At 61.7% G+C, this 112,306-nt stretch carries 112 protein-coding genes, 3 tRNA genes and 2 pseudogenes (1 of these 117 running past the window's edge); 43 read left to right on the plus strand and 74 right to left on the minus strand.

The genetic code is table 11. The features are described from left to right. Both radA and serB read right to left on the minus strand, forming a co-directional pair. Positions 1–299, minus strand: the start of a protein-coding gene (radA, locus tag ACJ8MK_RS12355; protein WP_025159617.1) for a DNA repair protein RadA. The gene continues 1,087 nt to the left of window position 1, outside the view; only the first 299 of its 1,386 coding nucleotides appear in the window; the start codon lies at positions 297–299; its stop codon lies off the left edge, out of view. 19 nt (positions 300–318) lie between these two features. Next, positions 319–1,296, minus strand: a complete 978-nt coding sequence (gene serB, locus ACJ8MK_RS12360; protein ID WP_016929162.1) for a phosphoserine phosphatase — start codon at positions 1,294–1,296, stop codon at positions 319–321. A gap of 110 nt (positions 1,297–1,406) precedes the next feature. Here serB and ACJ8MK_RS12365 point away from each other — a divergent pair, with 110 nt between their 5' ends. After that, positions 1,407–2,090, plus strand: coding sequence for a YtjB family periplasmic protein (locus ACJ8MK_RS12365; protein WP_060422530.1), 684 nt, complete (start codon positions 1,407–1,409; stop codon positions 2,088–2,090). A 168-nt stretch (positions 2,091–2,258) separates the two neighbouring features. Here ACJ8MK_RS12365 and deoD read toward each other — a convergent pair whose 3' ends face one another. From deoD to ACJ8MK_RS12440, 15 genes are all read right to left on the minus strand, one after another. Then, a complete protein-coding gene (gene deoD / locus ACJ8MK_RS12370; protein WP_033652875.1) occupies positions 2,259–2,990 on the minus strand; it encodes a purine-nucleoside phosphorylase in 732 nt (243 codons plus the stop codon). Between the two features lie 166 nt (positions 2,991–3,156). Next, positions 3,157–4,380, minus strand: a complete 1,224-nt coding sequence (gene deoB, locus ACJ8MK_RS12375) for a phosphopentomutase (protein WP_033637026.1) — start codon at positions 4,378–4,380, stop codon at positions 3,157–3,159. A 70-nt stretch (positions 4,381–4,450) separates the two neighbouring features. Further along, on the minus strand, positions 4,451–5,773 hold the full coding sequence (deoA, locus tag ACJ8MK_RS12380; RefSeq protein ID WP_033649123.1) for a thymidine phosphorylase: 1,323 nt from the start codon (positions 5,771–5,773) through the stop codon (positions 4,451–4,453). Positions 5,774–5,839: 66 nt separating this feature from the next. After that, a complete protein-coding gene (gene deoC, locus ACJ8MK_RS12385) occupies positions 5,840–6,619 on the minus strand; it encodes a deoxyribose-phosphate aldolase (protein WP_033641793.1) in 780 nt (259 codons plus the stop codon). 370 nt (positions 6,620–6,989) lie between these two features. Further along, the gene (locus tag ACJ8MK_RS12390) at positions 6,990–8,267 is read right to left on the minus strand and encodes a NupC/NupG family nucleoside CNT transporter (protein WP_033637021.1); all 1,278 of its coding nucleotides are present in this window, start codon (positions 8,265–8,267) and stop codon (positions 6,990–6,992) included. 183 nt (positions 8,268–8,450) lie between these two features. Then, the gene (locus ACJ8MK_RS12395) at positions 8,451–9,233 is read right to left on the minus strand and encodes a TatD family hydrolase (RefSeq protein ID WP_033649122.1); all 783 of its coding nucleotides are present in this window, start codon (positions 9,231–9,233) and stop codon (positions 8,451–8,453) included. Next, positions 9,230–10,348, minus strand: coding sequence for a patatin-like phospholipase family protein (locus ACJ8MK_RS12400; protein WP_033652870.1), 1,119 nt, complete (start codon positions 10,346–10,348; stop codon positions 9,230–9,232). Before ACJ8MK_RS12400 ends, ACJ8MK_RS12395 begins: the two co-directional genes overlap by 4 nt. A gap of 10 nt (positions 10,349–10,358) precedes the next feature. Continuing rightward, a complete protein-coding gene (locus tag ACJ8MK_RS12405) occupies positions 10,359–10,544 on the minus strand; it encodes a CsbD family protein (RefSeq protein ID WP_033649120.1) in 186 nt (61 codons plus the stop codon). A gap of 68 nt (positions 10,545–10,612) precedes the next feature. Next, positions 10,613–10,774, minus strand: a complete 162-nt coding sequence (locus ACJ8MK_RS12410; protein WP_004857650.1) for a DUF1328 domain-containing protein — start codon at positions 10,772–10,774, stop codon at positions 10,613–10,615. Between the two features lie 161 nt (positions 10,775–10,935). Then, on the minus strand, positions 10,936–11,550 hold the full coding sequence (gene osmY, locus ACJ8MK_RS12415; protein WP_033637016.1) for a molecular chaperone OsmY: 615 nt from the start codon (positions 11,548–11,550) through the stop codon (positions 10,936–10,938). A gap of 516 nt (positions 11,551–12,066) precedes the next feature. After that, positions 12,067–13,656: a peptide chain release factor 3 gene (prfC, locus tag ACJ8MK_RS12420; RefSeq protein ID WP_442517770.1), complete on the minus strand. Its 1,590-nt coding sequence runs from the start codon at positions 13,654–13,656 to the stop codon at positions 12,067–12,069. 146 nt (positions 13,657–13,802) lie between these two features. Continuing rightward, on the minus strand, positions 13,803–15,068 hold the full coding sequence (locus tag ACJ8MK_RS12425; RefSeq protein ID WP_103772809.1) for a type II toxin-antitoxin system HipA family toxin: 1,266 nt from the start codon (positions 15,066–15,068) through the stop codon (positions 13,803–13,805). Between the two features lie 3 nt (positions 15,069–15,071). Next, complete coding sequence (locus ACJ8MK_RS12430; RefSeq protein WP_103772810.1) at positions 15,072–15,377, minus strand: helix-turn-helix domain-containing protein; 306 nt, start codon at positions 15,375–15,377, stop codon at positions 15,072–15,074. Positions 15,378–15,532: 155 nt separating this feature from the next. After that, the gene (gene rimI, locus ACJ8MK_RS12435; RefSeq protein WP_033649119.1) at positions 15,533–15,976 is read right to left on the minus strand and encodes a ribosomal protein S18-alanine N-acetyltransferase; all 444 of its coding nucleotides are present in this window, start codon (positions 15,974–15,976) and stop codon (positions 15,533–15,535) included. Then, positions 15,921–16,358 (minus strand): DNA polymerase III subunit psi, encoded by a 438-nt coding sequence (locus ACJ8MK_RS12440; protein ID WP_033637012.1) that lies wholly within the window; start codon positions 16,356–16,358, stop codon positions 15,921–15,923. The genes rimI and ACJ8MK_RS12440 overlap by 56 nt, the downstream gene beginning before the upstream one ends. 146 nt (positions 16,359–16,504) lie before the next feature. Here ACJ8MK_RS12440 and rsmC point away from each other — a divergent pair, with 146 nt between their 5' ends. Continuing rightward, entirely contained in the window at positions 16,505–17,545 is a 1,041-nt protein-coding gene (gene rsmC, locus ACJ8MK_RS12445) for a 16S rRNA (guanine(1207)-N(2))-methyltransferase RsmC (RefSeq protein WP_041037823.1), read from the plus strand. A gap of 50 nt (positions 17,546–17,595) precedes the next feature. Here rsmC and ACJ8MK_RS12450 read toward each other — a convergent pair whose 3' ends face one another. After that, entirely contained in the window at positions 17,596–18,588 is a 993-nt protein-coding gene (locus ACJ8MK_RS12450; protein WP_049213062.1) for an aldo/keto reductase, read from the minus strand. A 118-nt stretch (positions 18,589–18,706) separates the two neighbouring features. On the opposite strand from ACJ8MK_RS12450, the gene ACJ8MK_RS12455 reads away from it, so the two are divergent. The 4 genes from ACJ8MK_RS12455 (at position 18,707) to ACJ8MK_RS12470 (ending at position 20,062) form a co-directional block, all read left to right on the plus strand. Next, positions 18,707–19,651, plus strand: a complete 945-nt coding sequence (locus ACJ8MK_RS12455; RefSeq protein WP_442517771.1) for a LysR substrate-binding domain-containing protein — start codon at positions 18,707–18,709, stop codon at positions 19,649–19,651. Between the two features lie 72 nt (positions 19,652–19,723). Further along, a tRNA-Leu gene (locus ACJ8MK_RS12460) sits at positions 19,724–19,810 on the plus strand. Positions 19,811–19,846: 36 nt separating this feature from the next. Then, positions 19,847–19,933, plus strand: a tRNA-Leu gene (locus tag ACJ8MK_RS12465). A 42-nt stretch (positions 19,934–19,975) separates the two neighbouring features. Then, positions 19,976–20,062 (plus strand) — tRNA-Leu (locus ACJ8MK_RS12470). An 89-nt stretch (positions 20,063–20,151) separates the two neighbouring features. Here ACJ8MK_RS12470 and ACJ8MK_RS12475 read toward each other — a convergent pair. Then, the gene (locus ACJ8MK_RS12475) at positions 20,152–20,436 is read right to left on the minus strand and encodes a DUF1435 domain-containing protein (protein ID WP_033637006.1); all 285 of its coding nucleotides are present in this window, start codon (positions 20,434–20,436) and stop codon (positions 20,152–20,154) included. A gap of 442 nt (positions 20,437–20,878) precedes the next feature. Between ACJ8MK_RS12475 and ACJ8MK_RS12480 the strand changes: the two genes are divergently transcribed. Then, on the plus strand, positions 20,879–21,781 hold the full coding sequence (locus ACJ8MK_RS12480; protein WP_370739131.1) for a GGDEF domain-containing protein: 903 nt from the start codon (positions 20,879–20,881) through the stop codon (positions 21,779–21,781). Positions 21,782–21,794: 13 nt separating this feature from the next. Here ACJ8MK_RS12480 and ACJ8MK_RS12485 read toward each other — a convergent pair whose 3' ends face one another. Next, positions 21,795–22,391 carry a TetR/AcrR family transcriptional regulator gene (locus ACJ8MK_RS12485; protein ID WP_041037817.1) on the minus strand — a complete coding sequence of 199 codons (597 nt, stop codon included), beginning with the start codon at positions 22,389–22,391 and terminating at the stop codon, positions 21,795–21,797. Positions 22,392–22,528: 137 nt separating this feature from the next. On the opposite strand from ACJ8MK_RS12485, the gene ACJ8MK_RS12490 reads away from it, so the two are divergent. Continuing rightward, positions 22,529–23,725 (plus strand): MFS transporter, encoded by a 1,197-nt coding sequence (locus ACJ8MK_RS12490; protein WP_442517772.1) that lies wholly within the window; start codon positions 22,529–22,531, stop codon positions 23,723–23,725. 10 nt (positions 23,726–23,735) lie between these two features. On the opposite strand, the gene ACJ8MK_RS12495 is transcribed toward ACJ8MK_RS12490, so the two are convergent. After that, positions 23,736–24,647, minus strand: coding sequence for a LysR family transcriptional regulator (locus tag ACJ8MK_RS12495; RefSeq protein ID WP_033637002.1), 912 nt, complete (start codon positions 24,645–24,647; stop codon positions 23,736–23,738). Between the two features lie 108 nt (positions 24,648–24,755). Between ACJ8MK_RS12495 and ACJ8MK_RS12500 the strand changes: the two genes are divergently transcribed. Next, positions 24,756–25,958: an MFS transporter gene (locus ACJ8MK_RS12500; protein ID WP_442517773.1), complete on the plus strand. Its 1,203-nt coding sequence runs from the start codon at positions 24,756–24,758 to the stop codon at positions 25,956–25,958. Between the two features lies 1 nt (position 25,959). On the opposite strand, the gene fucP is transcribed toward ACJ8MK_RS12500, so the two are convergent. From fucP to ACJ8MK_RS12535, 7 genes are read right to left on the minus strand one after another with little or no spacing between them, the layout of a single operon-like run. Further along, positions 25,960–27,189 carry an L-fucose:H+ symporter permease gene (gene fucP, locus ACJ8MK_RS12505; RefSeq protein ID WP_047569422.1) on the minus strand — a complete coding sequence of 410 codons (1,230 nt, stop codon included), beginning with the start codon at positions 27,187–27,189 and terminating at the stop codon, positions 25,960–25,962. Between the two features lie 40 nt (positions 27,190–27,229). Then, positions 27,230–27,589: an L-rhamnose mutarotase gene (locus ACJ8MK_RS12510; protein ID WP_060426860.1), complete on the minus strand. Its 360-nt coding sequence runs from the start codon at positions 27,587–27,589 to the stop codon at positions 27,230–27,232. Continuing rightward, a complete protein-coding gene (locus ACJ8MK_RS12515; protein ID WP_033636997.1) occupies positions 27,586–28,362 on the minus strand; it encodes an SDR family oxidoreductase in 777 nt (258 codons plus the stop codon). Before ACJ8MK_RS12515 ends, ACJ8MK_RS12510 begins: the two co-directional genes overlap by 4 nt. Continuing rightward, positions 28,340–29,203: an amidohydrolase family protein gene (locus ACJ8MK_RS12520; RefSeq protein WP_197828198.1), complete on the minus strand. Its 864-nt coding sequence runs from the start codon at positions 29,201–29,203 to the stop codon at positions 28,340–28,342. The genes ACJ8MK_RS12515 and ACJ8MK_RS12520 overlap by 23 nt, the downstream gene beginning before the upstream one ends. Before the next feature lie 14 nt (positions 29,204–29,217). Beyond that, positions 29,218–30,495 (minus strand): L-fuconate dehydratase, encoded by a 1,278-nt coding sequence (locus ACJ8MK_RS12525; RefSeq protein WP_442517774.1) that lies wholly within the window; start codon positions 30,493–30,495, stop codon positions 29,218–29,220. Between the two features lie 14 nt (positions 30,496–30,509). Next, positions 30,510–31,355, minus strand: coding sequence for a fumarylacetoacetate hydrolase family protein (locus ACJ8MK_RS12530; protein WP_193168912.1), 846 nt, complete (start codon positions 31,353–31,355; stop codon positions 30,510–30,512). A gap of 25 nt (positions 31,356–31,380) precedes the next feature. Beyond that, entirely contained in the window at positions 31,381–32,121 is a 741-nt protein-coding gene (locus ACJ8MK_RS12535; RefSeq protein ID WP_016929185.1) for an SDR family oxidoreductase, read from the minus strand. A gap of 235 nt (positions 32,122–32,356) precedes the next feature. Here ACJ8MK_RS12535 and ACJ8MK_RS12540 point away from each other — a divergent pair, with 235 nt between their 5' ends. Both ACJ8MK_RS12540 and ampH read left to right on the plus strand, forming a co-directional pair. Then, positions 32,357–33,115: a FadR/GntR family transcriptional regulator gene (locus ACJ8MK_RS12540; RefSeq protein WP_033636991.1), complete on the plus strand. Its 759-nt coding sequence runs from the start codon at positions 32,357–32,359 to the stop codon at positions 33,113–33,115. 125 nt (positions 33,116–33,240) lie between these two features. Then, on the plus strand, positions 33,241–34,383 hold the full coding sequence (gene ampH, locus ACJ8MK_RS12545; RefSeq protein ID WP_047569437.1) for a D-alanyl-D-alanine-carboxypeptidase/endopeptidase AmpH: 1,143 nt from the start codon (positions 33,241–33,243) through the stop codon (positions 34,381–34,383). A 33-nt stretch (positions 34,384–34,416) separates the two neighbouring features. Here ampH and hpaC read toward each other — a convergent pair whose 3' ends face one another. The 11 genes from hpaC to ACJ8MK_RS12600 form a co-directional block, all read right to left on the minus strand. Next, complete coding sequence (hpaC, locus tag ACJ8MK_RS12550) at positions 34,417–34,932, minus strand: 4-hydroxyphenylacetate 3-monooxygenase, reductase component (RefSeq protein WP_033636989.1); 516 nt, start codon at positions 34,930–34,932, stop codon at positions 34,417–34,419. A gap of 16 nt (positions 34,933–34,948) precedes the next feature. Further along, on the minus strand, positions 34,949–36,511 hold the full coding sequence (hpaB, locus tag ACJ8MK_RS12555) for a 4-hydroxyphenylacetate 3-monooxygenase, oxygenase component (RefSeq protein ID WP_047569441.1): 1,563 nt from the start codon (positions 36,509–36,511) through the stop codon (positions 34,949–34,951). A 178-nt stretch (positions 36,512–36,689) separates the two neighbouring features. Beyond that, positions 36,690–37,586 carry a 4-hydroxyphenylacetate catabolism regulatory protein HpaA gene (gene hpaA, locus ACJ8MK_RS12560; RefSeq protein ID WP_033636987.1) on the minus strand — a complete coding sequence of 299 codons (897 nt, stop codon included), beginning with the start codon at positions 37,584–37,586 and terminating at the stop codon, positions 36,690–36,692. Between the two features lie 34 nt (positions 37,587–37,620). After that, complete coding sequence (hpaX, locus tag ACJ8MK_RS12565; RefSeq protein ID WP_033652854.1) at positions 37,621–38,991, minus strand: 4-hydroxyphenylacetate permease; 1,371 nt, start codon at positions 38,989–38,991, stop codon at positions 37,621–37,623. Between the two features lie 3 nt (positions 38,992–38,994). Beyond that, positions 38,995–39,789: a 4-hydroxy-2-oxoheptanedioate aldolase gene (hpaI, locus tag ACJ8MK_RS12570; protein WP_033636985.1), complete on the minus strand. Its 795-nt coding sequence runs from the start codon at positions 39,787–39,789 to the stop codon at positions 38,995–38,997. 78 nt (positions 39,790–39,867) lie between these two features. After that, entirely contained in the window at positions 39,868–40,671 is an 804-nt protein-coding gene (gene hpaH / locus ACJ8MK_RS12575; protein ID WP_039567496.1) for a 2-oxo-hept-4-ene-1,7-dioate hydratase, read from the minus strand. Positions 40,672–40,685: 14 nt separating this feature from the next. Continuing rightward, entirely contained in the window at positions 40,686–41,072 is a 387-nt protein-coding gene (locus ACJ8MK_RS12580) for a 5-carboxymethyl-2-hydroxymuconate Delta-isomerase (RefSeq protein WP_004933172.1), read from the minus strand. A 50-nt stretch (positions 41,073–41,122) separates the two neighbouring features. Then, complete coding sequence (gene hpaD / locus ACJ8MK_RS12585) at positions 41,123–42,196, minus strand: 3,4-dihydroxyphenylacetate 2,3-dioxygenase (RefSeq protein ID WP_004933173.1); 1,074 nt, start codon at positions 42,194–42,196, stop codon at positions 41,123–41,125. Positions 42,197–42,233: 37 nt separating this feature from the next. Then, positions 42,234–43,688, minus strand: a complete 1,455-nt coding sequence (hpaE, locus tag ACJ8MK_RS12590; protein WP_041037801.1) for a 5-carboxymethyl-2-hydroxymuconate semialdehyde dehydrogenase — start codon at positions 43,686–43,688, stop codon at positions 42,234–42,236. After that, the gene (locus ACJ8MK_RS12595; protein ID WP_033648528.1) at positions 43,685–44,449 is read right to left on the minus strand and encodes a fumarylacetoacetate hydrolase family protein; all 765 of its coding nucleotides are present in this window, start codon (positions 44,447–44,449) and stop codon (positions 43,685–43,687) included. The genes hpaE and ACJ8MK_RS12595 overlap by 4 nt, the downstream gene beginning before the upstream one ends. Next, the gene (locus ACJ8MK_RS12600) at positions 44,446–45,078 is read right to left on the minus strand and encodes a fumarylacetoacetate hydrolase family protein (RefSeq protein ID WP_033636979.1); all 633 of its coding nucleotides are present in this window, start codon (positions 45,076–45,078) and stop codon (positions 44,446–44,448) included. Before ACJ8MK_RS12600 ends, ACJ8MK_RS12595 begins: the two co-directional genes overlap by 4 nt. A gap of 327 nt (positions 45,079–45,405) precedes the next feature. Between ACJ8MK_RS12600 and hpaR the strand changes: the two genes are divergently transcribed. Then, complete coding sequence (gene hpaR / locus ACJ8MK_RS12605) at positions 45,406–45,858, plus strand: homoprotocatechuate degradation operon regulator HpaR (protein WP_033648530.1); 453 nt, start codon at positions 45,406–45,408, stop codon at positions 45,856–45,858. A 56-nt stretch (positions 45,859–45,914) separates the two neighbouring features. Here hpaR and ACJ8MK_RS12610 read toward each other — a convergent pair whose 3' ends face one another. The 7 genes from ACJ8MK_RS12610 to ACJ8MK_RS12640 form a co-directional block, all read right to left on the minus strand. Next, positions 45,915–46,706 (minus strand): SDR family oxidoreductase, encoded by a 792-nt coding sequence (locus ACJ8MK_RS12610; RefSeq protein WP_060439115.1) that lies wholly within the window; start codon positions 46,704–46,706, stop codon positions 45,915–45,917. 4 nt (positions 46,707–46,710) lie between these two features. Continuing rightward, positions 46,711–47,508 (minus strand): molybdenum cofactor biosynthesis F family protein, encoded by a 798-nt coding sequence (locus tag ACJ8MK_RS12615; RefSeq protein ID WP_060439116.1) that lies wholly within the window; start codon positions 47,506–47,508, stop codon positions 46,711–46,713. Between the two features lie 11 nt (positions 47,509–47,519). After that, positions 47,520–48,302 (minus strand): SDR family NAD(P)-dependent oxidoreductase, encoded by a 783-nt coding sequence (locus ACJ8MK_RS12620; protein WP_033648535.1) that lies wholly within the window; start codon positions 48,300–48,302, stop codon positions 47,520–47,522. Continuing rightward, on the minus strand, positions 48,295–48,885 hold the full coding sequence (locus ACJ8MK_RS12625; protein WP_049194551.1) for a DUF3156 family protein: 591 nt from the start codon (positions 48,883–48,885) through the stop codon (positions 48,295–48,297). Before ACJ8MK_RS12625 ends, ACJ8MK_RS12620 begins: the two co-directional genes overlap by 8 nt. Further along, on the minus strand, positions 48,860–50,353 hold the full coding sequence (locus ACJ8MK_RS12630; RefSeq protein WP_049194549.1) for an APC family permease: 1,494 nt from the start codon (positions 50,351–50,353) through the stop codon (positions 48,860–48,862). Before ACJ8MK_RS12630 ends, ACJ8MK_RS12625 begins: the two co-directional genes overlap by 26 nt. Before the next feature lie 129 nt (positions 50,354–50,482). Then, positions 50,483–51,667, minus strand: a complete 1,185-nt coding sequence (locus ACJ8MK_RS12635; RefSeq protein ID WP_442517775.1) for an anaerobic sulfatase maturase — start codon at positions 51,665–51,667, stop codon at positions 50,483–50,485. Continuing rightward, a complete protein-coding gene (locus tag ACJ8MK_RS12640; RefSeq protein ID WP_442517776.1) occupies positions 51,664–53,376 on the minus strand; it encodes an arylsulfatase in 1,713 nt (570 codons plus the stop codon). The genes ACJ8MK_RS12635 and ACJ8MK_RS12640 overlap by 4 nt, the downstream gene beginning before the upstream one ends. Before the next feature lie 482 nt (positions 53,377–53,858). On the opposite strand from ACJ8MK_RS12640, the gene ACJ8MK_RS12645 reads away from it, so the two are divergent. From ACJ8MK_RS12645 to ACJ8MK_RS12660, 4 genes are all read left to right on the plus strand, one after another. Continuing rightward, a complete protein-coding gene (locus tag ACJ8MK_RS12645) occupies positions 53,859–54,506 on the plus strand; it encodes a helix-turn-helix transcriptional regulator (protein WP_442517777.1) in 648 nt (215 codons plus the stop codon). A 140-nt stretch (positions 54,507–54,646) separates the two neighbouring features. Further along, positions 54,647–55,834 (plus strand): MFS transporter, encoded by a 1,188-nt coding sequence (locus tag ACJ8MK_RS12650; RefSeq protein ID WP_060422573.1) that lies wholly within the window; start codon positions 54,647–54,649, stop codon positions 55,832–55,834. After that, complete coding sequence (locus tag ACJ8MK_RS12655; RefSeq protein ID WP_033648541.1) at positions 55,831–56,943, plus strand: class II histone deacetylase; 1,113 nt, start codon at positions 55,831–55,833, stop codon at positions 56,941–56,943. The genes ACJ8MK_RS12650 and ACJ8MK_RS12655 overlap by 4 nt, the downstream gene beginning before the upstream one ends. 94 nt (positions 56,944–57,037) lie before the next feature. After that, positions 57,038–57,844 carry an alpha/beta hydrolase gene (locus tag ACJ8MK_RS12660; RefSeq protein WP_060426845.1) on the plus strand — a complete coding sequence of 269 codons (807 nt, stop codon included), beginning with the start codon at positions 57,038–57,040 and terminating at the stop codon, positions 57,842–57,844. 38 nt (positions 57,845–57,882) lie between these two features. Here the strand turns inward: ACJ8MK_RS12660 and ACJ8MK_RS12665 are convergent, their stop codons facing one another. The 3 genes from ACJ8MK_RS12665 to ACJ8MK_RS12675 all read right to left on the minus strand — a co-directional run bounded on the left by ACJ8MK_RS12665 (position 57,883) and on the right by ACJ8MK_RS12675 (position 60,547). Then, a complete protein-coding gene (locus ACJ8MK_RS12665) occupies positions 57,883–58,248 on the minus strand; it encodes a cupin domain-containing protein (RefSeq protein ID WP_015376517.1) in 366 nt (121 codons plus the stop codon). A gap of 18 nt (positions 58,249–58,266) precedes the next feature. Next, the gene (locus ACJ8MK_RS12670; RefSeq protein WP_039567525.1) at positions 58,267–59,568 is read right to left on the minus strand and encodes an NAD(P)/FAD-dependent oxidoreductase; all 1,302 of its coding nucleotides are present in this window, start codon (positions 59,566–59,568) and stop codon (positions 58,267–58,269) included. A 220-nt stretch (positions 59,569–59,788) separates the two neighbouring features. Further along, positions 59,789–60,547, minus strand: a complete 759-nt coding sequence (locus ACJ8MK_RS12675; RefSeq protein ID WP_039567527.1) for a helix-turn-helix transcriptional regulator — start codon at positions 60,545–60,547, stop codon at positions 59,789–59,791. A gap of 229 nt (positions 60,548–60,776) precedes the next feature. Between ACJ8MK_RS12675 and ACJ8MK_RS12680 the strand changes: the two genes are divergently transcribed. After that, positions 60,777–61,904, plus strand: coding sequence for an iron-containing alcohol dehydrogenase (locus ACJ8MK_RS12680; RefSeq protein WP_442517778.1), 1,128 nt, complete (start codon positions 60,777–60,779; stop codon positions 61,902–61,904). A gap of 257 nt (positions 61,905–62,161) precedes the next feature. On the opposite strand, the gene ACJ8MK_RS12685 is transcribed toward ACJ8MK_RS12680, so the two are convergent. Next, positions 62,162–63,091 (minus strand): LysR family transcriptional regulator, encoded by a 930-nt coding sequence (locus tag ACJ8MK_RS12685; RefSeq protein WP_442517779.1) that lies wholly within the window; start codon positions 63,089–63,091, stop codon positions 62,162–62,164. A 135-nt stretch (positions 63,092–63,226) separates the two neighbouring features. Between ACJ8MK_RS12685 and ACJ8MK_RS12690 the strand changes: the two genes are divergently transcribed. The 4 genes from ACJ8MK_RS12690 (at position 63,227) to ACJ8MK_RS12705 (ending at position 68,792) form a co-directional block, all read left to right on the plus strand. Beyond that, entirely contained in the window at positions 63,227–64,567 is a 1,341-nt protein-coding gene (locus ACJ8MK_RS12690) for an aminotransferase class III-fold pyridoxal phosphate-dependent enzyme (protein ID WP_197807778.1), read from the plus strand. 10 nt (positions 64,568–64,577) lie between these two features. Continuing rightward, the gene (locus ACJ8MK_RS12695; RefSeq protein WP_197807779.1) at positions 64,578–66,080 is read left to right on the plus strand and encodes a CoA-acylating methylmalonate-semialdehyde dehydrogenase; all 1,503 of its coding nucleotides are present in this window, start codon (positions 64,578–64,580) and stop codon (positions 66,078–66,080) included. Positions 66,081–66,303: 223 nt separating this feature from the next. Beyond that, positions 66,304–67,680 carry an APC family permease gene (locus ACJ8MK_RS12700; protein WP_060422582.1) on the plus strand — a complete coding sequence of 459 codons (1,377 nt, stop codon included), beginning with the start codon at positions 66,304–66,306 and terminating at the stop codon, positions 67,678–67,680. A 2-nt stretch (positions 67,681–67,682) separates the two neighbouring features. Then, positions 67,683–68,792: a DmpA family aminopeptidase gene (locus ACJ8MK_RS12705; RefSeq protein ID WP_060422584.1), complete on the plus strand. Its 1,110-nt coding sequence runs from the start codon at positions 67,683–67,685 to the stop codon at positions 68,790–68,792. Positions 68,793–68,829: 37 nt separating this feature from the next. Here the strand turns inward: ACJ8MK_RS12705 and ACJ8MK_RS12710 are convergent, their stop codons facing one another. From ACJ8MK_RS12710 to ACJ8MK_RS12755, 10 genes and pseudogenes are all read right to left on the minus strand, one after another. Then, positions 68,830–70,080 carry a phospholipase D-like domain-containing protein gene (locus tag ACJ8MK_RS12710; protein ID WP_039567548.1) on the minus strand — a complete coding sequence of 417 codons (1,251 nt, stop codon included), beginning with the start codon at positions 70,078–70,080 and terminating at the stop codon, positions 68,830–68,832. Beyond that, entirely contained in the window at positions 70,073–70,723 is a 651-nt protein-coding gene (locus tag ACJ8MK_RS12715) for a MotA/TolQ/ExbB proton channel family protein (protein ID WP_197767058.1), read from the minus strand. The genes ACJ8MK_RS12710 and ACJ8MK_RS12715 overlap by 8 nt, the downstream gene beginning before the upstream one ends. A 46-nt stretch (positions 70,724–70,769) precedes the next feature. After that, positions 70,770–73,013, minus strand: a complete 2,244-nt coding sequence (locus tag ACJ8MK_RS12720) for a TonB-dependent receptor family protein (protein ID WP_033636947.1) — start codon at positions 73,011–73,013, stop codon at positions 70,770–70,772. 39 nt (positions 73,014–73,052) lie between these two features. Then, positions 73,053–73,799: an energy transducer TonB family protein gene (locus ACJ8MK_RS12725; protein WP_049194524.1), complete on the minus strand. Its 747-nt coding sequence runs from the start codon at positions 73,797–73,799 to the stop codon at positions 73,053–73,055. Between the two features lies 1 nt (position 73,800). Continuing rightward, positions 73,801–74,208, minus strand: a complete 408-nt coding sequence (locus tag ACJ8MK_RS12730; RefSeq protein WP_004933244.1) for an ExbD/TolR family protein — start codon at positions 74,206–74,208, stop codon at positions 73,801–73,803. A gap of 244 nt (positions 74,209–74,452) precedes the next feature. After that, positions 74,453–74,776: a helix-turn-helix domain-containing protein gene (locus ACJ8MK_RS12735; protein WP_041037764.1), complete on the minus strand. Its 324-nt coding sequence runs from the start codon at positions 74,774–74,776 to the stop codon at positions 74,453–74,455. Then, positions 74,739–75,119 (minus strand): type II toxin-antitoxin system RelE/ParE family toxin, encoded by a 381-nt coding sequence (locus ACJ8MK_RS12740; RefSeq protein WP_080335466.1) that lies wholly within the window; start codon positions 75,117–75,119, stop codon positions 74,739–74,741. The genes ACJ8MK_RS12735 and ACJ8MK_RS12740 overlap by 38 nt, the downstream gene beginning before the upstream one ends. A 258-nt stretch (positions 75,120–75,377) precedes the next feature. After that, positions 75,378–76,295 (minus strand): annotated as a pseudogene (locus tag ACJ8MK_RS12745) (L,D-transpeptidase family protein); the annotation flags it as partial. A 231-nt stretch (positions 76,296–76,526) separates the two neighbouring features. Beyond that, complete coding sequence (locus tag ACJ8MK_RS12750) at positions 76,527–77,402, minus strand: helix-turn-helix domain-containing protein (protein ID WP_041037762.1); 876 nt, start codon at positions 77,400–77,402, stop codon at positions 76,527–76,529. Positions 77,403–77,412: 10 nt separating this feature from the next. Beyond that, positions 77,413–77,790: a hypothetical protein gene (locus ACJ8MK_RS12755; protein ID WP_033636939.1), complete on the minus strand. Its 378-nt coding sequence runs from the start codon at positions 77,788–77,790 to the stop codon at positions 77,413–77,415. 120 nt (positions 77,791–77,910) lie between these two features. On the opposite strand from ACJ8MK_RS12755, the gene ACJ8MK_RS12760 reads away from it, so the two are divergent. Further along, complete coding sequence (locus ACJ8MK_RS12760; RefSeq protein WP_033652829.1) at positions 77,911–78,732, plus strand: AraC family transcriptional regulator; 822 nt, start codon at positions 77,911–77,913, stop codon at positions 78,730–78,732. A 38-nt stretch (positions 78,733–78,770) separates the two neighbouring features. Here ACJ8MK_RS12760 and ACJ8MK_RS12765 read toward each other — a convergent pair. The 7 genes and pseudogenes from ACJ8MK_RS12765 to ACJ8MK_RS12795 form a co-directional block, all read right to left on the minus strand. Next, a pseudogene (locus ACJ8MK_RS12765) lies at positions 78,771–79,906 on the minus strand (porin). 371 nt (positions 79,907–80,277) lie between these two features. Beyond that, positions 80,278–81,048, minus strand: a complete 771-nt coding sequence (locus ACJ8MK_RS12770) for a 3-hydroxybutyrate dehydrogenase (protein ID WP_103829892.1) — start codon at positions 81,046–81,048, stop codon at positions 80,278–80,280. Positions 81,049–81,060: 12 nt separating this feature from the next. Beyond that, entirely contained in the window at positions 81,061–82,452 is a 1,392-nt protein-coding gene (locus ACJ8MK_RS12775; protein WP_041037758.1) for a GntP family permease, read from the minus strand. A gap of 168 nt (positions 82,453–82,620) precedes the next feature. After that, positions 82,621–83,544: a 3-hydroxyacyl-CoA dehydrogenase family protein gene (locus ACJ8MK_RS12780; protein WP_442517780.1), complete on the minus strand. Its 924-nt coding sequence runs from the start codon at positions 83,542–83,544 to the stop codon at positions 82,621–82,623. An 18-nt stretch (positions 83,545–83,562) separates the two neighbouring features. Then, complete coding sequence (locus ACJ8MK_RS12785) at positions 83,563–84,747, minus strand: acetyl-CoA C-acetyltransferase (protein WP_049212493.1); 1,185 nt, start codon at positions 84,745–84,747, stop codon at positions 83,563–83,565. A gap of 13 nt (positions 84,748–84,760) precedes the next feature. Next, entirely contained in the window at positions 84,761–85,414 is a 654-nt protein-coding gene (locus tag ACJ8MK_RS12790) for a CoA transferase subunit B (RefSeq protein ID WP_060706976.1), read from the minus strand. An 11-nt stretch (positions 85,415–85,425) separates the two neighbouring features. Next, positions 85,426–86,124 carry a CoA transferase subunit A gene (locus ACJ8MK_RS12795; RefSeq protein WP_033648567.1) on the minus strand — a complete coding sequence of 233 codons (699 nt, stop codon included), beginning with the start codon at positions 86,122–86,124 and terminating at the stop codon, positions 85,426–85,428. 168 nt (positions 86,125–86,292) lie between these two features. On the opposite strand from ACJ8MK_RS12795, the gene ACJ8MK_RS12800 reads away from it, so the two are divergent. Further along, the gene (locus ACJ8MK_RS12800; protein WP_033648568.1) at positions 86,293–87,210 is read left to right on the plus strand and encodes a LysR family transcriptional regulator; all 918 of its coding nucleotides are present in this window, start codon (positions 86,293–86,295) and stop codon (positions 87,208–87,210) included. On the opposite strand, the gene ACJ8MK_RS12805 is transcribed toward ACJ8MK_RS12800, so the two are convergent. Both ACJ8MK_RS12805 and ACJ8MK_RS12810 read right to left on the minus strand, forming a co-directional pair. Further along, entirely contained in the window at positions 87,200–87,499 is a 300-nt protein-coding gene (locus tag ACJ8MK_RS12805) for a helix-turn-helix domain-containing protein (protein ID WP_019453270.1), read from the minus strand. The two genes, ACJ8MK_RS12800 and ACJ8MK_RS12805, sit on opposite strands and share 11 nt — an antisense overlap. A gap of 3 nt (positions 87,500–87,502) precedes the next feature. After that, complete coding sequence (locus tag ACJ8MK_RS12810) at positions 87,503–87,853, minus strand: type II toxin-antitoxin system RelE/ParE family toxin (RefSeq protein ID WP_033645671.1); 351 nt, start codon at positions 87,851–87,853, stop codon at positions 87,503–87,505. A gap of 406 nt (positions 87,854–88,259) precedes the next feature. Between ACJ8MK_RS12810 and ACJ8MK_RS12815 the strand changes: the two genes are divergently transcribed. Further along, the gene (locus tag ACJ8MK_RS12815) at positions 88,260–88,703 is read left to right on the plus strand and encodes a putative T6SS immunity periplasmic lipoprotein (RefSeq protein WP_308332931.1); all 444 of its coding nucleotides are present in this window, start codon (positions 88,260–88,262) and stop codon (positions 88,701–88,703) included. A 15-nt stretch (positions 88,704–88,718) separates the two neighbouring features. On the opposite strand, the gene ACJ8MK_RS12820 is transcribed toward ACJ8MK_RS12815, so the two are convergent. Beyond that, positions 88,719–89,018, minus strand: coding sequence for a hypothetical protein (locus ACJ8MK_RS12820; protein WP_060440840.1), 300 nt, complete (start codon positions 89,016–89,018; stop codon positions 88,719–88,721). 245 nt (positions 89,019–89,263) lie between these two features. Between ACJ8MK_RS12820 and ACJ8MK_RS12825 the strand changes: the two genes are divergently transcribed. The 13 genes from ACJ8MK_RS12825 (at position 89,264) to ACJ8MK_RS12885 (ending at position 103,311) form a co-directional block, all read left to right on the plus strand. Then, on the plus strand, positions 89,264–90,634 hold the full coding sequence (locus tag ACJ8MK_RS12825; RefSeq protein WP_442517781.1) for a glutamine synthetase family protein: 1,371 nt from the start codon (positions 89,264–89,266) through the stop codon (positions 90,632–90,634). 28 nt (positions 90,635–90,662) lie between these two features. Then, on the plus strand, positions 90,663–91,073 hold the full coding sequence (locus ACJ8MK_RS12830) for a GNAT family N-acetyltransferase (RefSeq protein ID WP_033636925.1): 411 nt from the start codon (positions 90,663–90,665) through the stop codon (positions 91,071–91,073). Positions 91,074–91,085: 12 nt separating this feature from the next. Beyond that, positions 91,086–91,775, plus strand: a complete 690-nt coding sequence (locus tag ACJ8MK_RS12835) for a trehalose-6-phosphate synthase (RefSeq protein ID WP_033652815.1) — start codon at positions 91,086–91,088, stop codon at positions 91,773–91,775. A gap of 678 nt (positions 91,776–92,453) precedes the next feature. Further along, positions 92,454–93,980, plus strand: coding sequence for an ABC transporter permease subunit (locus tag ACJ8MK_RS12840; protein ID WP_308319145.1), 1,527 nt, complete (start codon positions 92,454–92,456; stop codon positions 93,978–93,980). Between the two features lie 16 nt (positions 93,981–93,996). Further along, the gene (locus tag ACJ8MK_RS12845; protein WP_442517782.1) at positions 93,997–94,788 is read left to right on the plus strand and encodes an ABC transporter ATP-binding protein; all 792 of its coding nucleotides are present in this window, start codon (positions 93,997–93,999) and stop codon (positions 94,786–94,788) included. A 31-nt stretch (positions 94,789–94,819) separates the two neighbouring features. After that, positions 94,820–95,902 carry a porin gene (locus ACJ8MK_RS12850; protein WP_442517783.1) on the plus strand — a complete coding sequence of 361 codons (1,083 nt, stop codon included), beginning with the start codon at positions 94,820–94,822 and terminating at the stop codon, positions 95,900–95,902. A 585-nt stretch (positions 95,903–96,487) separates the two neighbouring features. Beyond that, on the plus strand, positions 96,488–97,267 hold the full coding sequence (locus ACJ8MK_RS12855) for an ABC transporter ATP-binding protein (RefSeq protein ID WP_041037732.1): 780 nt from the start codon (positions 96,488–96,490) through the stop codon (positions 97,265–97,267). Positions 97,268–97,379: 112 nt separating this feature from the next. Continuing rightward, positions 97,380–98,072 carry an MgtC/SapB family protein gene (locus ACJ8MK_RS12860; RefSeq protein ID WP_019453282.1) on the plus strand — a complete coding sequence of 231 codons (693 nt, stop codon included), beginning with the start codon at positions 97,380–97,382 and terminating at the stop codon, positions 98,070–98,072. 27 nt (positions 98,073–98,099) lie between these two features. Continuing rightward, on the plus strand, positions 98,100–98,984 hold the full coding sequence (locus tag ACJ8MK_RS12865) for a LysR family transcriptional regulator (protein ID WP_442517784.1): 885 nt from the start codon (positions 98,100–98,102) through the stop codon (positions 98,982–98,984). A gap of 261 nt (positions 98,985–99,245) precedes the next feature. After that, the gene (locus ACJ8MK_RS12870) at positions 99,246–101,426 is read left to right on the plus strand and encodes a carbon starvation CstA family protein (protein WP_060426423.1); all 2,181 of its coding nucleotides are present in this window, start codon (positions 99,246–99,248) and stop codon (positions 101,424–101,426) included. A 218-nt stretch (positions 101,427–101,644) separates the two neighbouring features. Beyond that, positions 101,645–101,848, plus strand: coding sequence for a YbdD/YjiX family protein (locus ACJ8MK_RS12875; protein WP_004953088.1), 204 nt, complete (start codon positions 101,645–101,647; stop codon positions 101,846–101,848). 21 nt (positions 101,849–101,869) lie between these two features. Further along, complete coding sequence (gene yjiA / locus ACJ8MK_RS12880) at positions 101,870–102,832, plus strand: GTPase (protein ID WP_442517785.1); 963 nt, start codon at positions 101,870–101,872, stop codon at positions 102,830–102,832. A gap of 56 nt (positions 102,833–102,888) precedes the next feature. Beyond that, the gene (locus ACJ8MK_RS12885) at positions 102,889–103,311 is read left to right on the plus strand and encodes a hypothetical protein (RefSeq protein WP_442517786.1); all 423 of its coding nucleotides are present in this window, start codon (positions 102,889–102,891) and stop codon (positions 103,309–103,311) included. 24 nt (positions 103,312–103,335) lie between these two features. Here the strand turns inward: ACJ8MK_RS12885 and ACJ8MK_RS12890 are convergent, their stop codons facing one another. Beyond that, positions 103,336–104,358 carry a LacI family DNA-binding transcriptional regulator gene (locus ACJ8MK_RS12890; protein ID WP_442517787.1) on the minus strand — a complete coding sequence of 341 codons (1,023 nt, stop codon included), beginning with the start codon at positions 104,356–104,358 and terminating at the stop codon, positions 103,336–103,338. A 284-nt stretch (positions 104,359–104,642) separates the two neighbouring features. Here ACJ8MK_RS12890 and ascF point away from each other — a divergent pair, with 284 nt between their 5' ends. Next, the gene (gene ascF, locus ACJ8MK_RS12895; protein ID WP_193168892.1) at positions 104,643–106,085 is read left to right on the plus strand and encodes a PTS cellobiose/arbutin/salicin transporter subunit IIBC; all 1,443 of its coding nucleotides are present in this window, start codon (positions 104,643–104,645) and stop codon (positions 106,083–106,085) included. Positions 106,086–106,101: 16 nt separating this feature from the next. Continuing rightward, a complete protein-coding gene (locus ACJ8MK_RS12900) occupies positions 106,102–107,532 on the plus strand; it encodes a 6-phospho-beta-glucosidase (protein WP_442517788.1) in 1,431 nt (476 codons plus the stop codon). 25 nt (positions 107,533–107,557) lie between these two features. Here the strand turns inward: ACJ8MK_RS12900 and ACJ8MK_RS12905 are convergent, their stop codons facing one another. From ACJ8MK_RS12905 to ACJ8MK_RS12915, 3 genes are read right to left on the minus strand one after another with little or no spacing between them, the layout of a single operon-like run. Continuing rightward, on the minus strand, positions 107,558–107,890 hold the full coding sequence (locus ACJ8MK_RS12905; RefSeq protein WP_197772125.1) for a contact-dependent growth inhibition system immunity protein: 333 nt from the start codon (positions 107,888–107,890) through the stop codon (positions 107,558–107,560). Further along, the gene (locus ACJ8MK_RS12910) at positions 107,887–108,174 is read right to left on the minus strand and encodes a contact-dependent growth inhibition system immunity protein (RefSeq protein WP_197772124.1); all 288 of its coding nucleotides are present in this window, start codon (positions 108,172–108,174) and stop codon (positions 107,887–107,889) included. Before ACJ8MK_RS12910 ends, ACJ8MK_RS12905 begins: the two co-directional genes overlap by 4 nt. A gap of 4 nt (positions 108,175–108,178) precedes the next feature. After that, positions 108,179–109,006 carry an RNase A-like domain-containing protein gene (locus ACJ8MK_RS12915; protein ID WP_442517789.1) on the minus strand — a complete coding sequence of 276 codons (828 nt, stop codon included), beginning with the start codon at positions 109,004–109,006 and terminating at the stop codon, positions 108,179–108,181. A gap of 514 nt (positions 109,007–109,520) precedes the next feature. Here ACJ8MK_RS12915 and ACJ8MK_RS12920 point away from each other — a divergent pair. The 4 genes from ACJ8MK_RS12920 to ACJ8MK_RS12935 form a co-directional block, all read left to right on the plus strand. Next, a complete protein-coding gene (locus ACJ8MK_RS12920) occupies positions 109,521–109,832 on the plus strand; it encodes a hypothetical protein (protein ID WP_442517790.1) in 312 nt (103 codons plus the stop codon). 164 nt (positions 109,833–109,996) lie between these two features. After that, on the plus strand, positions 109,997–111,427 hold the full coding sequence (locus ACJ8MK_RS12925; protein ID WP_103829873.1) for a DNA cytosine methyltransferase: 1,431 nt from the start codon (positions 109,997–109,999) through the stop codon (positions 111,425–111,427). 8 nt (positions 111,428–111,435) lie between these two features. Next, positions 111,436–111,903: a very short patch repair endonuclease gene (locus tag ACJ8MK_RS12930; protein ID WP_442517791.1), complete on the plus strand. Its 468-nt coding sequence runs from the start codon at positions 111,436–111,438 to the stop codon at positions 111,901–111,903. 111 nt (positions 111,904–112,014) lie between these two features. Further along, positions 112,015–112,306, plus strand: a 292-nt coding sequence (locus tag ACJ8MK_RS12935) for a hypothetical protein (RefSeq protein WP_442517792.1), incomplete at its 3' end; no start/stop codon positions are given.

The following is a 112,306-nucleotide window of genomic DNA, read 5'->3' on the forward strand; positions in this document are numbered from 1 at the left end:
ATCAGAATGGCGCTGCCGGGCACCACGCCGCCGCCCAGCACGCGATCGAACTCGAGAAAGCCGGTGGTGAAGCGCGGCAGCGCCTCAAGGCTGATTTCCGACAGCTTCTGCACCTTGCTGACGCCGGCGTCGCCGGCATAGCCGCTGAGGCGATCGTTGCGCGCCGCTGCGGGCGACGCGGCCAAACGCACTTCCGTGATGGTGTTCCAGGCATGGCAGGCGCTGCACTGCCCCTGCCAACGCGGATAGTCCGCCCCGCACTCATTGCACACAAATGCCCGTTTTGCCGCTTTTGCCACGTCTTACCTCAATCTTTCGTTATCGCACTTCGTGTTTCAGGCTGCCGGTGAGAATGCACAGCACGCCCATCAGATCCGCATGCCGGATCGCCACCTGCGCTTTTTCATACACTTTCGGCTTGGCGTGGTAGGCGATGCCCAACCCCGCAGCCTGCATCATTTTCAAATCGTTGGCGCCGTCGCCGATGGCCACGGTCTGCGCCAGCGGGATCTCCAGCTTCTCCGCCAGCCGCAGCAGCGTATCGGCTTTGAACTGCGCGTCCACCACCGGCCCCAGCACTTCGCCGGTCAGCTTGCCGTCGCGGATCTCCAGCTCATTGGCCGCCGCCGCCACCAGCCGCAGCCGGTTGCGCAGGTATTCGGCGTAGTAGGTGAAGCCGCCGGAGGCGATCGCCACATGCCAGCCCATCGCCTGCAGCTTGCCCACCAGGCTGGTCAGCCCCGGCATCAGCGGCAGCTCGTCGCGCACCTGCTTGAGGATGTTGGCGTCGGCTCCTTTCAGCGTGCCGACGCGCTGGCGCAGGCTGGCGGTAAAGTCCAGCTCGCCGCGCATCGCGCGTTCGGTGACTTCCGCCACCTGCTCACCGACGCCCGCCAGCTTGGCGATCTCGTCGATGCACTCGATCTCGATCGCCGTCGAATCCATGTCCATCACCAGCAGCCCCGGCGTGCGCAGGTGCGGGATCTTGCCGAGCGGCGCCACGTCCAGCCCGCTCTCCGCCGCCAGCAGCTTGGCGCGCGGCGTCAAGGTGCCCGCCAGGCGCACCACCTGATAGTCGTCCACGCCCCAGGCGGTGACGATCACCATCGCCGCGCCCAGCTTGCGTTGGAATTGTGTAATGCGCGCCTTGTCCAGCTTTCTGCCGTATAACAGCCACCCGGTATTGCCCGCCCGGTAGTCCAGCGGCATCACTTCGTCGCCGCTGAGCGAAAGGGGAAGACCCGGCCATTGAGAGATCTCCGCCGGAAGATCGCAATAGGTCAGACTGTTTGACATCATTGACTCCTGAATGGACAAAAACGCTGCATGATAAAACGACGCATCAAGCTATCCTATCGCCAGCGGTTCTGGCAACATAAAGTGTCCCCGATGCCCAAGGAACCTGCATGGCTCGCGCTAAACTGAAATTTCGCCTGCACCGTACCGCTATTATCCTGATTTGCCTGGCTTTGCTGGTGCTGCTGATGCAGGGTGCCTCTTATTTTAGCCTGAGTCACCAAATGGCGCGATCCGAACAGGTCGAAGAGCTGGCGCAGACGCTGACCAAACAGGTCGCCTACAGCCTGGCGCCGCTGCTGGACGACGACGGCAACAACCCGCGCATCGACGCCATCCTCAAGCAGCTCACCGATCACAGCCGCATTCTCGACGTCAGCGTGTATCAGCTGGACGGCACGCTGGTCTCCCACGCCGGGGAGCAGATAAGTATACGCGATCGGCTGTCGCTCGACGGCAAGCGCGCCGGCAGCTACTTCAACCACCAGTTGGTCGAATCCATTCGGGGCAAAGACGGCCCAATCGGCTTTATCCGCATCACCCTCGACACCCACGTGCTGGCGACCGAGTCCAAGCAGGTGGACAACACCACCAACCTGCTGCGCCTGATGATCCTGCTGGCGCTGGCGATCGGCATCATTCTGGCGCGCACCCTGCTGCAACACCGCCGCAGCCGCTGGCAGCAGTCGCCGTACCTGTTGACCGCCAACACGCCGTTGGCAGAAGGCAATACGGTGGAAGACGACGAAGAGGATGCGCCTGAGGCAAAACAGGAAGCGCCGAAGAAGGGGTAACTCAGGCCAGGCGCTGAATGTGATCGTGCCGTTTATTGTCCTTTCGGTGAATAGATTGCCCGTAACGGCTTCATCAATAACCAGTTGAAAGGTAAAGCGTTAGCCAAAACTGGCCAAGCGGAATGAATAGATTGACGGGCGGGCGCCAGGATGACGCCCGCCGGGGTATTACGCTTTGTCGCCCAGCAGCACGGATTCCAGCGCGATAACGATCATGTCGTTAAAGGTGGTCTGGCGTTCCGCCGCCGTGGTCGCTTCGTGACGCAGGATGTGGTCGGACACGGTGCAGATGGTCAGCGCCTTGCAGCCGAACTCTTCGTACAGCTCTGCCGCCACGCCGTAGATGCCGGCCGCTTCCATTTCCACGCCCAGGATGCCGTACTTCTTCATCACCTGGAACATGTCCGGATCCGGGGTGTAGAACAGATCGGCGGAGAAGATGTTGCCCACGCGCGCCGGGATGCCCTGCGCCGCCGCCGCGTCGACCGCGTTGCGCACCATGTCGAAGTCGGCGATCGCCGCGTAGTCGTTGTCCTTGAAGCGCAGACGGTTCACCTTGGAGTCGGTGCACGCGCCCATGCCGATCACCACGTCACGCAGTTTGATATCGTCACGCACCGCGCCGCAGGAGCCCACGCGAATGATCTTCTTCACGCCGAATTCTGCGATCAGCTCGCGCGCATAGATGGAGCAGGACGGGATGCCCATGCCGTGGCCCATTACGGAGATGCGGCGGCCTTTGTAGGTGCCGGTGAAGCCCAACATGCCGCGCACGTTGTTCACTTCCACCGCGCCTTCCAGGAAGGTTTCGGCGATGTATTTTGCACGCAGCGGATCGCCCGGCATCAGTACTACGTCAGCGAAATCACCCATCTCAGCATTAATGTGCGGCGTAGCCATAATTTTCTTCCTTTAGAAATCTTATTTAATAAAAACGTCAAACATCTAAGCCTTGAATTTCGAGTTGCAGCTAGGCAGCTAGCGGGTGAATCCCCAGGAGCTTACTTGAGTAAGTGACTGGGGTTCACGCGTGAAGCTAACAACGCTGCGGCTTGAAAGACAGGGCTTAGAACAGGGTCTTACCGTAATCCATCGGCGACAGGCCAAAGTAATTGGCGACGGTCTGGCCGATGTCGGCGAAGGTCTCGCGGTGGCCCAGCGAGCCCGGTTTCACTTTCGGGCCGTAAACCAGCACCGGGATGTGCTCGCGGGTGTGGTCGGTGCCCGGCCAGGTCGGGTCGCAGCCGTGGTCGGCGGTGAAGATGATGATGTCTTCGTCTTTCACCAGCTTCAGCAGCTCCGGCAGGCGGCGATCGAACAGCTCCAGCGCGGCGGCGTAGCCCGCCACGTCGCGGCGGTGGCCGTAAGAGGAATCGAAGTCCACGAAGTTGGTGAACACGATGGTGTTGTCGCCGGCCTTTTCCATTTCGATCAGGGTCGCGTCGAACAGCGCGTCGATGCCGGTCGCCTTCACCTTCTTGGTGATGCCGACGTTGGCGTAGATGTCGGCGATTTTACCGATCGACACCACTTCGCCGCCCTTCTCGTCCACCAGCTTTTTCAGCACGGTCGGCGCCGGCGGCTCTACCGCCAGATCGTGACGGTTGCCGGTGCGCTGGAAGTTGCCCGGCTTGTCGCCGACGAACGGACGCGCGATCACGCGGCCGATGTTATACCCGCCTTCGGTCAGCTCTTCACGCGCGATTTCGCACAGCTCGTACAGGCGATCCAGGCCGAAGGTTTCTTCATGGCAGGCGATCTGGAATACCGAGTCGGCGGAGGTGTAGAAAATCGGCTTGCCGGTTTTCATGTGCTCTTCACCCAGCTGATCGAGGATCACGGTGCCGGATGAGTGGCAGTTGCCCAGGTAGCCCGGCAGCTTGGCGCGTTCGACCAGTTTGTCCAGCAGTGCCTGCGGGAAGCTGTTGTGCTCGTCCTTAAAATAGCCCCAGTCGAACAGCACCGGCACGCCGGCGATTTCCCAGTGGCCCGACGGCGTGTCTTTACCGGAAGAGAGTTCGCTAGCGTAAGCGTAAGCGCCGATGATGTCGGCGTTGCGATCCAGCCCCTGCGGGAAGTTGCCGGTGGACTCTTCCGCCGCTTTGCCGAGACCCAGACGGCTCAGGTTAGGCAGCGTCAGCGGGCCCTGGCGGCCCACGTTGGCCTCACCGCGCGCGCAAACCTCGGCGATGTGGCCCAGGGTGTCGGAACCCTGATCGCCAAAACGTTCGGCGTCTTCGCTGGCGCCGATGCCGAAGGAATCCAATACCATAATAAATGTGCGTTTCATCTGTGCTCTCCTGCGTGTTCTCACGCTTTGGACGGCCGCGAAAAAGCCGCGGCCGTTCCTGATTCTTGGGTTATTCCGTGATGCGCTTATACACCACCGGCGTCGCTTCCGGCGCCTTGTCGCTCAGCGTCATCGCGCTGCGCACCGCATCGGCCGCCTGCTGCCAGCTCTCTTCATCGTTGGCGTGGATCATCGCCAGCGGCTGCTGGGCACCCACTTTCTCGCCCAGGCGCGCCACCTCGGTCAGGCCAACGCTGTAATCGATGGCGTCGCTCGCCCGGCGACGGCCGCCGCCCAGCGCAACCACCGCCATGCCCAGCGCGCGGGTATCCATGGCGCTGACGATGCCCGGCTTTTCAGCATACACCGGCTTGCTCAACGTTGCCGCCGGCAGATAGCTATCGTAGCGTTCGACGAAGTCTATCGGCCCCTGCTGCGCCGCCACCATGCGGCCAAACACCTCCGCCGCCTTGCCGTTGTCCAGCACCGCCTGCAGTTTGGCGCGCGCGTCGGCCTCGTCTTGCGCCAGGCCGCCGGAAAGCAGCATTTCCACGCACAGCGCCAGCGTCACTTCCAGCAGGCGCGGGTTGCGGTATTCGCCGGTCAGGAAGCGCACCGCTTCACGCACTTCCACCGCGTTGCCGGCGCTGGAGGCCAACACCTGGTTCATGTCGGTCAGCAGCGCGGTGGTCTTGCAACCCGCGCCGTTGGCCACGCCGACGATCGCCTGCGCCAAATCTTGCGACAGCGCATAGGTCGGCATAAAGGCGCCGGAGCCGACCTTCACGTCCATCACCAGCGCATCCAGCCCTTCCGCCAGCTTCTTGGCCAGAATGGAGGCGGTGATCAGCGGGATCGAATCCACGGTGGCGGTGATGTCGCGGGTGGCGTAAAAACGTTTGTCCGCCGGCGCCAGCGAGCTGGTCTGGCCGATGATCGCCACGCCGACGTCCTGAATGATTTTGCGGAAGGCGTTATCGTCCGGGAAAATATTGAAGCCCGGAATGGCTTCCAGCTTGTCCAGCGTGCCGCCGGTATGCCCCAGGCCGCGGCCGGAGATCATCGGCACATAGCCGCCGCAGGCTGCCACCATCGGGCCAAGCATCAGCGAGGTCACGTCGCCCACGCCGCCGGTCGAATGCTTGTCGACGATCGGGCCGTTCAGCGCCAGGCTTTTCCAGTCCAGCACGGTGCCGGAATCGCGCATCGCCATGGTGAGCGCCACGCGCTCCGGCATGCTCATGTCATGGAAATAAATGGTCATCGCCAGCGCGGCGATCTGCCCTTCCGACACCACGTTGTCGCGAATGCCGTTGATGAAAAAGCGGATTTCCGCTTCGCTTAACGGCTGGCCGTCGCGTTTCTTACGAATAATTTCTTGAGCCAGGAACAAGGCATCCCCCTGTGTCGCCGAGAGTCGGTGCAGACGGGCGCGCCTGGCGCCCGCCAACGAAATCGATCAGTAGCCGCCGCCGGCGGTCTGGGTCTGGTGGCCCAGCGCGGCCAGCAAGCTGGCCAGCAGGCTGGAAGCGCCAAAGCGGAAATGCCGCGCATCGGCCCAGCCTTCGCCCAGAATACGATCGGCAAGCTGCAGATAATGCAGCGCATCCTCTGCGGTGCGCACGCCGCCGGCCGGCTTGAAGCCCACCGTCTTCGCCACGCCCATATCGCGGATCACCGACATCATCAGCTCGGCGCTTTCCAGCGTGGCGTTGACCGGCACCTTGCCGGTGGAGGTCTTGATAAAGTCCGCCCCGGCCTTGATGGCGATCTCGGACGCCTTGCGGATCAGATCGGCCTGCTTCAGCTCACCGGTTTCGATGATCACTTTCAGCAGCACGTTGGCCGCCTGGCAAGCCTGCTTACACTGTTTCACCAGCTCGAAGCCGACCTGTTCGTTGCCGGCGATCAGCGCACGGTAAGGGAACACCACGTCCACTTCATCCGCGCCATAGGCGATGGCCGCGCGGGTTTCCGCCAGCGCGATGTCGATATCGTCGTTGCCATGCGGGAAGTTGGTCACGGTGGCGATGCGGATATCCGGCGTGCCTTGCTCGCGCAGCGCCTTACGCGCCACCGGGATAAAACGCGGGTAGATGCAGATGGCCGCCGTGTGGCCGGCCGGGCTGTTGGCCTGACGACAGAGCGCGATCACTTTCTCGTCGGTGTCATCATCATTCAGCGTGGTTAAATCCATCAAATTCAGCGCACGTTGCGCTGCTGCGGTTAATTCGGTCATAAAACTCTCCAACTGAGTACCTGGGTGTTGGCGAGCGGACTTGGTTCCATGAAGATAGCGCTGGGGAACGGCGTTCCCACGGCGGCAACTGAGATCCTTCTCACCGCACATGGCCACCCGCCTTGCGGCCGGCCAGTAATAGCTATTTGAACACGAATGCCGGAGGCGATTCGCGTTCATCGTCACACTATATGAAATAGCACTGTAACAGACCGGAATTATATGTGAAGAACATCACAAAATAACGCGATATCGTTCACAAATTCGCTAAAGAAGCGGCTGAAGATCGCGGGTGCGGCACGCACCCGCGTTGCTTAGAGTATAGGCGGAGTCCCGCGATCGGTCGCGCCGTCGCGGGCCTCGGGATGGCTTACAGCGCCAGGAAGAAGCCGGCGATGGTGGCACTCATCAGGTTGGACAGCGTGCCCGCCGCCACGGCCTTCAGACCGAAGCGCGCGATGTCGTGGCGACGATTGGGCGCCATGCTGCCCAGACCGCCCAGCAGGATCGCCACCGAGGAAAGGTTGGCGAAGCCGCACAGCGCGAAGGAGATGATCGCCTTGGTATGGGCCGACAGCACCTGCAGGCCTTCCGCCGCCACTACGTCGTCCGGACGCAGATAGGCGCCGAAGTTCATGTAGGCGACGAACTCGTTGACGATGATCTTCTGGCCGATGAACGAACCGGCGGTCATCGCCTCGCTCCACGGTACACCGATCAGGAAGGCGATCGGCGAGAACACCCAGCCGAGGATCAGTTCAAGCGACAGCTGCGGATAATCGAACCAGCCGCCGATGCCGCCGAGAATGCCGTTAAGCAAGGCGATCAACGCGATAAACGCCAGCAGCATCGCACCGACGTTCAGCGCCAGCTGCATGCCTGAGGCCGCGCCGGAAGCCGCCGCGTCGATCACGTTGGCCGGACGATCCTCTTCGGCGATCAGCTTCATCGCATCGTCTTTATCGTGGGTCTGCTCGGTTTCCGGCACCATCAGCTTGGCGAACAGCAGCCCGCCCGGCGCGGCCATGAAGGACGCGGCGATCAGGTATTCCAGCGGCACGCCCATCTGCGCGTACCCTGCCAGCACCGAACCGGCCACCGAGGCCAGGCCGCCGCACATCACCGCGAACAGTTCTGATTGGCTCATGGTGGCGATATACGGACGCACCACCAGCGGCGCTTCGGTCTGACCAACGAAAATGTTGGCGGTCGCCGACAGCGATTCGGTGCGCGAGGTGCCCAACAGCTTTTGCAGCCCGCCGCCCAGCACGCGGATCACCAACTGCATGATGCCGAGGTAATACAGCACCGCAATCAGCGAGGAGAAGAACACGATCACCGGCAGGACGCGCAGCGCGAACACGAAGCCGCCGCCGCCGAACACCTCGAACATCTTGTCGGACACCAGCCCGCCGAAAATGAACGAAATGCCCTGATTGCCGTAGGCGATAACGTTTGCCACGCCGTTCGACATACTGCCGAGGATGCTGCGGCCCAGCGGCACATACAGCACCAGCGCGCCGATGCCGACCTGAATGATGAACGCCCACGCGACGGTGCGCAGTTTGATGGCCCGGCGGTTGCTGGAGAGCAGCACCGCAATGGCGATCAGCACCGCCATGCCGACTAGGCTCATGATGAGTTGCATGCAAAGTTTCCCTGTTGCAAAAAATAAAATACATCCCTGCTCATAAAGAGAGGTCTGCTATTGGAGAGTTTCGGGGGGATTATACTGAGCGAGGTCACTCTCGCACCGATTTATGTCACAAATGCATACAACGAGACGCAAATGAAAATCTTATAACGTGACACAGGTCACGTTATCACCTCATCAATCCGGCATGGCAAACAGCGCCTGAGCATTGCGCTGCAGATGGGCGGCGATCTCGTCGGCCGGTTCCGGCCGCAGCTCGCACAGCGTTTGAAACACCTCGGCGGCGCGTTCGGGGCGATTCGGCTGCCCCTGATAGCCCGCCAGCGGCATGTCCGGCGCATCGGTCTCCAGCAACAGCGCCTCGAGCGGCAGCTGCGCCATCACGCCGCGCGTTTTCTGCGCCCGCTCATAGGTGATGGTGCCGCCCACGCCGATGTAATAGCCGAGGCGGATAAACGCCTGCGCCTGCGACAGGCTGCCGGCGAAGCCATGCACCACGCCGCGACGAGGCAGCTGCACGCGCCGCAGGGCCGCAGCCAGCTGATCGTGGGTGCGGCGCGAATGGAGGATCACCGGCAGGTCATGCTGTTTCGCCAGCCGCAGCTGGGCCAGCAGCACGCTTTGCTGGCGCTCGAACTGCGGGTTGTCCATATACAGATCGAGCCCGACCTCCCCCACCGCCACCAGCTTGCGCGGCCGTTCGGCCAGCAGCGCCGCCAGTTGCTCCAACTGCGGCTCATGATGCTGCGCGATATACAGCGGATGCAGCCCCAGCGCGGCGAACAGCGGCGCGTGATCCTGCGCCAGCCGCAGCACCCGCGCGAAGCGATCGGCGGTGACCGTCGGGACGATGATGCGCGTGACGCCGGCGCTTGCCGCCCGCACCAGGCTCTCGCCCTCATGCCCGGTAAAGGGCGGGAAATCGAAATGGCAGTGGGTGTCGGTAAAGGCATAGCTCACAGCGCGCCCCCTTCACCCGGCGGCAGATCGCCCGGCAGAATGATCTTCGGCGCCACCACCGCGGCCTCCGGCTGCGCGCCAAGATCGGACGGCATGACGATGTCGGTCACGATCGGCGAAGGCATTCTGACGTTCTCCGGCTGGATCAGGCGGCGCGACAGCGCTTTTTTCACCCTCATGCCGTCCGGCTCCGGCTGCGCCATCCACTGGCCGACGGTGGCCAGGAAATAGCGGCCGCAGCGGCGCCCCAGGTGATAATCCTGATTGAGCGACCCCAGTCGGCTGCCCAGTGCATTGCTGGCCAGCGGCTTCGGCGGGAAGATCTCGAAGATGCGCAGCTTGCCCGGCGGCTTCTCGATAAAGCGCTGGATGCGGTGATAGCTTTGCTCGTGATGCTGCAGGATGCGCACCATCTGCTGCAGGCTGCTGTCGCTCAGCCAGTGCTCCATGCGCTTCATCCACTGCGGGGTGTAGTACATCTGCGAAGGCACGGTGCGGATCACCACGATGGTGTCGGCGCCGCGGCGATAGGCCTCTTCCACCGGGATCGCATCGCTGATGCCGCCGTCCTGATAGCTGATGCCGTCCAGCTCCACGCCCTGGCGATAGAAGCCGGGAATGGCGCTGGACGCCTTGATGGCCGGCAGCCAGCGCTCGCGCTGCGCCGGCAGATAGGTCGGTTCGAAATCGTCGCTGCGGCAGGCGCACAGCAGAAACTCGCGCCCGTCGGTAAAGTGCCGTTCCGCTACGTCCATCGCCAGCGGCATCTGCGCCGCTGCCGTATCAACCAGCCAATCGAGATCGATCAGATGCCCGCCGCGCACGAAGCGCAGCGGATTGAAGAATTGAGCCGAGGTGGTGTAACGGGTGATCACCCGGCGCGCGTAGCCCACCTGTCCGCAAATGTAGGCAGACAGATTCTGGGCGCCGGCCGACGTGCCGATCAGCAGATCGAATGGGTTAAAGCCCGCGCGCTGAAACTCGTCCAGCACGCCGGCGGTGAAAATGCCGCGCTGGCCGCCGCCTTCGCAGACCAGCGCCATCTTGCCTGGCCGAAAGGGCTTAGACGCCAGCGGTTCTATATTGCCGAGCGTGATGGGTATTCTGTATCCCAACTTGGCATCCTCAGTGAGATGTTTTCTCCGAGGATACCGCGTCTCGCTCTCTTCCGTAATCCTCTTGCAGCACGCCGGCGAGGAAATCATTGCTGCCGGCCAGCCAGACGCAATCGCTGCCGGACCATTCGGCCAATGCCTGCCATACCTGGCCTTTCAGCTGTTTCCAGCGCCCGACGATGATGTCGCTGTTCATGGCCGGCCCTCCCCGACGTGAGAAAAGGAATTAAGCTTTGTTACAGTTTGCAGGAAAATACCGGCCGGCTAAGGGCGCCGGCGGCCGGTGAACAGGCTGACCAGGAACAGGATAATGCCGACGACAAACACGATTTTAGCCGCCCAGGCGGCGGTGCCCGCCAGCGAACCGAACCCCAGTGCCGCAGCGATAAGCGCGATGACTAAAAAGATAATGCCCCAACGAAACATAAGCTTCTCCTTACCATTGTGAAAAAATTCGCTGCTGTCTACCGCCCCGACAACGGGGCGTCGACGGCAAATCAGTTTCTTTTTTTGGTGGTACATGTCGGGCCGCCTTCACGGCCCGACCGATGCGGCTTGTTGTTACTTGTTACGGGCGCCTGGCGGGATTACGGCTTGACCACCAGGTCGTTTTTCACGCTTTTCACGCCGTCGATGGCCTTGGCGATGCTTTCCGCACGCTCAGACTGCGCCTGCGTTTTCACCTCACCGGAAAGCTGCACCACGCCATCGGTGGTTTCCACTTTCACATTGCGCGACGGCACGATGTCATCGGCCAGCAGCTTGGCTTTCAGCTCGCTGGTGGTGGCGGTGTCGCCGGCATACGATTTGATCGACTGGTTGGCTTCATCTTTCACGTGCAGCTTGTCGCTGACGGTCTTGACGCCTTCCACCTTGCCGGCGACAGCGACCGCATGCTCCGCCTGCGCCTGGCTGCCGACGAACCCGCTCAGGGTCACGGCGCCTTTTTCGGTTTTCACCGAAATGTCGGAACTTTTGATGGTTTTATCTTCCACCAACGCACTTTTAACTTTAGCCGTTATCGCGCTGTCATCCATGTAACCGTCAACTTTTTTCATGGAGCTATCGATTTTGGCACCGGCACTGTCCGCGGCGTTAGACGCCTTGTTGAGCAGACTCTCTTCGGCCAGCGCACTGCCGCTGACCAACACAGAACCCAATACAACAGCCATCAACGAGTGTGCAAATTTGGTCTTTTTCATCGATCTCTTCCTTTTGTTGGGGGCTCACAACGCCAGAGCGCCGGAACCCTGCGGCCACCTTCACGCGGCCTTCTCGGTAAATACTTCATCATCGCTATACGATTAAGCGTTCACGACAGGAATATTGCAACGGCCGTGCCAACTCAAAAAAAACCTTAAAAATCAAAGAAAAAAAATCAGACGTTGGATTTTTAGCCAAAAAACTGTCGCCTATTGACGACAGGCTAAGTCACACAAAACTGAAATATAGTTATCTCATTGATATTTAAAGATACTGACTGTCTCCTATCGGCAACACATCAGAATAACTCACCAAACAAACAACATATTACAGTGATTTACTCTCAAGCAATGTGCGGACATCCCGTTAAAGATAGACCATTAGACAGAAAATGCAGGCCGAACGAACATCGCCTGGTGTCCTAGGTTCGCAAGAAAAATATGAGGGAGGTTTATTAATTAGCGCAGTGGGAATAGGAGAGGCGTGCAGGGCGCACTGGGCGCCCTGCCGATTGATCAGTGTTCGCGCGTCTTGCGGAAGGTCACGTCAGGATAACGTTCCTGCGTCAGGTTGAGGTTCACCATGGTCGGCGCGATATAGGACAGGTTGTCCCCGCCGTCCAGCGCCAGGTTGATCTCGTTCTTGCGCTTGAACTCTTCGAACTTCTTCACGTCGTCGCACTCGACCCAGCGCGCGGTCGACACGTTGACCGACTCGTACAGCGCTTCCACGTTGTACTCGCTCTTCAAGCGCGCTACCACCACGTCGAACTGCAGCACACCGACCGCACCGACGATCAGATCGTTGTTGGCGATCGGACGGAACACCTGCACCGCCCCCTCTTCGGACAGCTGCACCAGCCCCTTCAGCAGCTGTTTCTGCTTCAGCGGATCGCGCAGGCGAATGCGGCGGAACAGTTCCGGCGCGAAGTTCGGGATGCCGGTGAACTTCATGTCTTCACCCTGGGTGAAGGTATCGCCGATCTGAATGGTGCCGTGGTTGTGCAGGCCGATGATGTCGCCCGGATAGGCTTCTTCCACGTGCGAACGGTCGCCGGCCATAAAGGTCAGCGCGTCGGAGATCACCACGTCTTTGCCGGTGCGCACCTGGCGCAGCTTCATGCCCTTCTCGTAGCGGCCGGAAACCACGCGCATAAAGGCCACGCGGTCGCGGTGTTTCGGATCCATATTGGCCTGGATCTTGAACACGAAGCCGGTGAATTTCTCTTCCGCCGCCGTCACTTCGCGGGTGTCGGTTTTGCGCGGCATCGGCGCCGGCGCCCAGGCCACCAGGCCGTCCAGCATGTGATCCACGCCGAAGTTGCCCAATGCGGTACCGAAGAACACCGGGGTCAGCTCGCCGCTCAGGAAAGCCTCCTGATCGAACTCGTGGGAAGCGCCCTGCACCAGCTCCAGCTCATCGCGCAGCTGCGCCGCCAGATCTTCACCCACCGCCGCATCCAGCTCCGGGTTGTTCAGACCCTTGACGATGCGCACTTCCTGAATGGTGTGGCCTTTACCGGTCTGGTACAGGTAGGTTTCATCCTTGTGCAGGTGGTAAACGCCCTTGAACAGCTTGCCGCAGCCGATCGGCCAAGTGATGGGCGAGCAGGCGATCTTCAGTTCGCGCTCGACTTCATCCATCACTTCCATCGGATCGCGGATATCGCGGTCCAGTTTGTTCATGAAGGTCAGGATCGGCGTGTCGCGCAGACGGGTAACCTCCATCAGCTTGCGGGTGCGATCCTCAACGCCCTTGGCGGCGTCGATCACCATCAGGCAGCAGTCGACGGCGGTCAGAGTACGGTAAGTATCTTCGGAGAAGTCTTCGTGCCCCGGGGTATCCAGCAGGTTGACCAGGCTGTCGCGGTACGGGAACTGCATCACCGAGGTGGTGATCGAGATCCCACGCTGCTTTTCCATTTCCATCCAGTCGGATTTGGCGTGCTGGCTGGAGCCGCGGCCTTTTACCGTACCGGCGGTCTGGATCGCCTGTCCGAACAGCAGCACTTTTTCGGTAATGGTGGTTTTACCGGCATCGGGGTGCGAGATGATGGCGAAAGTTCTTCTTTTGGAGACTTCGCGGGCAAATTCACTAGGAGACATGGTTTTCAGGTTCTACGGTTAGTCCGCCCTGCGACATCATCAGAACGCGCCGATCGCGGCGCCGGGCAAAGCGGTGAATAAAAGATAACAGCCGGGCATTTTCGCCGATTTGCCAACCGGTGACAATCAATGGATCCGATTTCCCGCTAACGCAGGCGGAAATCGGGGGACAAAGCGGCCCAATGCCGACGCAATACCGATTTGTGATCGTCCGCCATCGGCAGGTTTTCCAATAATTCCGGCCACAAATTTCGCGCCTTGTCGATGGCATCCACAAGGTGCACACGAATCGCAGGCCAGGGAATATCGACCCGCTCAGCCCAGCGTTCGAAGGTTTGCATTGAGATCCTATCCCAGCGTTTTTCCTTCGCCATATTGAGCGCGGCCTCAGATTCACCAGGAATATAGGCCAACGTAGTGACGATGTCATAAGCGGGAGAAAGCCGAACATCGGTCTGGTTTGGATAGATCATGGACCAATTCTTTACGTGAGCATCGCCATTGGCGAGCAAAATATTCGCCAACAGACGGCGTGCCATTTGCTGCGCATCCGCTAAAGGTTCACTGCCATACTCATAGAGATAAGCCGCTATCTGATCGTAATTTTTACCGCGGTATTTATCGTGCGCGTAAATCTCGAATATCTGAGCAAAATCTTCTGCATGTACTCGCCCGTTTTCGCTGCGGTCAAAACGACGGATGGCATAAGCATAAGGTTCATCCGCCAAGCGAATATCAGGCAAGTGCTCAAGTCGTGTCAGCTCAACCAACTCAATATCAGGAATATCCACGCCGATGGCTTGCGCCAAGCGCATTGCCGTATATTCATTTTCAGGGAGATGACGATGGACCGTTGAAGGCGTTTTAATGATCCAGCTATCGGCGCCGACCTGAGAAGAAATGTTGAAACGGCCCTCTTTGCGCACAGAGGAAAACTTCATTTGTACCCCTGCCAAAGAAAACTTTTGCGCCTCCACGCCAACATTAATTTGCACGGCTTCCAGCTCGCCGCGCGACGTTAACGCCCAGGTGGGTATGTCACTGGCAGCCAGCGGCCGGGCTTCAAGCGCTCCCGGCAGGTTTCCCCCGGCCCAGGCAATTAAGGGAAACTCCTCGTTCACATGGGCTTTCAACGACTGGGCCACCCAACCGCGCAGTGCGCCTTCGGGTAACAAATTGGATAAGACGGGCGGCAGGCGCTGCGATGACTGTAAAACTTGCTCAAGATACCCCGGGTGCGCCCTCTGCCTTAGCGTAAACAAGGGACGAGCATGCTCCGGCAAAGCGAGGTAGTGCGGATCAAAGGTCAGGATGTTTCTGCCGCCGCTGTAATGCGCCAGCACGCCAACACGCACGCCATGCAAGATCAAGGCTAATGCCTGCACCGATTCAACCTGTCGCGGCCCTTTCATCAGCTAGTCCTCGAGATCTTTCAGTTTTTTTTCAAAATTATGCGGCTTACCGGCTTCCGGCGCGCGACTCACTTCCTGTTGCAGCAAGCACTCCACATCACGGGCAGACTTTTTCGGCACGATGACATATTCCAAATCCATCGCCGCCAATATCCGTAGCAGCGTGCTTACCCGCATATCGCTACCCGTTTCAATACGCTGATATTGCTGTTGGGTCATGCCAATCTTCATTAAAAAGTCTTTTTGGCTCCAGCCCAACTCAATGCGTTTTTCTTTCAGCAACGCTGATATTTCTGATAATTTTCTCATCCGCACCTCCCAACTACGCATTGATTGTCTCACCAACAATAAACAACAAATTAGTTGTCGCCATGGCAAAAAACAACTTATTCGATGTAAATTAATCAGAAAACAACTTTTTAGTTGTAAAAGGAAAGGAAAACAATAAACAGGATGTGTTTAGATTACGCCAGCGGCAGCGCCATCACGATCGCGTCTTCGCGGCCGTGGGCGCTCGGGTAATAATTGCGGCGCACGGTAACTTCGTTGAAACCGAGATCTTCATACAGCGCGATCGCCGCCTGGTTGGAGGCGCGCACTTCCAGCCACAGCGTGACCACGCCGCGGCTCTCCAGCCGTTCAATCAACGCGTTGAGCAGCAGGCGGCCAAAGCCACGGCGCTGGTACTGCGGATGAATGGCGATGTTGAACAGCGTGGCTTCGTCCAGCACGATCTGCGTGATGGCGAACCCCGCCATCTCCCCGTCGGCGCTCAGCTTCAGGTTAAGGTAGCGATCGCCCTGATTGCTGGCGAAGGTGGTTTCCGTCCAGGGAAAAGCGTGGCTGGCTTGCTCAATGGTGAAGGCCGTGGCCAGGTCGGCCGCCGTCAGGGTAGAAATCGTGTTCATGATGACAAATCTGCTGCCAGAGGGCGCGTTTGGCCCCCGCGTCTTGGGAAAGCTCGGCCAGCGCCGGGCTGTGTAGCTGCGCGCCGGCGACCGCAAGCGGTTCCGCCACGCCCAGCCGCCAACTGTTGCATGCGGTCTCTTCAGGCAGCATCGCCGCCTGTTCCGGCGTCAGGCTGTAAGTTTGCGCCGGCGTCAGCCCCAGGCTGCGCAGCACGTCGCAAAACAGCGGATCGTCCGGTGCGGGCAGCGTCTGCGCCACCACCAGCAGGCGCGCCTCGGGCGGCAGACTGACCGCCACTTCGCCCTGCAACACGCCCGGGCGGCGCAATGTCCACTGCGTAATACCCAGTTGTTGTAACAGCCAGTCGCGTTTTGATGCCATGCCGATTCCTACCCGTTGTGGTGCGCCATGCCTGCCATGCGCCGCGCTATGCTAACAAACCCGCGCAGCCCGCGCCAACAAACCCGTCGAACATATCGCCACAAAGCTCTATAATCCCCGGTCTCATTTCCAGGAGCCAATATCTGATGTCTGCATTAACCCCCGCCAGTGAAGTCATGCTGCGCCACAGTGATGAATTTATCGAACGCCGCGTGCTGTTTGCCGGCGACCTGCAGGACAGCCTGCCGGCCCAATTCGAGGCCGCGGACGTGCGCGTCCACACTCAGCAATACCATCACTGGCAGTTACTGAACCGGACGATGGGCGATAACGTGCAGTTCGGTTTGACCGTCGATCCCGCTTTCGTCGCCGACTGCGACACGCTGGTTTACTACTGGCCGAAGAGCAAGCAGGAAGCGCAATTCCAGCTGTGCAACATCCTGGCGCTGCTGCCGGTGGGCGTAGACGTGTTCGTGGTCGGTGAAAACCGCAGCGGCGTGCGCAGCGCCGAGCCAACGCTGGAAGGCCACGTTGCGCTGGTGAAAATCGACAGCGCGCGCCGCTGCGGCCTGTATCACGGCCGCCTGGACGCACAGACCGAGTTCAGCCTGGACGACTGGTGGGACAGCTATCAGCTGCACGATCTGGAAGTGAAAACGCTGCCGGGCGTGTTCAGCCGCGACGGCCTGGACGTCGGCAGCTCGCTGCTGCTGTCGACGCTGGAAAAACACATGAAAGGCAAGGTGCTGGACATCGGCTGCGGCGCCGGCGTGATGGCCTCGGTGATGGCCAAGCTGTCGCCGAAGGTGAAACTGACCCTCAGCGACGTCAACGCCGCCGCGGTGGAGTCCAGCCGCGCGACGCTGGCCGCCAACGGCATCGAAGGCGAAGTGATCGTCAGCAACGTTTACTCCGACATCACCGGCCGTTTCGACATGATCATCTCCAACCCGCCGTTCCACGACGGGCTGCAGACCAGCCTGACCGCCGCCGAAACCCTGATCCGCGGCGCGGTGAAACACCTGCCGATCGGCGGCCGGCTGCGCATCGTCGCCAACGCCTTCCTGCCGTACCCGGACATTCTGGACGCCACCTTCGGCAGCCACGAAGTGCTGGCGCAGAACGGCCGCTTCAAGGTGTATCAGGCCACCGTCGGCCGCCCGCCGCGCGCGCCGAAGAAGAAATAATTCGCCGTTGGCGGAAAACGACAGAGCGCGGCCTGAGGCCGCGCTTTTTTTTAGCCGTTGATATAGGCCATCGACTCAGCGCCGTAGCGATCACCGGCCGCCGCACTCAGCGGAAACACCGCGTCTATCACCGCCAGCTCGGCCGCGCTCAGCGTTATCTCCGCCGCCGCGACGTTCTCTTCGAGGTAGCGACGGCGTTTGGTGCCGGGGATCGGCACGATGTGCTCGCCCTGCGCCAACACCCAGGCCAGCGCCAGCTGTGAAGGCTTGACGCCCTTCTGTGCCGCCAGCTCCCCCACCTTCTCCACCAGCGCCAGGTTGCGGGCGAAGTTTTCCCCCTGGAAGCGCGGGTTGCCGCGGCGGAAATCGTCCTCGGCCAGATCCTCCGGCCGCCGGATAGCGCCGGTGAGGAAACCGCGCCCTAACGGGCTGTAAGGCACAAAGCCGATGCCGAGGCGCTCACAGGCCGCCAGCACGCCCTGTTCGGCATCGCGCGTCCACAGCGAATACTCGGTCTGCAGCGCGGTGATCGGATGCACCTTGTGCGCCCGCTCCAGCGTGGCGACCGACGCCTCGCTCAGGCCGATATGGCGGATCTTGCCTTCGCGGATCAGATCCGCCATCGTGCCCACGACGTCTTCGATCGGCACCTGCGGATCGACCCGATGCTGATAATAAAGATCGATCTCCTCCACGCCCAAGCGCCGCAGGCTGCCTTCCACCGAGCGCCGGATATACTCGGGCCGGCTGCTGACGCCGCGCGCCGAAGGATCCGCCGGATCGCGCAGGATGCCGAACTTGGTGGCCAGGAACACCTGTTGCCGTTTGCCCTTGATCGCTTCCCCCACCAACTCCTCGTTGGTGTGCGGACCATACATGTCGGCGGTGTCGAGCAGCGTGACGCCCAGCTCCAGCGCCCGGTGCAGCGTGGCGATGGCTTCCTGCCGATCGGCGCCGGTGGAGTAGAAGTCGCTCATGCCCATGCATCCCAACCCCAGGGCGGAGACGAGGGGGCCGTGAGAACCCAGTTTACGTTGTTGCATTGTGCTGCCCTCATGCGATGAACGGATAACGCAGCAAAGTCTGGTTGTTTACGCTACAAAGATAAATAATGCAGATTGCACATCACTGTTCAAAAATCACCAACAATCCGGAGTGGACATGGATCAGGTTCAAGCCATGCGCATTTTTACCCGCATCGTCGAACTGGGCAGCTTCAGCCGGACGGCCGAGCGCCTGCAGCTGCCGCGCGCCACGGTCAGCAACGCGTTGAAACGGCTGGAGCAGCGGCTGGGCGTGCGCCTGCTGATCCGCACCACCCGCCAGGTGCAGGTGACCAGCGAAGGCAGCCTCTACTATCAACGCTGCGTACAGTTGCTGGGTGCGCTTGAGGAGGCGGACACGCTGTTCAGCCACCATAAGCTGCAGCCGTCCGGCAAGGTGCGCATCGATATGCCCCATTCGCTGGCGCGCCAGATTGTCATTCCGGCGCTGGACGACTTTTACCGCCGCTATCCCGACATCACGCTGGCGCTGGGCGCCAACGACACCCACGTCGATCTGTTGCGCGAAGGCGTGGACTGCGTGCTGCGCGCCTGGGAAACCGAAGACGACAGCCTGGTGGCACGGCGCATCGCCCAGCTGCCGCAGATCACCTGCGCTTCCCCCGCTTACCTGCAGGCCTGCGGCACGCCGCTCGACATCGATAGCCTGGAGCCGCACCGCGCGGTGGGGTACTTTTCCCTGGCCAGCAACCGCGATTACCCGCTGGAATTCTGCCGCGGCGGCAAAGTGGAACTGCGCGAACTCCCCGCCCGGCTGAGCGTCAGCGGCGCCGACGCCTACATCGCCGGCGCGCGGGCCGGCATGGGGTTGATTCAGGCGGCGCGCTATTCGCTTGCCCCCTGGCTGGAACGGGGCGAACTGGTGGAAGTGCTGGCGGACACGCCGCCGCCGCCGATGCCGATTTACATCATGTATCCGCCCGGCCGTTTCCTGGCGCCACGGGTCAGGGTGTTGATTGATTGGCTGATTTGGCTGTTTGACCAGCGGAAAAGCGGCGATATGGCTGTTTTTCCAGCAAACGCCCGCAATGCGGGGAAATAACTGTTGACGTGCCCGCCAAAATCTCTAGAATTCGCCTCCGTGGTAACGTTACTCCGGTAATGTTTCTGGTACGCGAAGGTGGCGGAATTGGTAGACGCGCTAGCTTCAGGTGTTAGTGTCCTTACGGACGTGAGGGTTCAAGTCCCTCTCTTCGCACCAAATAACCACATGATTTATATTGCACTCAGCATCGATGCGAAGGTGGCGGAATTGGTAGACGCGCTAGCTTCAGGTGTTAGTGTTCTTACGGACGTGAGGGTTCAAGTCCCTCTCTTCGCACCACGCTGGCGACGTAATATAAATCAAAGCAACAACATCGACTGTGCGAAGGTGGCGGAATTGGTAGACGCGCTAGCTTCAGGTGTTAGTGTCCTTACGGACGTGAGGGTTCAAGTCCCTCTCTTCGCACCAATTGATGATCTCTCCGGTAGTCTCCTCGAAAAAATCCCAACGCATTGATGAACAACACGCCTAAGCGTGGTTTTGCCGTTTCCGGCGTTTTACCCGAAGCTGAAGTTGAGGCTGACCGCCGCCAGGCCGCCCGCCAGCGCCATGCAGGAAGGCAGCAGCAGATAATGACGCAGCCGGCTGTTGAACAGCATCACCAGCGTCGCCAACATCGCTATCACGATCAGGCTGCGCAGCTGCATCATATCGAGATCGATCAAGGCCAACAGCGGCATCAGCGCGCACGGCAGCAAAACGCCCCAGGCGCTGGCCAGGCGATCGCCGAGGCACCAGCTGACGCCCCACAGCCCGCATGCGGCAATCATGGCAGTGAGCATGACAACCCCCTCAAGTGATAATGATAACCAATATCATATAACATTTTTTTGGCCGCCGCATCATTTTCGCTGCGATGACCAAACCCAGATGACACCAGCAGGAAAAAATGATAATTTGACATAAGAAAATTCCTAGTCCTGTTTGCATGATAATAATCACAACGGTCAACCATGCAATTCAAGTGGATATTTCGCGCCAAGGGAATGCTTCTCAACCTTAATTATTCGACAGTACGACTTTGCAAAGAGTGACCTCCGTATGAACGCCCGTTCTTATCAGGAATTACTGAACAGCAAGCAGCGCCTGGCATTATTTCTTTTTCTAATGATGAATGCCGCCTCTTCCATATTTACGTTATTGTTCCCTTTTAGGGATGTCCCTTCTTTTACTCTGCCTTTATTATGCATCCCGTTATTTTGTCTGGCGGCGGCGCTATTTTCTCTGCATACGCCGCGGCAATACCTGTACAAACTCAACCTGTTCGCCAGCGTGCTCGGCCTGCTGTGGGCTGCACATATCTACGTTAAAAGTCAATATTGCCTGCCGAATAACCAAGATTTTTTATTAATTAGTTTGTTCAGCATCTTTTTTATCAGCGCTATTTCTCTTACGGATAACTTTACCGCCTTTTGTTTACATGCCGTGCCTTCCGCAATGATGATCCTGGCTTTAGACGGTATGCATAATACCCTGCGGATATTATTCACCACGCTATTGCCTATTATCGCTTTCTCCATTCATCACCTGATGTTGAAACGCAGTGAAATCTTTACCCACGCGCTGGTGGCCAACCTGTATAACGAGCGGGACAAATTCAATAATTTGAGCATGCTCGATCCCCTGACCGGCCTTTATAACCGTCGCGGGCTGGAGAATAAGATCAACATGCTGCTGGAACCGCAAACCGGCCGCCACTACGTGCTGCTGCTGGATATCGACCACTTCAAGGTCTACAACGACAGCTACGGCCACGCCATGGGCGACCGGGCGCTGGTGCAGGTGGCGATCGCCATCCGCGATGCGGTGCGTTCGCGCGACATCGTGGTGCGCTACGGCGGGGAAGAGTTTTTGGTGCTGCTGACCAACGTGCACGAAGGCTATGCGGCGCAGCTGGCCGAACGGGTGCGCCAACGGGTGGCGGAACTGAATATCCCGCACGGCGCCAGCTCGCAGCACAGCGGTACGCTGACGCTCAGCGCCGGCATCTCGGCATTGGAAAAACTGGACGTCGAATCGGCGATCGGCGCGGCCGACGCCGCGCTCTATCTGGCGAAGCACAGCGGCCGCAACAATATTCAGCTGGCGCAAAACGTCCAGCCCGCCCTGCTGCTGCCGCAGGAGTAAATACCCTGCCCGGTTAAGCGGCCGTTGGCCGCAAGCCGTTCAGCAATAGCGACAAACCGGCCAACGCCTGCTCCAAAGCGGTTTTCTCATCCGGCTGGTGCGCGATCCAAAGCGCGGCATCCATCAGGCCGCCGTTGATCAAATGCGCCAGCGATTCCGGCTCGGCGACGGCGATGCGCCCCTGCGCCATCAACGCCTGCAATGCGCCCGTCATCCAGACAATGCATTGCAGCTTACTGGCCTGCAAATATTCAGCCCCCAGCACCGAAGGTGAATCGCGCAACAAAATGCGTTGCGCTTGCGGCTCCGTCATCATGATCAAATAACCGCGACAACGCGCCGCAAACGCCTCCCAGCCATCCGCCAAACTCGCGGTAATGTCGGCCAAGCGCGCATCTATCTCGGCGTCGATTTCTTGCACGACGGCCAAAAACAAACCTTTCTTGTCCCCAAAGTGGTGGTAGAGCGCACCGCGCGTCATGCCGGCTTGCGCGGTGAGTTCATCCATTACCGTCTCGGCATACCCCACGCTGCCGAACTGCTGACGGGCGGCCGCCACCAGTTTTTGTCGGGTTTCTTCAATCATTTCTGCGCGCGCTTTACGTGCCATGGGTCCACTCCCGCCTCGTTATTGATGAACGTTATAATTGACATACGCCATGTATGTCAATTAACGTAACATACGTGGCGTATGTCAATGATGGCCATTGAGCGAATACTGAGCCGCCAACTTCTGGAGCCCTTTCCATGGCAAATCCTTATTTCAACCTGTTCAACGCCCCGGGCAGCAAGGCGTTTTCCTCTGCCGGGCTGATCGCGCGCCTGCCGGTCTCGATGACCGGTATCGGCATCATCACTATGCTCTCACAGGTACGCGGCTCTTATTGGTTGGCGGGCGCGGTAGCGGCGACGTTCGCCTTTTCCATGGCGCTGCTTGCGCCGCAAATCGCGCGCGCGGCGGATCGTCACGGCCAAAGCCGCGTGTTGCCCTACGCCACCGGGGTCAGCACGCTAGCCCTGCTACTGCTGTTGCTCTGCACCCACTATCGGGCGCCGGACTGGACGCTGTTCGTCTTCGCCGCGCTCGCGGGCGGCATGCCCAGCATCTCCGCGATGGTCAGAGCCCGCTGGAGCGAAATTTATCGCGGCACGCCACAGCTGCACACGGCATTTTCATTCGAGTCCGTGTTAGATGAAGTGGCCTTTATCGTCGGCCCACCGATCGCCGTGGGGCTTAGCGTTTCACTCTTCCCAGAAGCCGGCCCTCTGGTGGCCGCGCTGCTTCTGGTGGCGGGCGTTGCGGCATTCGCCTCGCAAAAAAGCACTCAGCCCCCGGTCTACACCCGCAATAACCAGCGGCAGCGCGCCATCCTGGCCATGCCGTCAATGCAGATCCTGCTGCTGGCGCTGATCGCCCTGGGCACCATCGTCGGCACCGTGGACGTCATCAGCGTGGCCTTCGCCGAGCAGCAAGGACAGCCGGCCGCCGCCAGCATCGTGCTGTCGGTTTATGCGTTCGGCTCCTGCCTGGCCGGGCTGATTTTCGGCGCAATGAAGATCTCCGTCCCCTTGCCTCGCCTGTTCTTATACGCGGCGTTCGCCACCGCCTTCACCACCCTGCCGCTGCTGTGGGTGCACAATGTCTTGACGCTGGCGGCGGCGATGTTTGTTGCCGGATTGTTTTTTGCGCCGACCATGATCATTGCCATGGGGCTGGTTGAAAACATCGTGCCGCCCTCCCGGCTGACGGAGGGATTGACCTGGATGGTCACCGGCCTGGGGATAGGCGTGGCGCTCGGCGCCGCATTGGCGGGCCTGGCGATCGATGCCGCCGGGATAGCGGCCGGCTTCGGCGTCACGCTCACCGCCGGGCTGATCGTGCTGCTGGTGGCGGCCGGCGGCTACCGCTTAATGCGGCGAACGCTGGCCTTGAAAGCGGCGTGAATCGCTCGCGCTAAGCGGTTTCCCAAATAGCCTTGCCCTGCCAGCGCCGTTCGATCGCCGCCAGGAACAGTTTCACCTTGGGGGAGAGATGGCGCCGGCTGGGATAGACGGCGCAGATCGGCGGCCCCGGGCGGCAATAGCGCTCCAGCACCGGCACCAGCGTGCCGGCCGCAATCTGCTCGCCGACCAGAAACGCCCCCACCTGGCACAGGCCGGCTCCGGCGACGGCCGCATCCCTCAAGGCCTCGACGTTGTTGAAACGCATCCGGCCGCGCACCGGCTGTTCGTGCAGTTGGCCGTTGACCAAATAGCGCCAGGGCGCCGGCAGCCCCTGATGGCTGAAGACCAGCGTCTCGTGATCGCCCAACGCCTCCGGTTTTGCAGGCGTGCCGTGCCGCGCCAGATAATCCGGCGCCGCGCAGGTGATCAGGCGATGTGGCGCGAGCACCCGCCGCACCAGCCGGCTGTCGTCGTTGCCGCCGACGCGGACAGCCACGTCGATGCCGTCGCGCACCAGATCGCTGTAATCGTCGGAGAAGCTGACGTCGGCGTCCACCTCCGGCCACTGCGCCAAAAACTCCCGCAGAATCGGCAGGATATGCAACCGCCCCAACGAGACCGGTAGATCCAGCCGCAGCCGCCCGCGTGGGGTTTGCCGCCGCGTATTGAGCGCCGTTTCCGCCTCTTCGGCCTGCGACAGGATGCGCTGCGCATACTCGTAAAACACCGCGCCGTCTTCGGTCAGGCTGACGCTGCGCGTGGTGCGCTGCAGCAACCGGGTGGCCAATCGCTCCTCCAATCGGATCACGCATTTGCCCGCCGCCGAGCGGGAGATGCCCAGCCTCTCGGCCGCCAGCGTGAAGCTGCAGGCGTCGGCGACGCGAATGAACACCAGCAGGTCGGTCAGGTTATCCAACGGCATAGACGGTAAATTAGCCACGATTTGTCCCCAATGTTGCGCATTCAGGCCAGTTTATCAGTCATTTTGGCGCGGATACACTGAGGCTCTTCATCTGTTGGGAGAGTCATTATGAGTGCCTTACACGCCGGCGGCGGCGCAAAACCCTGGCTGGCAACCTTCGCCATCGGCCTATCCACCTTTACCGTCGTCACGGCAGAAATGCTGCCCGTCGGGCTGCTGACCCCGATAGTCAGCACCTTGAGCGCATCGATAGGCCGCGCCGGGCTGCTGATTTCCCTGCCTGCCCTGTTCGCCGCGCTGTTCGCCCCGCTGGTGGTGCTGGGCGCCCGGCGCACAGATCGCCGCAGCCTGCTGATCGTCTTTCTGCTGCTGCTGATCGCCGCCAACCTGCTGGCCGCCGCCGCTACCTCCATGGCGCTGCTGTTCGCTGCGCGCATCCTGCTGGGCTTTTGCATCGGCGGTATCTGGGCCATCGCCGGCGGATTGGCGGAACGTCTGGTGCCGCCGGCCTCCGTCGGATTGGCGCTGTCCGTCATCTTCGGCGGCGTAGCGGCGGCCTCGGTGCTCGGCGTGCCGCTCGGGGTGTTCCTCGGCGAAGCGCTGGGCTGGCGCATGGCGTTTCTGGCCGTCGCCGTCCTGGCGGCGCTGACCCTGCTCCTGCTGCTGTGCGTGCTGCCGCCGCTGCCGGTCACGCAGGCGGTGAGCTGGCGGTCGTTCACCGCGCAGCGCGCGAATCGCCGGTTGCTCCTCGGGCTGCTGCTGACGTTTCTGCTGGTTGCCGGCCACTTTATGGCCTACACCTTTGTCCGCCCGCTGCTGCAGACGGTCGCCGGCATCGAGAGCCGCTGGGTGGGGCCGCTGCTGTTCGCCTACGGCGTCGCCGGTATCGTCGGGAATTTCATCGCCGGCCAGGCCGCCGCCAAACGGCTGCGCCGCACCCTGGCGCTGATCGCCTTCGGGCTGGCGCTCGCCGTCCTGCTGCTGCCGCTGCTGGGCCGCGCGCCGCTGAGCGGCGGTGCCTTCCTCCTGCTGTGGGGCATCGCCTACGGCGGCGTTTCCGTGTCGCTGATGGCGTGGATGCTCAAGGCGGCGCCCAATGCGGTCGAGGTCGCCTCTTCGCTGTATATCGCGCTGTTTAATCTGGCGATTTCCTGCGGCTCGTTGGCGGGTGGGCTGGTGGTGGACGCCGGAGGCTTGACGATAAACGGCGTGCTGTCCGGCATCGTGCTGCTGCTGGCGCTGGCGATCCTGATGCGAACGTGCCCACAGGCGCTGACAACGGCGGCGAAGGCCGATTCGCCGCCGGGGTGAATCAGGCGCGGCGCTGCCGCAGGCCGTAAACCAGCACCACCGCGAAGCACAGCAGCGGCAACAGATAAGAGAGCGCGGTGCTGTAACGGTCGGCCAGCGCCCCCATAAAGTACGGCATGATGGCGCCGCCGACGATCGCCATGATCATAAAGGAGCTGGCGCGCTTGGTGTGTTTACCCAGGTTTTTCACCCCCAGGGCGAAAATGGTCGGGAACATGATCGACATAAAGAAGAACACCGCGATCAGCGCCACCACCGACACCCCGTCGACGCTCAGCATCACCACGCCGCACAGCGCGATGTTGATCAGCGCATAGGCCGCCAGCAGCGTCGCCGGTTTGACTCGCCCCATCAGCCAGGTGCTGAAGAAGCGCCCGACCATAAAGCAGATCATGGCGATCGACAGCAGGTAAGAGGCGCTTTGGTTAGACACATCGCGCCAGTGTTCGGTGGCGTAGTTGATGAAGAACGCCCCCACGCCCACCTGCGCCGCCACGTAGAAGAACTGCGTGATCACCCCGCCGACGAAATGCGGATGCTGCCATAATCCCTGCGCTATCACGCCGTGCACCGGTTTTTCCTCTTCTCGGATCGCCGGCAGCCGGGTGCGGCTGAACAACAGCGCGATCAGCAGCACCAGCACGGCGATCGCCACATAGGTCATCTTCACCGCGCTCTGATCGCCGCCGCCGGCGGACTGGCTGGCGGAGAAGAACAGCGTGCCGCCGATCAGCGGGCCGATAAACTGCCCGAGGCCGTTGAACGACTGGGCCAGGTTGAGCCGCCGTTCGGCGCCCTGCGCGTCGCCCAGCACCGTGGCGTACGGGTTGGCGGCCGTTTCCAGGCAGCCCAAACCGCTGGCGATAACGAACAGCGCGAACAGGAACACGCCGAAGCTGTTGGCCGACGCCGCCGGCACGAACAGCAGCGCTCCCAGCGCATACAGGCACAGCCCGACCAGAATGCCCGCCTTATAGCCCTTGCGGTCCATAAAGTACCCGGCGGGCAGCGCCACCAGGAAATAGGCGCCGAAATAGGCCGCCTGCAGCAGCCCTGATTGCGCCTTGGTGACGTGCAACGTCTCCTGAAAATGTTTGTTTAATACGTCCAGCAGGCCATAGGACAGCCCCCACATGAAGAACAGGCTGGTGACCAGGATAAAGGCCCAGCGCAGATTGGCGGTCACGGCGACGCCCGGCTGCGCGGAGGCCGCACTTTTTTCAGCAAGCATGGTGATACCCTCGTATCGTCTGGCGATGATGATGTTGGCGTTATTGCTGTTGCAGAGAAAATATCCGCGCCATTTCCACCCATTTTTCGCCCTGCGGCGTCCAGGGGGTGGCGGCCTGGTAGTGCCACATCAGCGCTTCCCATCGCTGTACTTCGGGGTTGTTCAGGCTGGCGGCGTCAAAGCGCGCAGCGTCGAAATCGGCGCTGACCTCCACGATCATGAACAGCCGGGTGCCCAACCGGTAAATCTCCATGTCCAGAATGCCGTGCTCGCGCAAATGCGCGGCGATGCCCGGCCAGATGCGCTGATGATGCTGCAGGTACTCCGCAATCAGCGCCGGTGAGTCAATCAGATCGAGCGCCTGGCAGAAACGGCGCCGCCCTGCCGTCGCGCCGCTCACGTCAGCGCCCGATCGAGATGCAGGTAGCCACCGTCCACCGACAGCCACTGCCCGGTGGTATGCGATGACCGCGACGACAGCAGAAACGCCACGGTATCGGCGATCTCCTGCGGCGTGGTCATGCGCTGCCCGAGCGGAATGCGCGCGGTGATTTTCGCCATCTGCCGCTGCGGCTCGGCGAAGGTGTTGAGCCAGCGCTGGTACTGCGGGGTGATCACCTCCGCCGGCACCACCGCGTTCACCCGCACGCCGTCATGGCGCAGCGACACCGCCCATTCACGCGTCAGCGCCAGCACCGCGCCCTTGGCGGCGGTGTAACCGCTGGTGCCGCCCTGGCCGCTGAGCGCGGTCTTGGAGGCGATGTTGACGATAGCGCCCCGGCTCTCCTGCAGCGCCGCCTGGCACAGGTGCGCCATCAGGTAGTAGTGCACCAGGTTCTTTTCCAGCGAGCCGACGAAGGCTTCGCGCCCCGCCTCCAGCCCGACGCCGTCGTTGACCCCGGCGTTATTCACCAGCCCGTCGATGCGGCCGAAGGCCGCCAGCGTCTGGCTGACCGCGCGGCGGCAGGCCGCCTCGTCGCACAGTTCGGTGAGGATCACCTCGGTACGCGGCTGCAGCCGCTGCAAATCGGCCAGCAGCGCCGCCTCCGGCGCGGCGTTGGTGACCAACACCGGGATCGCCCCTTCTTCGGCCAGCACATGTGCAATCGCCGCGCCGATGCCGGCACCGCCGCCGGTGACCAGCACCACCTTATCTTGCAGATACAGATCCATAACCAGACTCCGTTAAACCGTAAATTCTCCAGGCGGTGTCGCCCCAAATCGCCGCCTGCTCGGCGGCGCCCAGCGTCGACAGCGCCCGTTCGCACAGTTGCACCACCTGGCGGTAGTCGCCGGCCAGCAGGCACACCGGCCAGTCGGAGCCGAACATCAGCCGCTGCGGGCCGAACGCCTCCAGCGCGGCGTCGAAGAACGGCAGCAGTTCTTCCGCCCGCCACCGGCCACCCGGCGCCTCGGTGATCAGCCCCGACAGCTTGCAGGCCACGTGCGGCAGCGCCGCCAGCGGCCGAATTTGCTGCGCCCAGTGCCGCGCGCCGCGCGCGATGTCCGGCTTGCCGAGATGGTCCAGCACCAACCAGTGCTCATCGTGGCGGGCGGCGAACGCCGCCGCGGCCGCCAGATGCCGGTGCGTCACCAGGATCTCGTACACATACCCGGCGCGCTGCAGCGTTTGCATGCCGCGTTCCACCTCCGGCCGCGCCAGCCAGGCCGCCGGATCCGCTTCGTCCTGCACCTGATGGCGCACCCCGCGCAGCGCGCTATAAGGCCACAAGGCCTCCAGACGCTGCGCCAGCTGTGGCGAAGCGATATCCAGCCAGCCCACTACGCCGCATACGCCCTCGCTCTGCTCAGCCAGCGCCAGCAGGGCCAGCGTCTCGTCCTCGCTGGGGCGCGCCTGCACCGCCAGCGCGCCGTCGAACCCCTGTTCCTGCAGCAGCGGCTGCAGCCGGGGCGGATCGAAATCCTGCCGCAGCACGCGCATCCGCTCGTCGATCCACGGGTAGTGCCGTGGCTGATAGCGCCAGAAATGCTGATGAGCGTCGATGCGCGGCATGCGATCCTCCCGCCTCACCCGCGGAACCGATACTGCTCGATCGACGACGGATGCATCTCGATCGAATAGCCGGGGCGGCTCGGCGGCATGTAGGCCGCGCCGTTGATCACGCAGGGATCGACAAAGTGTTCATGCAAATGATCGACATACTCGATCACCCGGCCTTCGTGGCTGCCGGCAATGCACAGGTAGTCGATCATCGACAGGTGCTGCACGTACTCGCACAGCCCGACGCCGCCGGCGTGCGGGCAGACCGGCAGCTGGTATTTGGCCGCCATCAGCATCACCGCCAGCACTTCGTTGACGCCGCCGAGGCGGCAGGCGTCGATCTGCACCACGTCTACCGCGCCGCGCATGATGAACTGCTTGAACATGATGCGGTTCTGACACATCTCACCGGTGGCCACCTTGACCGGCGCCACCCCTTCGCGGATGCGGCGGTGCCCTTCCACGTCGTCCGGGCTGGTCGGCTCTTCGATAAACCAGGGCTTGGCGAACGCCAGATGCTTCACCCACGGAATGGCTTCGTCCACCTCCCACACCTGGTTGGCGTCGATCATCAGCTGGCGATCCGGGCCGATCACCTCGCGGGCGATGCGCACCCGGCGGATGTCATCTTCCAGATCGCGCCCGACCTTCAGCTTCAGGTAGGAGAAACCGGCGTCGACCGCTTCCTGGCACAGGCGACGCAGCTTGTCGTCCGGATAACCCAGCCAGCCGGCGGAGGTGGTGTAGCAGGGATACCCCTCCTGCAGCAGCCGCGCCAGGCGCTCTTCTTTGCCCTCGGCACGCTGTTTCAGCAGCGCCAGCGCTTCCTGCGGCGTGATGCAGTCGGTGATGTAACGGAAGTCGATGCAGCGCACCAGCTCCTCCGGCGTCATCTCCGCCACCAGCCGCCACACCGGCTTGCCGACCGATTTGGCCCACAGATCCCACACCGCGTTGACCACCGCACCGGTCGCCAGGTGAATGGCGCCCTTGTCCGGCCCGATCCAGCGCAGCTGGCTGTCGCTGGTGAAGCGCCGCCAGAAGGCGCCCATGTCGGCGGCGATATCTTCCAGCCGCTCGCCGACGATCTGATGCTCCAGCGCGCGGATCGCCGCGCAGCAGATCTCGTTGCCGCGGCCGATGGTGAACGTCAGCCCGTGGCCGCTGAGATCCGCGCGATCGGTCTCCAGGATCACGTAGGCGGCGGAATAGTCGGGATCCGGATTCATGGCGTCGGATCCGTCCAGCCCCAGCGACGTGGGGAAACGAATGTCTTCAACCCGCAGTGCGGTAATGGTGGTCATGGCGGCGCTCCCGGTTAGGCCTGTACGGTTTGCTGGCGCTGTTCGCCCAGCCCTTCGATGCCCAGACGCATCGTCTGGCCCGCCCGCAGATAGATGGGCTGCGGTTTCTGCCCCATGCCGACGCCCGGCGGCGTGCCGGTGGAGATCACGTCGCCCGGCTGCAGGCTCATAAAGCGGCTGAGGTAGCTGACGATCTGCGGAATGCGGAAGATCATGGTGCTGGTGTTGCCGTCCTGATAGCGCTTGCCGTCCACCTCCAGCCACAGGTTCAGGCTGTGCGGATCGGCGATCTCATCGGCGGTGACCAGCCAGGGGCCGATCGGCCCGAAGGTGTCGCAGCCTTTGCCCTTGTCCCAGGTGCCGCCGCGTTCAATTTGATATTCGCGTTCTGAAACGTCGTTGATCACGCAGTAGCCGGCGACGTGGCGCATGGCGTCCGCTTCGCTGATGTAGCGCCCGCCCTGGCCGATCACCACGCCCAGCTCCACTTCCCAGTCGGTTTTCTGCGAGCCGCGCGGGATCTCCACCTGGTCATAGGGGCCGACCACCGCGCTGGTCCATTTGTTGAACACCACCGGTTCTTCAGGAATGGCCGCGCCGGTTTCCGCCGCGTGATCGGCGTAGTTCAGGCCGATGCAGATAAACTTGCCGATGCCGCCGACGCAGGCGCCGAGGCGCGGCTGCCCTTCGACCAGCGGCAGCGCGGCGCTGTCCAGAGCGCGCAGTTTGGCGAGCGACGCCGGCAATAACGCGGCGCCCCCCACGTCGGTGATATGCTGCGACAGATCGCGCAGGCGGCCCTGCGTATCCAACATGCCGGGGCGCTCTTGCCCGGGTTGCCCGTAACGTAAAAGTTTCATGCGTTCCTCTCTCAAAAATGGCGGCTCAGTTGCTCCAGCCGCCGTCGATGATCTGCACCGTGCCGGTGGTGTACGAACTGGCGTCGGAGGCCAGATACAGCGCCAGTTGGGCGATTTCCTCGGTGGTGCCGATGCGCCCGATCGGCTGACGGGCGACGAACGCCTGATACACCTCTTGCTCGCTGCGCCCCTGCTCGCGCGCCTGCTCGGCAATGCGCTGGCGCAGCGACGGCGACTCCACCGTGCCGGGGCAGATGGCGTTGCAGCGGATGCCCTGCGTGACGTAGTCCGCCGCCACCGAGCGCGTCAGGCCGATCACCGCCGCCTTGCTGGCGCTGTAAGCGAAGCGGTTCGGCACCCCTTTCACGCTCGAGGCCACCGAGGACATGTTGATGATCGAGCCTTTGCCGCGCGCCAACATGCCCGGCAGGAAGGCGCGGATCATGCGGAACATCGCGGTAACGTTGAGATCGAGCGCGAACGCCCACTGATCTTCGCTGCAATCGAGGATCGATCCGCTGTGCACCACGCCGGCGCAGTTGAATAGCACATCGATCGGGCCGATCGCTTCCGCCGCCGCCGCGATGGCGGCCGGATCGGTGACGTTCAGCGTCAGCGCGCGGATCCCGGCGCAGCCCTGCAGGCGCTCGAGGTTGATGTCGCTGGCGATCACCTCGGCACCGGCGGCGGCGAACAGCCTGGCGGTGGTAAAACCGATCCCTTGCCCGGCGGCGGTGATCAGTACGCGTTTCCCGGTTAAATCCATCTTGACTCCTCGGCCTAAAGGTCTAATGGTCAGGCCACTAAAGGCGGTTAAAGGTCAGGCCTCTAACATGACAAAAGACGCTTTACGCGTTATCGTTGGGGGAAGAAGTTAATAAAACAGCCTTGAAACCGCATTTCAATTAACCATTTTTTTACACTTGAATAACGATTACTCAAGCGCCTTGTCGCATAATTGTGCGCCAAATCACTGAACGCCGAATCGTCAAAGGTCAAAAATGCCGATTACCCGACTGGAAAACCCAAGAATTTACAGACAGATAGCAGACCAGCTCAAACGTCTGATCGAAAATAACGAATTTCCGCCGGGCAGCCGCCTGCCCTCGGAGCGCGATCTCGCCCAGCAGTTGCAGGTCAGCCGCGCGTCGGTGCGCGAAGCGCTGATCGCGCTGGAAGTGATCGGCCTGGTGGACGTCAAGGTCGGCAACGGGGTGATCGTGCGCTCGCAAACGCCGCTGGCGCCGTCGCAGGAGCCGGTGATGGCGCAGGCCGGCCGCAACCAGTGGGCGGAGATCGACGACGAACTGAATATCGAACTGGATTTCAACGCCGAGCTGCCGCCGTTTTCACTGCTGCAAACCCGCCTGTTGATCGAACCGGAGACCGCCGCGCTGGCCGCGCGCCACGCCACCGACGAAGAGCTGGCGGGCATCCGCGCCGCCTACGAGCAGAACTGCCGCGATAACCGCGCCGGCTCCGCCACTCACCCCGGCGATCGGCTGTTCCACATCCGCATCGCCCAGGCCAGCGGCAACCCGGCCTATGCGTTCATTATCGGCCACCTGCTCGGCCACCGTTACGGCAGCATGTTTCGCGTGCTGCAGCGCCACTATACGCCGGACGACATGCCGCACCGTTCCGAGCTGGAACACCGGGCGATCCTGGCGGCGATCGAAGCGCGCGACGTGCGCGGCGCCCGCAAGGCGATGAAGGCGCACCTCGATGAAGTGATCGCCATTTTCGCCCGCGCGCAGTAGGCCGCCGGCGGTTAAAAAATTTATCGTCACCGCTCTTTTTTCTACATGCAGCCGGGGCCTGAGCGCATTACACTGGGCGACGAATAACGCCCTTTCCCGCTGCATTGTTAAATGGATAACGACCGTTGAAGAACTCTGTCTCCGCTTTATTGCTGGCGCTGGGCCTGTGCGCCGCGCCGCTGGCCGCGCTGGCCGCCCCCCCGCAGCTGGCTTCGCAAATCGTCGACCAGTATGCCGAACATATTTTCTACAACAGCGGCGCCACCGGCATGGCGCTGGTGGTGATCGACGGCAATCAGGTGGTTAACCGCAGCTTTGGCGATACCAAACCCGGCAACAACCTGCGCCCGCGCCCGGATTCGCTGATCCGCATCGCCTCGATCACCAAGCTGATGACCAGCGAAGTGATGGTGAAAATGGCGGCGGCAGGCCAGGTCAAACTGACCGACCCGCTGCGCAAGTACGCCCCCAAAGGCGCCTATGTGCCGGCTTACAACGCCGGGCAGCCGATCACCCTGCTGAACCTGGCGACCCACACCAGCGCGCTGCCGCGCGAGCAGCCGGGCAAAAAGCCGCCGAAAACGCCGGTGTTCACCTGGCCGACCAAGGCCCAGCGCTGGCAGTGGCTGGCGCATGCCAACGTCACGGTGCCGCCGGGCGTACGCGCCGCCTACTCCAACCTGGCGTATGACCTGCTGGCCGACGCGCTGTCGCGCGCCGCAGGCAAGCCTTACAACGCGCTGCTGAAAGAGAAAATCACCGCGCCGCTCGGCATGGTCGACACCACGCTGACGCCGAGCCCCGAACAGTGCTCGCGCCTGATGGTGGCGGCGGCCGGCCCGAGCGCCTGCCGCGACACCACCGCCGCGGCCGGCAGCGGCGGCGTCTACTCCACCCCGCGCGACATGCAGCGCTGGATGCAACAATTCCTCTCCTCCAGCGCCAGCGGCCCGCGCAAAGCCACCGCCGCCAGCGAGCAAACCATGTACTTCCAGCGCCACGATCTGGTGTCGCTGAAGGGCATGGACGTGCCGGGGCAAGCGGATGCGCTGGGGTTGGGCTGGGTGTATATGGCGCCGAAGGACGGGCTGCCGGGCATCATTCAGAAGACCGGCGGCGGCGGCGGGTTCATTACCTACATGGCGATGATCCCGGCGAAAAACGTCGGGGTGTTCGTGGTGGTGACCCGCTCGGAGCTGAGCAAATTCACCAACATGAGCGATCCGGTCAACCGCCTGGTGAGCGATCTGGCGGCCAACAAGAGTTGATATGCGGGGCGCAGCGGGCTGCGCCCCAACGCCTCAGGCCGGCACCGCCATCGGGTGGATCACCGAATGGAAATTGCGCTTGAAGTAGATCAGCCCGTTGCCGGCTTCGCTCAGCGCGATCTGCTTGATCTGCACCAAGTACATCTGGTGGGTGCCGATGCTCTGGATCTGCTCGATCTCCCCTTCCAGGCTGGCCAGGGTATTGCGCAGCACCGGCTGCCCCAGCGCGCCGAGCTGCCACTCTTCCAGCCGGAAACGATCTTCCATGCTGACGCCGGTCATGCCGGCGAAGTGGCGCGCCATCAGCTCCTGTTCGTGGTTGAGCACGTTGACGCACAGCCTGCGGTTTTCCTGAAACACCGGGTTCATCGCGCTGTTGCGGTTGATGCACACCAGCAGCGTCGGCGGCGTATCGGTTACCGAGCACACCGCCGTGGCGGTGATGCCGCAGCGCCCCGCCGGGCCGTCGGTGGTGACGATATTCACCGCCGCCGACAGGCTGGCCATGGCGTCGCGAAAGCGCAGGCGCTGTTCATTTTCCTGAGACATACAACCTCCTCCTGAATTACTTCAGCAGATTATCCAACTGATTAATATCGTCATTGTTCCGCAGGTGCGGCACCTTCCAGCCGTGCTGATCGTAATCGGCCAGGCACTTGTCGACCATCTGCATCATGCGATCCATGTTGCCGGATCCCTGCGCGTGGCGCAGGCACTGCAGGCGGATCTCATCCTGGCTGCCGGCGTAGTTGATCTCATACAGCTCGTGACGGCCGCCGAATTCGCTGCCGATCGCATCCCACATCAGCTTGAGGATCTTGATGCGTTCGACGTGATCCATACCGTCCGATCCGCGCACGTAGCGCGCCAGGTACTTGTCGATCTCCGGGTTGTTCATGTCGCGCACGCTGGACGGCAGGTAGATCAGGCCGCTGGTGACGTTCTTCTCGATGATGTGTTTCACCTTGGTGTAGGCCATCGGCGCCATCACGCGGTAGGTTTGCAGCGCGGCGGAATCCGGCAGGTAGGCGCCGTTTTCCCATTTTGTGGCTTCGGCGCACATCGCGTCGCTCAGCGACCAGAACAGGTTGCGCCAGGCCACCACTTCGCCCAGATCGGCCTGCACGCCGCGGAACTCCAGCACGCCGGTGCACGAGAGGCTCTTTTGCAGCAGCGCGGTGATGAAGTCCATCTTCACCGCCAGACGCACGCAGGCCTGCAGCGGGAACAGCCGGGCGAAACCGCCCTGGGTGCTCCAGCGGCGGCAGCGGTCGAAATCGCGGTAGATCAGCACGTTTTCCCACGGGATCAGCACATGATCCATAATCAGGATCGCGTCGTTCTCGTCGAAGCGGCTGGTGAGCGGGTAGTCGAACGGCGATCCGGTGGCGCCGGCCACCAGCTCGTAGGAGGCGCGCGAAATCAGCTTCACCCCTTCGGCGTCCATCGGCGCCACGAACATCAGCGCGAAGTCCGGGTTATCGCCCATCACCTGCGCCGAACCGAAGCCGATGAAGTTGTAGTGGGTCAACGCCGAGTTGGTGGCCACCACTTTGGCGCCGCTGACCACGATGCCGGCGTCGGTCTCTTTCTCCACCTGAATGTAAACGTCCTTCACCTCGTTGACCGGCTTGTGGCGGTCGATCGGCGGGTTGACGATGGCGTGGTTGAAATAGAGCCCGGTTTCCTGAATGCGTTTGTACCAGTGGCGCGCGTTGTCGGCGAACTGGCCGTAGAACTCCGGATAAGCGCCCAGCGCGCAGCCGAAGGCCGCCTTGTAGTCCGGCGTGCGTCCCATCCAGCCGTAGCTTTGGCGCGACCAGTCGGCGATGGCGTCGCGCTGCTGGCGCATCTCTTCCGGGCTGCGGGCATAGCGGAAGAATTTATGGGTATAGCCGCCGTTGCCGGTGTCGGTATTCCAGCACAGGCGATCCTGGCTGGCCGGATCGTGCAGCGCGTCATACAGCTGGCCGACAGACGCCGCCGCGTTGCGGAACGCCGGGTGGGTGGTGACGTCTTTCACACGCTCGCCGTAAATGTAGATTTCGCGGCTGTCCTGCAAACTTTTCAGGTATTCGGCGCCGGTAAACGGGCGTTTGCTGTCGGCACGAAAGTCTTCTGGTTTCATCGGGTCTTCCTCGTCATCGGCATTTTTCAGGCCGTGGATCCGGCCATTTGTTAAAATAATGTTTTCTTTTGGTTGCTTAATTGAAGCTGCCAAAGCCGGTTTCGAGAAGAGACTTTTGCGGCAATCGCCGGTACTTTTCAGGTCAGTTTGCCGCTTTCGCGGCAAACTGTGATCGCGGTTACGAAAGGGCGTGTTGCGCCGCGCGGTAGGTCGAGGGGGAACAGCCTTCCAGCCGATTGAAAAAACGGGCGAAATAGGCCGGATCCTTGAAGCCGAGGCTGTAGGCGGTTTCATGCACCGTGCAGGCGCTGAACAGCAGCATGCGTTTGGCCTCGCGCAGCAGCCGATCGAAGATCAGCCGCTTGGGCGGCCGGTTGGCGAAGCGCCGGCACAGGTCGTTGAGCCGCGATTCGGTCACTCCCAGCGCCTGCGCATACTCCGGCACCGGCAGGTGCTCGCGAAAACGCTCGTCCACCATCTTGTTGAACCGCTGAAACAGCTGCAGTTCGCCGCGCACGCCGCTGTTGGCGTTGTCTTCCAGCGCGGTGTTGCGCAGCAGCAGCGTGAACACCGCCTGCGCCAGCAGCGCCAGCGTCTGTTCGCGCCCGGCCAGGTTCTGGCCGAACTCGCGGCGGATCAGCGCCCAGTAGTGGCTGAGCGCCGTCAGCTCCTGCGGCGCGTCGGCCAGCGACAGGCAGATGCCCGGCATGTCCAGCGCCAGGTTGCTGCCGGGATACAGGCGCTCCAGCAGCGGCCAAATCAGCTCCTGGCGCACCGTCAGCACGTGGCCGTCGCTGTCCGGTTCGGTGAAGAACGCATGCGGCACCGACGGCGGCGTAAGGATGAACAGCGGCGCCTGCACCGAATAGTGCTGATCGTCGAGCTGCAGCTCTATCTTGCCGGTTTCCAGGAAATGCACCTGAAAGAAGCAGTCGTGCCAGTGCACCTGCATGTCGCGGCCGAAGAATGCCGCCAGCCCGGCGAAGGTTTCGTAGTGCACCTCGTCGGCGGCGTAACGCGCGTCATACTCTTTGCAAATATCGATGTTGGCGATAAAGCCGGTACTTTTCCGCACCTCATGACCTCCTGCAATCATGCCCACTTGCGCATCAAGGCGTCGCCCTCGGGCGCGAATCCTTCATCGGGATGCGCCACACCAGCACGGCGCCGACGATCAGCAGCGCCGAGACGAAATACAGCCCGGAGTTGAAGCTGCCGGTCAGATCCTTGAACCAGCCGATCAACAGCGGGCTGAGCGCCGATCCGATATTGCCGGTGGCGTTGATCACCGCGATCCCCACCGCGCGCGCTTCCAGGCTGATCGACTGATCCGGCGTGGTCCAGAAGATCGCCATGGCGGTAAAGGAGCCGACCGAGGCCATCACGATCCCCAGCAGCTGGATCAGGCTGTGATCGGTGGCGGACGCCAGCAGCCAGCCGGCGGCAGCGAACAGATACGGCAGCGCGGTGTGATGCTTGCGCTCCTGCAGCCTGTCGGATCGTTTGCTCCACCACACCATGCCGGCGATGGTGCAGATCTGCGGGATCGCCGCCAGAATGCCGATCGTCACGTTGCTGCTGCCCTGGTTGAAGCTTTGCAGGATCTGCGGCGTCCAGATGTTGATCGCGCTCAGGGTGTTGGTCAGGCAGAAATAGGCCAGCGTGTACATCAGCACGATCGGCGTGAAAATCTCGCGCCACAGGCTGCGCTGTTGCAGCGCGCGGTGGCTGCTCGGCCCGTTGGGCTGCACCAACTGAAGCTTGTCGGCCTCCATCATCGCCTGCAGGCTGGCTTTCTCCTCGTCGGTCAGCCACTTGGCCTTGGCCGGCGTATCGTCGAGGTAGAACCACACCACCACGCCCAGCAGCACCGACGGAATGCCTTCCAGCAGAAACAGCCACTGCCAGCCCTTCAGGTTCATCACCCCGTCCAGCGCCAGGATATAGCCGGAGACCAGCGAACCTATCGCCATGGTCACCGGCATGGCGATCATGAACAAGGCGTTGGCGCGGGCGCGGTAGAACGCCGGGAACCAGTAGGTGAGGTACACCAGAATGCCCGGCAGGAAACCGGCCTCGGTGATGCCGACGATCATGCGCAGCACGTACAGGCTGGTCGGCCCGGTGGCGAACATGGTGCAGGTGGAGGCGATGCCCCACAGCACCATGATGGTGGCGATCCAGCGCCGCGCGCCGACCCGGCTCAGCATCATGTTGCTCGGAATGCCGAAGATCACGTAGGTGACATAGAACAACGTCGCCGCCAGCCCGAACATGGTCGAGCTGAGGCCGAGATCTTTGCCCATCGTCAGCCCGGCGAAGCCGATGTTGATACGGTCGAGGAAAGAGAAAACAAACAACACGAACAGGAAAATGATCAGGCGCCGAAACAACTTTTTAATCACCGATTGCTCGGCGGCGGTTAACGCTTTATGTTGCTGCGCCGGGTTGGCCGGCGGCAGCGAATCGACGTGGTTCATGGTTCAGTAAACTCCCGATGAAGGCGCTTGCACCCCGCCCTGTTTGAACTCGTCAGCCAGGGCTTCCGCCGCCCGCGCCAGCAGGGTGGTGTCCACCCCCACCGCGACGAACAGCGCGCCGGCTTCCAGATAGCGCTGCGCCAGTGCCTTGTTGGCCATCAAAATGCCGGGCGCCTTGCCGGCGGCGCGGATGCGCGCAATCGCGTCGTCGATGGTGCGCTGCACCTCCGGGTGCTGCGGATTGCCGGCGAAGCCCATATCAGCGCTGAGATCCGCCGGGCCGATAAACACGCCGTCCACCCCTTCCACCTGCAAAATGGCGTCGAGGTTTTTCACCGCTTCGCGGGTTTCAATCTGCACCAGCACGCACATCTGCTCATCGGCCTGCTGCAGGTAATCGGGCACCCGGTTCCAGCGCGAAGCGCGCGCCAGGGCGCTGCCGACGCCGCGTACGCCGTGCGGCGGATAGCGCGTGGCGCGCACCGCATCGCGCGCCTGTTCGGCGTTTTGGATCATCGGGATAAGCAAGGTTTGCGCGCCGACGTCCAGCAGTTGCTTGATGATCACCGCGTCGTTCCACGGCGGCCGCACCACCGGCCGGCTCGGGTAAGGCGCGACCGCCTGCAGCTGCCCCAGCACCGTTTGCACGTTGTTGGGCGCATGTTCGCCGTCGATCAGCAGCCAGTCGAAACCGGCGCCGGCCAGCAGCTCGGCGCTGTAGCTGCTGCACAGCCCGAGCCACAGCCCGATCTGCGGGCGTTTTTCCTGCAGCGCACGCTTGAAGTGGTTGGTTAACATCGCATTCTCCCTGACAAGCGGGCGTAGCGCATGGCCCCCCGCCCGGTTTATTGCGGCCCGGTTCGCCGAGCCTGCTTATTAGACGAAGCGGCAGCTGATGCAGCCCATCGGGCCGTAGTCGACGTGGAAGGTGTCGCCGCGCCGCGCCGGCACCGGCCGGGTGAAGGAGCCGCCGAGGATCACCTGCCCCGCTTCCAGCTCCACCTCATACGGCGCCAGCTTGTTGGCCAGCCAGGCCACGCCGTTGGCCGGGTGGTTGAGCACCGCCGCCGCCACGCCGGACTCTTCAATCACGCCGTTGCGGTACAGCAGCGCGGCGATCCAGCGCAGATCCAGCGCATCCGGCTTGATCGGCCGCCCGCCCATTACCACCCCGGCGTTGGCGGCGTTGTCGGAGATGGTGTCGAACACCTTGCGCGGCCGCTGCGTCTCGGGATCGACGTTGTGGCTGCGCGCGTCGATGATCTCCAGCGCCGGAATGACGTAGTCGGTGGCGTTGTAGACGTCGAACAGCGTGCAGTTCGGCCCGCGCAGCGGCTTGGCCAGCACGAACGCCAGCTCCACCTCCACCCGCGGCACGATAAAGCGATCGATCGGAATGTCGCTGCCGTCATTGAAGAACATGTCGTCCAGCAGCGCGCCGTAGTCCGGCTCGGTGATCTGCGAGCTCACCTGCATGGCGCGCGAGGTCAGGCCGATCTTGTGGCCCTTGAGCTTGCGCCCCTCGGCGATCTTCAGCTCCACCCACTGCCGCTGAATGGCGTAGGCGTCCTCGATGGTGATCTCGGGATGATCGAGCGACAGCGCGCGGATCTGTTCACGACTCTTTTCCGCCTGATGCAGGCGCTGTACGGCGCGGTTAACCTGCTCTTTATCCAGCATTTACGACCCCTTATTCACGCCTTGTTGAACAGCGCGTGGACATTGTTCTGTTTGTAATTCAGCACCGGATCCAGCTCTTCCATAGTGAAAGAGAGCGCCAGGTAACGCTGCGCCATCAGCGCGGCGAAGTGTTCCTTGATCAGCGCAAACAGCATCTCGCCCACCTGCTGCCGGCTTTCCAGGCTGCGGCCGTGGCCGATCTTCAGCGTCATGTGCACGAAGGCGTAGTCCTGCTTGCCGTCGGCCATCTGCCAGGTGTCGAGCCAGATGGCGCGGCTGCGTACGCCGGCCAGCGGAAAGATGCCGGTCGCCGCCAGCGCCTCGTTGACCTTGGCGAACAGGGTGGGCAAATCCGCCTCGCGGCGGATGTTGTCGGTACATTCAGCGTAGAAATGGGGCATAGCGTTCTCCAGACGGCGCATAGGCGCGGGCGCGGCCCGCGCAGCGGCATTTACAGCGTATTGCCAAGTTTGAAACCTTTTTCCGTATCGCCCTCACGGGTGTAGGAAAAACCGTCTGCGCCGATGGTGACGGCCATTTCGCTGGGCGCGCTGCGTTCGATGACCGGCTGCGGCTGCCCATCGAGATCCAGCACCAGCGATCCTTCGGTATACCAGCTCGGCACCACCGGATTGCCCCACCAGTCGCGGCGCTGGTTGTCATGCACGTCCCAGGTCACGGTCGGGTTGTCCGGATCGCCGGTGTAGTAATCCTGCGTGTAGATCTCCACGCGGTGGCCATCGGGATCGCGCAGGTAGAGGTAGAACGCGTTGGAGACACCGTGACGGCCGGGGCCGCGTTCGATCAAATCGGATTTGCGCAGCGCGCCGAGCTTGTCGCAGATGGCCAAAATATTGTGCTTTTCATGGGTGGCGAAGGCGATGTGATGCATGCGCGGCCCGGCGCCGCCGGTCATCGCGGTATCGTGCACCGTCGCCTTGCGGCGCATCCAGGCTGCATAAACCACGCCGTCTTCATCGCGGATGTCTTCCGTTACGCGGAAGCCCAGCCCCTGGATGTATTCCACGGCGCGCGGCACGTCAGGGGTGATTTGGTTAAAGTGATCGAGGCGCACCAGCGCGCCCGGCGTATACAGATCGTAGCGCCAGGCCAGACGCTCGACGTGCTGCACGTCGTAGAAAAACTCATACGGGAAGCCGAGCGGATCCTCGACCCGCACCGCATCGCCGATGCCTTTGGCGAACCCGTTCACCCGCCGCTCGGTGCGGCAGCCAAGCGCCTTGAAATACGCTTCGGCGCGATCGACGTCTTCCGGCGTGCGCACGCGGAAAGCAAACGCCGCAACGGCGGCGACCGGGCCTTCGCGCAGCACCAGGTTATGGTGAATGAACTCCTCCATCGAACGCAGGTAGAGGGTTTTGTCATCCTCGGCGGTCACGACCAGGCCGAGGATATCGACGTAAAATTCGCGTGCGGCTTTAAGGTTCGTGACCTGAATTTCCATGTAGGCACAGCGCACGACGTCGGGAGCAGGGACAGCATTAGTGGTAAGTTTTGTCGTCATTGTTCTCATCTCTTTCGTTATTATTGTGGCCCGAGGCTTAGACGCCCCATTTCGGGATCGGGTGGTCGCCCATGGAAATGCACACGTTCTTCATTTCGGCGAACACTTCGAAGCTGTATTCGCCGCCTTCGCGGCCGGTGCCGGAGGCTTTCACACCGCCGAACGGTTGGCGCAGATCGCGTACGTTTTGGGTGTTGACGAAAACCATGCCCGCTTCGATGCCGCGGGCCAGGCGCAGAACCTTGCTCACATCCTGCGTCCAGATGTACGACGCCAGGCCGTATTCCACGTCGTTGGCCATGCGCAGGCCGTCTTCTTCCGACTTGAACGGCAGCAGGCAGGCCACCGGCCCGAAGATCTCTTCCTGCGCCACGCGCATCCGGTTGTCGACATCCGCCAACACCGTCGGGCGCAGGAAGTTGCCGTGGTTCAAACCGGCCGGTTTGTCCGGGCCGCCGGCCAACAGGGTCGCCCCTTCTTCCACCCCGAGGCGGATATAGCCGGAGACTTTTTCCCAGTGCTGCGGGCTGATCAGCGCCCCCACCTGGGTGTTGGGATCTTGCGGATCGCCCACGCGCAGACGGTTGGCGCGCTCGGCGAAGCGTTTGACGAATTCCGGGTAGATGCTCTCCTGAATGAAGATGCGCGAACCAGCGGTGCAGCGCTCGCCGTTGATCGAGAAGATGGTGAACAGCGCGGCGTCGAGCGCCCGCTCGATGTCGGCGTCTTCAAAGATCAGCACCGGCGACTTGCCGCCCAGTTCCATGGAGAATTTCTTCAGCCCGGCGCTTTCGATGATGCGGCGGCCGGTGGCGGTGCCGCCGGTGAAGGAGACCGCGCGCACGTCTTTATGGCGCACCAATGCGTCGCCGGCGGTGGCGCCGTAGCCCTGCACCACGTTCAGCACCCCGGCCGGAATGCCGGCCTCCAGCGCCAGCTCGCCCAGGCGATCGGCGGTCAGCGGCGACAGTTCGGACATCTTCAGCACCGCGGTGTTGCCCAGCGCCAGGCAAGGCGCGGTTTTCCAGGTGGCGGTCATGAACGGCACGTTCCACGGCGACACCAGCGCGCATACCCCCACCGGCTGCACCAGCGTGTAGTTGAGCATCTTGTCGTCCACCGGGTAGGTCTTGCCGTTCATCTGCTGGCACACCTCGGCGAAGAACTCGAAGTTGTGCGAAGCGCGCGGGATCAGCACGTTTTTGGTCTGGTGGATCGGCAGGCCGGTGTCGGCGGTTTCCAGTTCGGCGATCTGCGGCACGTTCTGGTCGATCAGCTCGCCCAGGCGGCGCATCAGGCGCGCGCGCTCTTTCATCGGCGTATTCGCCCACTTGGGGAACGCCTCTTTCGCCGCCGCCACCGCCTGGTCTATCTCCAGCTGGCCGCCGGAGGCCACTTCCGCCAGCACCTCGCCGTTCGCCGGGTTGGTGGTGGTGAAATACTCTTTGCTGGCGACGTTCTTGCCGTTGATCCAATGGTTGATGGTTTTCATCGCAGGCTCTCCTCGTAATCTTTTTCACTGATAATGTGGTTAACCAGACGGCCGATGCCCTCGATCTCCACCACCACTTCGTCGCCCGGCTGCACGTCGGCCAGCCCTTTCGGCGTGCCGGTGGCGATCATGTCGCCCGGCTGCAGCGTCATGAATTCACTCAGGTAGGCGACCAGGAACGGAATGTCGAAAATCATGTCGGCGGTGCTGCCGCGCTGGCGCAGCTCGCCGTTGACGTAAGTGCTGAGTGCCAGCCGGTGCGGATCGGCGACGTCGTCGCGATCGACGATGTACGGCCCGATCGGCGTCAGGGTGTCGCGGCTCTTCACCCGCAGATTCGGCCGGTAGTAGTTTTCCAGGTAATCGCGGATGGCGTAGTCATTGCACAGGGTGTAACCCGCCACGTACTCCATGGCGTGCTCGCGGCTGACGTTGCGCGCGGTCTTGCCGATCACCGCCACCAGCTCGGCTTCGTAATGCATGTACTCCACGCCGGCCGGGCGCACCGACACCTGGCGGTGCCCGGTCAGGGTGTTCGGCGCCTTGAGGAACACCAGCGGTTCCTCCGGCGCCTTGAATTCCAGCTCGCTGGCATGGTCGGCATAGTTCAGCCCGAGGGCGAACACCGTGCCCTGCGCCGGCGGCAGCCATTCCACTTCGCGCTCCTGCAGCACCTCGCCGTTCGGCAGCGTGACGCGCAGCTGGTCGTCCACCTGGACGTTGACGGCCTGGCCATGATGGCGAATACGGGCATGTTTCATGATGCGGCTCCTGCTTGGGTGACGCGGTTGGTCAGCGTGGGCAGGCCGGCGGCGCGCACCGTCACCTCATCCCCCGGTTTGATCTCCACCCGCTGGTGCGGGGTGCCGATCAGCACCGCATCGCCCGGCTGCAGGGTGATGAAATCGCTGATGGCGGCGATCAGCTCCGGCACCGAGCGCACCAGATCGGCGGTGGACCAGCGATCCTGCTCCACGCCGTTGATCTCGGTGACGATCTCCAGCCGATCGGCAGCCTCCAGCTGGCCGATCTCCCCCAGCGGGCAGAACCCGTCGCGGCATTTGGCCTTGATTGCCGGGCGATAGAAGCTGCTTTCCGGCAGGCTGACGTCGTTGGCCAACGCGTAGCCGGCCAGATAACGGCTCACCTGCTCAACCGGCACCTTGCGCGCGGTATCGCCGATGATCACCGCCAGCGTGCCGCCGCTCTGCACGGTTTCACCGGCCGGAAACGGGATCGCCCCGCCGTTGGCGAGGTGGGTGTTGCGCGGTTTGATAAACCACACCGGGGTTTTGGGCGGGGTCTGATACGGTGGCTGGTGAAACGCCTGATCCCAGGCGTCCAGTTGGCTGCGGTGGTTCAGCGCAACGGAAAATACGGTGCCTTTCATGCGAACTCCTCCAATGGCAAAACATGACAACCGGCATTCATTAATATATTAATGATTACTTTTATACGCTGTGCAGCTTTTACGCAATGCGCTTGGAGTGATTTGTGATCGTGATAACAAAATATTCACAAATAACGAACATTAGCGTGATTATTCAATGTATTAATCATTTTTCTCGCCATTTTTCGCTGCGCCTCGCATTTTTGCTTTATCCCTACGGGTAACTTTGGCTACTATTAAGTTATTAACAAAACCGGGCTTTGCGGGGCAGGCGCCCCCATAACGAGCGCCGTAACAACGAACACCTTGATAGCTAAGGCCAAACTTATGCATGAATCGTTAACCATCGCCCTGCTGCAGGCGCGTGAAACCGCCATGGGGTTCTTCCGCCCGATCCTGAAAAGCCACAATTTGACCGAACAGCAGTGGCGCATCATCCGCGTGCTGGCCAACAGCCGCTCGATCGAATTCCACGAGCTGGCGGCGGAAACCTGCATCCTGCGCCCCAGCCTGACCGGCATTCTCTCGCGCATGGAGCGTGACAAGCTGATCTTCCGCCTCAAGCCGGTCAATGATCAGCGCAAGCTGTACGTGTCGCTGACCCAGCAGGGCCAGGATCTGTATGAAGTGGCGCGCCACCAGGTGGAACAGGGCTACGCCGAGATTGAAGCCGCCTTTTCGCGGCAGAAAATGGACCAGCTGATGACGCTGCTGGACGAGCTGATCACCCTGGGCGACAGCCTGCCCGCCAACGTCACCGCGCATCCCACTAAGAAGTGATTTAACCAACCGGAATTCTCAAATTAATTGGCGTTGCAGCAAACAACGCTGCAGCGTCAGGTAAGCAGAGAATTCGTTTCCGGCAACAGCGCGCCGCCGTCCACCACCAGCGTCTGGCCGGTGATGTAGGCCGCCGCCGGCGAGGCGAGAAACACCATCGCCGCGGCGATGTCTTCCGGTTCCCCCAGCCGCCCGAGCGGCACCGAGGCGGCGATCGCCTGATTCACCTGCGCGTCGCCCAGGTTGGCTATCGCCGGCGTGCGGATCATCCCCGGCTCCACGCCGTTGACGCGAATTTTCTCCGCCGCCAGCTCCAGCGCCGCCGCGCGAATAAACCCGTTCACCCCGGCCTTGGAGGCAGCGTAGTGCGCCAGCCCCGGGTAGGCCACCCGCGGGCCGGTCACCGACGAAGTCACCAGAAGGCAGCCGCCGCCCCGGCGGCGCATCCACGGCAGCGCCGCCTGCGCCAGAAAGAACGGCGCCATCAGATTGACGCTCAGCGTGCGTTGCAGCAGGGCCGCGTCGATAGCGGCGAACGGCGTCAGCGGAAAGTAAGCGGCGTTGTGGATCACCACGTCCAGCCGTTGATGCCGCTCGCCCACCATCGCCACCAGCTCGGCGACCTGCCCCGGTTCGGCCAGATCGCAGGCCAGCGCCTGCACGCTCAGCCCTTCGTCCCGCAGCGCCTGCGCCGCCGCCTGCGCCTGCGGCAGCTGCACGTCCGCGATCGTCACCTCGGCGCCCAGGCGGGCAAAGACGCTGACGATCGCCAGCCCAATGCCCTGCGCGCCGCCGGTCACCAGCACCGCCTGCCCCGCGAAGGCGTCGGCCGCATAGGTTGCGCTCATCGCCCTATCCTCGCGGGTGGCGCGTGGTGTTCAGCACCTGCGCATGGGCACCGACCGCAAAGTTGCTCAGCGCACTGAAATCGCTGCCCTGATAACCGAGGATCTTGCCGTCGGTGCGCATGCCCTGCAGATCGATCATCACCACGCCCAGCGTCGGGATGATCTTCTCGCGCCAGACGAACAGATAAAGCTGCTCCGCCACCTTCACGTAGTGGCAGCGATCGACGTCCGCCAGCCCTTTCTCCACCCCGTCCAGACACTGCCAGGCGTAGAAGTTGTCGTTCAGGTAGATGTGCTCGTACCGCTCGGTCGGGCTGTAGGTGTACATATTGCGCATGCCGATCAGCTCATCGGTAAAGCCCGGCGGCGCCACGTCGGCGTCATCCAGCGTGCCGAAGCGGAACTCGGCCTCGACCGCGGTCAGCGGCAGCCCCTGTTCCACCCGGCTGAAGGCATCGAGCCGCGCCTGCGCTTCGTCCGGCAGCTGGCCGTATACCGCGGTGAAGTTGCCCTGATTGCGGTCGCATACCAGCGTAATGCTGGCGTTGGCGCGGGCGGGATCGAGAAAATCGATAAACAGCACACCGGGGCGAATGCTGGTGGCGCGATAGGCGACGCCGCGCCGTTCGCCCCACTCCAGCGTCTGCTCGTCGGTAAACCGGCAGCGCTGCGTCACGCCGTCGCTAAAGCGCAGCGTCAGCGTGGCGCCCGCCAGCCCGTGCTGCCGTTCCAGCGTATTGCTGTGCGGCGCAAAGCCTTCCGCCAACGCGCCAACCTGAATGAATACCGCTTCTGAACTCATGGAAATGCTCCTTACAGGGAAGTGAAAGCCAGGGTCGGCACGTCAACGATGGTGGAGCCGCCGTCGGCCACCAGCGCCGCGCCGGTAATGATTGAAGCTTCGCTGGAACACAGGAAACGGCAGACGCGGGCGATCTCCTCGGCGCTGGCCGGGCGGCGCAGCGGCACGTCGCGGCAGACCATCTGGTAAGCCTGCTCCAGCGAAATCTGATGGGCGTCCATCAGCAGTTGCATCTCTTCGTCCGCCATCGGCGTGGTCACCCAGCCGGGGCACACCGCGTTGGCGCGCACGCCCAGCGGGCCATAGTCGCGGGCGATGGAGCGCATCAGCCCGATCAGCGCGTGCTTGGCGGTGACGTAGCCGCAGACCTCCGGCCCGGCGGCCAGCGAGGCGATCGACGCGACAAACAGCAGGTTGCCGCCGCTTTTAATCAGCTCCGGCAGGCAGGCGCGCGCGCTGGCGAAGGCGCTGTTGAGGTTGCTGTCCATCGCCCCTTGCCACTGCGCGTCGGTCATCTCGGTGATGCGCTTGAAGCCCATGCCGCCGGCGCTGCCGATCAGGCAGTCGATGCGCCCGGCTTCGCGCAGAATGGCCGGCAGCAGCGCGTGGTTCCAGCTCTCGCCGCTGGCGGCGTCGCCCACCAGCGCCTGCGCGCCGATCTCTTGCGCCAGCGCCGCCAGCGGTTCCGGGCGGCGGCCGATGATGAACACCCGATCGCCCTGCGCCGCCAGCAGACGGGCGCAGGCGGCGCCGACGCCGGTGCCGCCGCCGGTAATCACAACCACTCTATTCATGATTCAGCTTCTCCATCAGTTGGCCGATCATCAGCAGGCTGCTCAACAGCAGCCGCCGCTGTTCGGCATCCAGCCGCAAATAGCGGCGGCCGGCCGGCAAACGGCTGACCACCTCCGATGCGGCGAAATGCTCGATATCCACCTGCCAGCGCCCGTCTTTCACCGTCAGCCGCACGCGGCGAAAATCCAGCTGCGCCAGCGTCTCGCCGATCTGCGGGTAGCGCTGCAGGCCGTCCAGCACCCGCTGCGCGGCCGCGTGGCGCTGGCGCAGCAGATAACGCACCCCGCGCCGCCGCAGCCAGCCGCCGGTCACCACGTCCAGCGTCATCGGGGGCTGCGCCGCGCACGCGCCCTGCAACCGAAAGCGGTGGCTGACGATATGCGCCATAAACAGCCCCTGCACCTGTTCGTCGATCTCGATCTGCGGCCCCTGCGGCAGCGTCAGCCGCAGCAGGCCCGGTGCCAGGCGTTCGCACGCGTAGGGTTCCAGGTTGCGCGCCAGACGATCCAGCGCGGCGCCCGGCCGATAGCCCGACGGCGCTCGCCGCCAGGCACGATTAAATGAGGGAAGTAAGCCGATCAAACTGCGCCTCCTCGTTTTCACCTTTGGCGAACGCGTTCTCCAGCACCTGCTCGACCGGCACCGGCTTGAACGGATTCACTTTCTGCACGCACAGCGTCCAGAACAGCGCATAGGCGGCGGTCAGGCCGATCATCCAGCCGAAGGGAATGTAGATGTCGCTCGGGTTCATTCCCGGCGGCGTGATGTAAACGATGGCCAACACGATGCCGACGCTGGAAACGATCTGCGGCAGCGGGAACCACGGCGATTTATAGGCGCGCGGCAGATCGGGGCGGCGTACGCGCAGGATCACCACCGAGCAGGTCACCAGCAGGTAGGCCACGCCCCAGGCGCACACCGCCGCCAGCACCAGCGGAATGATCCTGTCGAGGTTGCCCTGAATGGCGAAAGCGTGTACGCAGGGGATCAACACCGCCACCAGAATGCCGACCACCGGCGTCTTAAAACGCGGGTGCAGATAGGCGAATATGCGCGGCAGCGCGCCGTCCAGCGCCATGCCGTACAGAATGCGCGGCACCGCCGCCATCAGCGTGTTGATGGTCGCCGCGCCCGCCAACAGCAGGCCGACGCCGAGCCAGTATTTGCCGAACTGGCCCATTACCTGGCCGGCGAACGCCGGGATGGCCATCGGCGTTTCCAGCAGGCGCGCGCCGCTGGCGGCGTCGATCACCACGTTTTCCACCTGGTGGCTGAGCGCCGCGCCATACAGCGCCATGCACACCGCCACGCCGCACAGCCCCAGCGCCATCGCGCGCGGGATCACCCGATCGCAGCGTTTGATCTCCGGTGCCATCGGCGTCACCAGCTCACAGCCGACGAACATGAACATCGCCATGCCGATCAGGCTGAATACCGCGAAGGGATCGTTCAGGCTCAGCGTGCTGCCGAACCAGCCCTCGAGCGGCACCGCATGCGGCGACAGTAGCCCGACGATGCCGAAAATCACCAGCGTGCTCCACATGGCGAAGGTCAGCACGATCTCCGCCTTGCCGAAGGCCTCGATGCCGAACGCGTTGAGCAGGCCGAACACGATGACCAGCCCGACGCCGACCATCCAGGAGGCGTTGTGGCTTTCCATCAGGGTGTTGAGGTGCTCGAAGTTCACCAGCGCCATGATGCCGGAGAGAATGGTCTCGGCGGTGCCGGCGAAGATGTGCACGATCAGGTAGGCCGACAGCGCGCCGGTAATGGCGAAAAAGCGCCCCATGCCGCAGGAGATGTAGTCGTAAACCGAACCGGAGGTCGGCAGCAGCGCCGCCGCTTCGGAGAAGGTGGTGAGCTGCGCCTGCATCATGATGAAGGCGATCAGCATCGCCAGCGCGAAGGTGTCGCCGCCGATGCCGAAGCCGCTGGTGACCGTCAGGATCACCGGGCTGGCCATGATCACCCCGACCGAACTGGCCAGGGTGGTGGGAAAGCCGACCTTGCCTCGAGCCAGGTGGGCGTGCAACCGCGACGACAGGTTCATGGTTATTTCCTCTTATAGTTTTGGCCTGATGCATGCAGGTGCTTGCAGGTTTTTCACCGCCAGCGGCGGTAATCTCACTATAGAGAGGAAAGGAAAATGCTGACTATCGTCCTTAAGGACGAGACGGTTTCAACCTGCGGCCGCGCTCACGGCGGCGCGCCACTGCATCGCCCCCTGCGGGCTGCGCGGGTAGGCGCGCAGCGGCGCCAGCAGCGCGGAAAAGAAGGCGTAATAGCCGGCGCACAGCCGGTTGTAGCGATCTTCGCCCACATGCGCCGGGCAGCCGCCCTGGCAGACGCTTTTCACGCTGCAGCGTTGGCACTCGCGGCGCAGGCTCTTGTTTTTACCGAACGGCATCTCCGCCGCCCTTGCCGCCAGGGTGGCGAGCGGCGTGTGGCGATCGGCATGGCCGAGCAGGTGCTGCGCGTTGATCAGATGATCGCAGGCGTAAAGCCGCCCGTCCGGCTCCATCACCAGATTGCCGCCGCAGCGTTCGGCGTGTACGCAGCTGGGGCTGACGTGGGTGAAATACTGCGCGTAGACCTGTTCGATGTTCATCACAAACACCTGGCCAACGTGCCCGCGGCTGCGCCAGCGGCGGTACACCGCCAGCATGAAGCGCCCCCAGTTGGCGGCGCTTAGCCCATAGCCGGCGGTGGGCGCATCCCCTTCCAGCATCAGCGGCTGGAACTGCAGATAGCGCGCCCCGATCGCCACCGCATGATCGTAGATCGCCTCGGCGCGATCCGCGACGCCGTCGTGCACCACCATCAGCAGGTTGAAATCGATCTGATGGCGCTGCAACAGCGCAATGCCGCGCAGCGCGGCGTCATAGCTGGCACCGCCGCGCTTGTCCGGCCGGTGGGCGTCCTGCACCTCACGATCGCCGTCCAGGCTGACGCCGAGGATAAAGTGATGCTGCCGGAACAGCCGGCACCAGGCGTCGTTCAGCAGGGTACCGTTGGTCTGCAGGCTGTTGCTGATCCGCACGCCCGGCGGCGCGTAGCGGCGTTGCAACGCCAGCGCCCGCTTGTAAAAACCGATCCCCGCCAGCAGCGGCTCACCGCCCTGCCAGACTAAGTTGATCTCGCGGCTGTAACGCGGCTGGGCGGCGATGTAGCCGCGGATAAATTCCGCCAGCAGGTCGTCGTCCATCTTGCACGTCCGCTCCTGCTGGCGCTGCGGATAGTAGCAGTAGCGGCAGCCCAGGTTGCAGCCGGCGCCGATCGGCTTCACCAACAGATGAAAAGGCGCCGCCGCGCGCGGTTCGCTCTCTACCGGGATCTGCTGCGCGCGCAGCTGGGCCAGGTTCATGGCGCCGCCTGCGGCAACGGTTTGTGGGTCAACGGATCCAGGCCGATGTAGTCGCCGGTGCTGGCGTCGACGCCGAGGTAGTCGATCGCTGCGCCTTTGGCTTCAATGACCATGCCCTGCTGCGCAAAGCGGCGATACGCCTCGCTCAGCCGTTTGACTCGCTCCGGGTTGGCGGCGGCCAGATCGCGCGTTTCCAGCGGATCGTCATGCAGGTTGAACAGCCCCCACGGCGCCATCTGCGCCGTCGGCCCGGCCTTCACCAACCGCCGCAGCTTCCAGACGCCGTCCACATAGGCGGCCTGGTTATGCAGCTCCACGCCGTAGGTCGCGCGCGGCACGCGATCAGCCTCGCCGCTGAAATAGCGTTTGAAGCTGACGCCGACCATCGGCAGCGTCGGTTTGGCCTTCAGCGGTTTGTTGGCGTCGATGCCGGCATAGTCATACAGCGTCGGGGCGATGTCATACACCGCCATCGGCGTGCGGTCGATGCCGCCGCGCCCCTTCAGCCGCGGCGCGGAGATGATGAAATCGGTATTGATGCCGCCCTGCGCGCTGGTGGTTTTGTGGTAATTGGCGTACGGCGCGTTGCTGACGTTGGCCCAGTGCGGCCCGTAGGAGATGAACGAGCCCTTGCGGCCGAGGTTGGCGTAGCTGTTGTCGAACTGCCGCCAATACTCCGGCTTCGAGCCGTAGTAGAAGCCGCTGGCGGGGTTGGCGCCGTTGTCGGTGGCGAACACGATCACCGTATTTTGGTCGCGGCCGGTCTGCTTCAGGGTGTTCAGCACCGCGCCGACCTGATCGTCCATGTAAGCGATCATCGCCGCGTACACCTGCATGGTCTTGGCTTCATATTTTTGCTGCTCGGGCGTTAGCGCGTTCCAGGCCTTATCCAGCGCCAGCGTCGGCATCGGCGTGCGCTCGGAAATCAGCCCCAGCGCTTTCAGGCGCTGAATGCGCTGCTGATAGGCCTGCTGGTAACCGGCGTCGTATTTGCCGTCGAATTTGGCGATCCAGTCATCCGGCGCCTGCAATGGATCGTGCGGCGCGGTGAAGGCCAGATAGGCGAAGACGGGCTTATTTTGCGGCGTATCGCGGATCCACTGTTCCAGCTGCTCGGCATAGGCCTTGCTGGAATAGAAATCTTTGGGCAACGACACGCGTTTGCCGTTCAGGGTGTAGAAGGTGTGGAACGCCTCCACGGTGCCCAGCGGTTTCGCATCGTCGAAATGGCTGGTGCCGCCGCCCATAAAGGCGAAGGCGCGCTCGAAGCCGCGATCGGTCGGTTTGGCGCCGTCGACATAGCCCAGGTGCCATTTGCCCGCCATCATGGTGGCGTAACCCGCATCGCGAAAACGCTCCGGCAGCGTGGTCACGCGGTCGGTCAGGCGCATTTCATAGCCCGGCTGCGCGGCGGTGCTCTCATACCACCACATGCCGCCCATGCCGGCCTGCTGATTGGTGTTGCCGGTCATCAGCATCGACCGCGCCGGCGCCGACATCGGCGAGGTGTAGTACTGGCTCATGCGCACGCCCCGTTCGGCCAACGCCTGCAGGTTGGGCGTCGGTATCTCGCTGCCGAACGGGCTGATGTCGGAGTAGCCCATGTCGTCCACCAGAATGATCAGCACATTGGGGCGATCGGCGTCCGCCCCCTGCGCCAGGCCCGATAAGGCGCCGCTCAACGCCACCGCCAACGTTTTTTTCTGCATCGTTCGTTCCCCGTATGGTCATGCGGACTGAACAACCCGACGCCTCAGCCCGAGAAAGGTCATCATTTTTTCGTCTTATACGTTTGGCGCCGCCTGGCGCTATCTTCAATTCGCAGTGTAGGAAGCGGCGGAAAAGCCTGGCTATCGTTCTTAAGAACGAGGGACGACGGCGACGGCATCGGCTGTAGCACGCGCAGGGCGGCGAGGGCTTAGTCCGGGCAAACATTGAAAAGCGCTGTAAATTCAGCGGGAAAAGCGGTGAATTATTTCATTAACCTATTAATGAAAATCGCGATAAATCCGAACAGAAAAGCCCTGATTAACGCAGTGTCATCTTGTTATTTATGTATTTTATTGCAATCGGCCTCACGTTGTTAATATGTTTTTATTGTGTTGCCAAATTGCTACAACTATGCTTGTATCGTTCATATATTGACCGCCAACCTTCTCCAGATTGAACGATAAAGGGAGGAACACGAATCATGCACAGCACAGCATCCGATGCCTTTATCAACAGTTGTTTGGCGACCATCACGCACCTGATCCCGGTGTCCGCCGGGGTGTTTTATCTGGTCGATCGCGACCTGCGGCCGGATCATTACATCCTGTATGGCATGCCCGATAAAACGCATCAGCAGTATCTGAACCACTTCCAAAAGATAGACCCGCTGCAGCCGGCCAATTTCCATCGCCAGAACATCACCATGGTCGGCATGAGCCCGGCGGCGATCGCCGGCAACCGCCGCTATTACCACGACTTTATGCTGCCGAACGACATGCGCGACATGACGGAGATCTTCATCCGCCAGCGTAAGCGCATCGTCGCCGGGGTATCGCTGATCCGCGATACGCCGTTTACCGAAGTGGAGCGCGGCCGCCTGCGCGCGGTGCTGCCGCTGATCGAGCTGGCGACGCGCGATCTGCTGCCCGACGGCGAGGCGCAGATGCTGACCGCCAAAGAGCAAGAGATCGTCAACCTGGTGCGCGAAGGCGCCAGCAATAAGCGCATCGCCCTGAAGCTGGGCATTTCGCTGTCCACGGTGAAAACCCATATGCGCAATATATTCGCCAAAACCGACGTGGTGAACCGCACCGAGCTGGTCGCCGGCGGCTTTCTCGCCCACGGTTAACGCCCGATAACGGCCGCCGCTGCCGACGGCCGGAAAATAACGCCAAAACGTATTCGCCATTTATGGCGCGGCCTCCCCCTGCCCGCAATCGGGCCGGGCGGGATATTTCATCGTCACTTAACGCTTGGGGAATAAGGTTTATGTCCAGTGATTCGGTTTCCGCGCCCGCCGTCGGCGCGGCGCTCCCCTGCCCGCCGCGGCTGCTGACCGCCATTATCGTCTTCGCCGCCATCGCGCCGGGCATTCTGATGACCGCCCCCGCCGTGGCCGCCCAGCTCGCCGCGCAGTGGCAGCTCGGCCCGGCGCAGATCGGCCACCTGTTCTCCACCGAACTCGGCGCCATGAGCCTGGCCACGCTGCCGGCGTGGTGGTGGATCGGGCGCATCAACTGGCGGCGGGTCGCTACGCTGTCGGCGCTGGTGTTTATCGCCGGCAACCTGGCTTCGGCGCTGGCGCAGGATTTTACCCTGCTGCTGCCGCTGCGCTTTATCGCCTCGCTGGCGGGCGGCACCCTGATGATCCTGTGCATCACCTGCGCCGCCGGCACCGCCAATCCCAGCCGGGTCTATGCCTTCTGGGTGCTCGGCCAGCTGGTGCTGGGCGCGGTCGGGCTGCTGGTGCTGCCGCCGCTGTTCGCGCACTTCGGCCTGATGGCGGTCTACCTGATTCTGGCGGCCATCATGCTGTGCTGCCTGCCGCTCATCCCGGCGTTCCCCAACGGTTTCACCGCTGCCCGCGCCGCCCGCAGCGGCCCCGCCGCCTCGCTGGCGCGCAAGCTGTGCGCCGTGCTGGCGGTGCTGACCTTTTACATCAGCCTGAGCGCGGTCTGGACCTTTATCGGCGGCATCGCCGCCGGCGCCGGGCTGTCGCCGGCCCACAGCGGCCAGGTGCTGGCCGTCGCCACCTTGCTCGGCATCGTCGGCGCGGGGGCCGCGGCGCTGATCGGCGCGCGCTTCGGCGGCGGGCGCCCGATCGTACTGGGGTACGCCCTGCTGCTGGCCAGCGTGGCGCTGCTGACGGGCCAGCCCCTGCTGCTGCGCTTCGCCCTGGCGGCCCTGCTGTTCAAATTCACCTGGACCTTCGTGCTGCCGTTCATTCTGGCGCGCGTCGCCGGGTTGGATAACGACGGCAAGCTGATGAACGGCATCAACCTGGTGATCGGCGGCGGCATGGCCATCGGCCCGACGCTGGCCGGCTCTCTGATCGAATCTTCCGGCGGTTTCAACGCCTTGCTGTTCGGCGCGCTGGGCTGCGCGCTGCTGTCGCTGCTGTTGATTTCGCTGGCTTCACCGCGCGCACCGCGCCGTATAACAGGAGGAGAAAGGTGAAAAGAACAACCGGTTTCTTGTTTGATGAACGCTGTTTCTGGCACAGCACCGGCCTGCACGCCACCACCCTGCCGGTCGGCGGCTGGGTACAACCGCCCTCGGGCGCCGGCCACGCCGAGTCGCCGGAAACCAAACGGCGCATGAAGAACCTGATGGACGTGTCCGGCCTGTCGCGCCAGCTCACCCTGCTGAGCGCCGAACCGGCGACGGAAGAAGACCTGCTGCGCATTCACCCCGCCCACTACCTGCAGCGTTTCAAACAGGTGAGCGACAGCGGCGGCGGCCTGCTGGGAGAGGAAGCGCCGCTGGGGCCGGGCAGCTATGAAATTGCCAAACTCTCCGCCGGGCTGGCCTGCGCGGCGGTGGAGGCGGTGCTGCAGGGCGAGCTGGATAACGCCTATGCGCTGTCGCGCCCGCCGGGCCACCACTGCCTGCCGGATCAATCGATGGGTTTCTGCTTCCTGGCCAATATTCCCATCGCCATCGAGCGCGCCAAGGCCCGCTACGGCCTCGGCAAGGTGGCGGTGCTCGACTGGGACGTGCACCACGGCAACGGCACCCAGCACATCTATTGGCAGCGCGGCGACGTGCTGACGCTGTCGCTGCATCAGGACGGCTGCTTCCCGGCGGGCTATTCCGGCGAACGGGATCGCGGCGAAGGCGCCGGGGCGGGCTGCAACGTTAACGTGCCGATGCTGGCCGGCGCCGGCGACGACGGCTACCTGCACGCCATGCGGCGCATCATCATCCCGGCACTGGAAAAATTCGAGCCGGAGCTGATCATCGTCGCCTGCGGTTACGACGCCAACGCCCTCGATCCGCTGGCGCGCATGCAGCTGCACAGCGACAGCTTCCGCGCCATGACCGCGCTGGTGCAGGACGCCGCCGACCGGCTGTGCGGCGGTAAACTGGTGATGGTGCACGAAGGCGGCTACGCCGAATCCTACGTGCCGTTCTGCGGGCTGGCGGTAATGGAACAGCTGAGCGGCGTGCGCACTGAAGTGCAGGATCCGTTGCTGGCGTTCATCCAGCAACAGCAGCCGCGCGACGCCTTTAATCGCTTCCAGCGCGAAGCGCTCGACGAACTGGCGCGCCAGTTCGGCCTGTAATCCCCTCTCTGCGGGCGCCGCACCCGGCGCCCCTGACAACTTCGTCGCCAGCCGCTACGCTGAAGGGCAACCCTACCACCATGAGAACAATAAGATGCCCGAACAAACCGTCAGCTTTATCAAAGGCCGTCACGGCGACATCGCCGTGCATGATTGGGGAAATGACCAGCCGCGCTATCTGGCGCTGCTGATACACGGCTACGGCGAGCATCTCGGCCGTTACCAATACGTGGCGCGCACGCTACAGGCGCAGGGCGCGCGGGTGTTTGGCCCCGACCATCTCGGCCACGGCCTGTCGCAGGGCGAACGCGTGCTGATCGAGGATTACGACGCCGTGGTCGACGACGTGCAGCGCGTGGTCAGCCATTTCCGGCAGCAATACCCCACCTTGCCGCTGGTGGTGATCGGCCACTCGATGGGCGGCATGATCGCCACCCGCTACGTGCAGCGCTACGGCGAGGAGGTGCGCGCGCTGGTGCTGTCCGGCCCGCTGCTTGGCGACAGAACGGCGATCTCCGATCTGGCCGAACTGCCGACGATCCCCGACGCGCCGTTGGATACCGCCACCCTGGCGCGCGATCCGGCGGTTGGCGCGGCGTATCAGGAAGATCCGCTGGTGTGGCACGGGCCGTTCAAGCGCCCCACCCTGCGCGCCATGCAGCGGATCCTCGCCGCCATCAACGCCGGGCCGGGCTTCGGCGCGCTGCCCACGCTGTGGATCCACGGCGACGACGATCGGCTGGTGCTGATGAGCGAAACGCAAACCGCGCTCGATCGTCTGCAGGGCGACAATTTCGAACGGATGATCAATGCGGGTGGGCGGCACGAGAGCTTTAACGAAACCAATAAGGATCGGATCCTCAAGCGGGTGACCGATTTTATTGCGCGGGCGCTGGGCTAAGGCGTTCCCCCTCAGCATGCTGAGGGGGCATAAAAGCGTCATCCCTCGACGATGGCGAGGTAGTGTTTGACGAAGCGGTCCGAGGTGATGTCCCAGCGCACCGGGGTGCCCTTCTCGACGAACCAGGAGTCGCCGGCCTGATACTGCACCGATTCGCCGGTGCGTTCGTTGGTCAGGGTCGCGCTGCCTTCCCACACCGTGGCGTGCTCGGCGAACGGGTACTCCATCACGAAGCTGCCGCGGGTGCAGCTGAACACGCCGCAGTTCAGGTTGTCGGTCGGTTCGCCGAAGATGCTGGCCACGCCGACGTTTGGCGTGCCGGCGATCACCGTGGCGCCCAGGTTGCTGACGCTGCCGATCTCCAGCAGTTCCGGCAGCGGTTGTTTAAGCAGTAACGGTTTCATGTCATTCTCCTCTGAGGGTTAACGGCGGCCTTTCCAGTAGCCGGATGTCTGGTGCCAAACCTTACCGGCGGTGGTCATCACCCGCCGCAGCTTGTCCTTGCCGAAGATGTTGACGTGCGGGATCGAGCTCATCAGATCGTAGCGATCGGATCCTTCGCTCATGCCTTCCGCCAGCACCTTGCACACGATGTGGCTCGGCGTCACGCCGAAGCCGGAGTAGCCCTGCACGTAAAACACGTTGTCGCGATCCGGCAGCGTGCCGATCTGCGGGAACAGGTTGGCGCTGCAGCACAGCGGGCCGCCCCAGGCCAGATCGATCTTCACGTCTTTCAGGTACGGGAACACTTTCAGCATCAGGTTGCGGTTCCAGGCCTTGAGATCCGACGGGAAGTATTCGATCAGGCGGGTGGCGCTGCCGAACAGCAGCCGGTTTTCGTTGGTCACCCGGTAATAGTCGATCACCGGGCGGATGTCGCTGTAGGCGCCGCGGATCGGGCTGATCTGGCGGATCAGATCGTCAGACAGCGGCTCGGTGGCCAGCTGGAAGGCGTAGGTATTGATGGTCTTGCGATAAATCTGCGGCTCCATGCCGTTGAGGAAGCCGTTGCAGGCCCACAGCATCTTGTTGGCGCGCACCGAGCCCATGGCGGTGCGCACCGTGATGCGCGACCCATACTCCACGTTGAGCACGCTGCTGTTCTCGAAGATTTTCACCCCGTAGCCGCTCAGCGCCTTGGCCTCGCCCAGCAGCAGGTTGAGCGAATGCACGTGGCCGCCGCCCATGTGTTTCAGCGCGCAGGTGTAGGCGTCGGAGCCCACCACCTGCTTCACCTCCGCCCCGGTGTAGAGCTCAATCTCCTCCTGCGGCGCTACCGCCCTGAACTCCTTCAGCCAGCCGCGCAGGGTCTTCTCCTGGCGCGCATTGCTGCCGAGGTAGCCGTAGCCGAAACAGAAGTCGGCGTCGATGTCATATTTCTTGATGCGCTCGCGGATAATGCCGGCGCCGAGGTTGCTGATTTTGAAGATGGTTTCCAGCCCGGCCGGGCCAACGTGGCGCTTGATCTTCTCCAGATCGTGGCCGATGCCGGCCATCACCTGGCCGCCGTTGCGCCCGGTGCCGCCGTAACCCAGATAGCGGCCTTCGAGAATGGCGATGTTGGTGATGCCCTTCTCCGCCAGCTCCAGCGCAGTGTTGATGCCGGAGAAGCCGCCGCCGATGATCACCACGTCGACGTCCAGATCCTCTTCCAGCGTCGGGAAGCGCAGATCGTATTTTTTGGTCGCCGCGTAGTAGGTTAAGGACTCGATTTCGTTGTTCACTGCCGCACTCCCGATTGCCTATGCCATGACATCGGATTATCGGGAGGCGGCAGCCGTGCCGCTATGTCCCCTTAGGGACATTCGTCCCCTTCATCTTTCAAACTACAGCGTTGTTGGCTGCTGACGTTCACCCCAGTCACTTACCTAAGTAAGCTCCTGGGGACGCTCGTCCTGGCCGCCTAGCTGTAGCTTGAAAGCTATAGGGGATAGATCGATACATTCACGCGCTGCGGCGCTGCGGGGCGGTCAGCAACAGGCTGAACAGTTCGGCCTGCGAGCCGATGTTCAGCTTGCCGTAGATGTTCTTGCGGTGATTTTTTACCGTGCCGAGGCTGATGAACAGCCGGTCGGCAATCTGCTGCGAACCGCAGCCGGCGAGGATCAGATCGACAATCTCGCGCTCGCGCGGCGTCAGCAGATAACGCGCCTGCGCGCCATCGTCGTTCCCCGTGTCGGCCTCGGCCGGCGCCGCCACCACTTCGCCGTGCAGCCGCGCCACGCTTTTCACCAGCGTCAGCGCGCTGCGCAGATCCGCCCGCTGCGGGTAGCGCACCGCCACCGTGCGGCGCGCCGAGCCGAAGAACACCCCCAGCCCGCGCTCCGGCGTCAGCTGCAGCAGCACGCCGGCCTCGTCGTGCCAGCCGGTCTTGCGATAAAAATTACGGTAATAGTCGCTGTGATAAAATCCGCAGGGCGCCAGCTGGCGCAGCGTGAGCACCTCGCCTGCGCCGCCGTCGTTCAGCGCACGGTAAAACGGATCCTGCAGATAGGCGCCCTGTTGGTAGATCTGGTTGACCGCATCGCTGTTTTCCCGCTCGGTTTTGATCAGGCAGCGCGGCGGCCGGCCGCGTTCGAAGGCATAAACGATGGCGTTGTCGAAGGCGAAAAAACCTTCCAGCCAGTTCAACAGGCTGGGATAAAAGCGCGGGCTGGCCACCGCATCGATCACCGCAGACAAGCGTTCAACCTGAATATCCATACCCGCCTCGCCATTATTAATACATTAACAATCTACCGATTTCGGATGGGGTTGGCCGCATGACGGCCGGTACTGTTAAAAAAAGCATCAGGCGCGCCGAAATGCAAGAACGCGATCGTTTACATGTTAAACAACTCACAAGTTGCCGCAGCGGGGAAAGCGGTGGCCGCTCTGCGCCCGCTGGCTTATGCTGTGGCATCGCGCCCTGCAACGCCGTCAAGGAGACCTCATGTCCGTCAGCCACATCATCGCCAACCGCCAGACCTGGTTCGGCCACGGCAGCATCCGGCAACTGCCGCCGCTGCTGCTTGCCGATCCGCAGCCAACGCTGCTGTTCAGCTGCCGATCTTTTCTCAACGGCCCGGTGTACGCCGGCCTGCGCGAATCGCTGACACCGCTGCTCATCGGCACCGAGATCGTCAGCCACGAGGCGTCACCGCAGGAAATTGACGCCTGGGTGGCGCGCTGGCGCGGCCAGGCGCGGCGCGTGGTGGCCATCGGCGGCGGCAGCGTGCTGGACGCCGCCAAGGCGTTCTCCGCGCTGGTGGAGCATCCGCTGCCGACGCTGCGCTATATGGAAAAGGTGGGCGACAGCAAAATCAGCGGCGCCACCCTGCCGCTGATCGCCATTCCCACCACCGCCGGCACCGGCAGCGAGGTGACGCAGAACGCGGTGATCACCGACACTCAGGTCAGCAAAGTGAAGGCCTCGCTGCGCCACAATAACTTCGTGCCGCACACCGCCATTCTCGATCCGCAGCTGCTGGCGGGCGCGCCGGACAAGGTACTGGCCTACTGCGCCATCGACGCCTTCACCCACCTGTTCGAGGCCTATCTGTCGAAAACCGCCGGCGCCATGACGCGCGACATGTCGCTGAGCGGCATCCGCCACTTCCTTGCGGCCTGGCCGGCGCTCAACCGCAGCGACGCGGCGCGCGAAGCGATTATGCAAGCTTCGTACCTTGGGGGGCTGACGCTGAGCGCCGCCGGGCTGGGGGTGATCCACGGCATCGCCGGCGAGATCGGCGCGCTGCGCGACTACCACCACGGCCAGGTCTGCGGCCGCCTGCTGCTGCCGTTCCTCGCCCTGCTGGAAAGCAGCGAACAGCCGCAGCAACGCGCGCTGATGGCCGAACTGGCCGCGCGCCTGTACCCGCACTGGCAGGGCAGCCCGGAGAGCTACCTGACCGATTTCATCACCCGCCACGCCATCGCGCCGTTCTGGCAGGACGATTTGCCGATTTCCGGCCAGGAACTGGCGGTGGCGCTGGAGAAATCCAACAGCAAGAATTCCTGGATCGACTATGCGCCGGCGCAGCGGCAACGGATGATCGAAAAGGCATTTCGCGTCGAATGATGATATCTACCCTAAATAGTTGGAGCTGCATCCCGGCGGCAAGAGGCGGCTCGCCAGAGCTTACTCAAGTCAGTGACTGGCGTACGCACTCGCAGCCAACACAGATGCAGTTTCAAGCATGACGGGTATAATCAGATCAACGCACTAGCAGGAGTAAGGAAATGGGCATCATCGGCTGGATCTTCGCCGGCATCGCGGTCGGCATCCTGGTCGGCGCGCTGATCAAAATCTTCGGCAAGAAGAAAGAGCAGTAAGCGTCACGCTGTTCCGTGGGCCGCCAGCAGGCACTCATGGAACAGCTTCACCACCCGCTGCGGCACCGGCGAGCGGCGCAGCACGCTGGAGTATTCGCAGTGATAGCGGAACAGCGCCGGTTTGATCGCCCGCATCAGGTTCTGCGCCACGAAAAACGCCGCGTAGTGATCCGGCAAAAAGCCGACGTATTTGCCGGAGAGGATCAGCGTGGCGATCGACTCCTGCGCGAACCCCGTCGCCTTGCGATGCAAATGTTGCTGCAGGCTCAGTTCCATATTCGGCGAATGGTAGCCTAATCCCGCGAAGGCATAATTGTGCAGCAGATCCCAATTTAATGTTTCATGGGGGGCGGTAAATAATTCATGCTGCGCGCCGCAATATAAGAACATCCTCTCACTGAATAACGAATGATAAGATAAACTTTCCGCGCTGCGGTGCATGGGAATAACGCCAACCTGAAATTGCCCGTCAATTACGCCGCGTTCAATGGTATTAATCGGCTCCACGTACATTTGCAAAGAAACCTCCGGCGCGCGCTCGCTGAATAACGCGATGGCTCGGCCGATCTGCGCCTGCGGATTGCTGACCGTATGGTCGAATATCGCCACGTGCAGCTGCCCGCCCAGGCGCTGGTGCACCTCGTCCACCCCGCGCCGGAACGCCTCGGTGGCCGCCAGCAGGTTGACCGTTTCCTGGTAGATAATCAGCCCCTCGTCGGTGACCGCAAAGCCTTCGCGCCCGCGCTGACACAGCGTCAGACCCAGCCGCTGTTCCAGATCCTTGATGTGTTTGCTGATGGTCGACAGGCTGATGTTCAGCTCCAGTTCGGCGGCGCTCATGCCGCCGCAGTCGACCACGGCCTTGAATACCCGCAACAAACGCAGATCCATATCCGACAATTGCCCTAACAGCGCGCGCTTTTTTACTTGCATAAAACCTTAAGTAAGTTTCGACATATGATTATTCACAGTAGAGAACAAGCGGTACATAGTCAATTTCGCACAACAATTCGTTAACAACTCGGTTTATTTCATTAATCGCTCTTATTTTCCTGTTCGGAGGAAAACATGGCCGCTGAAAATCACCCGCTAAATAGTCTCGATGCCGAAGGGTTAGAGGCCCATTGGATGCCTTTTACCGGCAACCGTAATTTTAAAGCGCAGCCGCGCATCATTACTCAGGCCGCGGGGGCGTATTACACCAGCCATGACGGCAGAAAGATTTTCGACGGCCTGTCCGGATTATGGTGCTGCGGATTGGGGCACGGCCGGCAGGAAATCACCGATGCCGCCCAGCGCCAGCTGGCGACGCTGGATTACTCGCCGGCGTTTCAGTTCGGCCACCCGCTGTCGTTCGAACTGGCCAACAAGATCAAGGCACTGACGCCGGCAGGGCTGGATTACGTGTTCTTCACCGGCTCCGGCTCGGAAGCGGCGGACACCTCGCTGAAAATGGCGCGCGCGTACTGGCGCGCTAAAGGCCAGGCGGGCAAAACCTGCTTTATCGGCCGGGAAAAGGGCTATCACGGCGTTAACTTCGGCGGCATCTCGGTCGGCGGCATCGCCGGCAACCGCAAAACGTTCGGCGCCGGCGCCGAGGCGGACCACCTGCCGCATACCCTGCTGGCCAGCAACGCCTTTTCGCGCGGCATGCCGCAACAGGGGGCGGAGCTGGCGGAAGAGCTCAACCGCATCATCGCGCTGCGCGACGCCTCAACGATCGCCGCGGTGATCGTCGAACCCTTCTCCGGCTCCGCCGGGGTGATCGTGCCGCCGGTCGGCTACCTGCAGCGCCTGCGCGAAATCTGTACCCAGCATGACATCCTGCTGATCTTCGACGAAGTGATCACCGCCTTCGGCCGCTGCGGCGCGATGACCGGCGCCGAGGCGTTCGGCGTCACGCCGGACATCATGAACATCGCCAAACAGATGACCAACGGCGCGCAGCCGATGGGCGCAGTGGTGGTGCGGCCGGAGATCTACCACACCTTCATGAACGGCGGTGAGCCGGACTACCAGCTCGAATTCCCGCACGGCTACACCTACTCCGCCCACCCGGTCAGCTGTGCGGTCGCGCTGGCGACGCTGGACATCCTGCAGCGCGAACAGATGGTGGAGCGCGTACAGGCGCTGGCGCCCTACTTCGAGCGCGCGGTGCACAGCCTGCAGGGAGCCAAACACGTCGCCGACATTCGCAACATCGGCCTGGCGGCCGGCATTACGCTGGCGGCGCGGCCGGGCGAACCGGCGCGGCGCCCCTTCGAGGCGGCGATGCGCTGCTGGGAAAGCGGATTTTACGTGCGCTACGGCGGCGACACCCTGCAGCTGGCGCCGCCGTTCATCAGCAGCGAAGCGCAGATCGATGCGCTGATTAACGCCGTCGGCGACGCCCTCAACGCCACCGAATAAGGAGAGAGCCATGACCATTACCCATTGGATCAACGGCGAGCCCGCCGCCGGCGGCGAACGCAGCCAGCCGGTTTACGACCCGGCCACCGGCCAATCGGCGCAGGAGGTGCAGCTGGCCGACCGCGCCACGGTGGAGTGCGCCATCGCCGCCGCCGAACAGGCCTATCCCGCCTGGCGCGACACCCCGCCGCTGAAGCGTGCGCGCATCATGATGAAGCTCAAGGATCTGCTGGAGCAGCACGCCGACGCCATCTGCCAACTGATCACCGCCGAGCACGGCAAGGTGCTCAGCGATGCCCTGGGCGAACTGCAGCGCGGCATCGAGAATATCGAATATGCCGGCTATGTGCCGGAACTGCTGAAGGGCGAACACAGCAAAGAGGCCGGCCCGGGCATCGACAGCTGGAGCGAATTTCAACCGCTGGGGGTGGTGGCGGGCATCACGCCGTTCAACTTCCCGGCGATGGTGCCGCTGTGGATGTGGCCGATGGCGGTGGCGTGCGGCAACACTTTCGTGCTGAAGCCTTCCGAGCGCGTGCCTTCTGCCGCGCTGTATATCGCGAGGCTGGCGACGGAGGCCGGGCTGCCGCCGGGGGTGCTCAACGTGGTCAACGGCGATCGCGAAGCGGTGGAGACGCTGCTGCATGACGGGCGCGTGAAGGCGATCAGTTTCGTCGGTTCGACGCCGGTGGCGGAGCACATCTATCACACCGGCTGCGGCCAGAACAAACGGGTGCAGGCGCTGGGCGGCGCCAAGAACCACGCGGTGGTGCTGCCGGACGCCGATATCCCCGGCGCGGTCGGCGCGCTGATGGGCGCGGCCTTCGGCTCCTGCGGCCAGCGCTGCATGGCCATCCCGCTGGTGGTGGCGGTGGGCGACGGCACCGCCGAAGCGCTGATCGCCGGGCTGCGGCAACAGATGGCCGCCATGCGCGTCGGCCCCGGCAGCGACAACCGCAACGACATGGGGCCGCTGGTGACCCAACAGCATTATCAGAAGGTGAAAGGCTATATCGATCAGGGCGTGGCCGAAGGCGCCGAGCTGCTGGTGGACGGGCGCGAACTGAGCGTGACCGGCGCGGACGGCCGCCCCAGCCAGGGCTATTTCCTCGGCCCGACGCTGTTCGATCGCGTGACGCCCGGCATGCGCATCTATCAGGAGGAGATCTTCGGCCCGGTGCTCGGCGTGGTGCGCGCGGCGTCGCTGCCGGAGGCGATGGCCTTGATCGACGCCCACGAATACGGCAACGGCACCTGTCTGTTCACCCGCGACGGCGAGGCGGCGCGCTACTTCTCCAGCCGCATTCAGGTCGGCATGGTGGGGATCAACGTGGCGCTGCCGGTGCCGGTGGCCTACCACTCGTTCGGCGGCTGGAAGCGCTCGCTGTTCGGCGATCTGCACGCCTACGGCCCGGACGCCGTCAGGTTCTACACCAAACGCAAGACCGTGACCCAGCGCTGGCCGGCCTCCGGCGATGCCCGGCGCGCCAGCTTCAGCTTCCCGTCGGGATAAAAATAACAAACTTATCCCCAACGAATTTCAAGTTACAGCTAAGCGGCAAAGTCATTCGCCTCCAGGAGCTTACTTAAGTAAGTGACTGGTGCGAATGATCTGCGGCCAACAACGCTGCGGCTTGAAAGGCGCAGGGGATTTTCCGCGCGCTCCATTTGATTCCTGCGTACAGCCTGTGCAGCAAAACAATAATTCACTCACACGTTAATGGAGTCGTTATCCCATGAAAGAGTCCGCCCCTGAACACACCTTCAAAGGCAATCTCAGCGTCCTCGACGTGGTGATGATCACCGCGTCCGGCGTGACGCCGGCCAGTTCGATCTTCGTCATCGCCCCGCTGGCGATCGCCAACGCCGGCAGCGGCGCCTTTCTGTCGTTTCTGATCGCCGCCTGCGTCGCCGCCGCCATCGCGCTGTGCTATGCCGAACTCGGCGCCGCACACCCCAGCGCAGGCGGCGAATACAGCATCATCAAGCGCCTGTTCGGCACCCTGTGCGGGTTGCAGACCTATCTGTTTATCCTCAGCGCCTCGCTGTTCGTGCCGGCGGTGCTGGCCACCGGCGCGGTGCCCTACCTGAACACCGCGCTGGGCACCCAGTTCGACGCCTCGACCGCCGGCATGCTCACCGTGCTGGTCGGCGGCATCTGCGCCATTTTCAACATCAAGGCCAACGCCCTGCTGACCGGCGCCTTTCTGGTGGTGGAAGTGGCGGTGCTGGCGCTGATCGCCTGGCTCGGCTTCAGCCACCCGCATCAGAGCACGGAGATCCTCACCGCGCCGGTGATGCTGGACGCGCAGGGCAGCCTGGCGCCGGTGTCGCTGCCGCTGATCGTCGCCATGGTCGGGGTCGCGCTGTTCTCCTACAACGGCTACGGCGCGGCGGTGTACATGGCGGAAGACATGCGCGAACAGGGCAGACCGATGGCGATCGCGATCATGCTGACGCTGTTCATCGTGGTGCTGGTGGAGCTGGTGCCGTTCACCGCCCTGCTGATCGGCTCGCCGTCGCTGACGGAGATGGCCAAACAGGCCGATCCGGTCGGCTATGTGGTCACCCAGCTCGGCGGCCCGACGCTGGCGCGGGTGGTAAGCGGCGCGATTTATCTGTCGGTGTTCAACGCCATCATCGCCATCGTGGCGCAGTTCAGCCGCATGATGTTTGCCAGCGGGCGTGACGGTTTCTGGCTGCCGGCGTTTAACCGGGCGCTGAAAATCATCCACCCGCGCTTCGGCACTCCCTGGATCGCCACCCTGCTGTTCGGCGTGCCGTCGGCGCTGCTGGCGTTTTGCTCCGATCTCGAATCGCTGACCTCGTTCACCGTGATCCTGCTGCTGCTGGTGTACATCATCATGGCGGTGGCGGCGCTGATCAGCCGCCGTCGCCGCCACTTCCACCACCCGTACCTGATGCCGCTGTGGCCGCTGCCGGTGGTGGTGGCGCTGCTGTGCTGCCTGTACGTGCTGTGGACGATTTTGATCGCCAGCAGCCTGAAAGACTTTATTATCATTGCCGGCATCATCGGCTTCGGGCTGGCGCTGAACCATCTGCGCGGCCGCCAACCGGCGCCCCTCGCCGCCCCCTCAATAGAAGGAGAATAACCATGACGCAGCGCGCTCAGGATCTGGGCATTATCATCGGACAGGGCACGCCCGGCCCGCTGAACGCCATCACCGACGTGCCCGGCGTGCGCGTCGGCCATGCCAGCATCCATGCCGATTTGGCGGACGGACGCAGCGTGCACACCGGCGTGACGGTGATCGAACCGCGCCCCGGTTCCGCCCGCCACGCCCCCTGCTTTGCCGGGGTGCACGTGCTGAACGGCAACGGCGACGCCACCGGCCTGGAATGGGTGCGCGAAGCGGGCCTGCTGACCAGCCCGATCGCCTTCACCAACACCCACAGCGTGGGCGTGGTGCGCGATGCGCTGATCGCGCTGGAGCGTGAAACGCTGCCCGCGGGCGACAACGCGGTGTATTGGAATATGCCGGTGGTGATGGAAACCTTCGACGGCCTGCTCAACGACATCAACGGCTTTCACGTCAAGGCCGAGCACGTGCGCCAGGCGCAGCAGGCGGCCCGGGGCGGCTTGCCGCAGGAGGGCGCGGTCGGCGGCGGCAGCGGCATGATCTGCCATGAATTCAAAGGCGGCAGCGGCACCGCGTCGCGCCGCTTGCCCGCCGATCAGGGCGGCTGGACGGTGGGCGCCATCGTGCAGGCCAACCACGGCAAGCGCGAGTCGCTGCTGGTCGGCGGTTACCCGGTAGGCCGGCATCTGGGGCATCTCCCCTCGCCGTTCACGCCGCAGTTGCCGCATCCCGGCATGGGCTCCATCGTGGTGGCGCTGGCGACCGACGCGCCGCTGCTGCCGCACCAGTGTGCGCGGCTGGCGCAGCGCGCCAGCATCGGCATCGCCCGCACCGGCGGCGGCACCGAGGATTCGAGCGGCGACATTTTCATCGCCTTCGCTACCGGCAACGACGGCCTGCCGCCCGCCGACTACGCCAACAAAGGCGCCTTCACCACGCCGCTGCGCATGGTGAACAACGACTATATTTCGGCGCTGTTCGCCGCCGCGGCGGAAGCGGTGGAAGAAGCGATCGTGAATGCGTTGCTGGCGGCCAATACCGTCAGCGGCAACGGCCACCGGGCGGAAGGGTTGAGCGCCGAGCAGTTGGTGACGGCGCTGGAGAAGGCCGGCTGGCGGCGCTAAAAAACACAGGGCGCGGGGATTAACCGCGCCCTGACCATCAGGATTCGCCGCCCGGCTTGGGCGGTGGGTAGTCGTAATCCAGCCGCAACGGTTCGGCGTAGACGCTGTTCCACAGCTGTTGGTACAGCTTGTCCAACCGCCCGCTCATCGCCGCGCTGTGCATCACCAGCTCCAGATTGCGCGAGTTGTCCAGATAGCCGCCGGTCCAGTTGCTGGTGCCCACCCAGGCAATCTCATCGTCGATGGTCATCAGCTTACTGTGGATGACGCGGGCGAACGGAATGAAGCCGCTGCTGGCCGGCGGAATGGTCACCACCTTGATCTGCACATTCGGCACCAGCGCCAGGCTCTTCAGCCAGGCAATATCCGGCTTTTTGGTGTTCCAGTTGGCCACCATCAGCTCGATCTGCACCCCGCGCGCCGCCGCGCTGCGCAGCGCGTTGTCGATCACCGCATAGAAGGGGCGGCTGCGTTCCGGGCCGAACGACAGAGGCGCGTAGTCCATCACCTGCACCCGCACCCGCCGCTTGGCGCCGGCCAGCAGGCGCGGCAGCTCGGCCTGTGAGTCAATCACCCCCGCCGGGTTGTAGGCGCGCGGGCTGGCCGCCAGATAGTTGCCCTGCGGCTGCGCCGTCGGCGGCGAATCGGGCAGCGCCGGCACCGGCTTATCCTGCGCCAGCAGCGCCTGCGCCTGCCAATCCTGCTCGAAGATCGCCTGGATCTGCCCCACCACCTTGGCGTCGCTGATGCGCAGCCCGGTTTCGTGAATGTGTTCCAGCGCGCGCCAGTCGAAGTTCTGGCTGCCGACGAACGCCTGCTCGCCGTCCACCAGCAGATATTTGGCGTGCAGAATGCCGCCGCTCAGCTTCTGGTAAGGAATGATGCGCAGCTCCAGATTGGGGATCGCCTTCAGCTGTTCCAGCGTCTCGGCGGTAGACATGCGAAGGCCCTTCTCTTCCAGCAAAAAGCGGATTTTCACCCCGCGTTCGCCGGCCGCCTTCAGGTGCTGCAGCACGCCGTCCAGCAGCGAACCGTCCTGATTCGCCACGTAAAACTGCCCCAGATCGATGCGGGTTTTCGCCGCGTCGAACATCTCGCGCCACACCTCGGCGGTGTTGCGCAGATCGTCGGCCTGCAGCGCGGTTTCCACCGGTGCGGTGTACACCAGCTCATAGCCGGGAATAGCAAAACGCGCCGCGGCGCTCTGGCTCAACATCAACAAACATCCGCCCCACAATGCCGTATAAAGGCGGCCGAGCGGCCGCCGTACTGGATGGCCATTAGGCATAGCGCGGCGCCCCGCTGTCAACCCATTGTTCGCCGCTGCCGCTCTCCGGGCGGCTGGCCGGTTGGCCGGCGCGGATCAGCAGCACCTTCAGCAGTTCGTTGATGCGCTCCATGCGGCTCTGCAGAAAGTTGTTGGCCACCAGGCACAGCAGCGCGATGGCGATGCCGAGGCCGGTGGCGTACAGCGCGGTGCCCATCCCGGCCGACACCAGGCTCGGCTCGGACACCCCCGAGGCGGCCAGCGCCTTGAAGGTTTCGATGATCCCCATCACCGTGCCCAGCAACCCCAGCAGCGGCGCGGCGGTGACCACGGTTTCCAGCAGCCACAGGCCGCGCGCCATCGGCGGCTTGCTCAGCAGGTACTGGGCGTCGATCAGATCGCCGATCGCCTCGCGGTCGCCGGCGTGGTGTTTCTGCGCCAGTACCGGCGCGATCACCGCCATCGGCAGGCTGTTGCGCTGGGTCAGCTCGTCCGGCAGATCGGCGGCGCGGCGCACGTCCGGCGTCAGCGCCTGCTCCAGCCGGCGCGCCTGGCGCTGGGTGTAGGCGAAGTACAGCGTGCGTTCGATGATGATCACCAGCGCAATCGCCAGCGCGGCGTACATCACGTAGAAAATAATGTCGTGCAACAGATTGGCGTCCATACAGGGCTCCTCTTCCCCGCCGCCCGGCAGGCGGCGGGGCATTCAGTTAAAAGGTGGCTTCCAGCGAGACGCTGAAGGTGCGTTCTTCGCCGACGTTGTAATACGGCGTGCTGGCCCTCACGCCGCCGTAAGGCGCCGCGTTGAAGGTGGTGGTGCGCACCGAGGTCAGGTATTCCTTGTCAAACAGGTTGCTGATGCCAAAGCGCAGCGCGGCGCTTTTGACGATTTTCTTGTCCACCGGCAGATGCACACCCGCCGCCAGATCGAACACCGTGCGGCCACCGATCTTCTCGTCGTTGGTCAGATCGCCGTAGAACGCACTGACGTACTTGCCGCTGACGCTGCCGTAATACAGCCCGTCGTCATAACCCAGCGTCATGTTCAGCAGGTTTTTCGGCACGTTCGGCACCTCTTTGCCGGAAGTCGGTAGCGGCAGCCCGCCGTTGCTGACGATATCGTTCTTCTGCTTCGATTCGGTGTAGGTATACGAGGTGTAGTAGTTGAAGTTATGCGGCAGTTGACCACTCCACTCCAGCTCCAGCCCTTTGTTCTCCACGTTGCCGATATTCATCATCTCGTAGTCGCCGGCCGCGTTGGTGGTGGAGATCTGGCGATCGCTGTAGCGCATGTAGAACAGCGTGGCGCTCAGCAGCATGTCCTCTTGCTGGAAACGCCAGCCCAGTTCGTGGTTCCAGCTTAGCTCAGGCTTGGTGCTGAGCGAGTCGCCGACGTTGTACAGCACGTAGTTGGGCGGCGTGCGCATGTTGCGCGTCAGGTTGTAGAACACCTGGTTTTCCTGGTTCACCTTGTAGCTGGCGCTGAAGTTCGGCAGGAATTCATGATAGGTGGCTTTGCGCTTCTCCGGCACGTTGTACAGGCTGCCGCGGTTGTCCCCTTTGCGCTCCACATACTGATAGGCCAGGCCGCCGACGAAGGTCCAGTCCGGCGTGGCGAACCAGGTATCCTGCAACCACACCTTCTGCGCCGGGGTGATGGTGTACTGGTTGCGCCCCTGCACCGTATTGCCGTTGGCGTCCTTCACCTGATCGGAGCCGCCAGGTTTTCCCCAAATCTGCGCCGGGTTGCCGTCGTCCTTGATGCTGATGAACGGCTGGGTTTGCAGCTGGCGCGCACGCTCATACCAGTAGCCGATATCCAGGCTGTGCTGCTCGTTGATGTCCCACTTCAGCTTGGTGGTGATGCCCGGCCGCCAGGTTTGGGTCCACGACGGGCGGTAATAGGTGTTGGACTGCAGGTTGCTGAGGTCATACTGCCCGGCTCTGTCCGACGTGCTGGACAATACCGAGGCCGTCTGGCCGTTGAAACTGCCGCCGTTGCCCCAGTAGTAATACGGCTGCAGGGTCAGCGACAGGTCGTCGCGCAGCTGCAGTTTCTGGGTGAACGATAGCGTGAAGTTCTCGAACGGGTTGCGTTCGATCTTGTAATATTTGTTCAACTGCCCTTTGCTGTTGTACTCCGGCGTGGTGGCGTAATCGGTACCACGCCCATCGTTTTGGAACTGCGCCTTGCTCAGGGTGTTGTAGTTGGTGTTGTTCTGGCGGTTGTACTTCATCACCAGATTGCTGCTGTTGCCGTTGCCGTCTTCATACAGCGAGTTCATCTCGAACTTGTCGGAGTACAGGCGCCCTTCGCCGCGCCACTTCTTCGCCTCGGTGTGCGAATAAGATATCCAGTTGCTGAAACCGTTGTATTCGCCGGTCTCCAGGCGGGCAAAGGTTTTGCTCAGATTATTGCTGCCCAGCGTCTGCTTGAGGAAACCGCCGAAGTCTTTCGCCGGGCGGCGCGTCACCAGGCCGATGTTGCCGCCGCTGGAGCCGATGTGCGGGCCGTCCGCTTCGGAGGAGCCCTGGGTGACGAACACCTCTTCCAGGTTCTCCGCATCGCCCAGCAGGTTCGGGTATACCGCGTAGTTGCCGGAGTCGTTGATCGGGATGCCGTCCATCGACAGGCCGATCTGATCCGAGTTCATGCCGCGCATGGTGTAGTCCACGCCGCTCAGGCCGCTGGCGTCGTTGCTGTTGACGTTCAGGCCCGGCGTGTATTTCAGCTTATCGATGGCGTTGGCCGCCGACGGCATTTTGTCCATCGCTTCTTTGGTGACGGTGGAGCGCGCCTTGGCGCTGTCATCCTGCACCATCATGCCGCCGCCGAGCGACTGCCCCTTGACGCTGATGGTGCCGACATCGGTGGCGTCGGCCGCCAGCGCGGCGCCCGGCAGCATCGCCGACATCACCGCCAGATAGATCCCAGAACGATTAAACGATTTCATTGTGTGCATCCCATAAAAATCAAACGATTAACCCTTGCGCTAAGGCGCCTGATAATTGAACGTCGCGGTAAATCTTTTGGTTGTTTGCCCGGCGAACGCCTCGCTCGGGAACGGCTTTACTGAACTGATGCTTTGCAGGCTGCTCATCGCCGCGCGGTTCAGCAACATGCTGGCGGCTTTGTTGGCGATGCCGGAAGAGAGCACCCGCCCGCTGCGATCGACCTCCAGCCACACTTCGACGTTGCCCTGCGGGCGCTCGAGCGAGGCCTGGCGCCCGCTTGGGTAGCGCTTGCGCTGTTCCAGCTCGCGGCGCAAGGCCAGCAGATAGCCGTTTTCGATCGCCTGCGCATTCACCTTCGGCGCGGCCGGGGCGGTCGGTGCGGGCTGCGCCGCCGGTTTGCTGACCAGCGCGCGCGGGGCGGCGGGCGCCGGCGTCGGTTTAGGCTTCTCTACCGGTTTGGCTTTCTCTTTCACCGGTTTGGGTTTGGGCTTCGGCTGCGGTTTCGGCACCGGCTTGGCTTCCACGATCGGCTCCGGCGCCGGCACTACCGGTTCGGGGATCGGCTCCGGCTCGGGCGGCGGCGGTTCTGGCTGGGGCTCCGGCGGCGTTTCCGGTTGAGGTTCAGGCGCCGGTTCAGGCTCCACCAGCGCCAGTTCGATGGCGGTTTCGTCGTAGCGCGGCTGGATCTTCAGCGCCGCCTGCTGGCTGGCGAACAGCAGGCAACCGGCGACAATCAGCGCCGGCAACCAGCTGAAAAGATGACGTGAGCGATAGAGCAGATACATGTCACAGCTTCCGTGTCGCGATGGAGACGGAGAAGAAACCGCCCTGGCGCAGGTTGTCCATCACCGCCACCAGCCGCTCGACCGCCACGCCCTTGTCGCTGTTGACGATGATGGTGGTGGTCTGGTTGGCCTGCTGCTGTTGCTTCAGCGTGTTGACCAGCGCGTCGAGCGCGATCGGCTGGCCATCCAGCTGCAGCTGTTCGTCGGCCCCCAGCGTGATGATCGCTTTCTTCTGCGGCTTCAGCTGCTGCGCGCTGCCGGCGGACGGCAGCTGCGTTTTCAGCCCGAGCGCAGGAATGACGTTCAGGCTAATCAAGACGAAAAACACCAATAAAAACATCATCACGTCGATCATCGGGATCAGTTCGATGTGCGCTTTGTTCTTTTTCGGTTCGTTCCAGTTACGCATGACACTCCCTCCCAAAAGCGAAGCAGCCAATATAGGAGGGGTTTGTTTACCTTTTGTTACGCTTGTGTGATCTTATTTTCACAGCGTGGATTTTTTGCGAGAATTTTTTCACTGGCAGGCGATAACGGAAGAGATATAACTTATTAATTAGCGATAGTTTTTATTGGAATAATTGCGAGACGGGCATTTCAGAGAACCAAAGCCAGAGGGGATAATGTGATAATAGTGACAGCCCAAACGGTCACTACAACAAGACCTCAAGCCCGTGCTTGCTTACGATCGAAAGCAGCTTAAGCGACACGCCGCCCGGCCGTTTCACCCCCGTCTCCCATTTTTGTATGGTCGACACGCTGGTATTCAGATAACGGGCAAAAACCGGTTGGCTTAAACGTAACTGCTCGCGCAACGCTTTGATCTCCTGGGGCTGCAACATCTCGACCGGAGCAAGGCAAGACTCATCAAAACTGCGTAGGGTTTCCAGAGAAATGGCGCCAGCACGATGCAATCCTTCAGCGGCGCTGTGAATCGCCTCAAAGGCCGGGCTCCGAAACGTTTTTTCCTGCTTCATGGCAAATCTCCATCCATTCTTTTTTCACAACCAGGGACTCGACCTGGTCGTCGCTCAACGCGCCAAACTGCATCGCTAACTTGCGAAAAGCGTGTAATTCTGCCCCTGTAATATTGGTCTGGGCCTGCTTGGCAAACAAAAAAACAAACACCCAGTGCCGACCATTTTTCGCTAATACCAACGCGCGGTCGCGATTATGATTAAGACGTTTTTTAAATACGCCACCTCCTAAATCTGCAGCCAAACCCCGTTGCACATCTTTTACTGCCCGACACAACGCCTTATCGGTGATGCCGTGAGCCCGAGCTTTCCTGCTAAACCAACAAGTTTTAAATGTACGCATTGCGATGGGCTTCCCGTAAAAACGTAGCACTTAGTGAGACACTTTTCCAGTGCATTCCTCCCCGCCAGCATCGCTTTAAACATTGATGACGACCACCATGAGAAACCCGATTTGCATGATGACGCGCATAATGACTTCTTTCAGTGCAACGTTGGGGGCATCATTGCGCACGCACACGCAACAGCATGTTTTACGGGCATAAAAAAAGACGCCCGCAGGCGTCTTCTTGGCATTTTCACTGAGGCCGGAAGGCAATCAGTTCACTTTCACCGGCATACCGGAACGGGCCTTGATCGCCGCGTCCACTTCGCTCTGGTTGACGCCGGCGTCCATCAGCACTTTGCCGACCGGCGCGGAGATGGTCAGCGGCACCGGATCTTTGGATTGCAGCTGCTCTTCGTTGGCCGACAGCGGGTTGTGCACTTCCACGTAGCGCGAGCCGTCCGGTTCGACGGTGGCTTTCATCGGTTCGTTGATGAACTGCACGCGGGTGCCGACCGGCACGTTCTGGAACAGGTACTTGATGTCGTCGGCGCGCAGACGCACGCAGCCGTGGCTCACGCGCAGGCCGATGCCGAAGTTGGCGTTGGTGCCGTGGATGGCGTACAGGCGGCCAACATACAGCGCATACAGCCCCATCGGGTTGTCCGGGCCGGCCGGGAACACCGCAGGCAGGATCTCGCCGTCGGCCGCGTATTCGGCGCGCATCTTGGCGGTCGGCGTCCAGGTCGGGCCGTCTTTCTTACGCTGCACGGTGGTGGTCCAGTTCAGCGGGGTGTCTTTGCCCAGCTGGCCGATACCGATCGGCAGCACCACCACGGTGTTGGAGCCTTTCGGGTAGTAGTACAGACGCATCTCGGCGCTGTTGATGATGATGCCTTCACGCGGCGCGTCCGGCAGGATCAGCTGCTGCGGGATGGTCAGGGTGCTGCCGGCCTTCGGCAGGAACGGATCCACGCCCGGGTTGGCTTCCAGCATGTTGCTCAGCCCCATCTGATACTGGGCGGCGAAGCTTTCCAGCGGCAGTTTGCTGTCTTCCGGTACGGTGATTTGGATATTTTCGCCCACCAAACGGCTGTCTTTTGGCGGCAGCGGGTAAACGACGGCGAAGGCAGCCTGGCTGAATGCAACCAGTGCCGTAAACAGGGTTAATAACGCGCGAATGCTCATTTTCATCTTCGTGTTGGTCAAGGCCACTGGCGATTAGGGGGATCGGTTTCTACGGCCACTTTTACCCCGATGGGTTTCAGCCGGCAGCCAAGCGCTGCGGCCTGAAATACAGGGGGGATTTGACCGGATGCGCATTATATGTGCACATCAATCAAAGTGTGAACCATTACCGATGTAATATCGCAATTTTTTGTAACCTGAAGCGCCACGAAGGCGATTTTTTGCGAGAACCGCCGCCTAACTGGCGGCGGCCAACGCTTCTACCCGCCGGATCGGGATCAGATATTCGCAGCGGATCGCCGCGCCGCCGAGCGGGCAGCGGCCCTCCTGCGCCGGGTAGAAAAGCTCGATATCCTGCCCCGGCCGACGGATGGCGTTCATCTGCGGCATCGCGGTGTCATACAATCGGACGATAAAGTTTTGTAACCCTTCCTCCTGCCCTTGATAGGTGAAGCGGGCATACTCGCCCTGTTCGATAGTCACCCGCTCCCCCATCGCCCCTTCGTCCGGCAGAGCGGCGGTGTAGGCCATGCGCGGGTTACCCCGGCGTTGCCGATCGACCTCCAGGCTGGTGAGGCCGTATACCACCTCCGGCAGCGCCTGCGGCGGCAGCAGCTGCCGCCAGGCGTGGCGGCGCAGCTCGCACTTGGAGGCCGCCAGCTGCCCCAGCGTAAAGCTGCGGCGCTGGGTATGGCCCACCAGCTGCATGGCGGGCAGCGTCACGATATCGGCCTGCGGCAACGGCGTTTCGGTCAGCCGCAGCGGCGGCTGCAGGCCATAGCTCGACCAATCCTGGCTGCGGCGATAGCTGGCCGGCGGCAAACCGAACTGCTTGCGGAAGCAACGGGTGAAGGTCTGCTGCGAATCGAACTGGTAAGTGTCGGCGATGCAGGCCACGCTGGTGCCGGTCAGGCGCAGTTCGCGCGCGGCGGCGGTCAGCCTTCTGCGGCGCGCGTACGTGCCGAGAATATGGCCGGTATGCTGCTTGAACATCCGCTGCAAATGCCACTTGGAGTAGCCGGACTTGGCGGCAATGTCGTCCAGCGTCAGCGGCTGATCCAGGCTCTGCTCGATCCAGGCCAGCAGCTGTTCAATCACCTGTTGCTGGTGCATGGTATTCCCCTTATTTTAACAATAACGTCTGCGCCAATACCCGGCCTGCAGCTTCATCGGCGGCCACCAGCACCGGATAGCCCCAGAACTTAGCGCCGTATTCGGCGAACTCTTCCGCCGCCGCGCGTTTGGCGTCGTCCGGCTCCAGCATGATCATGCCTTTCACCCACAGCTTCAGCGCCTCGCGGTTATCGCGTTTCCACAGCGCGACCTGGGTGCGGGCATCGCGATCGTGCTCTTCTTCTTCATCGCCGACGCTGCGGTCGGTCATCAGGACAAAAGGCTCGGCGCGCGCCAGCAGCGCGCTGAATTCGGCCAGCTCGGCCTGGGTATCGCGCCCGTTTTGGCGCATCCATACCAGCGGAAAATCGGCGGTATCCAATGACATAATCAGTTTCCTCAGGAAATGGTTTAGGGCTGGCGCTTACTTTATCGGCACCGGCGCTAGACCGCATTGCGCAATCAGGACATAATACTTTTCAATTCCGCCAAATTGAGAATTGTTCTCATGAAAGTACAGATCCCCCGCCGCTGTCTGGATATCGATCAGGTGCCGCGCCCGCTGTTTGCCCTGCAAGGTTCGACCCTCGAGCAGGATTGGGAAATCGAGCCGCACCGCCACCAGAAGGCGCAGCTGATCTACACGGTACGCGGCATGATCCGCTGCGAAGCGGAAAACGGGCTGTGGCTGGTGCCGCCGCAGTGCGCGCTGTGGATGCCGGGCAACGTGTTGCACAACGCCCAGGGCGCCGGCTCCACCGAGGCCTACTGCCTGTTCGTCGATCAACATGCCGCCGCCGGTCTGCCGCAAAACTGCTGCACGCTGTCGGTCTCGCCGCTGCTGCGCGAGCTGCTGCTGCAAGCCACCACCTTCGAACCGCTCTACGACGAACAGGGCGCCGAAGGGCGCCTGACGGCGGTGTTGCTGGATCAGCTGGTAGCCGCGCCGATCGAAAATCTGCACCTGCCGGTATCCGACGACGCGCGCATCCGGCAGTTGACCGAAGGCATGCTGAGCTGCCCGGCGGACAAATCCACCCTCGGGCAGTGGGCGCAGCGCATCGGCATGAGCGAGCGCTCCCTCAGCCGCACCTTGCAACAACAGATGGGCATGAGCTTCGGCCACTGGCGGCGCCAGCTGCACGTGATGCTGGCGCTGCAGCGCTTGACGCAGGGCGAGAGCGTGCAGACGGTGGCGCTGGATCTGGGCTACGAGAGCGCCAGCGGCTTCGTCACCATGTTCAGAAAGGCGGTAGGCAAACCGCCGGCGCGCTACCTGGCGGAGCGCAACGCCTCTGGAGAAACCCTGGGCGGCGCAATTACCATGTGAAAAAGCCGGCGCAGGCGCCGGCTTGGAGCAGGTGAAAATCAGAAGTCGTAGAACACCGTAATCCAGGTGAGTCCGGCTCGTTGTCGCTGCTGTTGGCCAGCGTGCGCTCCACATACACCGACAGACCGTAACCGATGGTGGTGCCCGCGCCGAGGTAAACGTGGTTGGCGTGATACGCCTCGTGCCCCTTCAGCCGCAGCGAGTCCGCCGCCACGTATGGCTGGATCGATTTGAGGAACGGCTTGTCGATATTGAAGGTGTAACCGACGAAGCCTTCCAACCCGTAGCCGTCACCGGCGAAGAAGTGCGACAGCGTGCGCTGGCGGGTGCTCGGCACATAGTCTTTGTAGTAGCTGGCGGTGCCGACGATGTACCAGTTGTTCGGCTGCCAGGTCAACGCGGTACCGGACAGCTGCTGGTGATAATCCTTTTCGTTGTACAGATTGTCTTTGATCTTCGCGTCGGTATAACTGTAGGCCGCGCTGAAGGTAAAATCCTTCGTCACCTTGTAATCGAAGCCCAGCCCGCCCCCGCCCTTGCGGCGATAAATCAGGTTATCCGCGGTGTGCAGATCGTCTTCCGGCAATAAATAGTTGGCGTACAGCGTTACCGGCCCGAAATCATTAGTGTACTTGATGCTGTTTTTCGGTTTATTGCCACCGTCGTAGTCGCCGGAAATACCGATGCCGGTGCCGCCCGCATGGCCATCGTTATCCCAGACGTCGCTTTTGATGCCGACCACCGAATAATAGATGCCGTATTGATGGCCGTAGGTCAGGGTGCCGTAACGATCGTCTTTGAAACCGGCGTACAGCTGGCGCTGATAGTCGCGCTTGCCGTCTTCGTTATAGTGCCCGTCCCAGCTGAGCGCGTGCGCCAGATCGACGCCCCACTCGTAATAGCCGACGATCGAGGTGTCCTGCGTCAGCGCATAGTCGCCGCTGAAGCGAAAACGCGTGCCGCCGTCGTGGCCGTTTTTGTCATAGCCCGGCTCCGGGCCGTTATTGAAGATCCACTCGGGGCGAATGCTGCCGCCCACCTTTAAACTGAGCGGTGCCAGCAACACATTGCTCTGCGGGTTTTTATCCAGAATGGTGATCTCGGCCTGTGCGCCGGCGGATAACGCCGACAGCAAGACGCCGCCAATGAATATTGGCGTTGTATTTTTTCTCATTATTACCCCTGCCCGAAAAAATTATTGTTATAAACACGGTGGTCTTAAGCCACGCGGAAATAATTACCCGATGTGAACAGCGCACGCAAGATATAAAAATTCACGCCATAACCTGCCATTATTTCAGGTTGGGTTTAATTTCAGCAAAAACGTGTTCATCTGTAACGCAAAGAAAAATAATGTAATAACCGCAGCACGAAATAAACCAATCCGCACGTTTCACCCAAAATAAACCGGCGTGATTATCTGGGAATAAAGATAGCAAATAACAAATAAATATTATTGCCGCAGGTAAACCGTCACGCAGGGGAATTAACTCATGGTGGGAAATAACGACGGAGCGCGTTGCGCGCTCCGGGAAAGAGAATTCACTACTGCGCCAGCCAGCCGCCGTCCATGTTCCAGGCGGCGCCGCGCACCTGCGCCGCCGCATCGCTGCACAGGAACAGCGCCAGCTCGCCGAGCTGCTCTGGCGTGACGAACTCTTGCGACGGCTGCTTCTCCGCCAACAGCTCATCGCGCGCCCGCTGCGGGTCGGTGCCGGCGGCAATGCGCTTGTCGATCTGCTGCTGCACCAGCGGCGTCAGCACCCAGCCGGGGCAGATGGCGTTGCAGGTGACGGGCGTGCGCGCGGTCTCCAGCGCCAGCGTCTTGGTCAGCCCCACCACGCCGTGCTTGGCCGCCACATAGGCCGACTTGTCTTTCGACGCCACCAGCCCGTGCACCGACGCCACGTTGATGATGCGCCCCCAGTTGCGCTCGCGCATCCCCGGCAGCGCCAATCGGCAGGTGTGGAACACCGCCGACAGGTTGATGGCGAGGATGGCGTTCCATTTCTCCACCGGGAACTGATCCAGCGGCGCCACGTGTTGAATGCCGGCGTTGTTCACCAGAATGTCCACGCCGCCGAACTCGCGTTCGGCATACTGCATCATGTCCGCTATCTGGGCCGCATCACCGAGATCGGCGCCGTGATAGCCCGGCGCGGCGCCCAACCGCGCGACCTGCGCTTGCGCCTGCGCCACGTCGCCGAAGCCGTTGAGGATCACGCGCGCGCCGGCGGCGGCCAACACGGACGCTATCCCGAGGCCGATGCCGCTGGTCGAGCCGGTCACCAGCGCGGTTTTGCCTTGTACACTCATGGTATCGCTCCTTTAAACAATGCCGGTCAGGTAGAACACGCCGATCACGAACAGCACCGCGGCGCTCTTGATCAGGGTGATGGCGAAGATGCCGCCATAGGCCTGCCGGTGGCTGAGGCCAGTGATCGCCAGCAGGGTGATCACCGCGCCGTTGTGCGGCAAGGTGTCCATGCCGCCGCTGGCCATCGAGGCCACCCGGTGCAGCACTTCCAGCGGGATATGCGCGGCGTGGGCGGCGGCAACGAAATTATCGGCCATCGCCGCCAGCGCGATGCTCATGCCGCCGGAGGCCGACCCGGTGATGCCGGCCAGCAGGGTGACGCTGATCGCTTCGTTCAGCAGCGGATTGGGGATCGCCGACAGCGCCTGCGACAGCACCAAAAAGCCCGGCAGCGCGGCGATCACCGCGCCGAAGCCGTATTCGGAGGCGGTGTTCATCGCCGCCAGAATTGCCCCGCCGACCGCCGTCTTGCTGCCTTCCGCCAGCCGGCCGCGAATATTGCGAAAGCCGAACGCCACCACCAGCAGAATACCCGACACCAGCGCCGCTTCCACCGCCCAGATGGCGGTGATCTTCGCCACGTCGGTGGCGATCGGCTTGGCCAGCCCCGGCAGCGTCAGCTCGTGGCTGGCGCCGTACCACTGCGGGATCCAATGGGTGAAGCCAAGGTTGAATACCCCGACCAAAATCAACGGCAGGATGGCGATCAGCGGGTTCGGCAGGTTGATGTCGTCCGGGGTTTCCGGCTCGTTCAGCAGATCGGTGCCGTACCCTTCTCCCTTCAGCTGCGCCTTGCGCCGCTGGCGTTCAAGATACAGCAGACCGACCGCGATGATGAACAGCGAGCCGATCAGCCCCAGCCAGGGCGCGGCCCAGGCATTGGTGCCGAAGAAGCTGGTCGGGATGATGTTTTGGATCTGCGGCGTGCCCGGCAGGGCGTCCATGGTGAAGGAGAAGGCGCCGAGCGCCACGGTGGCCGGGATCAGCCGCTTGGGAATGCCGCTCTGGCGGAACAGCTCGGCGGCGAACGGATAGACCGCGAACGCCACCACGAACAGCGACACCCCGCCGTAGGTCAGCAGCGCGCACACCAGCACGATCACCGGAATGGCGTGACGCCGGCCGAGAATGCGGATCGCCGCCGCGACGATCGAACGGGAGAAACCGGACAGCTCGATCAGCTTGCCGAACACCGCCCCCAGCAGGAACACCGGGAAGTAGAGCTTCACGAAGCCGACCATCTTCTCCATAAACAGCCCGGTGAAGGTCGGCGCCACCGCGCCGGGATCGGTCAACAGCACCGCGCCCAGCGCGGCGATCGGGGCGAACAAAATCACGCTGTAGCCGCGGTAGGCGGCCAGCATCAGTAATCCCAGTGCTGCCAGGGCAATCAAAACGCTCATCGGTCACCTCTTTCCCCTGCGTCTTTCGTGCCGCAGCGTTGTTGCCTGCGTGCGTTCTCCCCAGTCACTTACTTAAGTAAGCTCCTGGGAATTCACGCGCTTGCCGCCTGGCTGCAACCCGAAATCCATTGGGGTGGTTGTTGTTATTGTCAGGTACGGAGTGCGAAATTACGGTTTCAGCGCAAAGCGCAGCTGATGCGCCCGTCGCCGTTGAATGCGTTCCCTGCGTGCGTCATCCCAAAGATAAAATCCCCGGCCGCTGCGCTGGCCGGTATCGCCGCGCTGCAGCCGCTGTTCCACCAGCGCCATCATCTCGTCGCCGGTCGCCAGTTCCGGGAACAGGTGGTGGGCGATGTCCGCCACCGTCGGCAGCCCGGTCATGTCGGCGGCCTCCAGCGGGCCGACCATGGCGTAGCGCCGCCCGAGCGAAGCGCGCATCACCTGATCCACCACCTCGGCGCTGGCGATGCCGCTGTGGACGATGTGCAGCGCCTCGCGCAGCACCGCAAACTGCAGCCGGTTGCCGACAAACCCCGGCGCGGCGCGCTCCAGCAGCACCGCCTCCAGCGCCATCCCGCCGAGCAGCGCCTGCACCGCCGCCAGATGGCGCGGATCGGTGGCGCTCCCGGGTACGATCTCCACCAGCGGGATCAGGTGCGGCGGGTGCCAGAAGTGGGCGATCAGCAGGCGCTGCGGATGGGTCATGCGCGCCGCCAGCTCGTCCGGCGGCAGGCCGCTGGTGTTGCTGGCAATCACCGCGTCGTCGGCGATCAGCCCTTCCAACTGCTCATACAGCGCGTGCTTCAGCTCGAGCCGTTCCGGGATCGCCTCGATAAGCAGCCGGGCGCGCGCCACGTCGTTCAGATCGCCGGTCACGCGCAGCCGCGCCAGCGCCGCGTCGCGCTCAGCGTTATCAAACTGCCCGACGTCGCTCAGCTCGGCCAGAATGCCGCTCGCCACCGCCGGCGCCTCCGCCAGGCGCTGCGGATCCGGGTCGTACAGCAGCACCTCATGGCCGTGGCGAATAAAGTGGGTGGCGATGCCCACCCCCATCAATCCGGCGCCCAGTACCGCATAGTCAGATGACTGCATCGTGCCCTCCTCGGTTGTTTACGGGCGCTCTACCGCCAGCGCCACGCCCTGCCCGCCGCCGATGCACAGCATCGCCAGCCCCTTGTTCACCCCGCGGCGCTGCATTTCGTACAGCAGCGACACCAAAATGCGGCAGCCGGACGCGCCGATCGGATGCCCCAGCGCGATCGCCCCGCCGTTGACGTTGACCCGCTCCGCCTCCCAGCCCAGTTCTTTGCCCACCGCCAGCGCCTGCGCGGCGAAGGCTTCGTTGGCTTCGATCAGATCGACCTCCTCCAGCCGCCAGCCGGCTTTCTCCAGGCAGCGGCGCGCGGCCGGCGCTGGGCCGATGCCCATGATCGCCGGATCCACGCCCGACGAGGCGTAACCGGCGATGCGCGCCAGCACCGGCAAACGCAATTCAGCGGCTTTTTCCGCGCTCATCAGCAACACCACGGCGGCGCCGTCGTTGAGCGACGAGGCGTTACCGGCGGTCACCGTGCCCTCCTTGCGAAACGCCGGGCGCAGCCGCGCCAGCGCCTCCAGGCTGGTGTCGCGCGGCTGTTCGTCGTGCTTAACAAGCAGCGCCTCGCCCTTCGGCTTCGGCACCGTCACCGGCGTGATCTCCTGCGCGAAACGCCCGGCCTGCTGCGCCGCCTGCGCCTTCTGCTGCGAGCGCAGCGCAAAGCTGTCCTGCTCGGCACGGCTGATGGCGTATTTCTCCGCCAGGTTCTCGGCGGTGATGCCCATGTGGTAGTCGTTGAACGCGTCCCACAGGCCATCGTGGATCACGCTGTCCACCATCTGCGCGTGGCCAAGGCGCAGACCGGCGCGCGCGCCGGCCATCAGGTAAGGCGACTGGCTCATGCTCTCCTGGCCGCCGGCGATCACCGCGTCGGCGTCGCCGCTGCGGATCGCCTGCACCGCCAGATGCACCGCCTTCAAACCGGAGCCGCACACCTTATTGATGGTCAGCGCCGGCGTCGTCACGGGCAGCCCGGCATTCAGCGCGGTCTGGCGCGCCGGATTCTGCCCGCAGCCGGCGGTCAGCACCTGGCCGAGGATCACTTCATCAATCTGCTGCGGCGCCACGCCGCTTTGCGCCAGCAGCCCTTGCACCGCCGCCGTGCCCAGTTCCACCGCCGTCAACGGCGCCAGCGCGCCGTGAAAACTGCCGACCGGCGTGCGCGTCGCCGCCACGATCACCACTTCACGTTGTTGCACATTCACCTCCGTCTCAGAAACGCATTTCCGGCACTTGATCCGGCACGATCAGCCGGCCGGCGGTTTTGGCGACAATCTCCGCCACGCTGACGCCGGGCGCGCGTTCGCGCAGCACGAATGCGCCGTCTTCAATTTCCAGGTAGGCCAGATCGGTCAATACCTTGCGGATGCAGTTGGCGCCGGTCAGCGGCAGCGTGCAGCGCGGCAGCAGCTTGGACTCGCCGCCCTTCGAGGCGTGGGTCATCACCACGATGATGTTCTCCGCCCCCGCCACCAGATCCATCGCGCCGCCCATGCCCTTGACCATCTTGCCGGGGATCATCCACGAGGCGATGTTGCCCTCGACGTCCACTTCAAACGCCCCCAGCACGGTCAGATCGACGTGGCCGCCGCGGATCATGGCGAACGACTGCGCCGAATCGAAGATCGACGCGCCGAGGCGCGCGGTGACCGTCTGTTTGCCGGCGTTGATCATGTCGGCGTCCAGCTGCTGCTCGGTCGGGAATTCGCCCATCCCCAGCAGGCCGTTTTCCGACTGCAGCATCACGTCCATGCCCGCCGGCACGTAGTTGGCCACCAGCGTCGGGATGCCGATGCCCAGGTTGACGTAGTAACCGTCCCTCAGCTCTTGCGCCACGCGCTGCGCCATTTGTTCACGGGTAAGCATGCGAATTCTCCTTATGCCCGCAGGGTGCGTTGTTCGATACGCTTCTCGAAGGTGCCCTGGATCAGCCGATCGACGTAGATGCCGGGGGTGTGGATCGCCGCCGGATCCAGCTCGCCCGGCGCGACGATCTCTTCCACTTCCACCACCGTGATACGCCCGGCGGTCGCCATCAGCGGATTGAAGTTCTGTGCGGTGTGGCGGTAGATGACGTTGCCGAAGTAATCGGCCTTCCAGCCTTTAACGATGGCGAAATCGCCGGTGATGGCGGTTTCCATGATGTAAGGGCGGCCGTTGAACTCGCGCACCTCTTTGCCTTCGGCGATCGGCGTGCCGTAACCGGTGGCGGTGAAGAACGCCGGGATACCGGCGCCGCCGGCGCGGATCTTCTCCGCCAGCGTGCCCTGCGGCGTGAGATCCACCTCCAGTTCGCCGCTGAGCGCCTGCTGCTCGAACAGCGCGTTTTCGCCGACGTAAGATCCCACCACCTTGCGGATCTGATGAGTTTCCAGCAGCCGCCCGAGGCCGAACCCGTCGACGCCGCAGTTGTTGGAGACCACCGTCAACCCGCGCACGCCGCGCCGGCGGATCTCTTCGATCAGATTTTCCGGGATGCCGCACAGGCCAAAGCCGCCCGCCAGCACCGTCATGTTGTCCGTCAGGCCTGCCAGCGCTTCCTGGTAGCTGCCGACGCGTTTGTCGAGCCCTGCCATATCGTTGCCCCTGCATGTTGCGGCGCAGGGCGAAATGCCCTGGCTTGCGTGAGGGCATCTTCAGGTCACAAAAATGATTTGTTAATTTTGTTTTTATGCCGCATTCATTTAGAATTTTTATCAATCATTCGTTAACCGAAAATTAACAAAGAGTTAACGCCAACCAAAATGAAAATGAGCATCAAACAGTTACGCGCGTTTTTAGCGGTAGCTCACACTCTGAACTTCGCCCAGGCCAGCGAGCGGCTGAATATTTCTCAGCCGGCGCTCAGCCTGGCGATCCGTGGGCTGGAAGACGCGCTGGGCGGGCCGCTGCTGCTGCGCACCACCCGCCGGGTGACGCTGACGCCGGAGGGGGAAACCTTCTTTCCGATGGCGCGCCAGCTGCTGGCGGACTGGGACAACGCGGAAGAGGCAATGCGCCAGCGCTTCACCCTGCAGATGGGCAAGGTGGCGATCGCCGCCATGCCGTCGTTCGCCGGCAACCCGCTGCCGCCGATCCTCAAGGCGTTTCGCGATCGTTACGCCGGCATCAACGTGGCGGTGCACGACGTCATCAACGAGCAGGTGTTTGAAATGATCCGCGAAGGGCGGGTGGAGATGGGCATCGCCTTCGAGCCGGAGCCGAGCGACACCCTGCACTTCACCCCGCTGTGCCGCGATCGCTTTCTGGCGGTGGTGCCGAAGGATTCGGCGCTGGCGCGCAAGGCGCAGGTAAGCTGGAAGGAGCTGCTGACGCTGGATTTCATCACCCTGCAGCGGCCATCGGCGGTGCGGCTGCTGCTGGAGCAGGAACTGGCCCGCAGCGGGCGAACGCTGGAGGTGGCGTTTGAAAGCCACCAGCTGGTAACGGTCGGGCGCATGGTGGCCAACGGCCTCGGCGCCAGCGCGGTGCCGGCGCTGTGCGAGCAACAGATGGATGAGCTGGGGGCGGTCTGCGTGCCGCTGATCGGCCCGATCATCGAACGGCGCGTGGGCCTGATCCGCCTGGCGCAGCACCAACTCTCTTCCGCCGCGCAGGCGCTGGCGACCGTGATCGAACGGGAAATGGCGGGGAGTGGCGCGCAGCCCGCGCTTAGACCGTAAACCCGACGTGCTTGCCGCCCGGCAGCTCAACGTCCAGACGCAGCGTGCCGCCCATCGCTTCCACGTAGCGTTTCAGGGTCGAAATCTTCAGCTCGTTGCCGCGCCCTTCGATGGCCGCGACCGAAGGCTGGGAAATGCCCAGCGTTTTCGCCAGTTCCTGTTGGGAAATATTCAGCGCTTCCCGCAGCTGGTGCAGGTGCGCTTCAAACAGCATCTCTTCGGCCATTTCCTCGATGCGCCGGCGGCTCTCCGGGGTGCGGGAGGCCAGCAGTTGCTTTAAGGTGCTCATGGGTTACTCCTTGAAATAACACATCAAATATTGGGTGAACTGCGCATCCGCGATGGGCAACATCACTTTATAAAACCGCTTCTCATTACCCGTTTTGTCGCCCGCACACAGCACAATCGCCTGCCGCGCCGGATCGAAGGCGAAAAAAGCGCGAATCGGCCGCCCTTTGTGCTGAATACGCAGCTCTTTCATGTTGGGATGCAACGAACCTTTCAGCACGTCGACAAAAGGCCGCCGGAGAGAAGGCCCGGCACGCTCGAGCATCACCAGCGCGGCCAACACCTTTTCCTGCGTCGATTCATCCTGCTCACAGAGCCACCGATCAAACTCTTCCGTTGTCATTACCGTCCACATGGCATCTCCTGATTATAGAGTACAATCTATGGCAAGACGATAGACCGGAATATATAATTTTCTCCACACCGCCGTTGGCGTTTTGCCTGGCAGCTGGCAAAAGAAGGTGGTTATCGTCTTGCGACTTGAACATGGGATGCAACGAGATACGTGAGCAGCGACATCAGCATCGGACAGAGAAGAAAACATGCGGATTTGGCGAGGTAATAAAGCACGTAACCCGGCTTTTTATTAATGAATGAATATAAAAACAACAAAATTATTCTCTATATCAATCAATGGATTGCATCCGAAACTCTTTTACCTTTCCGTCTTGTGAGCGAACGCAAAAGATTGTGACAAAGTGGGTTAATGGTGTCTGAACTTTCGCTATGGTGTTTTTTTCATGTTTTAACGGATTAAAACCATGGCCACAACTCACGGAAACGCCAGAAAACTTACGGCCGATGAACATCGATTTTATCTCTCTTTGCTATGCGCACTGCTACTGAATGGCTGTCAATCCACTCACCCCTGGTACCATCCGTTGGATGTCTCGCTAAAAGACAACCAACCTTGCTTTGCCGTGCCTATCAACAGTGTTCGCAGCGGCGACAGCCTGCAAAACCGGGGAATGCTCGTCTCACGACAGGAACAACAGCAATGGCATATCGTCTGGACCTCACCAGAAGTCACTCCGTTGCCTGACCTGAAACCAGGGCAATGCGTCACTTATCCGCAGGTAAACTGGGCTGAGGGGGAATACTCCGTCTTGCTCGGCGTCTCGATGAATAACGACACGGAAAGGCGTAAATACATGAAAGAATTCAACTTAAGAATTAATCCCAAAGGAGAAATACAGCTACAGTAAGGAGACTGGGATTATTTATTCCCCCTCCACCGCCTGCACCGCCGCCTTCTGCGTAGCGCGCTGATATAAGCACAGCTCCCTGCCCGGCTTGTTTTTCATAAACGGCTGCGGGTAGCGCCCGCCGATAAACAGCGCCGAATAGCCGACGTCGTCGCCGTAGTGAACGATCGCCCCTTCCACCCTGGCGTTTTTTAGCCCGCTGGCTTTCAGGCAGGCGGCGCGCATCGCCCTTTCGCTCTCGGCCCACGCCTGTGGGGAAGACGCGGTGGCGTTGAACGCGGCCAGCGCGGCGATAAGCAGCCCTATTCTCTTCATCGTTATCTCTCCTTCAACGGCCCGTCTCGCCAGTATAGACCGTGCCGGCGCGGCCAACCCGCCAACGCCGCCACGCTCTTTACGGCATTTTTATTCCGCGCCCCGTTAACGTTACGGCGTTTTTACAGACAGTTTTTGCCGCCGCAGATACCCTTTTCACATCGCCGCTATGGCCTCACAAGAGAGTTGTCCCATGCGTTTATCCCTGCCTCTGGCCGTGACCGGTCGTCGTTCTGGAGCGCGCCATGCATGCTAATATCATCGGCTTCAATCCGCTGCTGGCGGAGCTGCCCGCTTCGCCAACGCGCGCCTTCCACAAAGAGCTGGAACACTACCTGCAGCGCTATCCGCAGACCGAGCAGCTGGATATTTATCTGCACGATCTGAACGGCCAGCTGCGCGGCAAGCGGCTGCCGATCGCCGAAGCCTTTGGGCTGGAGAAAGGCTGCTACTTCCCGCTGTCGATCTACGCCCTGGATCTGCACGGCCGGGTGATTGAAGAAAGCGGGCTGGGGCAGCGGGCGGGCGAGCCGGACCGTCTGTGCCTGCCGGTGCCCGGCACGCTGCGCCCCTGCGCGCGCGATCCCGAACGCCACGCCCAGCTGCTGCTGACGATGCAAAATGCCGACGGCGGCGCCTGCGAGCTGGAGCCGCGCGTGGTGCTGCAACGGGTGCTGAAGCGCCTGCACGAGCGCAACTGCTTCCCGGTGGTGGCGGCCGAACTGGAGTTCTACCTGCAGGATCCGCAGCACCCCGCCGAGGCGGAAGCCTGCCCGACGCAGAGCTTCGCGGTGGATGCGCCCGAGCGCCACCATGCGCTGCTGAGCGACATCGAACGGCACGCCCGCCTGCAAAACCTGCCGTTGACCGGCGTGGTGGCCGAAGCCGCCTCCGGCCAATATGAGCTGAATCTGCATCACAGCCGGCGCGTGCTGGAAGCCTGCGACCAGATCATGGCGCTGAAACGCCTGACGCGGCAGATTGCCGAGCAACATCACCAGCACGCCTGCTTTATGGCCAAGCCCTGCGCCCACGCCGCCGGCAGCGGGCTGCACTTTCACATCAGCCTGCAGAACGAGCACGGCGAGAACCTGCTGACCGGCGCGCCGGGCGAACTGAGCGACAACATGCAGCAGGCGATGGCGGGCATGCTGGCGCTGATGCCGGCGTCGATGGCGATCCTGGCGCCCAACATCAACGCGTTTCGCCGTTTCCGCCCCGGCATGCACGTGCCGCTGCGCGCCTCCTGGGGCCACAACAACCGCACGGTGGCGCTGCGCCTGCCCTGCGCCGACAGCGCCAACCAGCGCATCGAATACCGTCTGGCCGGCGCCGACGCCAACCCTTATCTGGCGCTGGCGGTGATGCTCGGCGGCCTGCTGCACGGGCTGGAACACCCGCTGCCGCTGCCGCCCGCCGCCAACGGCTGCGAGAGCGACAACGCCGCGCCCTTGCCGCTCGGCCAGCAGGAGGCGCTGGCGCTGTTCCGCCACAGCGATCCGCTGCGTGAGCTGCTCGGCCCGGCGTTCTGCACCCTGTGGCACACCTGCAAAAGCGCCGAACTGCGCCGCTTCGAGGAACAGGTCACCGCCGCCGAACTCGGCTGGATGCTGTAACCCCCGGTTCATTAACCTAAGGATAATCATGAATATGCAACCGCAACGGGCGCCCGTGCAGCCGCTACTCTGCTGGCGCAAAGGCGTTTTTCATATCAGTACCGATCGGCAGCTGTTGGATATCGAGGCGATCCAACGTTTTCTCAGCTTGCCGGATCGGGCGGCGGCCGAGCGCCTGGTGCACCACGGCCTGTGCTTTGGCCTGTACCGCAAGCGCCACCTTCTCGGCTTCGCCCGCATGGTGACCGATTACGCCACCTTCGCCTCGGTGAGCGAACTGTTCGTCAGCGCCGAATACCGCGGCGTCGGGTTGGGAAGCTGGCTGACGCGCTGCTGCCTGGCGCATCCGGCCTTGCGCGGCCTGCGCGTCACGCTGCCCGCCCTGCAAGCACCCTGGCGCGCCGATGGTTCGGCACACGCCCTGCGCGCCCTTCACTGATGAGGAGACCCCATGTCTCGTTTAGTGCTGATTTCCAACAAGCAGTGCGACGGTAAGGATCTGGCCTGCGCCGGCCAGACGCTGGCGACCGATGCCGAACCGGGGCTGTGGCTCGGCTGGAACGGCGACGTGCAGAATTTCGCGCAGCGCCCGATCAGCTGCCGGCAGCGCGCCGGTTACGATCAGGTGACCTTTCCGCTGTCGATCGAGGAGTTTCGCCGCCACTATCAGGGCTATTACCACGACGGCCTGTGGCCGGTGTTCCACAACCAGCCGGAGAAGGCGCACTTCACGCCGGAAAACTACCGCGCCTATCGGCAGCTGAACCGCCGGTTTGCCGATATCGCCTGCGAGCACCTGTGCCCCGGCGATACCGTCTGCATCGACGACTACCAGCTGCTGCCCTGCGCCCAGGCGCTGAAGGAGCAAGGGCTGCTTAACGCCTGCGCGTTTTTCTTCCACCTGCCGTTCCCGTCGGCGGCGCTGCTGCGGCGCATCCCGGAACATCGCCAGCTGATCGCGTCGCTGCTGTTCTACGATCTGATTGGCTTTACCACCACCGACGATCGCAATGCCTTTCTCAGTTGCCTGGCCGCCGAGTTCCCGCTGGAGATGCTGCCCGACGACCAGATCCAGGCCAACGGGCATATTTTCGCCACCGGCATTTTCCCCGCTGGCATCAACGGCAGGCAGGTTTATTGATTTACGGCGGCGCGCACCCTTCAGGCGCGCCGTTTTATTTCGCCGCGATTTATTTTCACCGTCTTTATCGCCACCACCATGCGTTATTTTATTTTCCGGATATAGCGATTAAAAAATGAATATTTATCCTGTTACACATCAACCGTAAAAACCGCGCGGCGCCAATTGCTTTTTATTGGCGAAAAACATTACCCTTTCCCTGCCATATTTAAACCGAGGAGGGCCCCATGGGCGATGAAAGTTTTAGTTTTACGCTAATGCTATTGGGCGTCTTTCAGTAATGCCATCCGCGTTGCATTCTGAAAGACACGGAATGCGGCAACCGTTCCCCTTCTGACGGCCTTTCCCACTCTGCCGGCCCACCCATCGCCCCGCTGCGAAAACAACGTCTGTCTCACCGCTACAGCGGTATTTATCTGGTGTCGCCGGGCATATTCCCCGAGCGCCGACGGATTTCTTATGGGAAAAATAAGGTATTGCGTTATGCAAAATAACCGGGGTACATCTGTTTTCAGAAAGTCTTATTTAAATGACTTTATCGTTATCGCCATCGGTGTTTTTTTCATTGCCTTTTTTATTCGTGCCTGGGGTGACATGCACGGTGACTTCAATGAACAAAACGTCTCTGCCATTAGTCTTGATGCCTGGAACCTGCTTTATTATTCGCTCAGAACCAGCATGCGCTTTCTCCTCGGCATGGCCTGGTCGCTGCTGTTTTCTGTGGTATTCGCCGTGCTGGCCGCACGCTATGCGCCGCTGCGCCGGGTGATCCTGCCCTTCGTCAACTTTATGGAGTCGGTGCCGCTGGTGGGGTTCCTGACCTTCACGACCGTGTATTTTCTCAACCTCTACCCGCACAGCGTGATGGGGCTGGAGTGCACCGCCATCTTCGCGGTGTTTACCGGCCAGGCCTGGAACATGATGCTGACGCTGTATCAGACGCTGCGCATCGTGCCCAAGGAGCTGGATGAAGCCGCCCGCAGCTTCAATTACAACCCGTGGCAACGCTTCTGGCGGCTGGAGTTCATCTATTCGGTGCCGGGCCTGCTGTGGAACGCCATGGTGTCGCAATCCGCCGCCTGGTTCGCCCTGGTGGCCTCCGAGGCCATTCCGGTCGGCGATCGCTCGGTCGAACTGCCCGGCGTCGGCTCCTATATCGCCGAAGCGCTGGCGCAGCAGAACGTGCCGGCGATCCTGTATGCGATCGTCGCGCTGGCCGCCAACATCGTGCTGCTCGATCAGCTGGTTTTCCGCCCGCTGGTGCGCTATACCGCGCGCTTCAAATACGAAGACGTCACCGCCAGCCGGCCGCTCGGCAATCCGTGGTTCTACAACAGTCTGGCCTTTTCGCACGTCGGCGCGGCGCTCGGCCGCACGCTGCGCGCGCTGGCTGACCTGTGGCTGTTCAAGCTGCCGCGGCTGTGGTACGCCCTCGGCCTGCACCGCCTGTTCAGGCTCGCCGCCAAGGGAAACTGGCTGTGGCGCAGCCTGTGGTATCTCGGCGTGGTGCTGGCCTGCGTCTGGTTCGGTTACCGGCTGTGGGAATACTTCCCCAAACAGTACTTCGCCATGCTGCCGGAATGGATGCTGCTCACCACCGCGCGCGTGGCCGCAGCCATGCTGCTCAGCGTGGCGATCTTCACGCCGCTGGGGGTGTGGATCGGCATGAATCCGCGGCTGGTGAAGATCTTCCAGCCGATCATCCAGATCCTGGCGGCCATTCCGCCCAACATTTTCTACCCGCTGATCGCCGCCTTCATCGCCATTTATCATCAGGATCTCGGCTGGTGGGCCATCCCGATGATCATGCTGGGCACCCAGTGGTACGTGTTGTTTAACGTGATCGCCGGCGTATCCGCCATTCCGACGCAGATCACCGAGGTCAGCGAAACCTTCGGGCTGCGCCGCTTCCGCTGGTGGCGCTACTACATGCTGCCGGCGATTTTCCCCTACATCGTGACGGGCATCATCTCCGCCGCCGGCGGCGCCTGGAACAGCGCCATCGCCGCCGAGGTGATCCAGTGGGGCAGCACCACCCTCAGCGCCACCGGGCTGGGCGCGTTTATTTCCGTCGTCACCGACGCCGGCAAGAACCCGGAGTCCGCACTGGGCTGCGCCGCCATGTGCGCGCTGGTGGCGCTGTGCATCATCTTCGTCTGGCAACCGCTGTATCGCATCGCGGAAACCAAATTCAAATATGACTGATCAAGGGGGGAACAACATGCTGACTCAAGACGTGATTATCAGCGCCCGCCGGCTGAACAAGACGTTTATCGGCGAAAACAAGCGCCCCAAACCCGTGCTGCGCGACGTGACGCTGACCGTGCACGCCGGCGAGTTCGTCACCATTCTGGGGCAATCCGGCTCGGGCAAGTCCACGCTGCTGCGCATGCTGGCCGGGCTGATCCCACCGGACAGCGGCACGCTCACGCTGGCGGGCAAACCGGTCGACGGCCCGAGCGCCAACGTCGGCATGGTGTTTCAGTCCTACGCGCTCTATCCCTGGCTGACGGTGTACGACAACATCGCCTTCGGCCTGCTGGCGCAACGGCTGCCGCCGCAGACGATCGCCGAGCGGCTGGGAGCGCTGCTGCGCCTGGTGGGCCTGACCGGCTATGAGCACGCCTGGCCGCGCGAGCTCTCGGGCGGCATGCGTCAACGGGTGGGCTTCGCCCGGGCGTTGGCGGTAGAGCCCGACCTCTTGCTGCTGGACGAACCCTTCTCCGCCCTCGATATCTTTACCGCGCAAAAACTGCGGGGCGACCTGCTGGCGCTGTGGGGAGACAACCGGCTGCGCACGCGCGCCATGGTGATGGTGACGCACGACGTCGAAGAAGCGGTGCTGATGTCCGATCGGGTGCTGATCCTGGACGCGACCAGCAAACGGATCGACGACGAGTTCAGCGTCAATCTCCCGCGTGCGGCGCGCAACCGGGACAGCCTGCGGCACCTCACCGATCGGATCCGCAGCTGCCTGTACAAAAAAATCGCGCGGGCGCAACCGGCCGGATAAGGCCGCGTTTTCGTTAACTCAGGGTAGTGAAATGAAACATAAAAGCTTACTGATGGCGCTGGTCATCCTGATGCCGGCGGCCGCCGCCGGGGCAGAAATCGTCAATAAAGACGGCAATAAACTGGATCTGTACGGCCAACTGAACGGGGTGCATTACTTCAGCAGCGATGCCGACAATAACGGCGATCGCTCCTACACCCGTTTTGGTTTCAAAGGCGAGACGCAGATCGCCGACGGGCTGACAGGGTATGGCCAATGGGAATATCAGGCGGGGCTCGATCAGGCGGAAAGCGCCGGGCCGGGCAATAGCTATACCCGGCTGGGCTTCGCCGGGCTGACGTTAGGCCGCTGGGGCAGCCTGGACTACGGCCGCAACTACGGCCTGCTGTATGACGTGGCCGGCTGGACGGACGTGCTGCCCGAATTCGGCAACGACAGCTACGAAGCGGCCGACAACTTCATGACCGGCCGCGCCAACGGCCTGCTGACCTACCACAACCGCAGCCTGGGCGGGCTGTTGGACGGTCTGGATCTCGGCCTGCAATATCAGGGGAAGAATCGGGGGGACGACGCTCTGCGGGCGAAGGATATTCAGACGCAAAACGGCGATGGCTACGCCTTTTCCGCCACCTACGACACCGGCGTGGGGCTAAACTTTGGCGCCGCCTACGCCAACTCTGCGCGCACCCTGGCGCAGCAGCGCTTCGGCCTGGCTGACGGCGATCGCGCCCGGGCCTGGACGCTGGGGCTGAAATACGATCTGGACAACCTCTACCTGGCGGCCAGCTATGCGCGCACCGAAAACATGACCTATGTCGACGGCGATCGCTACGCCGGCTTCGCCCCCCGCGCAGACGCCGTCGAGGCGGTCGCGCAGTATCACTTCGATTCCGGCGTCACGCCCTCGCTGGCCTACCTGCAAACGCGCGGCCGCAACCTGCCCGGCATTGGCGACGCCGATCTGGTCAAATACCTGGATCTGGCGCTGAATTACAGCTTCAACGCCAACATGTCGACCTACGTGGAGTACAAACTCAACCTGCTGCAACGGCAGAACGCCGTCGGCGCCGGCGCCGACGACATCGTCGAAACCGGCATCATGTATCAGTTCTGATCCTCATCCCGGCCGGAGGATGCTCTCCGGCCGGTTCATTATGTGACTTTCCGCTGGCCTCTTATTTTCTCGTTTAATTCAGGTTTATATTTCCATAAAATGATGCCTATATTCATTCTCGCGCCTTCCGTTTACGCCCCGTTTAATGAATAAAGAAAATCTTTCCCGTATTCATATTAAATTACATTTTGCCGCCATAATTCGGCGTAACCACATTGAATAACCGGCTATGGCACGCGTATTATGGCCACACGAAAAATAACGGGAGAATGATATGGACGGCGACAGTTGGTTGTTTATTTTATTGTTGGAATCGCTGAGGTCACAGGAGCAATAGTCATCCCATTGCATCCTGAAAGTGTCAGGATATGAGTCAGTTATAGCATCCCTTCGCTTTACCCTTCAGCCTCTGGCCTCCGCGCATGCCGCACCGGCACGCCCGATGGGCTAACCCCTCCAGCATAAGCGTATTAACAGTCCGATAACGGTCAGGCTTATTTGCACCCGCATTTACTTTACGCCTGCCCGGCGATAAATATCGGCCCTTTTTCCATGCTCATATTTTTAATTGGGTGGAGACAGATCATGTTGGTAAAAAAAACCACGCTGCTGACGGTCAATAACGTCAGCAAAAGCGTTCAGCCTACCGGTAAAGAAAAACGTCTGGTGCTGAATGAAATCAATTTGCGCCTTTACGACAACGAGGTCGTCAGCATTTTGGGGCAGTCCGGCTCGGGTAAATCCACCCTGCTGCGCATTCTTTCCGGCCTGATCGCGCCGGATCTGGGCACCGTGATGCTGGGGGATAAAAAAGTCTCGGGGCCGAATCCGCAGATCAACATGGTGTTCCAGACCTTCGCCATTTTCCCGTGGCTGAACGTCTACCAAAATATCGCCTTCGGGCTGCAGGCGCAGGATCTGCCGCCGCAGGTGGTCGAAGCCCAGACGCTGAAAATGCTCGATCTGGTCGGGCTCTCGCCCTACCGCGACGCCTACCCGCGCGAGCTTTCCGGCGGCATGCGCCAGCGGGTCGGCTTCGCGCGCGCACTGGCGGTAGAACCGATGCTGCTGTTGCTGGACGAGCCCTTTTCCGCGCTGGACGTCTATACCGGCGAACACCTGCGCAGCGATCTGCTGCGTATCTGGAGCACGCGCCAAATCAAAACCCGCTCCATCGTGCTGGTCACCCACAGCGTAGAGGAGGCGGTGATGATGTCTGACCGCGTCCTCCTGCTGGGCGCCGGCACCCTCGACGGCTGCTATCACATCACGCAGCGCCGCGAGGCGCGCACCCGCGAGGGGATGCAGCCGCTGACGGACAAAATCAGCGAGACGCTCAGCCGGCAGATCGCCGCCGCGCACTGAGCGCCGCCCTGGCCTGGCGGGACGGAACCCCGCCAACTTAACTACCTGTTTATCAAGAGTTACCCCGCCACGGGTGGCTCATGATAAGCGGATAATACATCGAGTTATTATCATGCATTTCATTCATACACTGCTGACGCTGCTGACCGCGTCCGTCCTGGGCGCCGCCATCGGCTACGAAAGACAGTTCCGCCAGCGCACCGCCGGGCTGCGCACCAACACGCTGGTGGCCACCAGCGCGGCGATCTTCGTCCATCTGGCCATGACCATCGACGGCAGCGGCGGCGCGGTGCGCGTCATCTCCTACGTGGTCTCCGGCGTCGGCTTTCTCGGCGCCGGGGCCATCATGAAGGAAGGGATGAACATCCGCGGCCTGAACACCGCCGCCACGCTCTGGGGCTCCGCGGCGGTCGGCGCCTGCGCCGGCTGCGGCCTGTACGGCGATGCGCTGGCTGCCACGCTGTTTGTGCTCGCCGCCAACACCCTGTTGCGCCCGCTGGTCAATATGGTCAACAAACAGCCCTTCAATGACGTTAACGGCGAGTCTACCTACCAGATTTGCGTCATTGCCTTCGAGCATGAGCAGCGTGAGGCGCTGGCCAAATTCAAACAGGTGCTGCAAGGGGAAAACTGCTTTATCTCGCATCTGGATATCGAACCCTTTGGCGACGACGACGTGGAGATCACCGCCACGCTGATGCCGGCCTCCGTCACCACGCCGGTGCTCGACCAGACCATCAATAAATTGCTGAACGACAGCATGATGAAACAGGCCTATTACAGCCGCATCGCCGGCTCCGGCTGATGCCGTTCACTTCCAGGGAGATCAACCATGAAAACCATGCCAAAGCTGGCGCATCTGACGATGTTCAAAGACATTGTCCACTGTGGAAGTTTGCACGAGGCCGCGAAAAAGCTGGCCATCTCGCAGCCGACGCTCAGCCGGGTGCTGAAAGAGCTGGAAATGACCATCGGCGCGCGGCTGCTGGAGCGCAGCAACCGCGGCGTGCGCCTGACGGCGGTCGGCGAGCTGTTTTACCAGCGAATAGATGCCGCCACCAATCAGTTGCTCAATGCGTTTGACGAACTGCGCGGCCTGAGCGCTGACGGCGAGAAGCGCCTGCGGGTGGGGATGAGCGTCGATCCGCTGCTGTGCTACCTGCCTCAGGTGCTCGAAGGCTTCAACCGCCGCTACCCGCATACCCGGGTGACGGTGGTGGAAGACGGCCCGGAAGGCCTGCTGGCCCGGCTGCGAAACTGCGAGCTGGATTTGGCGGTCAGCAGCCTGAACGGCGCGGCGGGCGGCGCCGATCTGGCCATGCAGGCGCTGAAAAGCGAGCGCTTCTCGCTCTATCAGGGAGGCGATCTTACCGCAGCCGGGCAGCCGCCGGCCGAGGCCAAATGGGTGGTGCCGCGCTCCTGCTCGGTGGGGCATGCCGCCATCCGCGAGATCGCCGAACACTACACGCCGCACGGCCAGATCGTCGAGACCGACTCCTTTCTGGCGACCTGGTGCCTGGTCAGGCAGCAGGGCTATATCGCGCTGCTGAGCGATCGGGTGGTCGCGCACTACGCCCCGCAGCTGCACCTGCAGAAAATCCCGACGCAGGAGATAGACATCAGCGCGCGCTTTTACGTCTTTACCCGCCATGAGCCGGCGACGCCGCCGCTCAGCGCCGCGTTTATCCACCTGCTGCAGGCCATGCAGACGGCCTGAGGAGACAGGCCGTCGCCCGCCGGCGGCCGAATCTCTTCTCCAGGCCGCCAACCGCTTACCCCGCCAATCCAACCGTTCACCCGGCGAATCTGACCGCTGACCGAAATACGCCTGTCTTCCCCCCTTACCCCCGGCGATGATGAGCTGTTCCTAAACCCGCCTTACCTCGGGAAAGACGCTACGGCTCGCCGCGCCACTCTGACATCTCATACAAGCGGATGAGTTCATTCATATTTTGCAGACTGGAATTAAGGATACCTCATGAAACGAGAGGGGATTTTAAAGCACATTCCGTGGATGCTGCTGGGGATACTCGGCGCAGCCTGCCTCGGCGTGGTGGCGCTGCGCCGCGGCGAACACATCAGCGCGCTGTGGATCGTCGTCGCTTCGGTGGCAGTGTATCTGGTGGCCTACCGCTACTACAGCCTGTACATCGCCACCAAGGTGATGAAGCTGGACGCCGGCCGCGCCACCCCGGCGGTGGTCAACAACGACGGCCTGAACTACGTGCCGACCAACAAGAACGTGCTGTTCGGCCACCACTTCGCCGCCATCGCCGGCGCCGGGCCGCTGGTGGGGCCGGTGCTGGCCGCGCAGGTCGGCTACCTGCCCGGCACGCTGTGGCTGCTGGGCGGCGTGGTGCTGGCGGGGGCGGTGCAGGACTTTATGGTGCTGTTCATCTCCTCGCGCCGCAACGGCGCCTCGCTCGGTGAGATCATCAAAAAAGAGATGGGGCCGATACCGGGCACCATCGCGCTGTTCGGCTGCTTCCTGATCATGATCATCATCCTGGCGGTGCTGGCGCTGATCGTGGTGAAAGCGCTGGCGGAGAGCCCGTGGGGGGTATTCACCGTCTGCTCCACCGTGCCGATCGCGCTGTTTATGGGCATCTATATGCGCTATCTGCGCCCCGGCCGCGTGGGTGAAGTGTCAATCATCGGCATCGTGCTGCTGGTGGCCGCCATCTGGTTCGGCGGCGTGGTGGCGCACGACCCGTACTGGGGCCCGGCGCTGACCTTTAAAGACACCACCATCACCTTCACGCTGATCGGCTACGCCTTTGTCTCCGCCCTGCTGCCGGTGTGGCTGATCCTGGCGCCGCGCGACTACCTGGCGACCTTCCTGAAAATCGGCGTGATCGTCGGGCTGGCGATCGGCATCGTGATCCTCAACCCTGAGCTGAAAATGCCGGCGGTCACCCAGTTCGTCGACGGCACCGGCCCGGTGTGGAAAGGCACCCTGTTCCCGTTCCTGTTCATCACCATCGCCTGCGGCGCGGTCTCCGGCTTCCATGCGCTGATCGCCTCCGGCACCACGCCGAAGCTGCTGGCCAATGAGACCGACGCGCGCTTTATCGGCTACGGCGCGATGCTGATGGAGTCCTTCGTCGCCATCATGGCGCTGGTGGCAGCTTCCATCATCGAGCCGGGCCTGTACTTCGCCATGAACACCCCGCCGGCGGCGCTGGGCATCACCATGCCGGATCTGCACCGCTTAGGCACCGAAGACGCGCCAATGATCATGGCTTCGCTGAAGGACGTCACCGTGCACGCGGCGGCGGCGGTCAGCTCCTGGGGCTTCGTCATCAGCCCGGAACAGATCCTGCAAACCGCCACCGACATCGGCGAACCTTCGGTGCTGAACCGCGCCGGCGGCGCGCCAACGCTGGCGGTGGGCATCGCCCACGTGTTCCATCAGATCATTCCGGGCGCCAACATGGGCTTCTGGTACCACTTCGGCATTCTGTTCGAGGCGCTGTTCATCCTGACCGCGCTGGACGCCGGCACCCGCTCCGGCCGCTTTATGCTGCAGGATCTGCTGGGCAACTTCGTGCCGTTCCTGAAGAAAACCGACTCGCTGGTGGCCGGCATCGTCGGCACCGCCGGCTGCGTCGGGCTGTGGGGCTACCTGCTGTATCAGGGCGTGGTGGATCCGCTCGGCGGCGTGAAGAGCCTGTGGCCGCTGTTCGGCATCTCCAACCAGATGCTGGCCGCCGTGGCGCTGGTGCTGGGCACCGTGGTGCTGATTAAGATGAAGCGCACCCAATACATCTGGGTGACCGTGCTGCCGGCGGTGTGGCTGCTGATCTGCACCACCTACGCGCTGGGGCTGAAGCTGTTCAGCGACAACCCGCAGCTGGAAGGCTTCTTCTTCCTGGCCGGCGAGTACAAGCGCAAGATCGCCGAAGGCGGCGCCGAGCTGAGCGCCCAGCAGATCGCCAACATGAACCACATCGTGGTGAACAACTACACCAACGCTGGGCTGAGCATTCTGTTCCTGCTGGTGGTGTACAGCATCATCTTCTATGGGGTGAAAACCGCGCTGGCGGCGCACAAGAACCCGAAACGCACCGATCAGGAAACGCCTTACGTGCCGGTGCCGCAGGCCGCGCCCGCCGACGGCGTAACTGAGGGGGAGGTCAAAGTTTCGACCCAGCATTGATGTGATTTAACGGATACCCTGCATAATAAACGTTAAGCAGTACCCAAAGCCGCACGGCCTGTGCATCGCAAGATGCCAGGCGTGCGGCGCGATGCAATCGAGATACCCGGGGCGACCCGGAGGTGGGGCATCCCTGCGGGAACCCCATCCCCCGGCTTCCCCTAATATCAGGCTTAAGCAAGCGCTGTAGTGATGCAGGGTAAAGTTGGAGAAGGCTTATGTTCGGAAATCTCGGCCAGGCGGGGAAGTACCTCGGGCAGGCGGCGCGCATGTTGGTGGGCGTGCCTGACTACGATACCTACGTCCAGCACATGAAAGACAACCACCCGGACAAGCCGGTGATGACCTATAAAGAATTTTTCCGCGAGCGCCAGCAAGCGCGCTACGGCGGCGACGGCAAAGGCGGCATGCGCTGCTGTTAACCCGCAGTCACAAGGACCCGTATGAAACCCATCGCAGTCACCATCCTGACCGGCTTTTTGGGCGCCGGCAAAACCACCCTGCTGCGCCACATCCTGAACGCCGAACACGGCTATAAAATCGCCGTCATCGAGAATGAGTTCGGCGAAGTGCCGATCGACGACGCGCTGATCGGCGATCGCGCCAGCCGCATCACCACCCTGAGCAACGGCTGCATCTGCTGCAGCAAGTCCAACGAACTGGCGGACGCGCTGCTGGATCTGCTGGACGGCGCCGACAGCGGCCAGCTGGCGTTCGACCGGCTGATCATCGAATGCACCGGCATGGCCGATCCCGGCCCGATTACCCAGACCTTTTTCTCGCACGAGATCCTGTGCGAGCGCTTCCTGCTGGACGGCATCATCACTCTGGTGGACGCGGCGCACGCCGAGCAGCAGCTGAGCCAGTTCAGCATCGCCCAGGCGCAGGTGGGCTACGCCGACCGCATCCTGCTGACCAAAACCGACGTGGCGCCGGACTGCGAAGCGCTGATCCAGCGGCTGCAGCGGATGAACGCCCGCGCGCCGGTCTACAAGGTGACGCACGGCGATATCGATCTGAGCGTGCTGTTCGACATCGAAGGCTTTACGCTGAACGACAAGCTCAACCTGACGCCGCCCGCCCCGCTGTTCCGCCGCATCCCGCAGCCGCAGAGCGACATCCGCTCAATTGTGTTGACGCTGGAACGGCCGCTGCCGCTGATGCAAATCTCCGACGTGATGGAAGGCCTGCTGCTGGAATACGCCGACAACCTGCTGCGCTACAAAGGCATTCTGTCTATCGAAGACGAGCCGCGCCGCCTGCTGTTCCAGGGCGTGCAACGGCTGTATAACGCCGACTGGGATCGGGAGTGGCTGCCTGGTGAGGAACGTCGGAGCACTTTGGTATTTATTGGTGTGGATCTGCCGGAGGAGGAGATTCGGGGAAGGATTGGGGGGTTGGGGTAAGATAAACCATTCCCCAGGCCAACGCGGCCCCTATCCGGCAAACTCAAGGATGAACGATGGCAAACAACGTGATGCTAGTAGCATTAAAGGCGCTTAACCTGTGCGCGAGCACTTATATCGTCATCAAACTGAGCACGGTGTTAGCCATCGGCATCATGTTTCTTATTGTCTCTTACGCCGGCGTGGAGGACGTTGGGCTGTCCAATCTCCTCGCCGGGACATTCATCATCCTGCCGCTGTTGGTCGTCGTCGGCGGAACACTTATCGTCTGCGCCGTCGCTGCCTATCTCAACCTAAAGGCGCCCTATCGTAAAAAAGCGCTGTTCTTTAGCCTGCTGCTGGGCAGCATCTCTGCGGCTGGCCTGCTGTTGCCCTACACGCGCGAGTTCGCGCTATCCACGGCAGCCGCCAGCGCCCTGGCGTTGGGCAGCGCGCTGGGGATTTTTGCTTTGTCGAAGAGACGGGTTCAAGCGTTGTAGCACCTGAAAAAGGCGGGTACGCGATTATGTCTTTCCCCAATACGGCCCCGCCGCCACCGACTCGCGCTCGATCAGGCTGGCCGGGAAGCTGGGGCGCTTGCTCAGCTCGCCGCCGTCCAGCATCGACAGCAGGCGGTTGATGGTCTCCTGGATCATCTCGGTGACCGGCATCTTCATGCTCGACAGCGACGGCACGATATAGGGCGCCAGCGGGATGTCGTCGAAGCCGATGACCGATACCGCCTCCGGCACCGCCACGCCACGCTCTGCCAGCCGCTTCATCGCGCCGATGGCCATCTCGTCGTTGCCGGCGACGATGGCGCTGAACGGCTGCCCGCCGGCCAGCAGCGCATCGACCGCCGCCACGCCGCTTTGCGCGTGCCATTTCCCCTCGACGATCAACGCCTCGTTAACCGCGATGCCCTGCTGAGCCAGCGCGGATTTGTAGCCGGAAAGCCGCTCCAGCCCGGTGGGGGAATCGAGCGAGCCGGTGATAAAGGCGATGTCGCGATGGCCGCGCGCGATCAGGTGCGCCACCGCCGCCGCGCCGGCGGCATGCTGATCGCTGAAGATGCAGTAGCTGTCGTTCAGCCGCAGCCGCCGGTTGATCACCAGAATCGGCTGGCGGTGCTCGGAGACGATCTCGTCCATTTCCGCGATCGACAGAAAACGCGGATAGATGATCACCCCGTCGCAGCGCAGATCCAGCAAAAACTGAATGGCGGCCCGCTCCTCTTCGGCGGTGTGCTTGCCGTCCGCCAGGATCAGTTGGCGGCCGTTCGCCTCCATGATGCGCGCCGACTGCGCCATCAGTTCGCTGAAATAGTTGCCGCTGTAGAGGGTGTTGGTGACCACCAGACCGAGGGTTTGGGTGGTGTTGGTCGCCAGGCTGCGCGCCAGCAGGTTGGGCCGATAGCCGGTTTCCGCGATGGCTTTATCCACCAACGCGCGTTTCTCCTCGCTGACATAGCCGCTGCCGGACAAAACGCGCGACACCGTCGCCTTTGAAACACCGGCCTTTTTCGCCACCTCGAGTATCGTTGCCATCTGTGCGCCGCCAAAATCCATGGGTTCAGCGCAGTCTACCCAAGACGCCCGGCGTTTGGAACGTTTTCACGCCCCTGTGCGTCGATGCGTACTTACCTCTGGCGATCCAGATCACGAAAACGAAACGCCAAAAATCATAGTTCTTGCCAACTATGAAACACCAATACATGATTTTGTGAAACCGGTTTCTTATGGGCGTTTCATACGGATGGAACGACGGATCGCCCAGGCAGTAAATATGCGCCTTTGGGCTATCCGAATTGCTATCTGAGAGACAACACGCCATGCCGAAGAACTACGCAGAGATCTCGCACGCCATCGTGGCCGCCCTGGGCGGCGCGGGCAATATCGAGGCCGTGACCCATTGCATGACCCGCCTGAGATTCGTGGTGAAAGACAAAACGCGGATCGACACCCCGGCGCTGAAAGCTATCGACGGCGTGCTGGGCGTGGTGCACAGCGGCGAGCAGTGCCAGGTGATCATCGGCAACGAGGTGGCCAAGGCCTATCAGGCGGTGCTGGCGCTCGGCATGCCGGGCGCGGCGGCCCCCGCCGCCCCGGTGAAACGCCAACTCACCCTGAAGGGCATCGGCGCCGGCATTCTCGACGCGCTGGTGGGCACCATGTCGCCCCTGATCCCCGCCATCATCGGCGGCTCGATGGTGAAGCTGCTGGCGATGATCCTGGACATGGCCGGGGTATTCGAAAAAGGCTCCTCGACCCTCGTCATCCTCAACGTGATCGGCGACGGCGCGTTCTTCTTCCTGCCTGTGATGGTCGCCGCCTCGGCGGCGCTGAAGTTCAAAACCAACATGTCGCTGGCGATCGCCATCGCCGGGGTGCTGGTGCATCCCAACTTTATCGATCTGATGGCCAAGGCGGCGCAGGGCCAGGCGGTGGAATTCGCCTTCATCCCGGTGACGGCGGTGAAATACACCTACACGGTGATCCCGGCGCTGGTGATGACCTGGATCCTGTCGCACATCGAACGCGGGGTGGATCGCATCACCCCGGCGGTGACCAAGAACTTCCTCAAACCGATGCTGATCGTGCTGATCGCCGCGCCGATCGCCATTCTGCTTATCGGGCCGCTCGGCATCTGGATCGGCAGCGGCATCTCTGCGCTGGTCTACACCGTGCACGGCTATTTGGGCTGGCTCTCCGTGGCCATCATGGGGGCGATTTGGCCGCTGCTGGTGATCACCGGCATGCACCGGGTGTTTACCCCGACCATCATCCAGACCATCGCCGAGACAGGCAAAGAGGGCATGGTGATGCCTTCGGAGATCGGCGCCAACCTGTCGCTGGGCGGCGCTTCGCTGGCGGTGGCGCTGAAAACCAAGAACCGCGAGCTGCGCCAGACCGCGCTGGCCGCCGCCGCCTCCGCCATCGTGGCGGGGATTTCCGAACCGGCACTGTACGGCGTGGCGGTGCGCCTGAAACGGCCGCTGGTCGCCAGCCTGATCAGCGGCTTCGTCTGCGGCGCGGTCGCCGGCATCGGCGGGCTGGCCAGCCATTCGATGGCCTCGCCCGGGCTGTTCACCAGCGTGCAGTTCTTCGATCCGGCCAACCCGATGAGCATCGTGTGGGTGGTGGCGGTGATGGCGCTCTCGGTGGTGCTGTCGTTCGCGCTCACGCTAATGCTGGGCTTCGAGGATCTGCCGGAAAACGCCGCCGCACCCGGCCAAACCGCACCGGCGGCGAACGCCGCCAGCGCAACGCATTGAGACACCAGAGGATTGCATGTCTGACTCAACATTCCCTAAAGGGTTTTTATGGGGCGGCGCTTTAGCCGCCAACCAGGCGGAAGGCGGCTATCGCGAGGGCGGCAAAGGGCTGACCACCGTCGATATGATCCCGCACGGCCCGCACCGCATGGCGGTCAAACTCGGGCTGGAGAAGCGCTTTAGCCTGCGCGATGACGAGTTTTACCCCAGCCACGACGCCATCGATTTCTACCACCGCTACCGCGACGACATCGCGCTGATGGCGGAGATGGGCTTTACCGTGTTCCGCACCTCCATCGCCTGGAGCCGGATTTACCCCAACGGCGACGAGCTGACGCCCAACCCCGAAGGCATCGCCTTCTACCGCAGCCTGTTCGAAGAGTGCCGCCAATACGGCATCGAGCCGCTGGTGACCCTGTGCCACTTCGACGTGCCGATGCACCTGGTGACCGAATACGGCTCCTGGCGCAACCGCAGGATGGTGGAGTTCTTCACCCGCTACGCCCGCACCTGCTTCGAAGCCTTCGACGGGCTGGTGAAATACTGGCTGACCTTCAACGAGATCAACATCCTGCTGCACAGCCCGTTCTCCGGCGCGGGGTTGGTGTTTGAAGCGGACGAAAACCCCGAACAGGTGAAATACCAGGCCGCGCACCACGAACTGGTGGCCAGCGCGCTGGCGACGCGCATCGCCCACGAAGTGAACCCCGCCAACCAGGTGGGCTGCATGCTGGCCGGCGGCAACTTCTATCCGTGGTCCAGCAAGCCGGAAGACGTGTGGGCCGCGCTGGAGAAAGACCGCGAGAACCTGTTCTTTATCGACGTGCAGGCGCGCGGCGCTTATCCCTCCTACGCCGCCCGCGTCTTCCGCGAGAAAGGCGTGAGCATCGCCATGGCGCCGGAAGACGCCGACATCCTGAAACACACCGTCGACTTCGTCTCCTTCAGCTACTACGCCTCGCGCTGCGCCTCCGCCGACATGAACGACAACAACAGCAGCGCCACCAACGTGGTGAAATCACTGGCAAACCCGCACGTGCCGCGCAGCGACTGGGGCTGGGGCATCGATCCGCTGGGGCTGCGCATCACCATGAACATGATGTACGACCGCTACCAAAAGCCGCTGTTTCTGGTGGAAAACGGCCTGGGCGCACACGACGAGTTCAATGCAGCAGGCGAGATAGAAGACGACTACCGCATCAGCTACCTGCGCGAACACATCCGCGCCATGGCCGACGCCATCGCCGACGGCGTGCCGGTGCTGGGTTACACCACCTGGGGCTGCATCGACCTGGTGGCCGCCTCCACCGGCGAAATGAGCAAGCGCTACGGCTTTGTCTACGTCGACCGCGACGACCAAGGCAACGGCACTCTCGCTCGCACCCGCAAGAAATCGTTCTGGTGGTATAAGAAGGTGATCGCCAGCAATGGGGGGGATTTGGGGTAGGTTTGGGGCGGTGGAGTTGGGGGGCTTAAATTCGTTTAAGCTGCCCCAGCTTCTGCTCTGCTTTTCGTTGCAACATGGCAAAGAACCCTACCGCTGTAGTGCCCCAGCTCTCCGGCATAAATTCATCTGTAAAATGCTCCGCCATGCCTTCGTTTATACATCCTGCATAAGTAGCTTGAAATTCTTTAGTCTCCTCAAGGATATCGCGGATGACTTGGCTGCCGTTTTGCTCAAGGAAGCCGTCAATCACACCCTCGGCCGTTTCGGCATCAGTAAACAGATCATAATCCTGACCGAAGTAAATACTGAATAAGCTACTGAGCTCGCTAAAGTGATTGCGAATCATGATGGTGCTCAAAGCGCTTTCACCGCAGCGCTTCTGGCCTGTTGCAGGAATGCGGAAACCGTGGTTCCCCATAGCTGCGGGCTGAAGGTAAAGCCGAAACGTTGGTTGAATAATGACTCCACATTATCCTGCGCCAGTAGCTCATCTATCTCATTGGCCAAAGCCTCGCGCTGCTGATGAGTCGCCAAACGAATGTACTCTGCGATCAGCGCAGTAATATCGCCCTCTGCATTTATCAGGTCATAATCTTGACCAAAATAAACGACGATCAGGTTATCAAGTTCGCTGGTTTTCATCGGCTTATCTCGCAGGGAAGGCGCTAAGGATAAAGTAAGGTTTGCCATTATAGCGGGTAAATTCAATCACGACGCCAACCCGATGACATTGATAGACGTCAGTGCTTCCGCGTAACACGCCATAACCTACTGATTCTGTGAAATTGTGATACACGCTCAAACGGCTGCCGGGAGACGCGTACTTCATCCAATTCACAATATCTGCGCGGTTCGCCTTTACCGTGACAGATACATACTTTTCGGCCTCCTTTACCGATCTGAAGGTACTTGCCGCGATCAGTTTCGGACGCCTGGCTAGCCTGGCAATAAGTGCTTCCGGAGCTATGTTGATATGCCGAGCCAATGTATGCCCGCCCGGATATTTACCGCTAACGGACTCATGCTCAACCAGTTTAACCCGCCCCATGCGCACGGATGCGACTCTGGCAGCACCAACCGCTCCGGCAAAGACAAAAGGAACGGCAATATCGACCGTTAAACCGACGTTATAGGCCGTTTTCCGATCGGCACCCAATGTTTGCGCCAATAAAACGGCAGACTGATAAGTATCGGTAGTCGTTGGATGCCCGGTAATCATCTGATTGGAAGCGGCTTTGATGCTGTCCAGGCTATGCGTTCCCACCACCACGCACCCGACCTTGGTGATAAACGTCGGATCCGGCGCATAGCACAACACCCCAGCCCCCATCAGCTCAACGACACCACCGACAAGTCCCAAACCACCAAGCAGACGGTTACTGAGCGTTTCACCTTCAGTGACACTCTCATCAGAAAGCACCGCCGCAAGTTGCACCGGCGACAGGGCAATACGCAACTCATCTTCATTCGCCATGTTCGTTCATCCGTGAATGAGCAAAGCCTTATGATTAACATAAGCTCTAGAAAGGATAAATACTGGAACGGTTAACACTTCGTAGCGCGAATAGAGGATTACTGAGCATAACATTCATTTAGAGAATGGAATGCCATGAATTATATTCACTATATATAGACAACATTACAAATATAAAAGAGCACCATAAATAACTGCGATCTGTATTCCAATGCTGAAAGCAAACAAACTGTAATTCCATACAGCTTATTTTTTCCTTTTACTGATAACGCTATAGTTTTTTCGCTGCGGCAAAATCCGCAGCCGGAGTTAGCGTTCCGAACCTGACATACTACCGCTGTATTATGTAATAATGCAGCAGCTTTAGTTCACTCCAAATAATGGTGGCTCAGGCGGGGGCTTCGCAAGAAGCGCCGGTTCGTATGTCCCGGTGACGCTAACCCCGTCTGGGCTACCACCCGAGTTTAGCGTCTCTGGTGATAGTCATTCGCTAATGACATACGGAGATGCACCCATGACAAAGGTTCCCACTACAGAATCCGTTGCAAGCACCCTCACCCTCTATCGCCAACTGTTTAACCACCTCGATCTCAGCGCTTTCAATCCCTCAGAACTCTTAGACCTGGCTGTACTCTCTGCCGAACAGGCGGAAGGGTTGTGTCACGGCCTGATGCTATTCGGCCACTTGCTGCAAAAGCACCCGCAGTTGGATACCGAAGGCTGGGAACAGTTGAATCGTTATCTCAATGCTACAGCGCATCTGGTTTCTGCGCTATGTAACCTTTATGGGCGGGCGTTGCGGGAGATGGAAGGCGTAGAACGATGAACTGTAGTAGCAGTGCTGGCCTTTGACCAGCACTGCTACACTAAACTCATTATCTACACCCAGACCTAAAGGAAATTTACTGGATATTTATCCATACACCTTTTAACTGGGTATAGTGAGTGATAAACTATCACTAAGTCGTTCCACATTTGGAAAATGTTATTATGCAAGAGTTCCAAGAGTATGCCAGAAAGCTGCGTGTCGAAGCAGAACATCAGCAACATACCAGACAAGAGCAAGACAAAGCTCTGGTCGAAAAGCTGGTAGAAATTTACGATCAAAAAGCCATAGCTGAGCTTTTGCGTGAGGTCAGCGGGAGCTACGAGTGGACTCGTGAGTCACTCAATCGTTGGCTGAAGGGGAAAACCCCACAAAAAGTTTTGACTGAAGAAGAGTTCAAGTTACTTAGATCGATGTTGCCGGAGCCTTCCCGGTTTCACCCCAACTATAAATTCCGCTTTATCGATCTGTTTGCTGGCATAGGTGGCATTCGCAAAGGTTTTGAGGACATCGGTGGGCAGTGCGTGTTTACCAGTGAGTGGAACAAAGAGGCTGTCCGTACCTACAAAGCAAACTGGTACTGTGATCCTGAACATCACAAATTTAATTCAGATATACGTGAAATAACTCTTAGCGAAGATAATGATGTCTCCGTTCAGGATGCATACAAAAATATAGATAAAGAAATCCCTGATCACGATGTCTTACTCGCAGGCTTCCCCTGCCAGCCATTCTCCCTTGCAGGGGTATCCAAGAAGAACTCACTTGGCCGTGCTCACGGTTTCGAGTGTGAGACTCAGGGTACATTGTTTTTTGATGTTGCACGAATCATTGCGGCCAAAAAACCCGCAATCTTTCTATTAGAAAACGTTAAGAATCTTAAAAGTCATGATAAAGGAAAAACATTTAAAATTATCATGGAAACGTTAGATGAATTAGGTTATGAAGTTGCTGATGCTCAGGCTTCAGGCCCCAGCGATCCTAAAATCATCGATGGAAAAAACTTTTTGCCTCAACATCGTGAACGTATCGTGTTAGTGGGATTCCGCCGTGATCTCAATATTCATAGTGGTTTTACATTGAACGATTTACATCGTTTCTTCCCAGAGAATCGCCCATCTTTCGGTGAGTTATTAATAGAAAACCCACCTGAAAAATATATTCTTACGGAGCATCTATGGAAGTATTTGTATAACTACGCAAAAAAACATCAGGCTAAAGGAAATGGCTTTGGTTTTGGCTTAGTCGATCCGAAAAACAAGACAAGTATTGCCAGAACGCTCTCTGCACGCTATCACAAAGACGGTTCAGAGATTCTCATCGACAGGGGCTGGGACATGAAGCTCGGTGAAACAAATTTCTCAGATCCCAAAAACCAAGCCAACAGACCACGCCGTTTAATGCCCAAAGAATGCGCCAGAATTATGGGTTTTGAAAAACCTGATGGCGAATCATTCCGCATCCCTGTTTCAGATACTCAGGCATACCGGCAGTTCGGTAACTCGGTCATTGTTCCCGCTTTTGCAGCCGTTGCTAAGTTGCTTGAACCTTACATTGTTTCTGCTGTTGAAAAAGATGACAGTAAAGCTGCTTGAGGTGAAAAATGGCTGATGTGCATCCCCCCGCAGTCAGAAGTAAGAATATGCGGGCCATACGCAATCAAAATACAGCCATTGAGAAAATGCTATCCCAGCTTCTTGACGAAGCAGGGATAGCTTACCGTACTCAAGCTACAGACCTGCCAGGTAAACCTGATTTTGTTCTCGATGAATATAAAGCCGTCATCTTTGTTCATGGATGCTTCTGGCATCGCCATGATTGCTATCTGTTCAAGATACCAGCTACAAGAACAGATTTTTGGCTAAAAAAAATTGATTCAAATGTGAAACGAGATAATAAAGTCACGGAATTATTATCAGAGCAAGGATGGCGTGAGTTGATTATATGGGAGTGCGCCATGAAAGGACGGCTCAAGCTTTCAACCAGCGCACTTTCAGAAAGAATTGAAGAATGGTTATGCGCAGGATACAATAATGCTGAAGTTAATTCCAAAGGAATCCAAATAACCTGATACCAAGATGGTTCTTTTCTTCCTCTCAGCTCACAATATCAAAAATTATAATTGACCTTTCCAAACATATAGGTATGCTGTTATTAACATTCCTTTTAAACAGGAAAATCTATGCTGTCCTTCGATCCATCTTTTGATCAAATAAAAAGCAAGCTCCTAGATTTAGGTGTGGATAAAATATTAATAAAGGTATTATCAAGCAATGATAATTCAAAGCAACAAATATATTTAGGCTCTGACTTCAATGTAATAAAAGAAATCCCATCCGGTTGTTTAGATAAAGGGGAAACATCAAAGAGTGGAGATGTTATATTTAAATCAAAAGTGGAATTTTATTGGATAAATGAAGAATGGATACCTGAGAGAGCTCCAAACGCTCAATTAATACTTTACCCAAACTATC

The sequence above is a fragment of the Serratia sp. CY38905 genome (assembly GCF_052168875.1).
GTDB classification, from domain to species: Bacteria; Pseudomonadota; Gammaproteobacteria; order Enterobacterales; family Enterobacteriaceae; genus Serratia; species Serratia sarumanii.

Coding starts and splice junctions, on each gene's coding strand:
- serB (WP_016929162.1), bottom strand. CDS start 1,296: ATGTCAAACAGTCTGACCTATTGCGATCTTCCGGCGGAGATCTCTCAA.
- ACJ8MK_RS12365 (WP_060422530.1), top strand. CDS start 1,407: ATGGCTCGCGCTAAACTGAAATTTCGCCTGCACCGTACCGCTATTATC.
- deoD (WP_033652875.1), bottom strand. CDS start 2,990: ATGGCTACGCCGCACATTAATGCTGAGATGGGTGATTTCGCTGACGTA.
- deoB (WP_033637026.1), bottom strand. CDS start 4,380: ATGAAACGCACATTTATTATGGTATTGGATTCCTTCGGCATCGGCGCC.
- deoC (WP_033641793.1), bottom strand. CDS start 6,619: ATGACCGAATTAACCGCAGCAGCGCAACGTGCGCTGAATTTGATGGAT.
- ACJ8MK_RS12390 (WP_033637021.1), bottom strand. CDS start 8,267: ATGCAACTCATCATGAGCCTAGTCGGCATGGCGGTGCTGATCGCCATT.
- ACJ8MK_RS12405 (WP_033649120.1), bottom strand. CDS start 10,544: ATGAACAGCGACATCATCGTCGGGCGCTGGAAACAGCTGAAAGGCCAG.
- ACJ8MK_RS12410 (WP_004857650.1), bottom strand. CDS start 10,774: ATGTTTCGTTGGGGCATTATCTTTTTAGTCATCGCGCTTATCGCTGCG.
- osmY (WP_033637016.1), bottom strand. CDS start 11,550: ATGAAAAAGACCAAATTTGCACACTCGTTGATGGCTGTTGTATTGGGT.
- prfC (WP_442517770.1), bottom strand. CDS start 13,656: ATGTCTCCTAGTGAATTTGCCCGCGAAGTCTCCAAAAGAAGAACTTTC.
- ACJ8MK_RS12425 (WP_103772809.1), bottom strand. CDS start 15,068: ATGAAAGGGCCGCGACAGGTTGAATCGGTGCAGGCATTAGCCTTGATC.
- ACJ8MK_RS12430 (WP_103772810.1), bottom strand. CDS start 15,377: ATGAGAAAATTATCAGAAATATCAGCGTTGCTGAAAGAAAAACGCATT.
- rimI (WP_033649119.1), bottom strand. CDS start 15,976: ATGAACACGATTTCTACCCTGACGGCGGCCGACCTGGCCACGGCCTTC.
- ACJ8MK_RS12440 (WP_033637012.1), bottom strand. CDS start 16,358: ATGGCATCAAAACGCGACTGGCTGTTACAACAACTGGGTATTACGCAG.
- rsmC (WP_041037823.1), top strand. CDS start 16,505: ATGTCTGCATTAACCCCCGCCAGTGAAGTCATGCTGCGCCACAGTGAT.
- ACJ8MK_RS12450 (WP_049213062.1), bottom strand. CDS start 18,588: ATGCAACAACGTAAACTGGGTTCTCACGGCCCCCTCGTCTCCGCCCTG.
- ACJ8MK_RS12455 (WP_442517771.1), top strand. CDS start 18,707: ATGGATCAGGTTCAAGCCATGCGCATTTTTACCCGCATCGTCGAACTG.
- ACJ8MK_RS12475 (WP_033637006.1), bottom strand. CDS start 20,436: ATGCTCACTGCCATGATTGCCGCATGCGGGCTGTGGGGCGTCAGCTGG.
- ACJ8MK_RS12485 (WP_041037817.1), bottom strand. CDS start 22,391: ATGGCACGTAAAGCGCGCGCAGAAATGATTGAAGAAACCCGACAAAAA.
- ACJ8MK_RS12490 (WP_442517772.1), top strand. CDS start 22,529: ATGGCAAATCCTTATTTCAACCTGTTCAACGCCCCGGGCAGCAAGGCG.
- ACJ8MK_RS12495 (WP_033637002.1), bottom strand. CDS start 24,647: ATGCCGTTGGATAACCTGACCGACCTGCTGGTGTTCATTCGCGTCGCC.
- ACJ8MK_RS12500 (WP_442517773.1), top strand. CDS start 24,756: ATGAGTGCCTTACACGCCGGCGGCGGCGCAAAACCCTGGCTGGCAACC.
- fucP (WP_047569422.1), bottom strand. CDS start 27,189: ATGCTTGCTGAAAAAAGTGCGGCCTCCGCGCAGCCGGGCGTCGCCGTG.
- ACJ8MK_RS12515 (WP_033636997.1), bottom strand. CDS start 28,362: ATGGATCTGTATCTGCAAGATAAGGTGGTGCTGGTCACCGGCGGCGGT.
- ACJ8MK_RS12520 (WP_197828198.1), bottom strand. CDS start 29,203: ATGCCGCGCATCGACGCTCATCAGCATTTCTGGCGCTATCAGCCACGG.
- ACJ8MK_RS12525 (WP_442517774.1), bottom strand. CDS start 30,495: ATGACCACCATTACCGCACTGCGGGTTGAAGACATTCGTTTCCCCACG.
- ACJ8MK_RS12530 (WP_193168912.1), bottom strand. CDS start 31,355: ATGAAACTTTTACGTTACGGGCAACCCGGGCAAGAGCGCCCCGGCATG.
- ACJ8MK_RS12535 (WP_016929185.1), bottom strand. CDS start 32,121: ATGGATTTAACCGGGAAACGCGTACTGATCACCGCCGCCGGGCAAGGG.
- ACJ8MK_RS12540 (WP_033636991.1), top strand. CDS start 32,357: ATGCCGATTACCCGACTGGAAAACCCAAGAATTTACAGACAGATAGCA.
- hpaC (WP_033636989.1), bottom strand. CDS start 34,932: ATGTCTCAGGAAAATGAACAGCGCCTGCGCTTTCGCGACGCCATGGCC.
- hpaB (WP_047569441.1), bottom strand. CDS start 36,511: ATGAAACCAGAAGACTTTCGTGCCGACAGCAAACGCCCGTTTACCGGC.
- hpaX (WP_033652854.1), bottom strand. CDS start 38,991: ATGAACCACGTCGATTCGCTGCCGCCGGCCAACCCGGCGCAGCAACAT.
- hpaI (WP_033636985.1), bottom strand. CDS start 39,789: ATGTTAACCAACCACTTCAAGCGTGCGCTGCAGGAAAAACGCCCGCAG.
- hpaH (WP_039567496.1), bottom strand. CDS start 40,671: ATGCTGGATAAAGAGCAGGTTAACCGCGCCGTACAGCGCCTGCATCAG.
- ACJ8MK_RS12580 (WP_004933172.1), bottom strand. CDS start 41,072: ATGCCCCATTTCTACGCTGAATGTACCGACAACATCCGCCGCGAGGCG.
- hpaD (WP_004933173.1), bottom strand. CDS start 42,196: ATGACGACAAAACTTACCACTAATGCTGTCCCTGCTCCCGACGTCGTG.
- hpaE (WP_041037801.1), bottom strand. CDS start 43,688: ATGAAAACCATCAACCATTGGATCAACGGCAAGAACGTCGCCAGCAAA.
- ACJ8MK_RS12595 (WP_033648528.1), bottom strand. CDS start 44,449: ATGAAACATGCCCGTATTCGCCATCATGGCCAGGCCGTCAACGTCCAG.
- ACJ8MK_RS12600 (WP_033636979.1), bottom strand. CDS start 45,078: ATGAAAGGCACCGTATTTTCCGTTGCGCTGAACCACCGCAGCCAACTG.
- hpaR (WP_033648530.1), top strand. CDS start 45,406: ATGCATGAATCGTTAACCATCGCCCTGCTGCAGGCGCGTGAAACCGCC.
- ACJ8MK_RS12610 (WP_060439115.1), bottom strand. CDS start 46,706: ATGAGCGCAACCTATGCGGCCGACGCCTTCGCGGGGCAGGCGGTGCTG.
- ACJ8MK_RS12615 (WP_060439116.1), bottom strand. CDS start 47,508: ATGAGTTCAGAAGCGGTATTCATTCAGGTTGGCGCGTTGGCGGAAGGC.
- ACJ8MK_RS12620 (WP_033648535.1), bottom strand. CDS start 48,302: ATGAATAGAGTGGTTGTGATTACCGGCGGCGGCACCGGCGTCGGCGCC.
- ACJ8MK_RS12630 (WP_049194549.1), bottom strand. CDS start 50,353: ATGAACCTGTCGTCGCGGTTGCACGCCCACCTGGCTCGAGGCAAGGTC.
- ACJ8MK_RS12635 (WP_442517775.1), bottom strand. CDS start 51,667: ATGAACCTGGCCCAGCTGCGCGCGCAGCAGATCCCGGTAGAGAGCGAA.
- ACJ8MK_RS12640 (WP_442517776.1), bottom strand. CDS start 53,376: ATGCAGAAAAAAACGTTGGCGGTGGCGTTGAGCGGCGCCTTATCGGGC.
- ACJ8MK_RS12645 (WP_442517777.1), top strand. CDS start 53,859: ATGCACAGCACAGCATCCGATGCCTTTATCAACAGTTGTTTGGCGACC.
- ACJ8MK_RS12650 (WP_060422573.1), top strand. CDS start 54,647: ATGTCCAGTGATTCGGTTTCCGCGCCCGCCGTCGGCGCGGCGCTCCCC.
- ACJ8MK_RS12660 (WP_060426845.1), top strand. CDS start 57,038: ATGCCCGAACAAACCGTCAGCTTTATCAAAGGCCGTCACGGCGACATC.
- ACJ8MK_RS12665 (WP_015376517.1), bottom strand. CDS start 58,248: ATGAAACCGTTACTGCTTAAACAACCGCTGCCGGAACTGCTGGAGATC.
- ACJ8MK_RS12675 (WP_039567527.1), bottom strand. CDS start 60,547: ATGGATATTCAGGTTGAACGCTTGTCTGCGGTGATCGATGCGGTGGCC.
- ACJ8MK_RS12680 (WP_442517778.1), top strand. CDS start 60,777: ATGTCCGTCAGCCACATCATCGCCAACCGCCAGACCTGGTTCGGCCAC.
- ACJ8MK_RS12685 (WP_442517779.1), bottom strand. CDS start 63,091: ATGCAAGTAAAAAAGCGCGCGCTGTTAGGGCAATTGTCGGATATGGAT.
- ACJ8MK_RS12690 (WP_197807778.1), top strand. CDS start 63,227: ATGGCCGCTGAAAATCACCCGCTAAATAGTCTCGATGCCGAAGGGTTA.
- ACJ8MK_RS12695 (WP_197807779.1), top strand. CDS start 64,578: ATGACCATTACCCATTGGATCAACGGCGAGCCCGCCGCCGGCGGCGAA.
- ACJ8MK_RS12700 (WP_060422582.1), top strand. CDS start 66,304: ATGAAAGAGTCCGCCCCTGAACACACCTTCAAAGGCAATCTCAGCGTC.
- ACJ8MK_RS12705 (WP_060422584.1), top strand. CDS start 67,683: ATGACGCAGCGCGCTCAGGATCTGGGCATTATCATCGGACAGGGCACG.
- ACJ8MK_RS12710 (WP_039567548.1), bottom strand. CDS start 70,080: ATGCCTAATGGCCATCCAGTACGGCGGCCGCTCGGCCGCCTTTATACG.
- ACJ8MK_RS12715 (WP_197767058.1), bottom strand. CDS start 70,723: ATGGACGCCAATCTGTTGCACGACATTATTTTCTACGTGATGTACGCC.
- ACJ8MK_RS12720 (WP_033636947.1), bottom strand. CDS start 73,013: ATGAAATCGTTTAATCGTTCTGGGATCTATCTGGCGGTGATGTCGGCG.
- ACJ8MK_RS12725 (WP_049194524.1), bottom strand. CDS start 73,799: ATGTATCTGCTCTATCGCTCACGTCATCTTTTCAGCTGGTTGCCGGCG.
- ACJ8MK_RS12730 (WP_004933244.1), bottom strand. CDS start 74,208: ATGCGTAACTGGAACGAACCGAAAAAGAACAAAGCGCACATCGAACTG.
- ACJ8MK_RS12735 (WP_041037764.1), bottom strand. CDS start 74,776: ATGAAGCAGGAAAAAACGTTTCGGAGCCCGGCCTTTGAGGCGATTCAC.
- ACJ8MK_RS12740 (WP_080335466.1), bottom strand. CDS start 75,119: ATGCGTACATTTAAAACTTGTTGGTTTAGCAGGAAAGCTCGGGCTCAC.
- ACJ8MK_RS12750 (WP_041037762.1), bottom strand. CDS start 77,402: ATGCACCAGCAACAGGTGATTGAACAGCTGCTGGCCTGGATCGAGCAG.
- ACJ8MK_RS12755 (WP_033636939.1), bottom strand. CDS start 77,790: ATGTCATTGGATACCGCCGATTTTCCGCTGGTATGGATGCGCCAAAAC.
- ACJ8MK_RS12760 (WP_033652829.1), top strand. CDS start 77,911: ATGAAAGTACAGATCCCCCGCCGCTGTCTGGATATCGATCAGGTGCCG.
- ACJ8MK_RS12770 (WP_103829892.1), bottom strand. CDS start 81,048: ATGAGTGTACAAGGCAAAACCGCGCTGGTGACCGGCTCGACCAGCGGC.
- ACJ8MK_RS12775 (WP_041037758.1), bottom strand. CDS start 82,452: ATGAGCGTTTTGATTGCCCTGGCAGCACTGGGATTACTGATGCTGGCC.
- ACJ8MK_RS12780 (WP_442517780.1), bottom strand. CDS start 83,544: ATGCAGTCATCTGACTATGCGGTACTGGGCGCCGGATTGATGGGGGTG.
- ACJ8MK_RS12790 (WP_060706976.1), bottom strand. CDS start 85,414: ATGCTTACCCGTGAACAAATGGCGCAGCGCGTGGCGCAAGAGCTGAGG.
- ACJ8MK_RS12795 (WP_033648567.1), bottom strand. CDS start 86,124: ATGGCAGGGCTCGACAAACGCGTCGGCAGCTACCAGGAAGCGCTGGCA.
- ACJ8MK_RS12800 (WP_033648568.1), top strand. CDS start 86,293: ATGAAAATGAGCATCAAACAGTTACGCGCGTTTTTAGCGGTAGCTCAC.
- ACJ8MK_RS12805 (WP_019453270.1), bottom strand. CDS start 87,499: ATGAGCACCTTAAAGCAACTGCTGGCCTCCCGCACCCCGGAGAGCCGC.
- ACJ8MK_RS12810 (WP_033645671.1), bottom strand. CDS start 87,853: ATGTGGACGGTAATGACAACGGAAGAGTTTGATCGGTGGCTCTGTGAG.
- ACJ8MK_RS12815 (WP_308332931.1), top strand. CDS start 88,260: ATGGCCACAACTCACGGAAACGCCAGAAAACTTACGGCCGATGAACAT.
- ACJ8MK_RS12820 (WP_060440840.1), bottom strand. CDS start 89,018: ATGAAGAGAATAGGGCTGCTTATCGCCGCGCTGGCCGCGTTCAACGCC.
- ACJ8MK_RS12825 (WP_442517781.1), top strand. CDS start 89,264: ATGCATGCTAATATCATCGGCTTCAATCCGCTGCTGGCGGAGCTGCCC.
- ACJ8MK_RS12830 (WP_033636925.1), top strand. CDS start 90,663: ATGAATATGCAACCGCAACGGGCGCCCGTGCAGCCGCTACTCTGCTGG.
- ACJ8MK_RS12835 (WP_033652815.1), top strand. CDS start 91,086: ATGTCTCGTTTAGTGCTGATTTCCAACAAGCAGTGCGACGGTAAGGAT.
- ACJ8MK_RS12840 (WP_308319145.1), top strand. CDS start 92,454: ATGCGCTTTCTCCTCGGCATGGCCTGGTCGCTGCTGTTTTCTGTGGTA.
- ACJ8MK_RS12845 (WP_442517782.1), top strand. CDS start 93,997: ATGCTGACTCAAGACGTGATTATCAGCGCCCGCCGGCTGAACAAGACG.
- ACJ8MK_RS12850 (WP_442517783.1), top strand. CDS start 94,820: ATGAAACATAAAAGCTTACTGATGGCGCTGGTCATCCTGATGCCGGCG.
- ACJ8MK_RS12855 (WP_041037732.1), top strand. CDS start 96,488: ATGTTGGTAAAAAAAACCACGCTGCTGACGGTCAATAACGTCAGCAAA.
- ACJ8MK_RS12860 (WP_019453282.1), top strand. CDS start 97,380: ATGCATTTCATTCATACACTGCTGACGCTGCTGACCGCGTCCGTCCTG.
- ACJ8MK_RS12865 (WP_442517784.1), top strand. CDS start 98,100: ATGAAAACCATGCCAAAGCTGGCGCATCTGACGATGTTCAAAGACATT.
- ACJ8MK_RS12870 (WP_060426423.1), top strand. CDS start 99,246: ATGAAACGAGAGGGGATTTTAAAGCACATTCCGTGGATGCTGCTGGGG.
- ACJ8MK_RS12875 (WP_004953088.1), top strand. CDS start 101,645: ATGTTCGGAAATCTCGGCCAGGCGGGGAAGTACCTCGGGCAGGCGGCG.
- yjiA (WP_442517785.1), top strand. CDS start 101,870: ATGAAACCCATCGCAGTCACCATCCTGACCGGCTTTTTGGGCGCCGGC.
- ACJ8MK_RS12885 (WP_442517786.1), top strand. CDS start 102,889: ATGGCAAACAACGTGATGCTAGTAGCATTAAAGGCGCTTAACCTGTGC.
- ACJ8MK_RS12890 (WP_442517787.1), bottom strand. CDS start 104,358: ATGGCAACGATACTCGAGGTGGCGAAAAAGGCCGGTGTTTCAAAGGCG.
- ascF (WP_193168892.1), top strand. CDS start 104,643: ATGCCGAAGAACTACGCAGAGATCTCGCACGCCATCGTGGCCGCCCTG.
- ACJ8MK_RS12900 (WP_442517788.1), top strand. CDS start 106,102: ATGTCTGACTCAACATTCCCTAAAGGGTTTTTATGGGGCGGCGCTTTA.
- ACJ8MK_RS12910 (WP_197772124.1), bottom strand. CDS start 108,174: ATGAAAACCAGCGAACTTGATAACCTGATCGTCGTTTATTTTGGTCAA.
- ACJ8MK_RS12915 (WP_442517789.1), bottom strand. CDS start 109,006: ATGGCGAATGAAGATGAGTTGCGTATTGCCCTGTCGCCGGTGCAACTT.
- ACJ8MK_RS12920 (WP_442517790.1), top strand. CDS start 109,521: ATGACAAAGGTTCCCACTACAGAATCCGTTGCAAGCACCCTCACCCTC.
- ACJ8MK_RS12925 (WP_103829873.1), top strand. CDS start 109,997: ATGCAAGAGTTCCAAGAGTATGCCAGAAAGCTGCGTGTCGAAGCAGAA.
- ACJ8MK_RS12930 (WP_442517791.1), top strand. CDS start 111,436: ATGGCTGATGTGCATCCCCCCGCAGTCAGAAGTAAGAATATGCGGGCC.